This is a genomic window from Providencia vermicola (assembly GCF_010748935.1).
In the GTDB taxonomy this organism is placed as follows: Bacteria; Pseudomonadota; Gammaproteobacteria; order Enterobacterales; family Enterobacteriaceae; genus Providencia; species Providencia zhejiangensis.
The window spans coordinates 411029-526371 of the sequence record NZ_CP048796.1 but is presented as its reverse complement, the minus strand read 5'-3'; the positions used below and the strand labels follow the sequence as shown (position 1 = coordinate 526371).

Sequence of the window (115343 nt, the reverse complement as noted above, 5' to 3'; positions counted from 1 at the left end):
ATTGCTTAGCACGATAGTTTAATCAATGACTAAAAAGGTTCCTGCGATGACAACGAGATGCTGGAGATAAACAAGGTTTTTCCATAGCATATCAAGCTATTGAGCTGGGAAGTGGCCTTTATGCTTAAAAGATAAAAAAAGGGCCAGAACATATAGTCTGGCCACGCTTTCATTAATGCTTTTTGTTTTTATGATGATTTAGCGTCTCTTCTTTGAGGTCTAATTCATCACGTAAGCGATGGTATACACGTTCGTTGATATTTTTACCTTTACGCATGAGATATAGCGCATCGCGCTTCGCTTGTAAGGCAGAACGAGACATTTCACGTTCCATATCAATCATTTTATGTAAATCATAAACATCGGATTCGGTTTCATCGGTGTTATCTAAACGTCTGCCATAGATTTCCAATAATTGGGCCCCGACTTCTGTACGCATTGCGATTTCATCCATATCCTCTGAAGGATGATTCATTAGCTCGCGTAAATGAGCCATTGCGGCTTCATTCAATGCCATACGTGCACGAATTTCATCATTATCATACGGTAAATCTTGGACTAACCCTTTGGTCAGAATAGGTAATGCGACACTGGCAATCAGCAAAGAGCAGAGAATCACCCCCATCGCTAAAAAGATTGCAACATCACGATTTGGAAACAAGGAGTTGTCTGGCATCAATAATGGGAGAGTTAAGATACCCGCTAAAGTAATGGCGCCTCGTACCCCCGCTGTCGCCATGACTGCCATCATGCGTATATGTAATACATCAGCCTCTTTACCACGACGGCGATTATGGAATACCGTTAATGTCATGGATATCCATACCCAACCGAAACGTAAAATAGCCAATGCCACTGTAATAACAATCACGTATACAAATAGCATCCATGGATGGCTAGCACCAGCCGCTTCGGCTACCTCTGGCATGTTATTCCACATACTTGGTAATTGCTCACCTAACAGGATGAAAATCATACCATTCAGGGCTGTTTGTACGGTATCCCATACTGCCTTACTCTGCATACGCGTTGCGGCTTGCATGCGTCCTGCAATTTTTTCATAGTGCATTGCGATACCCGCAACCACCGCGGCTAAAATACCAGAGACATGCAGATGTTCAGCCAATAGGTATGCACTGAATGGCATTAATAGGCTGATCATAATTTGGATAGCAGGCTCTTCCCCCGTACGCTTGACTAAAAATTGGTTTAACCAACCGATGACCCAAGCCACTAACAAACCAATTAAAATACCGCCGAAAGCAACGAGTACAAATTGTCCAGCCGCCGATGCTAATGAGAAGGTGCCGGTTAGCGCTGCGGTGACAGCAAAACTAAAGCAAACCAAACCTGTTGCATCATTGAGCAGTGATTCACCTTCAAGAATATGCGCCATACGCGAAGGTAAAGGTGAGTTAACTGTCATTGCAGAGACCGATACCGGATCAGTCGGGGATAAAATGGCCGCCAACGCGAAAGCAACGGCGAGTGAGATAGCAGGAATCAACCAGTGAATAAAGAACCCCATCCCAATCACCGTGACCACAACAAGGCCAATTGCCAGCGACATGATAGGTTTTATTTCTTGGAATAACGCTTCTTTAGGGATACGCCATCCATCTAAAAACAGTAATGGAGGAATAAACAGGAATAGAAATAGATGCGGTTCAAATTCAACCGTAAAACCAAAAACGGATAGCCCAGCACCGAGCGCTATCTGAATAATAGGTAAAGGAATAATATCCTTAAGTAACCGTGAGATAAAAACACTCACAATCACGGCGAGTAAAAATACCAAAACAAGGGTCACAACTGACATGGATTTGCTCCAATTTTAAACTAAATAGACGTTATCAGTAGGAAAGTAAATAGATAAATTGAATCGATGTAAAGTATCTATTTAGTCAGAAAATAAAAAAACAGAATTATCATAAAACTTATAACACAATCATTCTGTTACAAAATATTACCGTTATCATCAAATAGTGATGAATGAAAATCTATCTTAATGATAATTAAATATTTATTATAATTAGCACAGATAAATTACATTCCCCTCTTTAATTTTGCTTTTCTGGCGTTTTTTTCTCTTCAACATCTAGGCACCCAGTTGTTTCTGTTGTCATGCCCTTTCTGTTTGCCTGAAGGCTCGAAAACAGATGAGTCAGTATATTGTTGGTTGCTTAAATCTGCTGATCTCCTTTCCTATCACGCTAACACTGTTGCCTATCTTCAATGGTCACTAACAGACTCAGACGAACGATTAAATATGCCAGTGATACGTATGACACTATTCACTCCCGCTATCACTGGCATCAATATTTAACATTCGAACTTATGGCAAAGACCGCTTTCTTGGTGATGAATCTCAATGCATGAGCAATGTAATTGAAACAATGCATAGGTGAGTGCATATATCGGCGTTAAATAGATGATAGGGGATACAGAAAAAGAGCATTAGTGTCGTTACCACTAACGCTCTTTATACGTTTAAGAACGTGTTATTTCTTTTTTATTAATAAAGGTAATAACAATACTGCTGATAAAAGTGTGGCGATTATCATTGTCATAAAGAAACCATTCCACCCTGCGGTTTCAATGATCTTAGCCAGTGGGTATCCCGACAAAGCCGCGCCTAAATAACCAAATAAACCAACAAACCCAGTTGCAGCACCAGCTGAATCTTTATGAGAAGCTTCTGCGGCCGCCATACCAATCAACATTTGTGGCCCAAAAATAAAGAAACCAACAAAAAAGAAGCAGACTGAGATTAATAAATACCCCATTTCAGGGAATAGCCATAAAAAAGCAGCCACAACACCAATACCTATCATAAAGATAATATTCATCGGTGTTCTATTCCCTTTAAAGAAAAAGTCAGATCCCCAACCAGCGACTAATGTGCCAATAAATCCCCCAATTTCTAGGAATGACAGGGCTGAGTTAGCTTTAATTAAATCATAACCATATTCTTCGACTAAATATAAATTAGTCCAGTCATTCAATCCAATACGTACGATATAAACAAGAATATAGGATATGGCTAATAACCAAACATATTTATTGGTAAATATATATTGAACTAAAATGGGCCAAAGTTTTAATTTTCGACTAGAGGCTTCTTGTTGTAATTCAAGTTCATCATTACGCCAATGTCCTACGGTTGGCAGCCCCATTGTTGAAGGTTTATCTCGCAAACGTAAACAGACAAATAACCCAACAACAATTGCAATGATACCGGGTATATACATACCGTAACGCCAACCATAATGTACTGCTAGCCCCCCAGCTAATAGAGGAATAATAGCACCACCAACATTATGGGAGGTATTACAGATAGACCACCATAGCCCTCGCTCATTACGAGAATACCATGAGGTTAAGGACTTAGAGCATGGCGGCCATCCCCAGCCTTGGAAAAAAGCATTTAACACCCAAAAGAAAGTAAATAACCATAAACTTGAGCTCATCCCAAAAAAAATGTTGATAAACCCAGTAATGATTAATCCCACTCCCATGAAAAAGCGGGGATTAGAGGCATCACTCATAATACCGGAAGCAAAACGAGAGATGCCATATACTAAATAAAATGCTGTCGTTAATATACCAACATCAGAAATACTAATTCCCAGATCTTTAATCATTTCAGGCATCACATAATTAAAGCTCTTACGGGTGAAATAATACGTTGCGTACCCAGCATATAACGCAATCATAATATGAATTCGCCAATAACGATAAAGTTTATCTATTTCTTTTTTATCTGTTATAGGGGGTTGGTCGGGTAACGTTTTTATCCATCGGAACATAACATTCTCCTCAATAACCATTATTTTTATTTTTTGTCGTTATTTATAAAAACTGCTGTAATATTTCCAATGCTTGTCGATGGAGCTCTGCTGTTCCCGCCGCAACGACGGTTTTTCCTGAATGCATCGTTAACGGTTTTCCATCCCAATCTGTAATTTTTCCTCCAGCGCCCTCGATAACGGGGACTAACGCACAGTAATCAACCTCCCGCATGCCACCACTATCAATACTTAAATCAATACGCCCTGTAGCAAGACAGGCATAGGAGTAACAAGCTGCTCCATAAACTCGCCATTTCGTTTTAGGTATAATGTGTTCGTAGCCTGCGCGATGTTCAGGTAAAACAGGTTCGGTATTACTGGAAGACATGAGCGCTAACTCTAACTGAGTGCAATTACGGGTTTGAATGGGCAAGCCATTTAATGTTGATGGGTGGCCTTTTACACCAACCCAACGTTCTGAGACGGCAGGGTGTTCGATAATACCTAAAACAGGTACTCCGTGGTGACAAAGCGAAATGAGTGTGCCGTAAATCGGAATCCCTGCAATAAATTGCCGAGTACCGTCAATAGGGTCAATAACCCAAGTAAACTCTGATTCTCCTAATTGAAAGCCATATTCTTCACCCAAAATGTTATGTTCGGGATGAAATGTTTGGATAATTTGTCTAATTTCTCGTTCTACATACTGGTCAATTTCAGTAACAGGACTTTCATCATCTTTAGTATCAAAATAAATATGCTCATAAAGTTTATTTTTACGATGTTCCGTTAAAATATAACGAGCCCTGTCTGCGGCAACATGTGCTGCTTGTAAAAAAATACGATAATCCATGGTGACCTCTCTTGTTCTGCTTGCCTGTTTTTAACGATCATCTTCGCGACCTAAAAAACTTAACCATTTGTTTTTTTATTTAAATAGTTGATATATGAATTGAGTTTTCACTCTACCCATAGCGAAATTTGACTCTTGAGACACAATAACCAACTTGATGGTTTTGTGAATTTATTGTTTCAATAATGTTTCAATTTATAGACTGAGGGATTTTGTCTCGATGATCTTGATAAGTTTCCACGGAAATAGTGCGTAATTCGGCATAACGGCTGTCAAGCCAAGGAATAATACGTAGAGTGACCAGAGATTGACTGAGGCTTAGCACTGATAAAATACAGACCTAAGTTCGACGAATAAAAACCAATGAGAGAAATGAATTCGTCAGAGTGTGTGCTTTGAACAGAGCTTATACTGAAAGGTCGCTGTTTGATAATAGTCAGAATATAGTATGCCTTATTTATTGAGCTGTTTTAGATAATTCATATTATCTAAAGTCGCATTTTCTTTAATCTATAGTTTTTAATAAATAATGTTATTGAATGATTCTAAACAGATAACCGTGTTCGCTATTATCAATACTATTTCAACATTCAAATAAAAATCGAAATCAATTAACCCTTCTCATTCTGAAATTCGTCGACTGAATATATTGCACATTCCTCCCGTGATGAACATTATTAAATAGATTAATTCCCTTAATCGCATCCCATTAAGATCGAAAAAATCATCTTATATAAGAAATAAAAGACCAAATTAAAATTAATATATTATTTGTCTATTTTATTTGCAAATTAAAGAAAACAGATGATACTTATAATCACTCACTAAATTTCCACTGAGTCAGATGATTATCAATATGAGAAAAAACACATAATGAAATAAAGATACTTACAATAACAACAGCACAGTAATGAATACACCAGACATACTGGATCATAATCTAAATTTAGACTCATTATTTATCAAAAGTTAACTTGATGACTGGATAACCAACTGAATATTAAGCATTAGTTCTTAATAAAATAATAACTGACATTTTAATACATTATATTAAACCATATTTAAAATTTGATAATCCAAATAATAATTTCATAAGGATATGTTTGCTTCATGTTTATAGATGCTTCCGCATTTTTGATTATTTTATTTTAATGATTAAAGAAAGTCGTTCTTTTTTACCCGTAAGTTTATTTTAATTTTAACAAAAACCTCGATAAGGTGACCTATTATGAATGAAAAATCAAATTCTAACGTTATATTTTTAATCACTAGCTCTAATACCGCATCAGCGGATGGTGTCAGTTATAATGAGATTATCTGTGTCTTCTCTTTTGGTGATATGCCAATTAATGGCGCTCAAGTGAGTTTTCATACCAGTCATCAAAATGCCAAGTTTTCAAATGACCAACGTAGTATAACGGCACACACAGATTCAGAAGGAAAATGTCGTGTTTTATTAGCGAGTACAGAAGAGTCTGTATTAGTATTTGCCCTAGTTAATTATAATAATCAAAATTACTCAACGTCGACAACGAGTGTATTTTCTGATCATAATAATACTGATAATGAATTGTTCTCTTACGTTCTGAAAAATAATGCCCAAGCTGACGGAAAAGATACTAACTATATCGTCTATAAGTTACTTGTTAATGGTCAGCCAAAAGAAAATGAATATATTACATTTGATAAATTACCAGCAACCAGTTCAGCTAACATTGCGCCTGCTTTCGGCGTAACGGATTCTTATGGACAATTGCTCATTACTATTACGGATACCAAAGCAGAAAGTGTGTTTATTACCGCTCATGCGGTTACAGAAAATATCTATGCAGAACCGCAATTTATTAGCTTTATTCCAGAAGTGCCTGCCAGTACGATTGAAGGTGATATTACCATTAAAGGCACTAGAAGTCTTCTCGGTCACTTTGGCCTTTTAGGTGAAGATTTTGTTTTTGAGCCTGGTCGCTATTACTCTTTTCATCTGAGTAATAGAGCCGATATCAGGGTAGCTAGCTGCCCTAAGGGAACTTTATTTAATGGGCTGAATAATAGATGTGCCTTACTTAACGATGATCCCGTGCTATTAGATGATTTTAATATTGAAGGTAGACCTTTCTATTGCTCGAGAGGGGGTTCAATAATGAAAGAATATTTCTACTCTACTACTAACATAGGAGAAACCCACCACTTTATCTTTAAAGATTTAGGCACTTCTCTTTCGTAAAAAATCACTGTCACCTCGCTGAATATCAGTGAGGTGACAGTGCATTTGGCAACACCGCTTGATAAACATGGTCAGCAGCTTAATCATACAGCGCATACAGTAATTATTGCTGGCTAACTCAGAGTAAAACCGCCTTATATTATAGATTGCTATCAAGTCATACTCTGTTCCAGCAGGTTCAATGTTCGATTATTCATTGTATTCAAATGAGATTAGCTTATTACCAACCAGTATTTACCAGCCAAGTGAAAGGTTCATCACTTAACCAGTTAATAATCACAATCGTTTACGGTCGTTCTAGAATTCGAGCACCTGGTCCTTTACGCCCTAACACATCATCAGGGTTGCGCAGTGGACATTCACTCAGCGATAAACAGCCGCAACCAATGCAGTGGTCTAGTTCATTACGTAAACGCGTGAGCTGTCGGATCCTTCTATCTAACGACGTTTTCCATTCAGTTGACATCTCCTTCCACTGCTCTGAAGTGAGTTTGCTATTCGCTGGAAATTTTCCCAATGCGTCTTGAATCTCTTTTAATGGAATACCAGTGCTCTGAGCCACTTTAATAATTGCGATATAGCGTAATACCACAGAAGGAAAGCGTCGCTGATTGCCTTGTGTTCTCGTACTTTGAATTAACCCTTTTGACTCATAAAAGTGGACAGTCGATACAGGTACACCAGAACGTTTTGCCACCTCTCCAACCGTTAATGCCCTTGTAAAATCGATCTTATGTTCACCCTTAGCACGCCTTTTTGTCGTTTTCGTGTCTTTCTCCGTCATTTTTACCCACCTTCTCTTGACCTCAACTTAACTTAAGGTTTTATAGTGCCAGCCACTGAATTTGTCAATTCAGATTATTCCATTCTATTTTCTGCATGAGGTGGTGACAGCACTCATTGTATGACATGCAGGTTAACTTGTTTTTAAAGGGGATAGGCTATGCCATCGGTAATTGCCAAAATTTTAGAAAGCAACACATTATGGATTATCGCTCGTTTGCTGATGTCAGTTCTGTTCATTTCATCTGGCCTAGCAAAGGTTTTTGACTATGAAAATAGCCTAGCAGAAATGCGCGCAGCAGGGTTACATCCAGATTGGTTTTTCAATATCGCCTCTGCTGCGGTCATGCTAGTCGGCTCACTATTATTACTCTTTAACCGACTACTATGGCTAGGCACCGGTGCTTTAGCCGTATTTTTATTCTTGACTATTGTCGTTGTTCATACCTTTTGGAGTTATACCGGTGAAGAAGCGAAAATCGCCATGTTTTGGGCTATTGAGCACACTTCGGTTATCGGAGGATTAATGGCAGTCGCTATCGCGGGTCATTTCCGTGAGCTTTATTTCGCTGTTAAGGCACAGAAATAGTAGGTATTGATAATGAATAAAAAAACAATTGTTACACTGTGTTCTTTACTTATTGCAGCTGGCGGTGGAGCCGCGATTTACACGTCTTATGCTCAAGATGAAAAAGACGAACAAGCGGCTTATCAATATCCACCAGTGAAGGTCGCTTTAGCACCAGTGACTCAAGATAATGCTCCACGTACTTTTTATGGTGTTGGTGAGTTAGAGGCCGGTAGCCAAGTGTTTGTTGCCGCTGAAACCAGTGGTCGCATCACAAAAATTAATTTTGAATCAGGCCAGCAGGTTAAAAAAGGCCAGCTCCTAGTACAACTGAATGATGCCGTCGAGCAAGCCGACTTGGCTCGCTATCAAGCTCAGTTGCGTAATGCGTCAAGGCTGTATGATAGAACTCGTACACTGGCAGCCAAACATTTAGTGGCAGAAGCGCAAGTGGACAGTACACGAGCAGAGCGCGATATAGCGCAAGGGCTAATCCGCCAAACACAAGCTTTAATCGCGCAAAAGGCTATTCGTGCTCCATTTGATGGCACTATCGGTATTCGTCAGGTACATGAAGGACAATACCTGAGTCCGGGTGAAGCGATAGCTAGCCTAGTTGATACTCAAACATTGAAACTCAACTTTTCTCTTGATGAACAAGCTGCGCCTGAATTGCATGTCGGCCAAATTGTCGATATCAATGTTGATGCTTATCCCGGCAAAACCTTCCCTGCTCGTATCAGCGCTATTGATCCGTTAGTCGGTAAGTCACGCACCATCCAACTCCAAGCCACGCTAGAAAATAGTGCTGGTGAGTTAAAGGCCGGTATGTACGCTAACGTCAATGTGATACGTCAAGCAGAGTCTGCTGTACTAACTATTCCTGAAACCGCAGTCACTTATACCGCGTACGGTGACACCGTTTTCATTGCTGAAGGTAGTGGTGAAAATATGACGGCAAAACAAGTCTCGGTGAAAATAGGCCAACGTTGGGATGGCAAAATTGAAATTGAGCAAGGTTTAAAAGCGGGCGACAAGGTGATCACCTCAGGGCAACTTCGCCTCAATAATGGTTCTGCCATTACCCCTGTAGCACAAGACACACTAACAGAATCACCCGTTAAGACAGCTCAAGATTCATAAGGACGGCGCTATGAAATTTACTGATGTTTTTGTGCGCCGACCTGTTTTGGCGCTGGTGGTGAGTGCTTTAATTGTCTTAATAGGGTTATTTGCATTAAGCAAACTCCCTATTCGCCAATATCCTCAATTAGAAAGTTCCACTATCACTATCACCACACAATATCCAGGTGCATCCGCTAACTTGATGCAGGGCTTTGTGACTCAACCTATTGCCCAAGCTGTTTCTTCAGTTGAAGGTGTCGATTATTTATCTTCTTCTTCTGTGCAAGGGAGTAGCTTAGTCACGGTGAGAATGGAACTTAATCGAGATTCAACTCAAGCACTCGCGCAAGTGATGGCCAAGGTGAATCAAGTGCGTTACAAGCTGCCTAAAGAAGCTTATGACCCAGTGATTGAGCTTTCTTCCGGTGAGTCTACCGCGGTTGCTTATATCGGATTTTCCAGTACCACCCTTTCCATTCCTGCTCTGACGGATTATTTGTCACGAGTTGTTGAGCCTATGTACTCTTCTATTGAAGGGGTTGCCAAAGTTCAAGTATTCGGTGGGCAACAATTAGCTATGCGCTTATGGTTAGATGCCGACAAACTGGCTGGCCGAGGACTGTCTGCCGCAGATGTCGCTCAAGCTGTCAGACAAAATAACTATCAAGCTGCTCCCGGTAAAGTGAAAGGCGAATATGTCATTTCAAACGTCTATGTTAATACTGATCTCACCAATGTCTCTGAGTTCCAAGACTTAGTTATTCGCAATGACGGCAATGGACTGGTACGTTTACGTGATGTTGGCACGATAGAATTGGGTGCATCCGCCACTGAAACTAGCGGTTTAATGAATGGTGAGCCTGCAATTTATTTAGGTTTATTTGCAACGCCGACCGGAAACCCTCTGGTGATTGTTGATGGCATGAACAAGTTAATGCCTGATATCATAAAAACATTGCCGCCTAACGTGAAAGTGGAGATGGCCTTTGAAACATCCCGCTTTATCAAAGCCTCAATCGATCAGGTATTCAATACACTCGTCGAAGCGTTATTGATTGTTATTGCTGTTATTTATTTATGTTTAGGTTCCATCCGTAGCGTTATTATTCCTATATTAGCCATTCCACTGTCAATGTTAGGTGCGGCTGCACTCATGATGGCGTTTGGCTTTAGTATCAACTTATTAACACTACTTGCAATGGTCTTGGCCATCGGGTTAGTTGTTGATGATGCCATTGTTGTTGTCGAAAACGTTCACCGTCATATTGAGGAAGGTAAATCACCGGTACTGGCAGCATTAATTGGCGCTCGTGAAGTCGCAGGTCCTGTCATTGCGATGACCATTACTTTGGCAGCAGTTTATGCCCCAATTGGTTTAATGTCAGGTTTGACTGGCGCGTTATTCAAAGAATTTGCGTTAACTCTCGCAGGCTCTGTCATTGTTTCAGGTATCGTGGCATTAACATTATCCCCTGTAATGAGTTCATTTATGTTGAACTCAAAACAAAATGAAGGCCGTATGGCTCATGCTGCGGAAAAGTTTTTTACCTTCTTAGCAAATTACTACACGAAAGGCCTTAACTTCTCGTTAAAACACCGCTGGATCACCGGTATTATCGCAGTGTTCGTATTTATTAGCTTACCACTGTTATACCAATCCGCACCCCGCGAGCTAGCGCCTGTTGAAGACCAATCGGCCGTGTTAACAGCAATTAAATCACCACAACATGCTAACTTAGAATATGTTGAGCGTTTTTCTCGCAAACTTCATGATGTGATGATGGAATTACCTGAAACCGAAAGTACATGGATCATTAATGGTACTGACGGTATATCTTCCAGCTTCGGTGGGACCAATCTAAGTTCATGGGAAGAGCGTGAGCGCCCAGCATCCGCCATTCAGGCCGATTTACAAGGCATGGTTGGTGATGTTGAAGGTAATAGCATCTTTGTATTCCAATTACCTGCCCTCCCTGGCTCTACTGGCGGCCTACCAATACAAATGGTTCTCAGAAGCCCTCAAGGCTACCCTGTCTTATATAAAACGATGGAGGAGATCAAGCAACAGGCTCGTGAAAGTGGGCTATTTATGGTGGTAGATAGCGACCTTGATTACAACAACCCAGTGGTTGAAGTCAAAATTAACCGCTCAAAAGCCAATAGCCTTGGCATCAGTATGCAGGATATCGGAGAATCACTCACACTCTTAGTCGGTGAGAACTACATAAACCGCTTCGGTATGGATGGACGTTCTTACGATGTTATTCCACAAAGTGTTCGTAGCCAACGCTTAACACCAGATGCGCTTGCTCGTCACTATGTCAAAGCACAAGATGGCACCATGATCCCACTATCAACCGTGGTCGACATCAATACACAAATTGAGCCAAATAAGTTAACGCAGTTTAATCAGCAAAATGCGGCAATATTCCAAGCGATTCCCGCTCCTGGTGTCACATTAGGACAGGCTGTTTCTTATTTAGAAAACATTGCCAATGAGCTGCCTGCTGGTTTTAGCCATGACTGGCAATCTGATTCGCGCCAATATAAACAAGAAGGTAACACCCTCGCCTTTGCATTTATGGCGGCGCTCATCATCATTTACCTTGTTCTTGCGGCACAGTACGAAAGTTTAGTCGACCCATTGATTATTTTGATCACGGTACCACTCTCCATTTGTGGGGCACTCATTCCTCTCGCATTCGGATACGCGACCCTCAATATTTATACGCAAATCGGATTGGTAACATTAATCGGGCTTATCAGTAAACACGGGATCTTGATGGTCGAGTTTGCGAATGAATTGCAGGCGCACGAAGGATTGGATAAACGCCAAGCAATTTTAAAAGCTGCACAAATTCGTTTACGTCCTATTTTAATGACCACCGCGGCAATGGTCATTGGTTTAGTTCCTTTGCTCTTTGCAACAGGAGCCGGTGCGAACAGCCGTTTTGGATTAGGCCTTGTGATCGTAACGGGTATGTTAGTCGGTACTCTATTCACATTGTTTGTTCTTCCCACCATTTACTCGCTACTTGCACGTAACCACAGTTCAACTGCATTAACCCCAAGACGTTACGAGCTAGCCGAAGCGAATCGCCTACTGAAAGAAGATGAGGAGAAAGCGCAATGAACCATAGCATCACGAATCGTCATTCAAAAAACAGTCGAGCCATGAGTAACAATGACATTAGTACCATGAGCAATAGCTTTGCCATGCTAATGATTTACCACGGGCTGACGGGTCATGCTACAAAGTCCCCCAATGAAAAAGGGGAGCCCACTCTGGATAAAATGACAAAATAGACTCTATATTCAGTAAGCCGCATACCTAAGATATGCGGCTTTTTACTATTCTATCAATCCGTTGCGTCCATTATAAAAAACAAAGACGAGATTGCCTTCATAGACAATTATTGGTTTCCCCGGCAAAGCGGCTAATATATCATCTTGCGAAGCCTCGACGAGTACAGCAATATCTTGATAATTATGTTGTTCTAATAACGTCGGCAGTTGATCTAAGCGATAGAATCGATTCGCTGCATCCGGATATTTTAATCCATAATTCAGCTCACCATTTTGGTGTAACATCGTAATATCACTACGCTTTAATACCCAAGCCAATGCAGTTCCTAACCCTACATTATTTGTCAGCAAATACGTTTTATTGGCTAACTGTGGACGGTATTTTTCGATCAATTTTTGAGGGGTATTGTTACTGGCAACCTTATCAGGGATCACATGGCCTACACTCAAACTCAACGCAAGAGTACAAGCGGCCGCCCAAGCCCAATATCGACGATGATATGAGATAACACCAGCAAACCCCCAAAAGAGGAATGCACCAGCAGCCAGTAACCTTTTGTTATCCTCATCGAGTGAATAGGGACTCACTTGTGGGAAATAAGGTAATACAAACAAGGCAACCGCAAGAATCAGCCCAATACTGATATTAATCACGGCATTAAGGCGAATCGTCCCAACGCGATTTTGTTGTCTAATTCTATCGATATAAGCGGCCATTAAGACGGCAACGGGAGCCAGACAAGGAAGTATATAGGTCAATAACTTACCTTTAGTAATACTAAAAAATAGGAAAGGTACCAAGAACCACATCAGGAAATAAATGTGTAAGCCCTTTTGACGAAAACCATTCACTAACGCGGCTAAAAAATAACCGAGCCAAGGCAATACCGCTGCTATCAAGATAGGTATATAGAACCAGAAAGGTGAACGGTTTTGCGCATCTTCCGACATAAAACGCTGTACATGCTCAACCCAAAAGAAATAATGCCAATAATCTGGCTCACGACCTGCAATCACAATCGCCCAAGGCAGACAAACCAGGAACAAGCTACACAAAGAGACAAAAGCAAAACAAAAAACCTCTTTAAATTGCTGATAGTAAAGCGAACTTAAAACAATCACTAACCCCGGTATAACCAAAACCAAAAAGCCTTTTGTCATCAATCCAAGGCCACCCGCCACACCGAGTAAAATAAATGCGATCAACTTATGCGAGAAGCTTTTAGTTGTTAGGCCCCATTGATAAAAGAAGATAGCCATCGTGATAAATGCCGTCAAAATAGGGTCGAGGACATTATAGGTTCCAATGGCGAGCACCATTAACATGGAGAGATAAATCAAAGTGGCATTAAACGCAAGGTCATTTTTTTTCCATGCCATCTTTGCACTGAGGTAGACAAACAGAGCACTGGTTAAGGTGCTAAACACCACACCGAGGCGAACGGAAACATTATTTTCGCCAAACAGCATTTGAAAAAATGCATTCACCCAGTAACCAAAAATTGGCTTTTCAAAATAACGAATATCAAGAAGCTCAGGCACACTCCAGTTATAACTAAGAATCAATTCACGGCTAATTTCAGCATAACGTAACTCATCGGGTTGCCAAAGAAGCCGGCCATTAAGCGGAATAAAGTACGTCAGTAATACAAACCCAAATAGCAGGCACCATTTAAGGTAGGCAATCTTATTATTTGCCATCATCATTTTTCTCAACCATTCTTTTAATAAAAACTTAATAATTATTAGATATACATCTGAGTGTTATTGACTACATGGATACGACATAACGCAATTATAATTATTTAGCTTAGTGCTCATTCATCCCATCATTATCACCAACATAAATAAACCTGATATAAACGAGTAAAAAATTAATTTATTATCCTTAAACAATTAATAAATGGATATAAAATAAAGAGTTATTAAATATCAAATAAGTACTCGATAGCTAAGACTCGCTCCTCATCAAAGAGTTCACCGTCAACAATAAAATATCTTTATCATTTCTCGTAATAAGAAATCAGGGATTCTTTGGTTAAACTTATCATTAACAACGAACCATTGAATAATAATCACAAAAAGAGTAACAAGGATTGCGTTAAATATAGTGAGATTAAAAAAGCGATTATCAATAAAGCTCACTTTATCGATAACCGCTAATATTCGCTACCTCTGTTCAGATAACGTTATTGAGCTGCTTTCAATGCTTGCTCAAGATCTGCCAAGATATCATCAATATGTTCAATACCAATAGAGAGGCGGATCATATCGCGCGAAACCCCTGCTTTGGCTAATTCCGCATCGTTAAGCTGGCGATGGGTTGTTGAAGCGGGGTGGCAAGCTAATGACTTAGCATCACCAATATTCACGAGTCTCACAATTAATTTTAATGCATCAATAAAGCGAGCCCCAGCGTCTTGCCCACCTTTAATGCCAAATGACATGATACCCGCGGGTTTACCTTGCATGTATTTTTTCGCTAATGCATGCTCAGGATGACTTGCTAATCCCGCATATTTGACCCAAGCCACTTGAGGGTGGTTTTCTAAATATTGAGCCACTTTTAGTGCATTCTCTGTGTGGCGTTCCATTCTTAAAGCCAGCGTTTCCAAGCCTTGTAGAATCAAAAATGCATTAAATGGAGAAAGTGCCGCCCCCGTTCCGCGTAAAGGCGCGACGCGACAACGAGCAATAAAAGCAGCTGCACCAAAGTGTTCCGTATAGCTGACGCCATGGTATGCAATATCAGGCTCCACCAATAGTGAGAAACGCTGCGCATGTTCTAACCAAGGAAATTTACCCGAATCAACAACCATGCCGCCGATAGAGGTTCCATGCCCTCCAATATATTTGGTCAATGAGTGCACGACGATATCAGCACCGTGCTCAATGGGACGGCATAAATAAGGTGTGGCCACCGTATTATCAACGATTAACGGTACGCCGTGGCGATGAGCCACTTCAGCTAATGCTGCAATATCGACCACAAATCCTGCTGGATTCGTGATGGATTCACAAAATACCGCCTTAGTTTTATCATCTATCAGCGCTTCTAATGCGGCTAAATCATCATGCTCAGCAAAACGTGTTTCAATCCCGAAACGTGGCAACGCATGCGCCATTAAGTTATATGTGCCACCATAAAGTTTGGCAACAGAAACAATATTATCTCCCGCTTGTGCGATAGTTTGAATTGCATAAGTGATAGCCGCCATTCCTGATGCAACAGCCAGCCCAGCAATCCCACCTTCTAATGCCGCCACCCGCTGTTCTAGTACATCATTCGTCGGGTTCATAATACGAGTGTAAATATTGCCAGCGACTTTTAAGTCAAATAAATCTGCACCATGCTGAGTATCATCAAAAGCGTAAGAGGTCGTTTGATAAATCGGAACAGCAACCGCTTTTGTGGTGGGATCAGGAGAGTAGCCTGCGTGAATCGACAATGTTTCTAATTTCATTTGTTATCCTTATTATGCCGTAGTAAAGGGTACCGTCAGTTCTATGACTTCTGTATTTACTACGTACCTGTTATATAAATAGATATTACCTAACAGTCTCTAGCAGACAACCCGTCTCAACTTGAAATTATTTCACACAGACAAATATCTTAAGTATTAATGACTCTACAGTATTAACTCACCGTAATTCGTTATTTACTAGGTTATTTGTTATAAATTTAAGATATAAAAAAGCCCACAACAATCACTTGCTGTGGGCTTTTTTTATTCTGGGGCATCAATTATTGAAACGCACCATAGATAACTGATGTGATTGAAGCTAAACCACAAATTAAAGTGAACACTTGTGCAAGAGCTGATGTGCTGAATTTTTTCATCGCTGGCACAATACGCATCGCAACCACAGGTAGAATAAACAGGATAGCCGCAATCATTGGGGCACCCATCGTTTCAATCATACCTAAAATGCTTGGGTTTCTAATTGTGACGATCCATGTTGTTAATACAATGAACAACATAGAAGCCGTTTCAATTTTTCTCACAGAGAAAGATGAACGAGATTTAATCAATCCAACTAAACCTTCATGAGCCCCTAAGAAGTGTCCAAAATAACTGGATACAATAGCCGCAAAAGCAACAATTGGGCCTAAGTAAGATAGGATTGGTGATGGGTTAATGTTAGCAATATGCGACAACACGCTAATGTTCTCTTTTTTCGCGATTTCTAGCTCCGCAGGATTTAACGATAACACCACCGAAAAGACAAAGAACATCACGAATCCAGTTAACATCATCGCAGCGCCGCCTGTAATCATATCCGTTTTAATAACGGCTTGGTCACCAAATTGTTGACGTTGATCTTTGGTGAACTGGCTGATGATTGGGCTATGGTTAAACGAGAATACAATCAGAGGAATCGCCATCCATACCACTGCTGGCATTGCACTCCAATCAGGTGCCACTTCAAGCATTGAAGTGTTCCATTCTGGAATTAAATACAAAGAAAGCGCTAATAGAATGAAAACCAGCGGATAAACCATCATGGAAGTCACGCGTAGCATTAAATCACGACCAAATAACACACCGGCAGTCATTGCACCAATCAATACGCCAGACAGTAGCCAACGAGGAATAGGCTCCATGCCAATTTGGTTTACTAAGAATGAATCAACGGTATTAGTAATCCCAACGCCATAAATCAATACGATAGGATAAATAGCGAAGAAGTAAGCAAATGTGATGACGTTTGCCCCTACTTTACCGAAATGCTCTTCCACGGTATCCGTAATATCAGCATCTGGATTTTTTGCCGATAAAACAAAACGAGCTAATCCTTTGTGGGCCAACCAAATCATTGGGGTCGCAATTAATGCAAGAATCACTAATGGCCAAAAACCTCCAGCACCGGCTTTAATAGGTAAAAATAACACCCCTGCACCAACCGCTGTACCGAATAAGGATAAAACCCACGTAAAATCTTTATAGGTCCATTTATTAACTGGTTTGTCTGTCGTCTTCATAGCATTTTTCATTATTTATTTAACACAAAAAAAGATGTGCGGATTTTGCATCAATTGCCATTCAGTACCTAGCTTATTTTTTGGCTTTTGTTTGGCTTTTTGGTGTAGATCTCAAAAAAAGGTCTTTATAAGGAAAAGTAGACAGAAATGAAAAATAAAACACCTCATTTCATTTAAAAAAAACACACGTAAAATTAACAAATTTTCGATTAATAGCCTGATTAACTATCAACATATAAATTAAATTTGGCTAGAAACAGACTATTTCTAGCCATTTTGATACTAGATTGATGAATAACTAGAGATAAACCGGAACTAAAATTTCGGTTGCAATAATCACAACAACCAATCCAACTAACACGGGAACTGAAGTTCTTTTCACGACCTCAAATGGTGAAATTTTCGCCATACCGGAGACTGCAACCACCACCCCAGAAACAGGTGATAAGGTACGCCCTAAATTGGAAGCCTGTAACATAGGAATGACTAAATAAGCAGGGTTAACGCCCATTTGTTTCGCTAGATGTGGGATCAACTCGACAAACGCATAAAAAGGCGCATTACCTGAACCTGTCGTCATCGCAGCAAGCATAGTAATAATCACCAATGCAATCATCATCACTATCGCGCCGGAACCGAAAGATTGTGCAAGGTCGATCAACCCCTTGATAAAGCCAATGGTACTTAAACCTTGTGCAAATATACCGGCGGCCACTAATAACATAACGACACTCGCAAATGCATCCGCCATGCCTTTATAACAAGTATCCAGCCCAGCATAAACGTGCTTAGCACTAAAGCTACGTAAAAATTCAATAATTGCGGCTAAAATAATGCAGCCAACAATGATAGTTACGATATGCAGTTCAGGCGCCCATTTACCATCAAAAATCAGTACGCCAATAATTGGCGTAAATGGCAAAATGGCATAAAAACTAGGTGCATGCGTTTTAATTTCATTCACGTCTAACATTTCAACGTTAACGTGCTCTTTTCTATCAAGAAAGCGCTGCCAGAAAAAGTGCGCTACCGACATCGCGATGATCGCCGCAATGGAGATTGGCAGCGTTGTTTTAAAGGCAAAATCAATCAATGGCATCTCTGCGGCTTTTGCCGCTAAAATCACATCGCCAGATGTCGGCGCCAATATGATTGCCGCGGGTGAAGCACAAATCGCTGCGGCACCACCACGGCTAATACCGACATTCACCATAACGGGGAATAAGGTTGCCATTAACAATACACCTAGCCCCGTGGCTGAAGAAACGGCTAATGACATCAAACAAGCAACAATATAGGCTGCAACCATTAATATATAAGGTGAGTTGATCATTTTTAATGGTTTAGAGGCAATTTTCACCACCACATCATTTGCACCAATGTGGGTCATATAAGACGCAAATCCACACAGCACCATGATCATCATGCCTAAGTCGCCACCGCGACTCATCAATAAGAATTTGATATATTCTAAAATATCTGTAACACGCCAACCCGTCGCCTTCACGGATTCAGGTAAAATACTTTTCCCCATAATTGCGGTAATGATCAGTAGTAAAATACCCCCTGTCATCAGCACGCCCGTTGCCGAGTAGCCTTTAATAATGTAGCGCCCAACGCCGATTGCGACGATGACGCCAATTAACAGTTCAACCATATATTTCTCCTGCCTGAAATAATTTTAATTTTAGTTAACTGTACTCTGCCCAATATATAAGCGAAATTTACTGACGCGGATCATGTCATGAACAGATAATTATCATAAAAAAATAACTATTCGCTTTGCTTTATAGAATGGACAAGAATTTTTGAAGGCAGAAATACTCAGGGCGATTTCTCTATATTTTTAATATTTTTTAAAGAAAAAGCCCTCTAGTAATTTAAAGGCTAAAATAGATATTTGAAACGAATACGAAACCCATATCGTTCATCATCGGACTTATCAATGAGTTCGCTTTTCGCTGTTGCTATCGTTGAGTAGTAAGCACCCAAATAAATATTATAGTTTTCAATGTGTAAGATATTGGGGATTTCGTAAGAAACATACAGAGTATGTAAATCATATTTTCCTGGAACGCCATTGAGGACCGACTCATCATCCAGTACATATTGATATTTATTCGGATTAAAATCTTTAATATTATTGTGAGCGTATATATAACCTAAAACGAAACGACGCCATTTTGCATATCCGCCAGCTGAAAAGTCCGTTTCCGCATTAGCCTCCATATAAGCAGTATTAAAAGCGGCTTTAATGCCACTCATTTTATCTTTTGATGTGGTATCCCAAGTGATATTTAAACCATAGCCATTACGTCTTGAAAAATCTTGCCACTTGCCATCAATTGTCGCACCATAAGCGTTATGCATAACTTGGCTCTCCATCGCCAATGCAATTTTCAATGGTTTTGGTTTCCAAACAGCGACAGGCCGAAGATAAACTGCACTTTTTCTGTTATCAAGGTCGTAGCCATGATAGCGCTCATCACCAAATAATGCGGTTCCATCTTCAACTAAGGTATTCACTTCAAAATACCAATTGTCCAACCTTTTCGAGAGCTGGATACTTCCACCATCATTTGAGCGACCCCGACCTTCTTTCATCATATAAACATAACCATATCCATCGGTATATAAGCTATTTGAGGTGTTACCTGAGTGAGAAATGAAAATATCTTGGTCAAGGGGGAACATACTATAACCTTCATACCGCCCGACTTTAATTGTCCAGTCATGATGTTTTCCAAAATAAAAGAAAGCATCATCTAACCCGATATCCCCATCTGCCTTAGCAAGAGGTTCAACTTGAAAGCCAGTTTCATTACCATTGGCGAGTTGGTGTTTACCTTGGAAACCCAGCAAAATGCGCCCATTTATATCCCAATTATCATTTTTACCACTATTGGCACTTTTACTCACCGCTTCACGTATCGATGTCATTTGCCCTTTACGACTGGAACCATCGATATTCAGCTCAATATTTCCGTAGATCTTTAACTCACCATTCTGCTGATTAAATTTAATAGTGGGTTTTGTTGTGTCTGTCTTTAGCGCTTCTTTAGGTTGGGATGATGGTGTCGTTGCCTGTAATGTCATCATCTGTGCTAATTTATTGGCTCGATTTTCAGCACTCTCCGCTCGCTGAATAGCTTCGGCTGTCAAAATCTCAAGCGCTTTAATGCGCGACGCCATATCCGCTAGCGTTATATCGGCCAGAACGGTTACAGGTAACGCTCCCCAAAACATGCATGTTATTTTAATTAACCAGTTGATCTTCATAGCATTCCTTAGTTGGAGAAAGGGTTTTTATCGCCCAACCAAGATTGCTGAAATTAACCGTAAGTTTTATTTTTTATTATAAGAATACTGCATATTAAATGACCAAAAAAACGGTGTATCATCACAATTTTAACGATGCCTACAGCAGAATAATGATTAATAAATCAGATAAAATTTTTAGCGAAACTGCTCAAAAATCATGTCACCCGAAAAGCCACGATATTGTAAATAACGAATCTGTTTACTTTTTTCTTTAAAATCACTCGGAATATCATCACTAAATTTTTTACGACGTACTGTCGCCGCAAGTTCAAACCAATCAACATCCGTATTCTCAAATTGTTGGTCAATCAAAGTAGCAGCAAACCCTTTTTGTCGTAACTCTTGTTTAATACGCAGCGGTCCATAACCTTTACGGATATAACTTTGAAAATGCAGTTCCAGCACTCGAGTATCATCAAGAAAATGTTGTTCACTCAGACGCGCAATCACTCGTTCAATCAGCGTTTCATCAACAATCCCTTCATTCTTTTCATACATACGACGTTTCATACGCGCATTTAGCTCCTCTGTTCCATAATCGCGACGAGAAAGCATAAATAGTGCATATTGATATAATTCAGATTCAGTCATAGATAATACTCAACAATAAAAAATGGGCACCTAATGTACCCATTCTATATGCTAATGCATTCGAAATGCAGTTAAGTGGCGTCTTAGTGAACTTGAGCACCCGAAAGTAATTTATAAATCGTATCAGGTGTGTAGTTACCATCTTGATAGTAGATAGTCCAATCAGTGATATCATCACGCGTAAGCGGATAAACCTCTCCTTCTTGCATCGTCTGCACATAGAAAGGATGATTGATCAAACGACCTTCAAAGTGATCACCATTCCAAGACACGGGCTCAAACCACATATGCTCATGACCTTCATAGTCTTCTTCTTCATCACGATAGCCAATTCCACACTTCACTAAGAAACGCCATTCGCTCTCGTCTTGCTCTTCTGATTTTCCAAGCAGTTTAGATAGAAAACCTTTCTTTTGTACAACCGGTTTTGGCCCATAATTATCGAGCATATGGGTAAAATATTCCCAACGTAATTTTGCTTTACGAGACATATCCGCGGTTTCTTCATCAGTACGCATAAACATCATCGCATTTTGATCTTCAAAACCTTTAAAGAAGCTTTCTAGAACTGGCTCTTCTTGTGTGACTCTAAATAACATAACAGATGGGTGTTGATGGGATTCATCGCGATCATTCCAATCGCCCATAAACCGTTTTGACGCCGCGTCACCAAAGTCATAATTCATCTCTTCAAGCGGTTTCAAATTATCAATTGGCGTTGATTGCCCTACATGTTGTAAACCTTCTTCAAACGGTAGTGCCACTAAATATTCGTAACCACTTTGTGTTTGACCAATAAAAATTGGCTCATTAAACACAATTTTGCCATGCGTAATACTATTGTTAACAAAACTCCAGAACAGCTCAGGAATACCGTAATAAGACGCGATAGGATGTGGGATAATAATTTCCGCTTCCGATAACCCACAGCGCGCAAGACCATGAGTGTGGAACCAATACATTGTTGGCCCACGTTCTTCAGCCGATTGTTCTTCAATTTCATCAGTATCATAGATGGCATGAACGACATATAAAGAATCAATGCTTGGCATCAAATCATCAAGCAATTGGAAATTCAGCCACTCGCGGGTAAAGACCTTACCCGCCGCGGACAAATCAAGTCCTAACAATAAGTCGGGAACTAATATCTGTATAATTCTTAGCTGTTGTAAGTAACTCACTAAAGGCTGATCTTGAAATAGGCATTCAACGATAACGGCTTGTGGCGCGGCACTCGCCTCAGCATATAACTCCGGGCTGATTGGATCTGTAGAGAAATAAGGATTAATGACATATTCAGGGTCACTATCCACCAGAGAAATATAAAAACGTAGCTCTTCCTCGCCTTGCTTACAGGTAAAGAAAAATTCCCCTTCACTTTCAGGTATGTAGTCAATCTCTCCATCAGTAAAATAGTTTTGCTCTTCTAAACGTTGTTCTAGACGCGCGAGTGTTAATTCTGAAGCAGGAATTGCCACCATTGAAGAAGCTTCTTTTTCACCGTTACCGGCAGCGATATCGAGGTATTGTTGTTTATTATTCATTATATAAGCCTATAATTTGTTTACTCGCCCAAGGATAGCAGCTTAGTCTAGCCATTTATATTGTGAATAATCTTAACGAATTCATATTAAAATATTTGCCTGTACATTTTAAAATAGTCACTATCGAACAAAGTGTTATTGTACTTTGCAATCAAAGATCACTCAGGCACAATAGCCTTAACGTAATTCTCTAACCGTAGCTCCGCTTTAATTGGGCTGAATAATGGATATTAAATATGGCAGAACTCACTAAAGAGCAGAAAAAATACGTTGACCAATTGGCGATGGAACGTGTTTATGACATGAATAATGATGACGTGCTCATCAATGCGCTTGAGCAGAAAGTGCATCAAATGGAAGATCACTTAAAAGCCTATTTCCATGAACGTGTCCATTTCCATCAAAGTAAGCAAAAATAACAACAAAATGGGTAATAAAAGAAGTGATCTTAAATACTTCTTTTATTACTTCTTAACTTTAATCAAAAAATATCGAATTAAACCCTTATTTCCATAAAACACAGCATTTAACGCCATCTATTAATTAACTTATTATGCTAAACTTGAACTCATCTTTTATTGATGTGTTTTCTCTTGTTTATTTCAATGTAGAGTCCATTTATGACACGCATTCAACTTAGCAAAGCGTTGCTACTCTCTTGCTGCTTTTCTATTCCAGTCAGCTTTGCAGATAGTGACCGTCCACTTTTTTCCGTCACCATGAGTGAGTCTGGCGTTCCACAAAATAACAGCGAAGGCGGTATTACTCGCTCATCTTCTAGCGAATCTCGTGTATTGCCTATTTGGGGAGATGAAGCACGCGCTCGCGGTTATGATATCCCAGAGCCTTTTGGTGTGAGCTACGGCTATATGAACCTGCGCCAAGATGTTGTGGTGGATAAAATCGGTTTTATTTCTAATTCCAATATGGATTTAGAAAAAATGCTTCATATCGAAACCGGACATACCCGTAGTAAAAATGAATCTCATGTATTAAAGCTTGATGCATGGGTATTCCCTTTTATGAATGTATACGGTCTTTATGGAAAAACAAAGGGAACATCAAAAACCAATCTAAATAACGTAGAAGCGCGCATGAAATTGCCTTGGGGTAAAGATTGGATTATCCCTATTGGTAAAGATTTACCATTCGAATTAGATTATGAAGGGAAAACCTATGGTGGTGGCGTGACCTTTGCTGGGGGCTATAACCAATTCTTTACAACTCTAGATGCTAACTATACTAGAACAAACCTAGATATTTTAGATGGTAATATTTCAGCCCTAGTCATTACCCCACGTATTGGTTATGAGTTTATTTTTGATCCTCTGATCAGTGGTCAAGGAAATACAAAAATTCAAGTTTGGACGGGTGCTATGTACCAAGATATTACCCAACGTTTTAAAGGGGATGTCAGCAAACTTAATCTCCCTCCCGAGTTAAGTAAATTTATGGCATTAGCGCCTAATGACATGAAATTCGATGTCAAACAGCACCTTGCCCATAAATGGAATAACACGGTAGGGGCGCGTGTCGAACTAACACGTCACTTTAATGTGTTAACTGAAATTGGTTTCAATAACCGTAATAGCTTCTATATTTCAGGTGAGTTCCGTTTTTAATGCTCCAGCAACAATATTTGCAAAGGCTGACACTGCTCAGCCTTTTTATTACCCTACCCATTCAAGCGGAGTTATTGCCTGATCGGCAAAAAATCGATGTTTGGTTAAACCAACTCGGTGGCTCAAATAGTTTTGATGAAAGCAAAACCATCGACTGGGGCATATTACCCGGTCCATTTTATACGCCAGAAATGGGCGTAGGAATTGGTACTGCACTCGTTGGTTTATATCGCATCGATAAAGACGATAAAACGACTCAGCCCTCCTCTGTTGGTTTAAGTGGATTTGCTTCCTCTACTGGCGCATTTGGCGTTAATTTCACCAATTATAATTTTATCGACCACGACCAGTGGCGATTATTTATTTCAGGTACTTTAAATAACATCCCTACTTATTATTGGGGGAAGGGGTATGCCGCGGGAAAAAATGACCATAATAAAGAAAAGTATCATTCCCAAGAATTCCAAATAACGCCCCAAGCGCTATATCGTCTGGCAGATGCTACCTATGTGGGATTAGGTTGGCAGTTCTCCTCTATTAATGCGAGTGCTCCTGATGAAGGTGCTAAACGCTATTTTCAGCAAGCTATTGGGGGTCGTTCAGTGATCAACTCAGGTATCAGTGCTTATTTTAGCTATGATACACGCGATTTCTTACCTAACGCTCACCACGGGCAGACTTTTGAAGCCATCTATACCTATTTTTCCCCTAGCCTAGGCAGCGATACGCGTTTTCAGAGTACACAACTACAGTATGCTTATTATCATGAGATAACAGAAAAAACCGTCATTGCACTTGATAACTACGCACGATTTACCACTGGTGAAGTACCGTGGAATCAACTCTCTTTATTAGGTAACACGAATCGTATGCGAGGCTATTACGAAGGGCGCTATCGAGATAACAACATTTTTACGACCCAATTAGAACTACGGCATAAACTTGATTGGCGTCATGGTGTCGTTGGTTGGCTCGGTACTGGAACGATGAGTGACAGTCCATCTGAATTAGGTGAAGGCCATTGGCTGCCGACTGTCGGTGTCGGCTATCGATTTGAATTCAAACCTAGAATGAATGTACGCCTCGACTTTGGTGTCGGCCGTAATAGCACAGGTTTCTATTTCCAAGTAGGGGAAGCGTTTTAATGCTGAAACCATTAATAGTCACTATTGGTATTCTGTTGCTCACAGCCTGTCAAAATAGTGCACCTTCTAAACTTGCAGCTGTATCACCTGAACTTAATAGTGATACTCATGAATTTGCGTCACAGTCATGGCCTGTCCTTGAGCCTTTAGAACCACCTCAAGGTTTACGCGCCTGTTGCGCTTTTGGCTATGACCTGCAAGCACAACTTTGGGGGATCCCAGTTCCTTTCTACACTATCGATAATATTGTTGAAGCCGATAAATTAGGTGAACATCATTACAATGATAGCTTCTTAGGTGCTACCGCCGCACTAATGGGCGTCAGTGATGAAAAAGTGGGCCTTTTATACACGGATAAAGGGGGATTCATTGATATTTCCCATGTTAGAGACACTGCTGACTATACCATCTTTTTGTTTAGCCAAATTTATCCAAGGCTCGGTGAAAGCTGGACGCTCAAATTAAGTGACGAACTCGCTAGCAGGCAAATTGTTTTTAAGCCGTTTACACCACCGGTTTCCACCGAACAGCGATATACTCTCAGTGCTTACTTAGCTGCAAAGCTCGCATTCCAACTTGCCGCTTGGCATGAAATAGCCCAATGGTATGGCTATCAATCTGTGCCCGGTTTTTCAGAAGGGATTTCTGCTTTTTCTCCGGAGGATTTATATTCCAATCTACTCGGCGCTCGCCTATCCATGACACTGATCTTACAAGGTAGAGCCCAGTCACTGCCTTTATTTTCCCAATCTATGGAAGATATACTCCCTACGGCATTGGAACAACTTGGTGCCAATACTAAGCTACAGACCCGCGCTATGTTCGATAGAGTCGATGGATTGTGGTGGAATAGCTACCAGCGCGTTCCTGAAAAATTCCTCGTATTAACTCGCGATTATGATACTAGCGATAACCGCTATCCTTTAATGCCTTTGCAAATGGTGCCAACAGAAAGCTTACGTTTAAGCTTACCTAATGAATATCAAGGATATTCTTTGCAAGAGCTTGCTCAATTTAGGTTATTACCTACATCAAAAATGGCACACTTACCGACTCCGCAGACATACTGGACAGTGGCTGATTTTTCAACGCTCTCTGAAGCAGCAAAACAACAAGATCAGCAGCAACAGATATTATCATTTTGACCGTTTTTAAAGGTAGGTAGAAATTGTACGATTGAACACTTTTTCGCCTACCCTTTCCTCAACACGACACACTTTTTCGTTTAATATCGAATCAACACAAAGAGACATTTTTGTATCTTCATCTTCTGACAAACGGTTAAACTTCTTATTTTGCCTAAAAAATAGGCTATCAACCGCTTAATAAATAACCAAATTAACCCCATAATAACTCATGTAACTGCATGTATTTTGACCATATTTAGGATAAGTAACATGTTTTCACTCGCATAAACGTTAGCATTATTTATTAATTTCAAATCAAACACAAAAAAAAGGAATTAAAACTGATTTTAAATCAATTAAATATAAAAGATACACTTTACAGACAAAACAATACAGTAATTTAACTAAAGTCAGCCGGATAAAAGTAGCTCCCCCAAAATTATTCTGCTACTATTCGCTCGATTTTTGTTCAGAGAAATTAGGAGAAGCAAATGCCCTCTCGAACGATGAGGACAAACGCCGTCTTCGCTTTCTTACTGTTATTGTTATTTTCGGGTTTGAGTTTCGGCTCAACAAGTACCAGTACCACACTCAAGAAAGAGTATTCTCACAAGGCCGTGCAGAGCTCAAATCAGGCTCAAACCTCTCTGCCTGATTTGCGAAAATACCCGTCCGGTACACCACGTAAGAAAGCGTTTTTAAAAACGATTGTCCCAGTGATTGAAAAGGTCAATCAAGAAATAATGGCGGAACGTAAATGGTTACTTTCTGTTCGCTCGAATAAAAAATGGAGCGCTCAGGAGCTACGCCGTCTTGCTCAAATTTGTAAAAGCTACGGTATGACCTGTACCACCCCAAATAAAATGAATTGGGATAAGCTATTGAGCCGTGTTGATATCATGCCTACCCATTTGGTTGCAACTCAAGCAGCGACGGAGTCAGGTTGGGGAACATCACAGCTAGCACAGCAAAATGGTAACCTATTTGGTATGAGATGTGGCAGCGGTTGCCAACTAAAACAAGGAAAGATTAAAGGCTATTCCGCATATGATTCTGTTGAAGAAACAGTTTCAGCCTACATGAAGAACATGAATACTCACAATGCTTATGAGTCGCTACGTTCGTCTAGAGCGAAACAGCGTCTATCAAAAGATGAGTTGGATACAACAAAACTTATCAATGATATGAAAGGGTATTCACAGTTAGGTTCATCTTATAACCGCTATCTACAAGAGATGTACGTGAGCAATGAAGAACTGATTACACAGGCTCAAAAAACGGCATCAAATCGTATTTAATTTGTATCACCAGGTACACGTTCCTACTAAAAATCCACTTTTTTATAAAGTGGATTTTTTCTTATTGCAACAATGCTGATTATTAATATGATGTAAATATTCATTTATACTTCAAATGATTCGAGATGCAGCTAAACAATCGAGGTAAAGGATCGAGAAAACATGTGGATGTCGACGATTCGAGAGTCTCCTCTATCAGTCACGCTACAGTTCGGCCTTAACGAGTATACAACAATAATTAACAACCTGAGTCTTATATGAATTTTTTCTCATTCGAGTTTCTTGGCTCTTTTTTGGTGTTTTTCCTCATTTATTGGAGTTGCCAGCCTAGTGCAAAACTTCAAAATGGGCTATTAATTACCGCGAGTTATTTTTTTGTTTATTCATTTAATCCTGATTTCGCCTATATATTATTCGGCTATACCCTCTTTATTTATTTTCTCACTAATTGGGTTTCGAATTGGCTTTCCAACAAATGGGTATTTACACTCCTCGCGCTTGGCATCATCGGTTGTTTTACTGCGTTTAAATACTATTCATTCTTTCAAGAAACACTCCAACAAACTTTCGATAAATTAGGCCTTAATGTCGGGCTGCCTATTATCGAATTATTAGCTCCACTTGGACTGTCTTTTTATGCATTCCATTCTGTAAGCTATACCGTTTCCGTATGTCGTAAAGAAATTCCTAAAGCGGACTTTTTTGATGTTGTGCTATACCTGAGCTTTTTTCCTAGTATTGTTGCAGGCCCCATCAACCGCGCTAAAAATTTTATTCCCCAGATCCAAACAGAGAGTCGTGAGATACTCGATGCTAGAAAAGCAATTTTGCTGATTTCATTAGCGCTGGTTAAATTGTTTCTCTTTAGTGCTTATTTATCTGAAAACTTTGTGAACCCCGTGTTCGATGCCCCGGCAGGTTTCAAGGCAGGCGAAATCTTAGTTGCTACCTATGCTTATGCATGGAACATCTATTTTAATTTTTCGGGGTATACTAACTTAGTCACAGGTATCGCCTTACTATTAGGTTTCCGCGTTCCTGTGAACTTTAATGCCCCTTATATGGCCGCAAACTTAAAAGAGTTTTGGGCTCGCTGGCACATTAGCCTATCAACCTTCATTCGCGACTATATCTACATTCCATTAGGTGGCAATCGAAAAGGCTTCAGCCGTATGAACACCAATGTCTTTTTAGCCATGGTAATTTCAGGACTATGGCATGGTGCAGCGATGACCTTTGTCATTTGGGGAGCAATACACGGCTTAGGGATCGTACTGCTTAACCTTAAGAATTTATGTATGGAAAAGTTAGGGTGGACAAAAAGCTTTCCTAATAAAACCGTCACAACGCTATTATCGCGGATCATCACATTCCATTTTGTCTGTTTTGCTTGGATATTTTTCCGTAGCCAAACTTTTGATGATGCATTAATGATGGTGTCACAGTTCGCCTCTCCTGACCTTATTGCCTCCATTAGGGCAAGTATTGGTTTATTGGTCGCATTTTGGGCTTTACTGTTGCTTTATCCCTATTTCGTCCAGTCGTATCATTATGTTGCAAGGAAATACCAAAATATTGCTTGGTATTATTACCCTATACCACTGGCTATTGTACTAACGATTATGTTTATGCTTTCACCTTCTGGGATGCCGGGATTTATTTATGCTAACTTCTGAGTTTAAAAAAAATCTAATAAAAACCGGACAAGTCTTTTTTATTGTTTTGGTAGCAGGAATATTATTAATTTGGCTGAATCAAGCCTCATTAGAACGCTTCTGGCAACAAAAATATCATCGAGATCCACCTTGGGCTGGCATGTCAGGTCATCCTGTTTGGGATTATGGTGCTTATTTGTATGATGGTACGCTGGCTGCGGGAAGTACCTTTGCCTACCACGCTTCGGGGCAGCATGCCAAAGACGTCGAAGAAGCTGAGGCGCTTGCTAATGCTTCTGCTCGCAGTAAAGCTGTTTTTCCTGAAGGTTATCAAGTTGGATTACATTTTCTAAATGGTTATATTTATCCTGCAAAATCATTGTCAGTGACCTTTCCTGAGCTATTGAAACGCCAACAGCAAAGAGCATCGTTGCAAACGGAAGGGGTCAGTCCAATAACCGTATTGCAAAACGATCCTATTGTCCCCAAAAGTATCGCGAAATTAGAAAAAGGTGACCAAGTTCTGTTTGCGGGCGACTCAATGATGCAAGGGGTCGCACCACATGTGAAGAACATGCTATTGAAAAAATATAATATAGATAGCATTAATCTTAGTAAGCAAAGTACTGGCCTTGCTTATCCACGCTTTTTTAATTGGCCACAAACGATTGCGGACACATTGAATAAAAACCCTAAAATCAAAGTATTAGTTGTATTTCTCGGTCCTAATGACCCATGGGATATGCCACCCGATACGGGTTATAAGTATGTGAAATTTAAAAGTGAAATGTGGGAGCAGGTGTACCGTTCACGCATTAATGATATATTAATGACAGCGCGCCAACATCATGTTGATGTTATTTGGGTTGGCCCTCCCAACATGCGTAAAACGAGCCTATCAGAAGGTATGCAGTTCCTAAGAGATCTCTACCAGTCCGAAGTCAAAAATAATGGCGAAATTTATTTTTCTGTCAATGATGTCTTTAAATACAAGGACCTGACTTACTCTGATTATTTCGGCGATGAAAGCAGCAAAATTAAGCTTAGAAGTGGTGATGGGATCCATTTCAGTCCCAAAGGACAACAAGCGATTGCGGAAAAAGTGTTTTCATTAATTCATTTTGAAGAGGAAGAAAAGGTTCTTCATGAAGCAAAACAAACTGCGTCAGGCCAAGTCCAAATTAGCGGCAGCTAGTGCCATCGCATTGTTATCACTCAGCTTATTATCTTGTCAGCAGGATACAGAGCAGACACGTCACGGCTCGGCAGGCCATAGAACATCCATCAATGTGGATGTTCAAGGGCAGCTTATCAATAATGGGGAGCCGAATCTCCAGCAGTTTGCCAATAAGCTCAAGCAAGGTAATCAGCAGGTTCATATTGTCCAAATTGGCGATTCTCATACTGCCGCTGACTTTTTTAGTGGTGAGTTAAGAACGATGTTCCAGCAACGTTATGGTGATGCTGGCCCAGGATTTGTTCCTGCCATCTCAATACCCGGACAGCGTACCGCGACTATCAATCGTAAAAGTGATAAGCATCAATGGGAACTGTTCAGTAGCCGTAAAGATGAACGATTTGACTACCCTCTTGGAGGCTTAATCGCTCTACCCATGGCTTCACAGAGCTCTGTACAATTAATGCCATTACAGGTGGCTAATGGGACGTATCAGTTACAGGCTCTGTACCAAAACACCTCGGGTAGCCAGATGAGCATCTCTCCAGCTTCATCGTCTCCTATCGCATTACCAGCAACAGGGAACTCTTGGCGTTTTTCTTCCCCTGTTAGCACTCAGCTACCGTCTGACGTGACGGTGAGCAAGGATAACAATCTTAAATTAGGGGGTTGGTTGCTACGTGCCAATCATCCTGGCGTGATGTTATCAGCGATAGGAATTAATGGGGCGACCATCAATATGTTCGATAAATGGCAACCACAATGGGTGGATACGTTAGCACAGATGTCACCGGATATGGTGGTCTTAGCCTATGGGACCAATGAAGCATTTAACGACAATCTGGATTTAGTGGCCTATCAGCAAAGTCTCCGTGAAAAAATTCATCTCATACGCCAGCGTATGCCTGAAGCCGTAATTCTGCTGATTGGACCTAATGATTCCATCAAATTTAGCAATGCGCCGAGCTGCGAAGCGAAAATGCCTGTTCACCTAACCAATGTGATCAAAATCCAAAAAGCTGTCGCAGCCCAAGAAAACGCTCTGTTTTGGGATTGGCAAGCCTTTATGGGTGGGCCTTGTTCAATACGCTCATGGGCAGCACAAGACCTTGCACGACCCGATAACGTGCATTTATCTGCCGATGGCTATAAGAAGAGCGCCCAAGGCCTCTATCGTCAACTTAGCCAAATGTTAAACTAATCAAATCAAAGATGGCGAGAAACTTTCTCGCCATCTTTGATTGCAACCTTTAAGATATCGCACGTTCCCCCCTTCAAGAGTCGCTATAGGCTCTCAAACTAAGCAAAGAGTCATCAAGGTTTACTAATAATTATCCTGTCGCGATGCCTGCCCTCAACAATTGCGGATTATTAGAGGAATACTAGAAAATTAACGTCCTTTATTCGTCATAGTCAATCCTAATGAAGATTGGGATGAACTATTACAAAGTCAGTTAGAAGAGCTGCAAAATACAGAGTTCGGTACTGCACTGGCTCAAGCTTACCGTTTTACTAGACGGTATTAACGATCAAAAACCCGCTCAATCCCCTCTGACTATCAGAGTAAATTGAACGGGTTACTGTTACTTAGAAATCTAAATTATAAGAAGGCAAAGAAAATCATCCCCACGATGGCACCTGTCGTACCCAGAATGGTTTCCATGACGGTCCAAGTCTTCAATGTTTGAGCTTCAGTTGCGCCGGTGAATTTACCAAATAACCAGAAACCAGAGTCATTCACATGGCTGAGGATTAAAGAACCACCAGAAATACAGGTCGCAAGCGCGGCTAACTGTGCACCTGAATACCCTAATTCACCAATCACAGGCAGGACTAGACCCACGGTCGTTAAACACGCCACGGTTGCCGAACCTTGAATGACACGAACAGCACCTGCCAGCACAAAACACGCGACTGCGATCGGTAAACCTGCACCGATTAATGAATCCCCTAGAGCAGGACCCACCCCTGAATCAACGAGTATTTGCTTAAACACACCACCCGCACCGGTGACTAATAAGATGATACCTGCGGGTTGAATCGCGGCTGAACACACTTCCATCACTTTTTCTTTATTCATGCCATAGCGGAAACCTAAACCATAGATAGCCAGCAAACACGCAAGCAACAAAGCAGTAAATGGATGTCCGATAAACTCTAGCCAATGCTCAAGATTCGAACCCTTTTCAACAAAATGGGTACCAATGGTCTTTAAACCCACCAAAACCAGCGGAAACAGGACTAAACTCAAGCTAAAGCCAAAACTAGGCATTTTGCCATGTTCCATGTTTGGCGCTTGATAATCAGCGGGAATATCGATGGTTACGTGTTTACTGATAAAGCTACCGAATAAAGGGCCCGCAAGTAACATTCCGGGGATTGCCGCACACAAGCCAATCAGGATCATCCAACCATAGTCAGCTCCCATTTGCGAAGCCACCAACATGGGGGTTGGGCCTGGCAACAAGAAAGCCGCGGCGGCTGCGACCCCAGCAAATAAAGGAATTGCCATACGAACAACGTTATGGCCCGTACGGTTTGCCACTGCAAATACCACCCCAATCAAGAGAACAATGGCAACGTCAAAAAAGAGTGGTAATGCACAAATTAACCCAGCGATACCAACTGCGTAGTGAGCTCGCTTTTCACCGAACAAATTCAGTAGCTTCGTTGCAACCTGATCGAGTGCACCGGTTTCATGTAAAATTTTACCGAACATGGCACCCAATGCGACAACAATCGCCAAGAAGCCTAACGTTCCTGCCATACCTTTTTGCATCGTTGCCGTAATATCTTGAATTGGCATACCTGAAAATAGCCCTGCACCAATCGACACAATCATCAGTGCAACAAAGGCATGCAAACGTGCATACATGACAAGGAACAATAATAAGACAACCGAGCCGACGGCCGTCAGAACTAAAGTGAGCGTGCTTAATGCTTCAACAGGGGGGTTCATGGATTGCCTCCAGATACGATTTGGTGAATAGCTGTACAAGTATTCTCAATTACTTCATCGAGAGATGGGCGAATATCAATAACATGAACATCCTGTTCTTCTAATGTAGGTTCTTGTAATGCCTGAAATTGTGAAATTAGCATTTCAGGTTTAAAAAAGTGACCTTTACGTACTTTGAGACGTTCCGCAATGAGCTCTGCATCCCCTTTCAGGTAGATAAAATAGAGATTTTTATTTCCCTCTCTTAATCTATCGCGATAACTCTTCTTCAGTGCTGAACACACAACGAGAGAAATAGGGTTAGTCCGCTGCATAGCAAAAATAGCGTCATTTAATGCGGCAAGCCAAGGCTGACGGTCTTCATCATTTAATGCATGACCAGAAGACATTTTCTGAATATTCGCTCTCGGATGTAAAAAGTCGCCATCTAAAAAAACCGCATTGGTTTTTTGAGCGACACCGTTCGCGACTGCCGATTTACCGCTACCCGATACCCCCATGAAAACAAATGTATAATTTTGTGTTTGGGTATCACTCATTGGAAACTCCTCAGGTGTTAAATAATAAAAGGTACTTATTTTTTTGTTTACCGATAGTAGACATTCGATTGTTACCGGTAACAGTTACCAGTAACATTATCGGCAGCGCTGTTATTTTTAGCAATTATCTTTATGGGGAAATAAAGAGATCTGTGATGCTTCTCTCACTAATGTGATGCATCATTTTTGAATTCTAAATACTTTCACCTGGTAGTAACTCAAAACCAACATCAAATAACGTCTGTGGTAACTTTTTACCATTAATACGCGCCAGTAAGACTTCGGCCGCTTTACGTCCAATACTATCTCTAGGGGTGAGAATACTGGCTAATTTCGGTGTCATCACTTGGCCAACATCATGACCATGGAAGCCTGAGATGGCTAAGTCATTCGGCACTTTAATACCAAGGCGTTGGCATTCAAAGATCGCCCCGATCGCCAAGTCATCATTGGTACAAAATAAACCATCTGTTTCAGGGTATTTTTGTATGCAATCATGAAGTAGCTTAGCGCCTAATGAATAAGAAGAGCTCACCTGTGTCATCACATTACGCGGCTCGAGACCAGCATCACGCATAGCTTGCTCATAACCTTGTAAACGAATCACAGTTCGCTCATCATGGCGGGCTCCGAGATAGACAACATGTTGGCATCCACGAGTTAACATTGCCGCCGTCATTTGTCGTGAGGCTTCAAAGTTATCAATACCAACCGCAACATCGAGACATGGAGAAACGCTATCCATGATTTCAACGACAGGGATCCCTGCTGTCTTTAACATCCTGAGCGTTCGCTCTGTATGGGTACGTTCCGCTAAAATGACCCCATCGATATTATAAGAGAGTAAAAAAGTGAGGCGCTCTTCTTCTTTTTCGGGGAGATAGCCATAATGCGCAAGCATTGTTTGGTACCCATGACGATCTGTCACAGCTTCAATGCCACGAATGACTTCCGCAAACACTTGGTTAGTTAACGAGGGTAATAGCACACCAATAGCGTGACTCGTTGCATTGGAGAGCAGGTCCGGTGCCTTATTTGGAATATAGCCTAATTCATCAACCGCTTGCGCTATTTTACCACGTAACACTTCAGAAACCTGCTCAGGGTTTCGTAGAAAGCGGCTAACGGTCATCTTCGTGACACCGACTTTGTCGGCAACATCCTGTAGTGAGGGTCTTTTTTTCTTCATATATTCCAATATTTCTAGCACATGCAATGTCTAAGACTATGTTCAGCGATCTTTTTATGGATAGCAATGTTTGTTACTGATTTACATCACAGAATAGTCGAGTTTTCCTATTAATGTCTCTTTTGTGGTTGACTCTAAGGTATGACTTCGCTAACTTTCCGCGCTATATACCAATAAATATAACGAACCTTATTTTTAATACTATGGGAATTAACCGCAGACAGTTTATCAAATCCTGTGCAGCGTTCATGGCACTTTATTATTTTCCTGCCTATGGGAAGAGAAATAATCACGTCGAACAAGCACTATTTGGTGTCATCCCCCAGCCAAGTAAAATCCAGCGCGTCATTAGTGCGGGTCCGCCTTCTGATCTGCTGTTGTTCGCTTTAGCACCTGAAAAAATGGTGGGATTTTCTTCAATTAATTTACAAAAAGGCCATTCTCATTTATTCGCTAAGCAATGGCGAAATTTACCTATATACGGACGCTTAGCGGGTCGTGGTAGCACATTATCGTTAGAAAAGCTGATTGATTATAACCCCGAATTGATTATAGACACTGGTAATATTGACGATACCTATCGTTCTCAAGCCGAAAAAATCGCGAAACAAACAGGAATTCCTTATTTGCTGATTGCAGGAGGGCTGCATGATTCACCACAGCAGTTACGCCAATTAGGTGAATTATTAGAGGTTCAGCAACCTGCCAAACAACTAAGTGAGGTTGCCCAGCATTATCTCCAAGACGCCAAAACCTTTGCTGAAAAACACCATGCTAATGCGCCTAGTTTCTATCTAGCCAGAGGGGCCAAAGGGCTACAAACAGGTACTAAAGGCTCGATTCATACTGAAGCTATAGAAATATTGGGTTTACGTAATGTTGTCGACATCCCTAACTTTAAAGGTTTAACTGAAGTTTCTATGGAGCAGCTGTATGATTGGAACCCTGACATTATCATTACGCAATATCCGGAAGCCGCTGAGTTTATTAGGCATTCAACATTATGGAAAGGCTTGCATGCAGTCTCCTCTGAGCATTTGCTGACTTTTGGTGGTCTGCCATTTGGTTGGATTGATGGCCCTCCTGGCATTAACCGCTTGTTAGGCATGCGCCGTTTACAAAGTCATTTTGATCAACACGTAGAATCAGTCATAGGTGATGACATAAAACAATTTTTCCATCTGTTTTATCACTCACCTCTGACTGACGCCCAAATTGATAAATTGCTGGAAATGTCATGAGTCGCGTAATGATATCGGGTCTACTCTTAGTGGTTTTTATTATCTGTTTTGTCACAGCATTAAACAGTGGTAAGTATTCACTAACATTTAACCAGTTCCTCAATTTATTGATGGCTGAACTGAGTACTTCCACAACGATTGATGACCCACGTACTGCTACTGTATTTTGGCAAATTCGTTTTCCTCGAACATTAGCTGCCATCATCATCGGTGGCGGGCTAGCCATTGCAGGCGCTGCTTATCAAGGCATGTTTCGTAACCCGTTGGTTTCGCCTGATATATTAGGGGTATCTGCTGGCGCAGGGGTGGGTGCCGTCATTGCTATTTTTTTAGGGCAATCATTGGTCTATATCCAGTTAGCTGCCTTTATCGGCGGTTTACTCGCCGTGACCTTAGTCTGCTTGATCGCTCGAATGGCACGCCAACATGATCCTATCTTATCCCTCGTCTTAGTGGGTGTGGCGATCAGCGCGCTATGTGGTTCTGCCATCTCTCTTATGAAAATTTTAGCTGACCCTTATACACAACTGCCTTCGATTACTTTTTGGTTATTAGGTGGACTTTCATCGATCACACAACATGACCTGCTTTCCGCCTTCCCAATCATGCTGCTGGGCATTATCCCACTACTCCTGCTACGCTGGAGAATGAATTTACTCAGCCTCTCCGATGAAGAAGCAAAAAGCTTAGGTATTAATGTCAGTTTGCTGAGGGCGGTCTTCATTATTTCCGCCACCTTAATTACTGCGAGTGCAGTGTCAATTGCGGGAATTATTGGTTGGATTGGATTAATCGTTCCCCATATCACTAGAATGATAGTAGGCGCTAACTTTCGCTATCAGTTACCAGCCTCTATGGCTATAGGGGCGATTATGCTACTTATCACCGATACATTAGCACGTAGCATCGCCGCCATTGAACTGCCCCTTGGTATATTAACCTCGGCTGTCGGTGCGCCTTTCTTTTTGGCTATCCTGTTGCAAACTCGGAGAGTCAAATGAACCTGATAACCTTAGAAAACGTGGCTATTGGCTATCATCGTCAAGCGATTTTAACGCAACTTTGCTTAGCACTAGAAACGGGCGCAATAACATGTCTTCTCGGGGCCAATGGTTGTGGTAAAACAACCTTAATGAAAACGTTGTTAGGACTTATACCTGCTATTGAAGGGCGTATTTTATTAAACGAAAAACCGCTCAGCACTTATAAATCAAGCGATATCGCCAAAGTGATCGCTTACGTACCTCAAGCACATGATACGCCTTTTACCTTTACTGTTATTGATATGGTGATGATGGGACTCAGCCCTCATATTTCATTATTTTCAGCGCCTAGAGCCAAAGAACGCGCACTGGGATTACAGCAACTCAACAAGTTGGGCATTGCTCACCTTGAATCACGTTTATACTGCACACTCAGTGGTGGTGAGAAACAGTTAGTATTGATAGCCCGCGCCTTAATCCAAAATCCAATTATGCTGATTATGGATGAACCCGCCGCGAGTTTAGACTTTGGCAACCAAATTCGTTTGTTAACACAAGTTGAACAATTAAAAGCGCATGGAATGACCATTTTCATGTCAACTCATCATCCACAACATGCTGCCGCTATCGCCGATAACGTCATTTTGCTTGATAAAGCGTATGGAGCAAGACAAGGTTCAGCTCAGAGTATGTTAACACTCACTAACTTAGCAAAACTCTATTCTACTGACGAAAAGAGTATTGCTACTCATTTTCAGTTTCCTACTCATTTAACTTGCTAAGGCCACTGTTATGCTTATTGACCAATTAGATTTTGCCAAAATGTATCAAGATCATATGCAAAAGGCACAACGTTCACGTAAAGAACCCGAACATTGGGATAAAAAAGCCCCAAAAATGGCACAAACTTGTGCAAATCCACACGACCCTTATTTAATACATTTTCGTGAGTTAATGGATTTTACAGATGCAGAAACACTACTCGATGTTGGATGTGGCCCCGGTTCTGTGTGTTTAAACCTTGCAAACCAATTGACATCGGTCATCGGTATTGATTACAGCCAAGGCATGTTAGACGCGGCCAGAGAACGCGCTAGCGCGCTGAATATTAATAATGCGCAATTCGAACAATTAGCATGGGAAGACGATTGGACTCACTTACCAAAAGTCGATATCGCGATTGCATCACGCTCAACGTTAGTCGATGACCTTAAAGCTGCTTTACTGAAGCTTAACCGCCAAGCCAACTTACGCGTTTACACAACCCATACCGTGAACCCAACCTTTATTGATGAAAATATCATTCACTCTATTGGTCGTGAAGTGGTGCGCCTGCCAACTTATATCTATGCGGTTAATATCTTGCATCAGATGGGGATCAATGCTCGCGTTGATTTTATCAATAGCTCCGATAATAGCGGCTTCGCGAGTGTCGATGCTTTTATCGATAGCGTCAATTGGTCACTAAAAAACTTAACCACTGACGAGATAACCAAATTACATCAATACTATGCACAGCAAATCAGCTCAGGAAAACGCATCCCTTATCCTTCACGTAATTGGGCGATGGTTTCGTGGGACGTGGTCGATGAAGCGAGTCTTACACTATGATATATCTCTCTGATAGCATAATCGATCAGTTGCTCCTTGATGATATTCTGTATGGTGATTTAACCACACGCTCTTTAGGTCTACACAACCAACGAGGTACTATGACGTTTACCTCTACACAAGGTGGTTGTATTAGTGGTATTGAAATCGCCTTACGAATGCTCAAGAAATTAGGTCTTGATTGCCAAGGCTATTTTCGCGATGGTGAAATCGTTGCAGAGAATAGCGGCCTCATTAAGGCCACAGGCGCTGTAGAAGCCCTTCATCAAGGATGGAAAGCGGTACAAAATATACTTGAATGGTGTTGCGGAGTCAGCCACTACACCCACCAAATGGTTTCTATACTTAAGCACCACCAGCCCAATGCACAATTAGCCTGCACAAGAAAAACCGTACCAGGAACAAAATTATTTGCCCTCACCGCAATACTGGCAGGCGGCGCAATGATTCATCGAGCAGGCTGTGCTGAAAGTATTTTATTATTTACCAATCATCGCAATTGTCTCGCAGCACCTAATGACTGGCATGCACATATTAATACATTAAAAATTGCCGCGCCCGAACAGCAGATTATTGTTGAAGCGGATGATATCGAACAAGCGAATCTAGCCATTCAAGCAGGGGCTGATATTGTGCAATTAGATAAATTTACGCCACAACAAATCCGCCAGTTACAGCAAGATATTTATAAACAAAACAGCTTGTGCCGTTTATCCGCGGCCGGTGGCATCAATTTACAAACCATAGAAGAATATGCGCAAACAGGCATTTCTTTATTTGTCACATCGGCTCCCTACTACGCCCCACCGAGAGACATTAAGGTAAAAATTTCCGTAGCGTGAACCTAGCAATCATACAAACCCAGAGCATCATCCACCTAATTTGATGGATGATCTCGCTTATCAATAAACACCAATATCGTTATATAAAAAGTTATACATTGCATTTAATCAACTGGAATTTAACTATGAAAATAAAAAAGATTAGCTATTTGATTGGGATGGCATTATTCACAGCATCGAGTTTCGCCGCCACAGAAGACCAAACAAGCCGTGATGTCATGACGGTTTGGAGTACGCCTCTTGCTGCTGATGCGAATGTCATTACACAATCGCAAATGCAACAATTAAATCGAACGAATGTTGCACAAGCCCTGAATACCATGCCAGGCGTTGTGATTCAAAAATCAGGTAATCGTAATGAAACTCAGGTGAATGTGCGTGGCTTCGACAGTCGCCAAATACCTGTTTTTTTCGATGGCATCCCAACCTACGTCCCCTATGATGGCACATTAGACCTCGGGCGTTTTATGACCAGTGAACTCGCAAGCGTCGAGTTATCCACGGGGTATACATCTCTGTTGCAAGGCCCAAACTTGATGGGGGGCGCGATAAACTTAACAACGGCAACACCGAAAAAACCTCTTGAAGTGAATATTAACCTGAATCAAGGTTTTGCTCGGGGTGCAGATAATGCACATAATATGAGTGCCCGCTTGGGTGGACGTAACGACCTTGGCTTTATTCAAGTCAGCGGTAGTCAATATCAGCAACGGTTTATGGGATTACCTCATTCCGCTGATAATAATCCGTTGGCGGGGAGCCATGGGAGACGCACTAACTCTGCAACTGATGATAAACGCCTAACGCTAAAGATGGGTTGGACACCACGTGAAACTGACGAATATGTGCTGACTTATTTAAAACAAGATGGTGATAAAAATAGTGCGCCAAGTGCAGATAATAAGAAACAACAAATTTGGCAATGGCCAGAATATAATAAAGAGAGTCTTTACTTTAATGGCACCACACAACTCACCAGTGATATTGCCTTACAAAGTCGACTCTATCACGATAAGTTCAAAAATACGCTGCACCAATATAAATCCGTTCAAGACTATAAAGACGGCAAGTACAACTACAGCCATTATGATGATTACAGTAATGGTATTGATATGCGAGTGGACTTTACGTTACGTGAATTAGACATGTTATCTTTTGCGGCGCATTGGAAAGAAGATACCCATCGCGCACGTAGCAATAAAGTCGTTCCTTATGACCGCTATCAAGATCAAACATGGTCAATCGCCACCGAATATCAATGGGTCGCAACGGATAAGCTCGATATTATTGGTGGGATAAGTTATGACTGGCGTCGCAGTGATGAAGGAAAACGTTATTTATACAATAACAAGAATGTAGTGACTGGCATTGAGAATTATGAAGATAACCACCAGCAGGCTTTTAACTGGGAATTCATGGCTCGTTACCACTTAGAAAATAGCGACACCGTCCAGCTCTCGGTTTCAGATCGGAGCCGTTTCCCAACACAAAAAGAGCGTTATACTAAAAACAAGATGAAAAATAATGACAGCTTCATCATTAACCCTCATCTTGATGCAGAACGCGCGCTGACCTTTGATGCCACTTATAAAGGCCATATCACACCAACTTGGTTTTATAATGCTAGCGCCTATTATAATCATGTCTCTGACGCCATTATGGCACACCATATGTATTATGATAGCGTGGCAGGTTCTGACGTATATCAAAATCGTAATAGCGGTAAAATTAACTATGCTGGTATTGATCTAGGCACTCATGGAGAAATCACCGATTGGATGAGTGTAGGCATAAATTACAGCTATATTCATGCAGATCCCAAACATAAAAGTGTGAAACATGTTGCGGAATTGCCAACACATAAAGCTTTTGCTTGGGTGCAATTTACCCCATATGAATCTCTCAGTATCACGGCAACAGAAGAAGCAAGAAGCTGGGCTTTTAATTATATTGATAAAGATGACAAAATTCACGGTTTTGCAAAAACAGATATTCGCATGGATTATGATCTAAATCATGGTTTATCTATAAATTTATCAATTAACAATTTGTTTGATAAATCATACCAATACACAAAAGGGTATATTGAAGAAGGGCGTAACTACTGGTTAGGTATTGAATACAACTATTAAATAAAATTAAATTAGGCGAGATATTCTCCCTCTCGCCTAATAATAAAAAAAAGCACTTATCATTTTTATTAAATTGACATTTTCAAAAACAATTTAATAATTAAGCAGTATCACTTAGGATTTCTCTCAATTAATCTCCTTTTTTAAGACCGCTAACTAACCAAAAGCCACATTTTAGAAATATATTGTTTTTTACACACAAAAAATGCACCTCAACAAAATATAAAACTAAAAAATAATAAAAAAAACAAACCATAACTCCATTACATCACTTAGATCAATATATTTGATAGCAAGATACAAAAAAGCTCACTTCTATATACTTGAAGTTAATTCAATCCGTATTTAGACTATATGCATTAAAAATATTTATAAAAATATAAATTAATTAAATTTTTCTAAAAATTATAAACTGATTCAGTTGATTATAATAATTTCTCTGTTCTAGAGTTAGAATTAGAGAGAGCAAACCGTGTTTATGACAAATAACAAAGATTATCTGATTAACGATACATTTATCTTTGAGACAAGCAAAAGTATTGTTTTCTTAAAAGATGAAAGCGATAAATTTGTAGAGTTATCAAAGCCTGCATCACGCTTATTGAGTGAAATCATCACTCTTAATCAACGTGCAAAAATCGCCACAAGAGAAGAATTACTGACTAATGTTTGGGAGGAGTATGGCCTTGTAGGGTCAAACAATAATCTCAATACTTATGTTAGCGAGATAAGAAAAAAATTCGAACTCATCGGCTTAGATCCTAAATCTATCATCACTGTTCCTAAAAAAGGTTTTCGCTTTGATTGTGAGTCATTAGAAATAATCACTAATGAAAACAATTCTGACCTTTTACAGGAAGAAATGGTGGTTCACAATGACAACAACATTATTTTAAGTAAAAATAATTATATATTGTCAGACCCTTCCCCTCAGCAAAATATTGAGCATAGTCGCGAAGAATTGCTCACTAATCCCATTGATAGTCAGCCACCTGTGACTGAATATCCCCCAAGGAACACACAGCATCATGAACCATTAGAATTAACATTAACAGAACAAAAAGATACAAAAAAAATAAGAAAACAAAGTAAGTTAAAAAGTAGTTATATGGTAGTTGCTTTTATTGCTCTCTTCTCAGTTTCATTAACTTTTGCCTTTCATTTTATAACAAGCTCTAACGCGAGCATGAAAGAGAATGACTATATTACGGTCAGTGAGAGAGATAAATGTTTAATACAAGTTCCTGTTCATTTAGTGGAAAGTTCAACAAAAGATAGTATCGATTATGTCAACAAGAAACTCGATAAATACAATGTTAACTGCCAAGAACCTAAACGCGTTATCTTACTTTCAGAACTAAACACCATCCAACCTGTTGATAAAAACATATCCATTAGTATCTGTAAGGAAAAAAATACTCAATACGACTGCGTATCAATTAATGATCAGAGAATTTAAATGAAAAAATACATTTTATTGCTTTTATTTTCTTTCACTTTAGTGTTAATAACATCATTTGCCCTGCACACTGAGAGTGATGACGTAAATCTTTGTCACTCTGATATTCTCTGGATAAAAGATAACGGTACTGATGACGGGCTAATGCTAAAATCAAAAACAAGTATTCTGGTTACCAGTGATAATATGGGAAGAATGAATATGTATGGTTATGTCAAAGAGAATAATGTTTTCTATCGCCTTGATAGAGCGCTCTATTTTAATTACCAATCGATTGATAAAAAAAACAATTACTCTATTCGTTTTAAAACATTATCTATTACCAGCTCAGATAACGTCCCTCAAGCCCTCTTCGCTAACTTCATTCAATTAGAAGAAGAGAAAATAAATTATTACATTAATGTGACAAAAATGAATGATAATATTTATATTATTAAAGATGAAGCTTATTCATCGTTCACCTGTTATGCAGATAAATAAAAAAAAGCCTACTAACATTGCTGTTTTAAGTAGGCAAATCGCCAACATGGAAAACTATTCAAAACTGGTTGTGCGGTGGCTAATCAATGGCTATTAGAATTAAAAATAGCCACTTGAGGAATTCCATCTTCTGCAATTGTTCCTCTAAACATGCCTTTGGTATTAAATTGCATAATAAAGTTGCCATTTTTATCTATTGCGATAAGGCCCCCCGTTCCACCTAGGTTGCGCACCGTATTTAAGGTATTCATACCCGCTTCAGATAATGGGATGCCTTGGTATTGAATTTGTGCGGCGACATCATAAGCAGCCACAGAACGCATAAAAACTTCACCTAGCCCCGTTGTAGAGATCGCTATTGTCTTATTATCCGCATACGTGCCTGCACCAATAATGGGTGAATCGCCAATACGGCCATAATGTTTATTGGTACTACCGCCAGTCGATGTGGCGGAAGCTAAGTTCCCTCGAGTATCAATAGCCACAGCGCCTACCGTTCCATATTTGTAATCGTACATCAGCGGATCAACAAATAAAGCGGCATTCGCGCCTTTCTCATGATCGATTTTACGGCTAATTTCTTTGACTTTATTTAACTGTTCAACGCGTTGTTCAGTCATAAAATAAGTGGGATCTACAATATCAAGCCCTTCAGACTTAGCAAATTGTTCAGCGCCAACCCCGCCCATCATCACATAAGGCGTTTTAGTCATGACCTTGTAAGCTGCCATGATGGGGTTTTTAACATTCGACATCCCCGCGACAGCACCTGCTTTCCGAGTTCGCCCATCCATAATAGAAGCATCTAATTCCACTTTATTATCTGTCGTTAAAGAGGCTCCTTTACCTGCATTATAAAGTGGTGAGTCTTCCATGACGATCACCGCTGCCTGTACGGCATCAACACTGTCGCCGCCTTGAGCAAGGATACCGTATCCCGCTTGCAAAGCTTCTGTCAGTTTTTCTTCGTGCGCTTTTTTCTGCTCAATAGTAATATGTTGCTCTGTAATATCCCCAGCCCCACCGTGGATCACTAGACGAAAGTTATTTTTTTGAGCGCTTGATGGAAATGCCAGAAGAATGGCAGATAATAAAATAGAGCCTGAAATATATTTAAATAAATTTAATTTTTTCATAGGTTATTTATTATTAACCTTATTTGATGCAATAAATTCCTATCAATTTAGGGTAAGTCATCATTACCCTAAACGAATATCTCATTTATTTTTCATCGCAAGCTATTGCAGCGTGCCTGTTTGTTCTTTCATTGGCAACACTAATTCATCTAAAACAGTCCATTTTAATTGGTTGCCATTCATCGTTTTTGGTAATTTAAAGCGTTGCTCACTCAGAGGTTTAAGTGGTTTGAATAACTCATTGCTATCGATATTACTTCCCCCTACACTGACGCTATCAAATGCCAGATATATTGGAGAGTTATTCATAACAACCAATTCATTGCCCTCTTTTCTAAAGCTTAATTTTTTTTGTGCATCTTCAAGTGTCAGATTATTTATGCTTTTAGGGCGGTAATACACTTTAAAATGCAATGCTTGAATGGCATCAAATTCGGTCGTGTCTTGACTACCTTCTGTGTTTGGTGTTGATGGCGGTATCGCTCTAAATTTTGCAATATAAACCGTTTCTCGGTCACTGGGCATTTTCGCTGTATCACCAACAAACATAACTCGCCAATCATAACGCTGGCCAGGTTCTAGTTTATGTAAAGGAGGGGTAATCATAAACGGAAAATCATCCGCTTTACCCAAGGTGTTTACCCCTGTCACTTCATCTAACTTTTCAATACTCGCTTGCACCAAATAGGGTGTTGTAGTTGTTGCATTCCGTAAACGGAATGAGACACTTTTATCCCCTTCAATAAAGGTTTTTCGCTCATAAGGAAAAACAAGGGTATCTGAACTTGCACTTTCGAAATCAGATGCAGACGATGGCATGACACCGAAGAGTAATGATAGCATGAAACCCGTTATCAAAAGACTTGCCCAGTTTTTCATCAGTAAACCTTCATTAATTTATTGAATTATTAGTATAAGCTAAATTTTTGTATAAACAGCGACTTCAACACGAGCACGGTATTTACCTGGATCAACATTATCATTTGCACAAATCGCCCATTTAATGTTGAGACTTTCATCCTTATTTGATACCGAATTCTGACCAACCGCTTGGTCACTATTATTAAATTTCATTAATTTAGTATTAGTTTCATTGCTGCATAAAAGCGTAGAATCATCGCCATCTTTGTAAGGGAGAGCGAGTAACCAAGGCGACTTACTGTTATCAAGTTCCGTTCCATCAACCTTATTGAACCACAGTTTTCTTGGGTTATTCGAATCCACACGTCCTTCACGAGGGATTGCTGTAATATAAATAGGCTTATTATCAGCCGTACAAGTATATTGGAAGCGTGATTCTCGTGTTTCTTGGTTATTACGCCCCATCACGATATCAAAAGTTGACTGTGTCACATTTTTAATTTTACAGATACGTACCACACGTATGTTGGTCTCAAATTGAAGACGCTCGGAATCCTTGGCTCCATGCGGAGTAAGTCTAGGGCCATCAGTGCGTACATATACCACTTTTTGTAATTGAAAACGTCCGGGCCGCATTGGGAAGTTGGTATATAACTCAAATTTCTCACTGATATTAAATGTGATATATTTCCGCGTCGTATCATAAGCTTGCTGATAGGCCCTTGATGGATACATACAGATATTTGCTCTGGTATAAGTATCGACTAATCCAGGAGTGGGCCTAAAAAAGGTGCCTGTATAATTACGCTCTAAATTACGCCATTGACTATTAAACTCTTCATCACTCCCGAGAATACTCACATTGTAGTTAATTGTTGGAATAATCCAAGCTTCTGCGCCTGAAGGTTTTGTTCCATCAGGAAGGTAGAAATCTAATGCAAATCCTTTTTTATTGGTACCGGGTATTGAGACAACAAATCCTGAGTTTTCTTTTTGGCAATAAGTACCACTGCTCGTTAAACCAACAAGAGCCCATTCCTGATCCCAGAAACCATGATTACCATAGGTTCCTTGAGTACTTAGGTAGGTTCTACCGGTTAAACGGGCTTCAACAAGATAGGGATCACTCGGGGCTTTCGGTATATCTAAATCCAGCAATCCATCTAAAATGATATTCATCTCCGCATGCACTTGACCAGAGGACAAGCCCATCAGTAACGTCATCACACTGAGCTTTCGATAAATTTTAGACTTAGCACTGACCATATTGCATCCTTCCATAATTTTTTATACAGCATGACATACAAGTTCTGCGATGATATGTTTATTGGCAAACGGCCGAGATTGTACGCACGGGTTGCGATTGACTAACTTTTAATGTATCTAATCCTGAGAAAGTGGCAGTACAGCGTTGGCTGTTATTACTACCCCAGCTAACATTTAGCTTACCATTTGCCGGCAACCCGCTCATAAACACTTGATTGTTATCACCAACAATTCCCGTATTTACATCTGTTACATTAAGCTCTTCTAAAACCGCCACCGCTCCAAATGGAATCGGTGTACCTGATGGCGTTTTTAAATTAATAATGGCTTGCAAACCGAGTTTGGTATCAAACTTCACCTTAACAATTGAACCCTCGGTCGGATAAATCGTTTTACTTGTTTCTTTGAGCATGACATCGTTAGGCAACGTGTTTACATCCATATTAATAATATTGGCATTGTATGGTGAGGTATAAGGATATAACGCATAACCAGAGCTATTAATCACCGTATCCTTACTTCCAACTTCAGCTCCCGCGGCTCCATCAGCTTCAATAATTGCCATACTGCTACTCACTGGCCTTCCAAGTAATACCCCACCAGAGTGAATCAATGCACCGCCACTCACGCTTGCATTCATGCTTCGATTATCTTTACTGTAACTATAACCTGCGGAAACACTTCCTTTAGAACCAGAGTAACTAGCATTCACTGAGCCTGTGTTACCCCCCCCTTTATTTTCATATCCTTGGGAAATGCCATATGACAATTTATTGTCTAAAACGCTACCATTGACCGCGAGTTGATTCGTCATTCTATGGTTATTATCTTGAGTAAACATATAGCTGCTACTCATATTTCTTGCCATTTCATGGTTCGAAAAGAGACTAAATGGGACATTGACATTAATGGAAATTTGACGGTTTTCCGGCCAAGCAGATTCACCTTTCACTCGGTCAATGCTATAACGAATCGAGTAGTTAATTTCTCTGAAACTCCCATTATAACCAAATGCAACTTGGCGTACTTCACGGTTAATATCCCAATAATCAGAAATACTTCCAGATAAGAAAATACTGCCGTATTTACCTAATGATTGAGAGATAGATGTAGTGAAGCTCGCACGTTGACGTTGATTTAACCATGGTGCGACATCATCTTTTAACCGATGGTCATAAGTATTAAAGTCAGAGAAACTAAAATACGAACGCGTCGAATAACGTAACGCCGTTAAATCTATTGAGGTTCCTGTTGTCGTCATACTTTTAGAATAACGAATACGATAAGATTGGCCGGATTTATCACCTAATGCACCATCCATATTTGCCGTTGCATGCGTTACATCCGCAGATAATGCACCAAACGAACCTAATGATATTCCCACCCCTCCAGCAACAGAGAAATAGTTTTTCGCCATCAATAAACCGCCATATAGCGTGGCATTGGTGGGTAAACCATAAATATAAGAGCCTAAGAAAAAATCTGATTCTCTGGATGTTTTTGTATAACCGCCATTAAAACGACCTACACTTGTTTCATATTTATAGCTTCCTGGACGCAACATGACAGGTAGGGATGAGTAAGCCACGGTAAATGTTTTTTCAGTTCCGTTTTCTTCCGTTACAGTAACATCGAGGTCACCCGCATTTCCTGTCGCATACACATCTTTTAATTTAAATGCACCAGGGGACACATAGGTTTGATAAACAATATAACCATTCTGCCGAATAGTGACGCGTGCATTCGATGACGCTATTCCATTAATTTCAGGGGCAAAACCACGCTGGCTACTTGGTAGCATATCTTCATTAGATGTCAGCTTTATCCCTTTGAAAGGGATACTGTCAAAAACATCACTCCCAGTAGTAATCTCCCCTACCATAAATGTAGAGCGAATAGAGTGTATTGCTCGCATCATATAGGTGTTATTAAAATTCGTTGAAGATTGGGAGCCATAATCACCACTACTACGGGAATAAGACATATTTGAGCGTAGCCGCCATGCACCTATATTTAAACCACTAGCGATAGTCGCAAAAATATTGTCTGAGTTATTGACGCCAGAATAGCCAGAATCATTACGGCTTTTATTACCACTAATAAAGTAGTTAAGGAATAGTGCTGATACACCATCATCTAATAATTTAGGATCAATATAGCCCCGTGATTTTTCCAACATAGCAATTTGAGGAATTTCAACACGTACTGTTAATTTAGACATATCCGTAATAACAGAAGCGTCTTTAATATATTCGCCAATATTTAAAATTTTAGTATTCGGCTCAAGAGCCTTTAAACTTGGAATAGCTTTAACATTGACACCCCATTCTTCTAATAAAGCAGGGGTGACAACAAGGACAACATCTCCTTGCTTATTTGGCGAAAATGTTAATAGTTTATCCCCCAAGCTATTTCTATTAACTTCAAGATCGGCATGATAATCACCGGCAGGAATGCTATTAGAACGACTAAACTGAGAAAGATCTAATTGGCTAGGATCAACCCCCAATTGGCTTTCTAACATACTAGGGTCAAAATAGTCATCACCATAAGAATATAGAGATAGACATATCAATGAAGATAATAAGCTTGTTTTAAATAATTTGTTGTCCATTTCTATAGCCTTTATTCATCTTTATATTAGTTTCACATCAACATTTAATTGGATATTAAAGTGTTATATATGTACCTAGTATTAGCTATGACCCTATTTATCCTTAACTGTTGAGTCTTTCGCTATTTCAGTTTCTTTTTTAATTAGTTGTTTTTCTGTTGTTGAACCAAAATCATTTAAAAAATACCAACTGACACTTGATGGATCTTTAATATTCTTATTTATCTCATAGCTGCTAAATGGTTTTAATAGCAATGAGTTTTGCTCTACACTCCCATCTATACTTAAACCAACCACAGTCATGTAATATGGTGTTACGTTTTGGAACTCCCACTTACCATTTTTCCTGACTAAATTAACTTTTTTATAATCCATCAATCCTGGAGCACTAATTACGTCTGGTCGGTAAATTAATTTAATAACAAATGCCGTTACAAAAACCAAACTAGGTTTATCTTTTTCTTCTGTTTTATTTATGGCAGGAATCACCCTTGCTTTTAAATAAAATATGGATTCCCTATCTTCAGGTAAAGATACAATATTATTGGGTAAAACTCTTGATGCAAATTCACTCTTTGCATCAACTCTAAATAGAGGTGGAGTCAAAATAAAATTATCAACCGCCTTACCATCAACCTCTTCTAAAACAGTAAGCTGCGCTAAAACTGGCGATGAGGTACCATTATGTATTTGTAATACTTGACTTTTATCTTTCTGTGAAAAGACAATACGACTTTGATTTAATGACACGCCATCCGCATTGACAACACATGTTACAAAAGAAGTAAAGATTACTATTAGAAATCGAAATAACATATTATTTCTCTTAATCAGAAATATAGGTCAAGGTCAGTGTCGCTTTAAAATTACCCGTGTTAACATCATCCGCACACTCTGTTGCACCCGTTTGACACATAACATAGGCATAAAAAGTTCTTGATAAAGTTGTACTCTCTATCTTAGGGAATAACTTGTTATTTTTATCGGTAATAAAATCAGGATCATCTTGTGTTGCATTATCTTTACTCGATATTCTAATCGCAAATGTTTTTCCTACATCATCCAAGAAGCCATTTTGCTCCTCTTTATAATTACCAGTTAACGTAATATAAGCTCCATCATAATTTTTAGTTTTACAGTTTAGAACCGTAACTTTAAATGGCAGCTTTAAATTACCTTTAGGAACATCATCTTTAAATTTATTCATCGGGATATTACCAAAATCCACTTCATTCGCAGATGTTCCTTCAATGTTAATATCACAGGTATTCTTAGGAATAGTAAGATTAAAGGTAAAATCATGTAAGCCATCATTTCTAGCCTGAGAATTATTAAGAATACTGCTAAATAAAAATAAGCTTCCACCGATTAAAAAACTTAAAGCTTTCATTATTTATTCCTTTTTATTATGGTTGAAGCAATGTAATATCAACCGCAGCAACTAATTCTCCAGGCGTTGGCTTACTGGCTCCGAGTTGAACAACACTAACTTCAAAATGACTTTCTAAACTTGCATTTTCCGTAACTTGAAAAGGAACAACCCCACCACCATTAATATCGACAATATTACAATTCGCCTTGCTATCATCACATTTTTTCAATACAAAAGCGGCTTTTGTATTGTTTGTTGTTGGGTAAATTTTGTTACTTGTATCTATTGAAGTTCCCGTACTCGCTGTAATTTTCATTAAATATGGAGCTGTTCCTGTTGATAAATCAAACCCAGAACAGTTATATTTTAACGAAAATGGCTTTAAAAAAGTTTTATCGTTAATATCTTCTTTTACTTCAGGAATAAAAATAGGTTGATTAAATTTAACTTCCATACTATCGACGTCAACAACGCAAGTACCTTTAATCACCTTACCAATAACCTTCATTTCAACGGCTTGAACACTCTGAATCGTATAACCAAAGGTCAGCATGGCAAATAACAGCGTACTCCCTACACTTATTAATGATTTAGTGAACTTGTCCGTGATAAACATCTTCACCTCCCAAATCATTAATAACAGTCCATTTTGCAACGCCTTTACGACCATTCGCAGGAGTGATATAACTAAATGAATCATAAGGTGAAATCATGGTATTACGTTTTTTCATACTCATATCAACCTTAACACCGTTCACGCTTAAATTACTCAATGAGATGTAATAAGGGGAGTTATTCACTACTGTTATTCCTGTAGCGCTAGACTCTATCTTTAATTGTTCATGTGCTTCTTTCGGAGAAACCGGTAATTTTCCAGGACGATAAAACAATTTAATGACATTGTTATAGCCAATATTGAGCGCTGCACCATTCACTGGCCCATTAGTCGCTGGGATCATCGTTGCGCTAAAATAAAAAATTGATTCTCTATCCGTTGGCAAATTATGTGTTTGCCCATAAATTTTAACTTCTTGAGTTTTACCGCTATCAACCTTAACCAATGGAGGAGTCACCGTAAATGGTGCATCTCCCTTTAAACCATCAGGTGATTTATTCACCATAAATTTTGCTAAGTAATTAATGTCAGTATTATTTCTAGCACCAATAGAAGCACTCTTCTCACCTTGATTATAAATAATGCGTGTCGAGTTTAATCCAACACCACCACCTGCGGAATAAGCTGAAATAGAAGTTAATGAAAACAGTAGAATTAAAAGATTTTGCTTAAAACCACCTACTTTACTTAGTCTATTTTTTTTAGTTTCTATTGTTTGCATTATCTTATCTCATATATAAAAATCTTAATAAGAGGCTTAAAATAAGCCTCTTTAACAATTAACTAAATTTATTAGTTATAAGATACAGTGAAAGTAACTGGAACTTGTAAAACGTCTGGAGCAACGCCATCTGCTTTAGTTAACAGCAGAGAAGCTTTCATTGGAATAGTTGCACCGTCGTTAGCTTTTACGCCTTCAGCTAAAGTTACCGCTGAATCCGTATTTGGCAGAATTGGAGTAGCGCCTGATTCTAATTTAACGGCTAAAGATTTAGCATCTTTGTTAGCAAATAGCTCAGGGAAACCTGTTGCTTCTTGACCTTGAGCATAAACGCTCATAGTGGTGTCAGAACCATCTTTTGAACAGTTAGTCAGAACTAAGTTAAACTCTTTAACATCACCTAAAGTATCTTTAACGCCTTTACCAGCAGCTTGATCAACTGTAAAAACACCCCAGTCAATTACTGAGCCTTTAGTTGTAGAAGTTACGTCACAAGAAGCCGCACGCAGTTGTGCTTTAAACGTTACTTCAGTTCCTTTTTTACCATCATCTGCGAGTGCAGAACCAGCTACCATTGAACTTGCTAATACTGCTAGAACTGCTAATTTTTTGTTGAATAACATTTTAAATACCTCTGTATTTATATCATGTAGTAGTGAAAGACACATTGTTGTCAATGTTCAAATTTAAATTCATTACATCCTTGTAGATCCTTTCCTAATAATGTTGAATATAAATTTGAATAAACGTTCGTTAGCCTAAAAGCTAACGTTTTGGGGTAAAAAATCCTTTTAATCCCTTTTTTGAAAATCAAATTACTAAGAGAATCTGATTATAAAAAAAGACACTAACATTTCCCTTTATGCATTGATAAGTATGCTGTAAGCAATCATGACATCTTATATATGCATCTATCTTTTAAGGGATATATCAATAAACCGATAAGACTTATCTAATGAGATAACTAAGTTCACTATTTCTATACATGAATAGCATAACTATTCTATGAATAGTATATCGACTTTCTAGCTAACATAATTAGTTAACTCATTAACTACTTTTCTGGCAAAGATAAATCCCAATAACGGAAAGACAGCTCATGTTAGGAATACCTTTTATATGTCAATGCACTAGAATCTATAAGTATTAAATCTTCCTAGAATCTTCTTTCCTAGTTTTATAGCCCAGCGTCGTAATATAATAACCATTTTAAATATGAGGAAACCTTCAAATATCTCCCCGACTGATTTCAATATTACTCAATCAATATTCCTTGTCAAAAAAACACAAATAAAGAATTACAATTAGAATTTAAAAACAAAAACAAGACAACAAACAAAATTTTCATCCAACCAAAGCTAAAGATATTTTTTTTATGCAAAAATAATTAGAGCAATTTATCTTTATAGAATAAAAAAATTTATAAATGTTTTGATCTATGTCAATTTATTTAAAGTTATTTCATTATAAATAAAACTATATACAACGACATTCTCATTAAAAAAAACCAAAATGTAGGCCACAAAAAGAATTTGAGGCGATAAAAACACTTAAATTTTAGAATATAAAACTATACGAAAAAACTTAGGTCAGAAAACTCTTAATTAACATTTAACCTAAAACATAACATTTATTTATTTTTTATAGCATAAGTTGATGTATATCAGATTACATATAATATAGAGGCTTAACTTTATCATTAATAAATCAATAGGTTAATTAACATTCACACCACAAAACTTACTTTATTCACACTCTTTCGATTTTCAAATTCTCAATATACGCGTCAGAAAAACAACACGTGGTAAGGAATAACGCTCAATCACCCAATATTCATATTTTATTATATTCCATTTCATTAGCTTATTATCACGATATAAATGGCCATGTATAAAGCCTAATACCCAATGAATACTTTGCATTTAAGCTAATACAAGTGTTTTTTCTCGTATTAGATCACGAGCTAAAATGAAACAGCGATAATGAGATTTTCACCCTCTCAAATGACAGAGTGGGTGATAAAAATGTGGTTTTACGGAAGCTCATACCCGTTACTATTTTAAAACTAACGGATTCAGGCACGCACTCGAAGATATAGATTGTTAAAAGGATGACAACAGTGGAGGGGATTGAAGAATAATGTATGGTGGTGGTACAGAAATAAATGATGTAAAAGATGAGAAGAGTCTCAGAGGAAAATAGCAAGATGAGAAAAAGTCGTATGCGCAATCATAAAAATAAGCTAAAGATGACTGAAACAAACTCATGTAAGTAAGGGTAATGCATGGGTCGTTATTGCTTTACTCGGTTGTTGTAAAATAATCAAAGAATGATGTCAAACCCAATACATCACCATAAAATAACTTTATGGAACGAGTTAATCGCATATTTCGCTGTCAATTTTAAATACCGATTGTTCAAACTCATTAAGCTAAATAAGAAAAGCAGCTTGGTTTTGGCTACAAGATGATAACCAAAACCAAACACGCTAACATTTCAATCATTTCCCTCAGAGAATGTTTCGTGAACGCTTAGAGAACACTGAATTGAAGCATTTCAATAATAGGGAAATAGACAATAGCCACAAATGATTATGGTACAACCATAACTAATGTAATGCGCCCGCTGAATTTGCCCGGTTTGACTTCGCCATGAGTGATTAATGTTGACTCAGTAAAGACAGGCGTTTCCATATTGGCCTGCATGTTATAAACCACTCCAGCTGATGCTGGTGAGCCATTTAAGGTAATATGCGATTTTAATGAACCATCGGGACGTAAATTAACGTAGTCGCCGTCCATGTTAGACATAATTTTAATCGCCATATCTTTGTTGCACATTACCGAAAACCAACTATTTTTTTGATTACCATTCAGCTCATCCGGATTTAATGCCCCGTGATCTAAGACTAACTGTTGATTATTGATATATTTAAATGCGCATTTTCCTGCTGGTGGCGGTACAATCCCACAGACACCACCAGGTAGCATCGTTGCTCCGCCTTTTTTGTCTGTTGTCGCAACAAATATACCGACACACTCTTCTGTTGTTATGGGCCCACTATGGCGAGTTTTACCACTTTTTGGAAATGCTAAACCACATTGAGATTGGGCATCCCTAATAATTGCGGCCATCGAGGTATAGTTAATAAAATTTATTGAGCAAGACCAGTCAATACGACTCGCCGTTCCCCCTTTTGAAGGGGCTGCATGTAAGTGGTTAATCGAGAAATAACACCCTCTCGCATTGCTACCTAATATCGTTTTGCACGGATTAGGCTCATAAGGAGAACTTACCTTCCAATTTTCAATCACATAATGGTAGGTATTTTCGGTTTTACTATGACTTTCAACCTCTTCTACATACGAAAAATAAGTTGATGCATAAACCATTGCTGAAGAAGAAAGTGCTAGTAATAGCCCGACTCCAAAATTAGCAATTATCTTGAACATAACTCTCTTCCCATAAAACAAGTTAGTGATAAAAATAAGGCATGACTTAGGATGTAAAATGGTTTATCTGCCTATTCGTATTGTATTAAAAATGTTGCAGCGGCCGAAAAACGACCAGGTTTAATTGATTTATTGTTGATGGCGTCTTGGCTTGCCTTTAAAAAGGTATTGAATTTCAACTCATTGCGGCCATTTTTCTCAATTAGTATTAAATCAGTATTTTCATTAAGTAATACAGGTTTCCCATCAACCGTCTCAAAGCCAATGCCTAAGCCAGGATTTGTATCACTACCATCAAGTGATAAAAAACCTGCTAACTGGTGATGTGGAGTACCAATAAATTTAACTTTTAATTTTTGCGCAATACTTAAATCACATTCAGAAATAACCAGTATTAACTCTTTCTTGGAGAACTCAAAACCACGCTCATAGATATCTAATAGCCTGATATCACCAAAATTAATTTCAACATTCTTATCTTCAGGGGCGATAGTACAAGGAGCATTCACTAAAGTGCCTTTTACTTTAAGATCATTCGCCAGAGAAAATGCGGACCAACTACTCATGAAGATAATACAGGTATAAGCTAGCCATTTTTTCAACATTACTGATACTCCACAACTAATGAACCATTAGCAATAAAGTTACCTGTAGCAAGTTCATTGTTTCCATTACGAATTAACACCGCCCACAATACTCCTGGTGAGCTAGGATTAATTAAATATTTTTTACCGAGTTCCAATTCTTGATCTGCTAATTGAAATTTCACTGCTAAATTATCAATACCAGTATTTAATCCATTAATATCGAACTTACTTTTCACGCCATTAAGCGTTAAGTACATTGCCCAGTTATTTTTGTTTTCACCACACTCAATTTGGTAATTAACCTGTCGTTTTTGCTCTTTTCCTTGAATCGACTTAACGGGTACATTACCAAAATCAACTTCGATTTCTTTACCGTTATCAATCTTGCAGGGTGGAGGTGTGATCAAATTACCTTTAATGCGTATATCTGCTTCGCCATCTTTTGCGGTCGCATGGTGAGACACAATGAATAGGCAGAGCACGGCATACACTAATTCTTTTACCTTTTGCATATATTTCGCCCTTATTGGTATTCAACTTTAAGCGTTGCATTGGCTGTAAATTTACGTGCAGGCAAATTAACACCACTTTGTTTTACCAAAACAGCAAATAATTTAGGCGGAGTATCTAAATTAAAAGGGCGTTTTTTCTTAATAGGTAAGTCTTCCGTACCCGCTTTAAACAGCACCGCTAAACCATCAACATCTGTCTTTAAAGAACGTTGGTCAAAAGTGGAAGGGGTACCATCAACAAACAACGTTAAATTCGGCTTTCCACCACCAACACAACTCACTTCATACTCTAAAGGTTGTTTATAGAGGTCGCCTTCGATACGTGTCGTCATAACATCACCAAAGTCAACCTCAATGGCGCGTCCATTATTAATTGAACAGGGTTTTGCTAAAACTTCACCTCTCACTTCCACAAATAAATACCCTGAAAAACCTAAGGTATAAGGCGTATGGAAAATAAGCCCTAGCAGTAATAACCGTGTAAAATATTTAATAGACATCATCATGTTATAACCTTATTTTCTAGGTACCACAGAGCATTGACTAGCATTACAAGTAAATTTCAAATCAACGGTGCCACCAAAGTCATTAAGATAAACCAGGGTCGGGGACATCCCAATATCGCCAGCGCTACTGCCTAATGCCATTTCTCCCTTAGGGGGAACCATAATCGGTTCAAATTTATCAACGTCGCTATTCCCTTTTTTCAATCGGGTAATAGACATAAAGAATGGAGAAGGGTTTTTCACTACATAGTTTTGGCCTTGCTTAACAATTTTTATCTCATTCTCTTGAGGAATAATTTCCATTCTTTCTTTTTTAACAATGTCTTTCGGACGATAAAAAAGTTTAATTTTTGTTTGTAAGGCAATTTGCAAAACATTAGGTTTATCGCTACGAGGAGGAATTTCTCTAACGTTCAAGTAATAGACACTTTCACGGTCTTGGGGCAACTGTGAAATAGCGGGTACCGATTGTACTTTAATCTGACTTTTCGCATCGGCTTCAATACGATGTACAGGAGGTGTCACAATGAAAGGAGAATTCACCTTCTCGTCTTTTTCATTCTCAATCCATGCTTGTGCTAAATAAGGGTTATTTTTATTTTCATTTGTTAAAACAATGCTGACAGACTTTTCTCCCTCATTATAGATAACACGAGTTCTATCCAATGCAATTGCTGAATAAGCAGATTGTACAAATAATGACGCAGTTATTGCAGTTAATATCGGTATAATTTTTGATAAATACATATTTTCACCATTGACCGTAAAATCTATTTTTCATTATTTACATGGCAACAACATAACATTTGCCATGGTTCCATCTATTTTTTCGGGTAATTGAATATGGCAGCGAGTATCGTCTCCCCAAAGAACGTCAAGTGACTCAAGAGGATTAATGCCCGCTAAGTATACAAACCCTTTATCAGATACAATCCCAACTTCCTTATTGGATTTGTTGGTGACCGATGCCCCAAAAGGAGGGTAACTATTATCAGCTAATGTAATGGTCGCTAATATTTTTTGACCTTCTATCACATTAAATTTTCGGTAACCAATGGCGCCTTCCGTTAATGTTGCATACTGAGTTGACTGTACCGCTTCTGCATTATCAGGCAATTTATCTAAATCAATTTTTAGGTTGTTACGGTTATAATCCATCACACTGGTAATAACGGCTTTACCGTATTTGTTTGTTCTTACCGGCGTAACAGAATTATGTATTGGAACACCTTCAATCCCATTGGTATCAATTAAAATACGTGAACCACCACTTACTGAGTTGTTTCTATGCAATGCTCCACCTTCAGGAGTGATTGTCATCCCTCCCTTAATTTGCATAGATAGTGCACTTTGTTCATCTTGAATATAAGTACCACTCGCATTTAATTGCGTCGCATCCCCTTCGTAAGTATACATACCTGAAGTGGTGAGCTTATCTTTATCCCATGTTCCCGCGGAAATGTTATAACTTTGCCTGTTATCAATTCGACTAAAGTAGTTAACATTATTACTGTGCGTACCTCTGGAATAAGAGCCAGAATAACTGATACTCGAATCGTTATTTTCTAATGGAATATTTAAGTTAACGTACACACCATCATCAGTCGTTTCACGGCTTTTAGTTCGATAAGCAGTCAAACTTAAACTGACGTTTTTCATCTTACCAATATCGAAATAATTAGATACCGTCATATTATATTGATTCGATGAAGGACGGTTCCAATAAGTTTGGTGTGAATAGTTTAAATACAGGTTCGTGTTATAGTCAGGAAGCGCTGTACCAAAAATAATGGTATACAACTCTTTACCGCTATCTATCGTATCGCCGTTATAACGACGATCAATAAACTGAGGCATGCTCATATAGTTTCTTTCAGAAAAGCGGTAACCAGCAAACGTAATTTGGCTATTAATTTCATCGAACTGTTTGGAGTAGGTAATGTTATAAGAGTTACCACTTAACGTACGATTATTATCAATATTGCCCATTTGCGCCCGAGAGATATTGATGTTCCCCGATAACACACCAAACGGCGCAAAGTCACGACCAAAACCAATCGCTACGTTTTGATATTCTGAAGAAGCTAATAAGCCACCATAAATTGTTGTATTATTTGTCGCCCCCCAAGATAACGAACCTAAACTAAACTCAGGGCCTTGCGTATTATGTTCGTCTTTGGTCGGTTTTCCCAAGACGAATTGATAAATAAGTTGTCCTGGGCGAGTCAAAGTCCCCAGTTTTGATGTTTCCACTTTATAGCTCGTGACACTTCCATCCTGCTCTTGAATAGTCACATCCATGGTACCGCCACCAAACGAGTTAACGTCTTGGATACGGAATGGCCCAGGACTCACTTCTGTTTGATAAATAATACGGCCATCTTGTTTAACGATAACGGTGGCGTTAGTTTTTGCTACCCCTGCTATTTCAGGTGCATAACCCTGTAAGCGAGGCGGGAACATTGATTCATCCGTTTCTAAACTCACCCCGAGATAGCGAAAACTATCAAACAAGGTTGAGGATAGATATTGTTCACCGAGAGTTAAACGAGCACTGAGTGAACGAATTGCACGGTAAGCATAGAGTTGGTTCCAAGCCCATGATTGGCTACGTTTATTGAGCTCTCCGTTTTGTGATTGCCAATCCGCTCTGAAACGCCATGGGCCGATATTGGCGCCCATAGTCCCTGTAGCAGTGATACCTGTTTGCGTTCCCTTCCCATTGCCTTTTTGCTCTTTGACCAAACGGCCTGTTGCGTTATAGTCAAGAAAAGCGCCTAAAATACCATCATCCCAACGTGTAGGGGGATCCCAGCTTGCATCTTGGTACTCCATATATGCTTGCGGTATTTTAATTTTTAACGTGTTTTTAGCTAAATCCCCCTGAAAACTCATTTCAGGGATGCTACGAATATCTAAACATTGCCCATCTTTCAGCCATTGAATTTTATTTTCCCACTCCTCTTTCAATCCTAGCAGTGGATATATTTCTGGCGTAATACAAGCCAAAGAGACTTTCTTATCGTAATTAGGATTAAAAAAAATGACTGGCTGTTCAGCAATTATTTTCGTGTTATTAACTTCAAGATCTAAAGAATAATCACCAGGGGGAACATAATTGGCATGAGAAAACTTACTGAAATCTATATTTTCAGTTCCCTCACCATCTAGAAAATCCGTATTAAAGTCGATAGCCTCTTCAGACCAAACTATCGTTGGAATTAGCATCAAAAGCATTATTTTTGTTATTACATTTAATTTCATGCTTTTCATTTAACTAACCCACTAATAAGAATAGATAAAATAAGGTCATCAACATATGGCGCAAATACGCCATATGTTGGACACATTAAGTCTTATTGATAAATGATTTTGAAGTTAGCAACAGTATCGAAACGACCTGTTGTTGCTTTGTTATTAGGATCTTCGTTACCTTTCACATAAGCTTCGAAATGCAGAGTTGTTTCTGAACCATCACCGTTATTTAGGTCATAGCCATTACCAGTACCTGGGAATGGTTTACCGAACTCAACGATTTTGCTTCCACCATCAGTGATAACAATACCCGCGTTCTGTACTTTACCTAAACCAAGTAATTCACCGGTAAAGCCTGTGAAACCAGAAATTGTTCCACCCGTAAAGGTGATTTTTGCGTTTTTGTACGTTTCAGTTGAGCAATTTTTCAGCACGATATCAAATGGACGGCTATCTGAACGGAACTTACCAGATGTTAATTCGTGCAATGCGATTTCACCAAAACGAACAGTTTGATTCAGGTTATCATCATCAATTGAACAAGGTACATCATTGATGAAACCAGTGAATTGAATTTTACCTTGTGAGCTTTCAACTGGAGCAGGATCATCTGCCATCGCAGTCATAGAAACACCCATAGTTAAACCTAATGCCAAACTTACCGCTAATTTATTAAATTTCATAAAGATTTCCTTTAGATATGTAGGAAGTAGCATTCTCTATCCCGATAAACTCTAAAGAAATGAACCCATAAGCGCATTTTCGATTAGAATTAGCATTAGTGAAAATTTCCTTATTCCACTAGAACCTTTTAGGAAGAGATTTTTTTAAAATAAATAAATTAATTCATTTAATTTATTTTTATAAAAAGAAAAAATTGAAATATTCAATTTGTTACTTTAAACATGGAATATTTAATGAGGTAAAATCCTTTTTTCTCCAACCTTTTTCAACGTTGAAGTAAATAATCAATATATATTCCACAAAACTCAAACAGAACTGGATTACCCATACTTTGATGACCCATATTTTCTATAGACAATCCTACACACACGATATTTTTTGTCAAAATTAACCGGAATACGAAACACAGGCAGTCAATTATGTTGTTATTTTCTTATTTTCAGTTTCCAACCCTTAAAAAAGGCAGCGCCAACTCCTAAAAGTAGTAATAATTAGAAAAATATATATAAAAATGTAAGTTTGTATTTATAAAAACTTAATAATTTTTTCTAAAAAGAAAGTCGTTTTTTTATAAGGAGACACGCAGTAACAGCAAAAAAACAATGGCATCAATAGATTAAGAACAAAAAATAAGAATTAAAAAATAAAAAAAACAATAAAAACAAAATAAAAATCTATAGAGAAAAATTTAGATAAGAAAACTCCCAATTGAAATGTGTTACTGAAGGTTACTTTTTAAATTTAAAGTTACATTTTAATTGTTATTATTTTGTATTGGTTTTGTTTTTATCGTGATAATAAATTACTTATTGCACCAGAGTATAATGGTGCCATTTATAACCCTATTTCACTCACTTTTAGTAACATGCTTAAAATACAATATTAACGTATATTGTGAGGTGTGATTTATTTATTTGAATATTAAATGGTTGTGATTTTTTCCTAATACGCTTTTTTCTAAGCCTCACTTTTTATTCATTCTCATTTCAGTCTCTATGTATCATAAAGTTATGGTAAACTTGTCTTCACTATCATTGGGATTTTTGCTGTGGGGTCAACGACCATGAAAATAATGAGTGAGGATAAGCTGCTAGTGATGGCCGAAAGAATTTGCCAATCAAGAGGTGTTAGGCTAACGCCTCAGCGGGAAACCGTTCTACGGCTAATAGCGCAACAACACGGTGCAATAAGTGCTTATGACCTGCTCGATTTGCTGCGTGAAGTCGAGCCTCAAGCCAAGCCACCAACAGTCTATCGTGCGCTTGAATTTTTAATGGAACAGAGCTTTATTCATAAAATCGAATCGACAAATAGCTATGTTATCTGCCATCACTTTGACAATCCTAGCCATATCTCAGTCATGTTGATTTGTGATCATTGCGGTGGCGTAGCAGAAAGTGATTGCGGAACCATAGAAGCTGCTATTTTAGATTTAGCTAATCAAAATCAATTTCAACTCCGTCATACCGTCGTTGAGAACCATGGTTTATGCCGAGTATGCAGTGAGTTAGCTAGCTGTAAAGACCATGAGCATTGTCATCACGACCATGAACAACCTATTAAGACAAAGAAAAAGTAATCACTAAGACAATAAAATAGACAAAACACACTATAGTAGAGCGTAATATTTTATTTTATGTCTCTTAATAAGTCGGGTGCACAGATAAACTCACTAATGAGTAAAAGAAAGGTATCGCAGGCAGACTCCTAAAATAGATACATAGTAAATCTGCCAGCAATATTTTTGAGGGTATTTTATGGCGCTAACATTAGCACCAGTCACCATTACGGATCACGCCAACCGCTAGCCCTTCAATTGTAAAATTCTGCTGACGCAGATCAACAATAATCGGAGCAAATTCTGCATTTTCAGCGATTAACTCAACACGGTTACCTTGCTGCTTAAAGCGTTTCACAGTCACTTCATCTTCAATACGTGCGACAACCACTTGCCCATTGCGGACATCTTGTGTTTTATGCACAGCTAAAAGGTCGCCATCCATAATCCCAATGTCCTTCATTGACATACCATTAACACGTAATAAAAAATCAGCATGGGGCTTAAATAGAGCAGGATCCACTTGATAATGACTTTCAATGTGCTCTTGAGCCAATAGAGGTTCGCCAGCAGCAACACGTCCAATCAAAGGAAGCCCCTGAACTTCAGCATCATTTTCTTCTTCAAGTAGTAAACGGATACCACGAGAAGCCCCTGAAACAATCTCAATGACCCCTTTACGTGCCAAGGCTTTAAGGTGCTCTTCTGCCGCATTAGGCGAACGAAAACCAAGGCTTGCTGCTATTTCAGCGCGTGTAGGTGGCATACCCGTCTGAGCAATGTGATCGCGCACCAGATCATAAACCTGCTGTTGTCTAGCCGTCAGTGCTTTCATCTCGTTCCCCTGTTTGTTTATACAGTCAGACTGTGAGTATATACAGGTAAATGAAGTTTTGAAACACTTAAATCACTGAAGTGCCATATTTGTTGAAAGCTCATCAAGGATTTATCGATTTGCGACAACTTCGACATTAGCCAGCAAAATAGTGTTGCCATAAAACGGTTGCCCAAATAACCAATGCGAGTCCAATGGTCACAAACACCGCGGCAGAACCGATATCTTTAGCTCGACCAGACAATTCATGATATTCACTGCCCACGCGATCAACCACCGCTTCAATTGCACTATTCAGTAATTCAACAATCGCCACCAGCACAACGGAACTGATCAACAATAATCGATCGATATAACTCACATCCAACCACAGCGCGATAATGACGGCAATCAATGCCGCAACAGATTCCTGCCGAAAGGCCGCTTCATTAATCCAAGCCGCCTTTAATCCTTTAAGGGAATACCCCGCAGCCTTTATTACACGAGTCAATCCCTTAGTTTGGTTCGCCATATTTATTCCTCAAAATTACAAACAATAATCATTTTTTGCGGTCAAAGTTAATCATTTGCCAGTTGATTTCTGGTATGCTTGCGAAGCATTGTTAACAAGAGGCTATAATCATTTATGTCACTATGGCGTAAAATATATTACAACACGTTGAATTTACCACTTAAATTACTGGTAAAGAGTAAACTCGTTCCAACAGACCCGATATCAGAACTGGAATTGGACACCAGCCGGCCCACGTTATACGTGTTGCCTTATCATTCCAAGTCTGACCTTTTAACATTACGTCACCAATGCTTATCGATCGGTCTACCTGACCCGTTGGTCGATAATGACATTAATGGCACTAAATTACCGGCCTATGTCTTCATTGATGATGGTCCGAGAGTCTTTCGCTACTACTCACCGAACCCACGTAAAGAGTCAGTAAGAATATTCCATGCATACCTAGACTTGCATCGTAGTAATCCGAATCTCGATATTCAAATGCTACCTGCATCCGTGATGTTTGGTCGTGCACCTGGACGAGAAGGCCATACACCGGCTCCCCCCTTACGCTTACTCAACGGTATCCAAAAATTCTTTGCCGTGATTTGGCTTGGGCGAGATAGTTTTGTCCGTTTTTCGCCAACCGTATCCATGGGAGTGATGGCGCAAGAGCATGGTACCGATACGATTATTGCGAATAAACTAGCACGTGTTGCCCGTATCCATTATTCACGTCAACGCCTCGCGGCGGTTGGTCCGAAACTGCCTGCCCGCCAAGATCTTTTCAATAAGCTATTAACCTCAAAAGCGATTGAAAAAGCGGTTGAAGATGAAGCGCGTAGTAAAAAAATCCCACTGAAGAAAGCACAGCAAAATGCCGTCAATATGATGGAAGAAATTGCGGCTAACTTCTCTTATGAAGCAATACGCTTGACGGATAGAGTATTAGGCTGGACTTGGAACCGTTTATATCAAGGGATCAATGTTCAGCATGCGGAACGCGTTCGTCAGTTAGCGCAAGATGGCCATGAAATTGTGTATGTGCCATCACATCGTAGTCATATGGATTACTTATTGCTTTCTTATGTTCTGTATCATCAAGGGTTGGTTCCCCCTCATATCGCGGCAGGTATCAACTTAAACTTTTGGCCAGCAGGTCCAATTTTCCGCCATTTAGGCGCTTTCTTTATACGCCGTACGTTTAAAGGAAACAAACTTTATTCGACCGTATTTCGTGAATATCTCAGTGAGCTGTTTGCACGGGGTTATTCCATTGAATACTTTGTTGAAGGTGGACGCTCTCGCACAGGTCGCTTGTTGCAACCCAAAACAGGCACACTGTCGATGACACTACAGGCCATGCTACGTGGTGACTCTCGCCCTATTACTATCGTACCGATTTATATTGGTTATGAACATGTTATGGAGGTGGGGACCTATGCAAAAGAGCTACGAGGTGCTGAAAAGGAGAAGGAAGGCTTCTTTTCGATGGTACGAGGCCTGCGTAAATTACGTAATTTAGGTCAAGGCTACGTTAATTTTGGCCAGCCGATTTCGTTAACACAGTATTTAACGAAACATGTGCCTCATTGGCGTGATTCTATCGATCCTATTGAGCCTCAAAGACCAAGTTGGTTAAACCCTGTTGTGAGTGGTTTGGCCGATAATATTATGGTGAATATCAATAACGCAGCGGCTGCCAATGCGATTAACCTTTGTTCAACGGCACTACTGGCTTCACGTCAACGCTCTCTAACGCGTGAACAACTGATTGAGCAAGTCGAATGTTACCTGCAATTATTACGTAATGTTCCTTATACTGCGGATACAACGACACCCAATAAAACCGCCGAGCAATTGTTAGAACATGCTTTGCAGATGGATAAATTTGAAGTCGAAAAAGATAGCATGGGGGATATTATTATTCTGCCTCGTGAAAATGCTGTTTTAATGACCTATTATCGCAATAATATCCATCACCTTTTGGTCTTACCATCACTGATATCAAGTATTGTGCTACACCATGAGCGCATCAGTCGCCAAGATATCCACTATCAGGTTGGGCAAATTTACCCGTTCCTCAAAGCGGAACTATTTATGCGCTTTGATAACGAATCTTTGATAGAGGTCGTTGATACTTTAATTGATGAACTCAACCATCAACAGTTGGTATGCGTGAAAGAAGACGGCGTCGTGGTACTCAATCCTCGTCGTATTCGACCGTTGCAGCTACTTGCCGCAGGTGTCCGCGAGACATTACAACGCTATGCGATTACGCTTTCTCTACTCAATGCGAGCCCTGAAATTAGCCGTAATACCTTAGAGAAAGAAAGCCGCATGCTTGCTCAGCGACTTTCTGTGCTGCATGGCATTAATGCACCGGAGTTCTTTGACAAAGCTGTCTTTTCAACTTTAGTGGAAACACTCCGAGAAGAAGGCTATATCGATAACGATGAAAACGACATTTTTACGGCCAACGCGAAAAAACTGTATTCTGTTATTTCACGTTTAATGTCGCCAGAAATACGTTTAACTATCGAAAGCGTCAGCCAGCCAGAAGAGCGTTCTGCTGAGAAAGAACCCGCAAAAGAAGATTAGTTAGTTTACTCTACAACCCTAAACTAAGGGGGAATGTGTCTAACATTCCCCCTTATTTGTATCCATCCCGTCAGCTATACCGACTTAGCCCAAAATCACATACCACTTCATCAAGACCCACTTAAATAGGAATATGTCACTTGTTGAAGGTGCTGACGATAAGCGTTCTTACCGTTTCTGAATGAGTGCCTATTATTTTAAGGTTCAATATTCCTGACAGAAAACGAATTCAACATATCGCGACGTGATTTTGAATTAATAGAAGAAAACGTCAATCACCTAAAGAAACATTGGCTAAGAGGTTGTGAATTGATGAGTGCAAATGAACATAGCCAATAATACGCGGCTTGGAATATGACGAGTATAAAAAAGTGATCTTAATTGATAATACATTCCCCTTCCTTAATTCATCCCACCGTTTCTGACTTCCTATTTAATCCAAACAAGTACGTTCTCATTATTAGCCTGAATATATACATTACACGTCAAAACGAGATAGCAATATTGAGTCAGATTTTAATATCCACAAACCAAATAAAACACAGACTTATATAGCAATCAATTATAGATATACAACTCAATATCTGCCTATCGCACTTTATTATTGGTGTTTAGCACTCTGGAGCGTTCAGCTATCGTTATTGTTGAAATAACCTAATAACTGATCTCTCTAAGTAAGGTAATTAGCATTTATTACCCAGCTATCAGCAATGGAAATACCTTCCTAAAGGAAGGAATAAAAGGAATAGATCAATGATTTTTGGTATTAACCATCACAGTATCAAATCATCTCAGAGGCACTTATTACTTCCCGTTTTACTGTCCGTCTCCATCATGCCCGCAGCGACAGTATTTGCGACGGACTTTGTGGGTGAGGTGGAAGTGAAACCTTACTATTTGCGAGCAGGAGAGACCGTTTACAGCGTGGCTCATCAGTATGATCTGACCGTGGAGGAACTGAAAACCCTGAATCAAATGCGTCAGTTTCCCCGCGCTTTTGAACAGCTATCGGCAGGAGATGAAATTGATGTTCCAAGCACACACGCAATAAAGGCCGCTAACAAAAAAGCGACAACAAAAGAGCAGGCTGACCAACAAGATCATGAAATACAGAACTGGTTGTCTCGTACTGCTCCCGACTTTTTTGAGTCTATGAACACACAAAGTCCTAACGAGTATCTTTCCAGACAAGCCAAAAATATGGCCGTTACCAAAGCCTCATCAACCATGGAAAACTGGCTGAATCAGTATGGCACTGCACAGATTGGTGTGCAGCCGGGAGACAAACTGTCACAGAGCACCCTATCTGCTGACATGCTGCTCCCCCTGTATCAAAACCCGGATTGGCTCGTCTTCACCCAGTTCGGTGGGCGAAACCTTGATGAGCGCACCACGCTAAACTTAGGGGGGGGAGTTCGTCGATTCAATGACCAATGGATGTATGGTGTAAACACCTTTTATGACATCGATATTACCGGTAATAACCGTCGAGCCGGTATCGGGGGGAGTTGTCGTCCGATTACCTACGTTTCTCTGCTAATGGTTATCTACGACTCAGCAACTGGCATCAGTCACGGGATTTTGACGACTATGATGAACGACCAGCCAATGGGTTTGATATGACCGCCAGTGGCTGGTTACCGTCTTATCCACAGCTTGGCGGCAAACTGAAATATGAACAATATTTCGGGGATGAAGTGGCGCTAAAAGATAAGGATACGCGTAGTCAGGCTCCAAAAGCGATCACGGTGGGAGTGAACTATACCCCTTTCCCATTGGTCACCCTCGGCGCTGACTGGCGTAAAGGAAACGGGAGCGATGAACTTCAGCTGCAAGCAAAACTGACCTATTCATTAGGCGTGCCTTGGAAAGATCAAGTGTCATCTGCCGCAGTAGCGAATCTACGCACGCTCTCAGGCAACCGTATGGCACTGGTAGAGCGCAATAACAACATCGTGCTCGAATACCGTAAACAGGAACTTATCAGTCTGATACTGCCACAGGTCATCCGTGGCCGTGGCGCTAGCCAGCAGTTAGTCAACGCCATTCTGAACGCAAAATACGGCGCTGAACGCGTGGAATGGGGAATGCTTAGCGCATTCTCATCCAAAGGCGGGAAAGTGCAGTCTGCTGGCAAAAGTCTGACTGCTTGGCAGATACGCCTACCAGCTTGGCAAGCGGGGTCAACGAATACCTATACCCTGAGTGCCAGCGCATGGGATGGAAAGGGAAATGCGTCAAAACCGGTCTATGTCACGATCATCGTGGACGCTGGGCTTTCTAACCGCTACTCACGTCTAACAGTGGGGTCAGATTCACTGAATATCGCTCAATCCGAAATATTGACTCTGACGATGCGAGATGAACAAAACGCACCGGTAACGGGGCTAGCTTCTTCTATTCAGTTGCCATTTACCTTCAAAACAAAGAAAGATGGGCCATCCCTGTCGCCTTCGCAAAGTGGTATTAAGTTGGCGGCATTGAAAGAAACGGCTCCCGGTGTTTACACCACCACCATAACAGCTGGAAAGCTTCCCGGCACTCTTACCCTGACCCCACAGGTAGATGGTATCAGTATCGCGTCGACGACAGTAGAAGTGATGGCAGCCCCCGTGGGGATACAGATATTTCGAAACGGTACCGCCATGACAGGGCATCCTGTGGTTGGTGATGTCCTGACTGCCACCCCAGACTGCCAAGATAACTGTATTTTGCCAACCGCGTGGCAGTGGGAAGTAGAGACAACTCAAGGGTCAGGACAGTATCAACCTATAAGTGGCGCGACAGCCATTACGTATACCGTCACGACAGAGATGCAAAAGCGCAGACTGCGAGTAACGGCACAATAAATACGCCCATCGGGCATTTAAAAATATGAGGTAACAATCAGATGAACAAAAATCAGCAACCAAACCTAATAGCAGGCAAAGGCAAACTCGCTCTCCTGATAACGGGTGCAGTTCTGAGCATGGCTGTCAGTACGCCTGTACTCGCAGCCTCCACGACTACTCCTGTCTCGGTGACCTCCCCCGCGACAAAATCGGTTATCGGTCATGCGCCAGTTCTGAAAACAGATGGGCAAATCAAAGCCAATGACAAAAACGGTGACAATGTTTTAGGAGAAAATGACACTTTGGAGGCTTCAGGCTTTGCGTTCGACGATGCAGATGGCGATAAAGTCACCATTAGCTATGAGTGGCTTGCAGACGGAACAACGATTCCAAGCGAGACCAGTGACAAGCTAATACTGACAAATAAGTTGCTGGGGAAAACTATCACAGTCAAAGCAATTGCGCACACTGATCCAAATGCTACCGATCCCGCAGAGAGCAAACCCGTGGGAGCGAAAACCTACCTAGATATTAAAGGAACCAAGCTACCGGACGGTAGCGGAATTACAACAGTGAATGGTAGTGTCGTGAAAGCCGTGACCATCTCCGGTCTCACTTCAGGAAAACCAGAGGTTGGTAAAAAGCTGACAGCAGATGTTACCTGTCATGGCACTTGTGACAGTAGCAAATTGACTTACCAGTGGCAGATTGAGAATGCGGCGGGTTCAGGCTTATACAGTAATATTCCGAGCGCAACCACGAAAGAGTACACCGTTAAGGGTACTGACCAGAAACGAAAAATTCAAGTTATCGTCTCTAACAAATAATCAGTATGAGCCGCGGCGGGTTGCTCCCGTTGCGGTCATTTTTATCACAAACGACGACACTAGAAGAGGATATTCATGAAATGGCTAAGAGGACAAAAATCAACCATCTTATTTGTCTGGTAACACTAGCAATAGGACTGATCATCGGAGGAAGTGTGTCCGCTTCTGTGAGCGAGGTTAATACAAGAACAGCTCCCGTTATAGGGCACGCACCCGTCGTGAGTGATGTGACATTTGATCAGATGACACCAGCCGTCCATGATACCGTCACGGCCACTCCAACGATAACAGATGAGGATCATGACACGCCAGTGACATCACTTTATCAGTGGCAACTGGATGGTAAAGATATTCCAAAGGCCACAGAAAATAGCTATCGACTGGTGCCCGGAGATGGCAACGGGAAAAAACTGACCATCATGGTCACACCGCAAACCGATCCTGCAATCACGGAACCAGCAACTGGCATAGCATTCACTTCATCCCCTATCATCACCCAAGGGCTGGCACCTGAGGCCGTCGCAGTGAAAATTTATGGCAAACCAGAAGTAGGACAATTGCTGACTGGATCTTATCTCTACCATGATAGTGATACCCCAAAAGACCTTGAAGATACCTCAAGCAGCGGTACCCAATTCGAGTGGATTTGTTCCCGTAGCAGTAGTAAAAAAACACTAGCAACAGCTAAGACTTATACCCTACAAGATGCAGATGTCGGGTGTGAAATTTCTTTTAACGTCACCCCTCGTTCAATCAGTGGGATACCGAATACCGGTGCGCAAGCTCAGTCAAAGGCGCTCAATGTGATTAAAGCAGTACCACCACCGGAAATTCGGCTATTTAACGGCAACCAGATAGGGGATCGTTCCGGCCCTGGATACAATATAGAGATAAATTATGTGAACCCTGGTTATGGGGCTCTTAAGGCAATAGTATTTCAAGAGCATAAAGGAGGTTCAGAGAAAAATTATCCTTTAGATGAGGTTAAAGTTGGCGAACTCACTAACAGTCATTCACTTGTTACTGATTCTGGAAGCGCTATAAAGTTTGGAAAAAATGCACGAAGTAGTACAGGGGCTATAATTTCTGTTTATGCCACCCTTCATTTTCAAAATGGAAAAAGATTACAAGGCAGTTCGGGTTATATAACACTGGAGTAGCCAAGCAGCATCGTTAATTTAATTAGCAATCTGAGGGGTAATGTAAGTCGCATTACCCCTTTGACTAATTAAAAACTGGTTTACCAGTAACTGACTAAAATCCCGACAAATAAGATAAAACCCACATAATTATTATTCATAAAGGCTTTAAAACAGGGAGCGCGCTCTCTATTGACCATCAGTTTTTGCTGATAAACAAACAATAACGCAGCCAGTAATAACGAAATATAATAAGTGACGCCTAAATTGGCGAGTAGCCCAATCGCCACCAGCAAGCCAATCATCACCACTTGTAAGATACCGATGATCAATTTGTCATACTGACCAAATAAAATAGCCGTCGATTTCACACCAATTTTTAAGTCGTCATTGCGATCCACCATCGCATACTGGGTGTCATAAATCACCGACCATAAAATATTGACAAGAAACAGCAGCCAGCAAACCAGTGGTAATGATTCACTCACCGCAGAGAATCCCATCGGAATAGACCAACCAAATGCGGCCCCTAAAACGACTTGAGGTAAATGGCTAACACGTTTTACAAAAGGGTAAACCCATGCCAACGCTAATCCAGCAATAGAAAGCCAAATAGTCATAGCATTCAATGTCAGAACGAGCAAGAACGATAACCCGACAAGGCCAGCAAACAACATTTTGGCTTCTTTTTCGGTCACATCACCACTAGGTAATGGGCGATGTTTCGTGCGTTCAACATGTCCGTCAAAATGGCGATCAGCAAAGTCATTAATCACACACCCTGCTGCCCGCATCAAAAACACGCCAGCGGTGAACACAATCAGAATATGTAAACTAGGTATACTTTGAGCTGCAATCCATAGTGCCCAATAGGTTGGCCATAACAACAGTAATGAACCAATGGGCCTATCAATACGCATCAAACGGCTGTAGGCATGCCATTTACTTAGCGCCATACTTCCCTCCATTTGTCGTGCTCCTTTATTTTTTATCTTTTATATGCAGGTGATTCAGGTAAAAATAGTTCGGTTAATAATAACGGTTTTTCTGATAATCTTAATAGGGAGCGCCGGATCCATCGTAAATTTTGCTGCCCTATATGGATATAATCACGAGTAAGATTATCATGACTGAAAAGATAACGCCCTAATGGAACGGCACCAATGTCAATCAATTGACGATCTTCTCCGGTCAATGTTTCTTGAGGAATCAGGGTTCGCCCAAGCAACCACGGGATATTATCCCCATACATAATGACCTCTCGTAACCAATAATATTCACTGGGAGGCAAACACTGGACTTCTTCTTCACTTAAAGCTTCTTTGGTCACATAACGTTGTGTATAAGGCACGACGGTGACACGTTGGCAGTGCTGCTCTAAGCGCTTTGTCATTGACCCGAGTTCATATAACCAGTCTAAAATATTTTCAGGAACAAGGTTATCCGTTTCTGACAGCCAAGTTATCGGGTGAGAGGTAAAAAGCGTTTCATCCATTACTCATAATTCCACCACTAAAATATGTGGTTGTGCATCATATTGGTTCATACTATGAAGGATATCACGTTGTTTTGCTGTAAGGTTAAAGTTAGCTAACAAATTAGTTAAAAACTCACAAATTAAACATGAATTGTGAAAATTTTTTGAAATAATTTTTAATAACTAATGAGTTATCAACAATAAAAGAATTATTAATATTGAAATGACTAAACCGCAATAGCCTGCTAACTTAGCAGGCTATCACTGATAGGTTAATTAACGCCATGCTTTATAACGATTAATTAATCCATTTGTTGAACTATCGTGGCTACTGACATCATCGGTACTTTCTAGCTCTGGCAAAATACGGCTTGCCAGTTGTTTACCCAGCTCGACACCCCATTGGTCGAACGTGAAGATATTGAGGATCGCCCCTTGAGTAAAGATCTTATGTTCATACATTGCAATTAATGCACCCAATGAATAAGGCGTTATCTCTTTGAGTAAAATCGAGTTAGTTGGACGGTTGCCTTCAAACACTTTATAAGGCGCAACATATTCCATATCCGCTGGGTTTTTACCTTGTGCTGCGAATTCCGCATCAACCACTTCACGAGTCTTACCAAATGCTAGGGCCTCGGTTTGAGCGAAGAAGTTAGACAGCAGTTTATCGTGATGATCACCTAATGGATTGTGCGTTACCGCCGGGGCGATAAAGTCACAAGGGATCATTTTCGTTCCTTGGTGAATTAATTGATAAAATGCATGTTGCCCATTAGTCCCCGGTTCACCCCAAATAATCGGGCCAGTCTGATAAGAGACTTTATTGCCATTGCGGTCAATATACTTACCATTCGATTCCATATTGCCTTGCTGGAAGTAAGCGGCAAAACGATGCATATATTGATCATATGGCAGAATCGCTTCAGTTTCCGACTCAAAAAAGTTGTTATACCAAATGCCAATAAGCCCAAGTAGCACAGGAATGTTATTTTCAAAGGCGGTTTGAGTGAAATGTTTATCCATCGCATGCGCACCTTCAAGGAGTTGCACAAAATTATCATAACCTACGGATAAAATGATGGATAACCCAATTGCAGACCATAGAGAATAACGACCACCAACCCAATCCCAGAACTCAAACATATTGGCTGTATCAATACCAAACTTAGCAACTTGCTCACCATTCGTTGATAGCGCAACAAAGTGCTTAGCCACATGCTGTTCATCTTTTGCTTGTGCAAGTAGCCAGTCACGCGCGGAATGCGCATTGGTCATGGTTTCTTGAGTCGTAAATGTTTTCGACGCGATAAGAAAGAGTGTTGTCTCTGGATTCAATGTTTTCAACGTTTCAGCTATCTGAGTCCCATCAACATTGGAAACGAAGTGCATATTGAGATGGTTTTTATAAGGTCGTAGTGCCTCTGTCACCATAAATGGGCCAAGATCAGAACCACCAATACCAATATTCACGACATCCGTAATTGCTTTCCCTGTATACCCTTTCCAGTCACCCTTAATGATACGCTCACTGAATTGATGCATCTTTTCTAATACTGCATTGACATCCGGCATCACATCTTTGCCATCAACATAGATAGGCGTGTTGTCGCGGTTGCGTAACGCAATATGTAAAACGGCACGGTCTTCCGTACGGTTAATTTTTTCGCCGCTGAACATACTTTCAATCGCACTTTTCAGCGCTGTCTCTTCCGCCAGCGCTAATAATTTGTCCAGGGTCTCTTCAGTAATTCGGTTTTTGGAGTAGTCCACCAAAATTTGGTCGCCGAATGTCGCGGAAAATTTATGAAAGCGATCATTATCTTGTTTGAACAGGTCACGCATATGAGTCTCTTTCATTTGCGAAAAATGTTGCTCTAGCGCCCGCCATGCTGCCGTCTGGCTTGGATTAATACTCTTCATGGATAACACTCTCCAAAAGATTTGAAATAAAAGTCAATTGTAACTCGCCGAGACATCTCGACCTATCAGTTTCCTGTGATCTAATCATCCTAATGATATTGGTCAATTTTTTACAATTTTTCCAGAGCTTATTACAGCCATCGAGAAAAGCGATAATCAATTAGCCATCATTAGAATTACTGATTTGTATCGATTCTTCATTGACGCCATCGAGCTAACCCGATATTTCTATATAAAAAATAGATTGCCAAAAGGGATTGATACCATGAATGCAGTAGCGTCTTTATCAGAAAGTACCCCGTTCGTTATCGCTAAATTTGGTGGAACGAGTGTCGCCAATTTTGAAGCGATGAACAAAAGTGCTGATATTGTTCTTTCAAATAATCATGTCCGTGTTGTGGTTCTTTCTGCCTCAGCAGGGATCACGAATTTATTGATTGAACTTGCCGAAGGTTGCGACACTGATAAACGTAATGAGCTACTGCAAAAGGTCAAAGACATTCAATACGCAATTATTGATAAGTTACAGCATGCTGACGTTATTCGCGAAGAAATTAATCGTTTACTGGATAATATCGCCCATTTAGCGGATTCCGCTTCACTTGCAACATCAGACGCCTTAACGGATGAAATGGTCAGTCATGGTGAATTAATGTCAACGCTACTGTTTGTTGAAGTGATCCGTCAGCGTGGTACCGATTCACAATGGTTCGATGTCCGCAAAGTCATGAAAACCAATGCAAACTTTGGCCGTGCAGAACCTGATTTACAGCAGTTAAAAGAGGCTGCGCGTCAACAATTGCTGCCGCGTTTACAAAATACAGTATTCATCACCCAAGGTTTTATTGGTCAAGACAGCAAAGGCCGTACCACTACCCTTGGCCGTGGTGGAAGTGATTATACTGCGGCTTTACTCGCTGAGGTTCTCGACCTATCTCGCGTTGATATTTGGACCGATGTACCGGGTATCTACACGACCGATCCCCGTGTCGTACCGGCTGCTCAACGTATTGATGAAATTGCTTTTGATGAAGCGGCTGAAATGGCCACTTTTGGGGCAAAAATTCTACATCCCGCGACCTTATTGCCAGCAGTACGTGCAGGCATCCCTGTGTTCGTTGGCTCGAGCAAAGACCCGGATGCAGGGGGGACATTAGTCTGCGATAAAACAGCGAATGCTCCACAATTTAGAGCATTAGCTTTACGCCGCAAACAAACATTACTGACATTGCATAGTTTGAAAATGCTCCACGCACGCGGCTTCTTAGCTGAGATATTCACGATTTTATTGCGTCACAATATTTCTGTTGATTTGATCACCACGTCAGAAGTGAGCGTCGCGTTAACACTCGATACGACAGGCTCAACAGGCACTAATGGGAGCTTACTCACGAACGCACTGATGACCGAACTTTCGACCTTGTGTCGCGTTGAAGTGGAAGAAAATCTCGCGTTAGTTGCGATTATTGGTAATGAGTTATCTCAAGTGAATGGACTGGGTAAACAAATTTTTGGGGCTTTAGAATCATTTAATATTCGCATGATCAGCTACGGGGCTAGCAGCCACAATATTTGCTTACTTGTACCGGGTAACGATGCGGAAGAAATCGTGCGGACTTTACACTCAAATCTGTTCGAATAAGCCATTATTTTATTTTTAACAAGAGGGTCATCACCCAATGACCCTTTTGTTATATCCATCACCGCTTATTCATTATTAATTGAACGTTATCACTGTATTTTAGCATTGATGCTTTCGCTTCTTTATTTTCCTGTAATAGCTGTAAGTTTTTGATCGCAACGGCATTACCTGATTGTGCCGCGCGTTCAAACCACCTCATCGCACGGAAAATATTTTTCTCGCCGCCTAGCCCTCGCGCATACATTACTGCAAGGTTATTTTGAGCCTCACTGATATCTTTAAATGCGGATTGCTGCAAAAGCTCTCGTGCCTTTTGGACGTTTTGTTGTACGCCTGTGCCCGTCAAATAAAAAAGCGCTAACTGGTTTTTTGATTGAATATTATTCTGTTCGGAGGCCAATAACCAACTCACGATCTTTTGACTGTCAACTTTAGGTAACTGTCCTTCCAGATACCATTCCGCTAATTTAACTTGAGCCTCGGGAATATCATCATCGGCCATACTCATATACCATTCAATGGCCTTTCCATGATCGGCTGTTACACCACCTAAGCCTTGCTCATAAAATTCAGCCACTTTCATTGCAGCCGCAACAGAACCATTTTCAGCACCTTGCTGATACCAATCGAACGCACTCGGCAGATCTTTACCTATTCCATCCCCTGATTCATAACCTCGCCCCATGGCAAATTGCGCGTCAGCATTTCCCTGTAATGCGGCACGTTTGTACCAATAGATAGCTTGATAATGGTTTTTCTCAATTAAGCGATGACCTTCGTAGTAAAAGTCGCCCATATTGGTTTGTGCTGTTGCTGAGCCCATATTTGCCGCTTGGCGATACAAGTTGATGGCCCGTTCTTCATCCTTTTCAACGCCTTCACCGTTTTCATATAACACAGCCAGATTATTCACTGCGGAAGCTACGCCTTGCTGCGCACTCTCCTCATACCATTCTCGGGCTTTTTGATAATCAACATCTCCGCCTAATCCATCATGGTAGAACATGCCTAGCGCAAATTGCCCATAGGCTTGCCCCTGCTCCGCGGCTTCTGAATACCATGCTTTCGCTTGCTGGTAATCTTGTTTTACGCCATAGCCACGCTCATATAAAAATCCTAGGCCATACTGGCAATAGGCATCGCCTTTTTCAGCCCCTTTACGATACCAACGAGCAGCCTCTGCATATTTTTCCTGATTTTGTGCTAATAGCCCCAAATAATAATCGCCATCGGTATTACCCAGTTTGGCGGCTTTTTTAAACCAAATAGCCGCCTGCTGACTGTCCGCAGGTAAATAGTCCGTACCGTCCATATAAACGAGGCCAATATCCAAAATAGCGTCAATATCGCCGGACTCAGCTTCTTTCAATCGATGAGTAAAATCTTCAGGCAGGTTATTTGAAGGTGAAACTTGAGATGCTGGTAATGATTGTTTTTCTTTGACTGACAACGGTTCTGTTGTCTCAGCTTGCACAAAAGTCACATTGCTCAAGCAAAGCAATACTATTAAAGATCGTAAATTCATTAGCTCTATCCATTCACCGGCGTTATGCATATAACATAACACTCCTAATGGAAAAGAATAAGTGTGCCGAATCTAAAATCGATAAAGAATAGCGTCTATTCGCGAATAAAGGTGGTGAGATAACATTCACCACCTTTGTTCCATTAATTCACTCGATATCCGCCATGTTTACTGGCAAATAAATTAAACTTACCCCATTCAACAAGCATTGACTCCAATGTTTCATGGTTTACTTTGCATAAGTTGGCAATTTGTGACACCACAAATTGGTTTTCCCCGACTAACTCAGCCGAGAAAACTTCAGCAATCCAGCCACACTCTTTGACCGTCACCAACCAACCATCATTCGTCGCAAACTTATGAACTGGGATCATCCCTTCTTTTGGACTTTCCTTGGACAATAATGCATCTTCCTCGCGCTGCGCTTGATGAAATGCTTCAATTTCTTCTTGTGAAGGAATAGGCTCAACCACTTTCGCATCTTCTAAATAAAGATAGATTTCCTCTGCTCGAGCCGGTGTCAATTCACTCTTTAGCCAAACTTGATTAAAACAGTGATCACTGAGCATCTCGTCAGTATCCAGCTTATCCATGATTTGCAGAATGCTCATCATCGCGCTCACGAAATCTTCGCTCATGAAAAACGTCTCAGGTGCCGCACTGTTTTGGATTTTATAAGGATAGACCGCCGTATCCGGCAGCCTATCTTCAATCATAAATTCGTAGCTCATCATTCAGCCTCTTTAAGTGTCTTACTGATAAGATGGTGTCGAACTCACTAAAAATCAATCCTCTGGGTCATAACCTAAGTTAGGGGCAAGCCATCGTTCCAGCTCACTCACCGACATCCCCTTACGTTTCGCGTAATCCTCTATTTGGTCACGTTGCAGTTGAGCGACTGCAAAGTACTTGCTATCTGGGTGGCTAAAGTACCAACCTGACACTGAGGCTCCAGGCCACATCGCGTAAGAGCTTGTCAATTTCATCCCTATTTGATTTTCGACATCTAACAGCCGCCAAATTTTTTCTTTTTCCGTGTGTTCAGGACAAGCAGGATAGCCTGGCGCTGGACGAATACCTTGATATTTCTCACGAATAAGCTCTTCATTCGCTAAATTTTCTTCTGGCGCATAACCCCAATACTCTTTTCTCACCTGCTGATGTAAATACTCAGCAAATGCTTCGGCTAGCCTATCCGCCAAAGCTTTTAGCATGATCTTATTATAGTCATCATGTTGCTGCTCATACTGTTCCGCCAGCACATCCTCTTCTAAACCACCAGTAACGGCAAAAGCACCGATATAATCGGCTTTACCACTGCTTTTCGGTGCCACGAAATCAGATAAACAATAGTTCGGAAACTCTTTTTTCTCTGTCTGCTGACGTAAATTGAGTGCAACTGACTGCACACTATCACGGGCAGTAGAGTGATATATTTCAATATCATCCCCCACACGATTGGCAGGGAATAACCCTAAAATGCCTCTAGGGGTCAATGATTTCTCTTTAGCTAATTTATCTAACATATTATTAGCGTCACTTAGCAGTTTGCGCGCTTCTTCCCCTACCACCTCATCTTCTAAAATACGTGGGTACTTACCAGCAAGAGACCACGTCATAAAGAAAGGTGTCCAGTCAATATAGTGACGTAATGTCTCAATGGATGCCTTAACTTCTTTTACGCCTAAAAAACGCGGTACTGGCGGTTGATAATCTTGCCAGTTAATTTTCACAGGATTAGCACGGGCGACATCAAGAGAAACCGGCGGTGTTTTAGTTTTTTTACGGCCATGCTGTTCACGCACCACTTCATATTCACGACGGGTTCGTGCCACAAATTCGTCTTTTTGAGTGTCTGATAGTAAAGCAGAAACCACCCCAACAGTGCGTGATGCATTTTGCACATACGTGACGGAATGGCTGTAGTTTGGCTCTATTTTGACAGCGGTATGGGCTTTCGAGGTCGTGGCTCCACCAATCATCAACGGTAGAGTAAAGCCTTGGCGCTCCATCTCTTTAGCAACATGCACCATTTCATCTAATGAGGGAGTGATTAATCCTGAAAGCCCGATAATATCGACATTCTGCTCTCGAGCCGTTCTTAAAATTGTTTCACAAGGCACCATGACGCCTAAGTCTATAATTTCATAGTTATTACACTGTAAGACGACACCAACAATGTTTTTTCCAATGTCATGAACATCACCTTTTACCGTTGCGAGTAAAATTTTACCCGCGCTACTTCCCGCTTGCTTAAGCTCTTGAATATAAGGCTCTAAATAAGCAACGGCTTGTTTCATCACCCGAGCAGATTTTACCACTTGCGGAAGAAACATTTTCCCTTCACCAAATAAGTCTCCCACCACATTCATGCCATTCATGAGTGGCCCTTCAATCACTTCAATCGGGCTTGCCGCACGCTGACGTGCTTCTTCGGTATCTTGTGTAATAAATTCAGTAATGCCTTTAACTAAGGCATATTCTAAGCGCTTTTCAACATCCCATGAGCGCCATTCCGCCTGTTGAATCTGTTGTTCATCACTGTTGGTTTTGCGGTATTTTTCAGCGAGTTCGAGTAGACGTTCCGTACTGTCATCACGGCGGTTTAAAATGACATCTTCCACCGCCTCTTTTAACTCTGCGGGAAGATCATCATAGATAGCCAATTGTCCCGCATTGACAATTCCCATATCCATACCATTACGGATCGCGTAATAGAGGAATACGGCATGAATAGCCTCTCGCACAGGATCATTTCCTCTAAAGGAAAACGAAACGTTAGACACTCCACCAGAGATCATGGCATGCGGTAATTGCTGTTTGATATCCTGACAAACCTCAATAAAATCGACCGCATAGTTATTATGCTCTTCGATACCGGTTGCTACTGCAAAAATATTGGGGTCAAAAATAATATCTTCAGGCGGAAAACCAATCTGTTCGGTCAACACTTGATACGCACGGCGGCAAATTTCAATTTTTCGTTCGCGGGTATCTGCTTGGCCCACCTCATCAAAGGCCATCACAATAACGGCAGCACCGTATTTACGCACTAATTTGGCATGTTCAATAAAGGCGGCTTCCCCTTCCTTCATCGAAATTGAGTTAACAATGCCTTTGCCTTGAATACATTTAAGGCCCTTTTCAATCACATCCCACTTAGACGAGTCGATCATGATTGGCACACGTGCAATATCTGGCTCACCAGCAATCAGATTCAAAAAACGGACCATGGCCGCTTCTGAATCCAACATACCTTCATCCATGTTGATATCAATGATTTGAGCACCATTTTCCACTTGCTGACGAGCGATATCTAAAGCTTCTTGGTAATGACCCTCTTTAATGAGGCGTTTAAATTTTGCTGAACCCGTCACATTGGTCCGTTCACCCACATTAACAAATAATGATCCTTTACCAATATTCAGGGGTTCTAAGCCTGATAAACGACATTCAACAGCAAGTTCTGGCAATACTCTAGGGGGAATTCCTTTAACTGCTTCAGCCATCTTTTTGATATGTAAAGGTGTTGTTCCACAACACCCACCAACAATATTGAGAAAACCCGCCTGCGCCCATTCATGAATTTGAGCCGCCATGTTTTGTGCATCAAGGTCATATTCACCAAACGCATTTGGCAACCCCGCGTTAGGGTGTGCACTCACATAGCACTCAGCAATACGTGATAATTCAGAAACATATTGGCGTAATTCATCCGGCCCCAAGGCACAGTTCAAACCAAATGAAATAGGTTTAGCATGACGTAATGAGTTATAGAAAGCTTCGGTCGTTTGTCCCGATAACGTCCGTCCAGAGGCATCCGTGATCGTGCCTGAAATCATGACTGGCAACGTGATCCCTAAAGCTTCAAATTCGGTTTCAATCGCGAAAATAGCCGCTTTAGCATTTAACGTATCAAAAATGGTTTCGATCATGATCAAATCAACACCCCCTTTGATCAGTGATCGCGTTGATTCGCGGTATGCTTCAACCAGTTGATCAAAACTAATGTTTCGAAATGCGGGATCGTTAACATCCGGAGAAATAGACGCTGTTCGATTGGTCGGCCCCAGTACTCCCGCAACATAACGCGGTTGTTCGGGGGTTTTACGAGTCCACTCATCAGCACATTCACGAGCGATACGCGCGGCGACTTCATTAATTTCAGCAGACAAGGATTCCATTTTATAGTCCGCCATTGCGATCGTTGTTGAGTTGAAAGTATTAGTCTCAACAATATCAGCGCCTGCTTCAAAATATTGGTTGTGGATCTCACGAATGATTTCTGGCTGAGTTAAAACAAGTAGATCATTGTTTCCTTTTAGATCGCTAGGCCAATCCGCAAATCGTTCACCACGAAATTGTTCTTCAGTGAGTTTATGGCGTTGGATCATTGTCCCCATCGCCCCGTCCAGTACTAGGATTCTCTTTTGTAATTCTTGTTCTAACCTACTGATTTTATAACTCACTTTCCCTGCCTCCTAAAAAACAATAACCTTAGTCATAAGTTAAATTAGCGCTATGATAATCCTACCATAGTTTTTAGGTCGAGAAGCCCATGCCATGATGAGAGTTTCTCAGGTTGCATCAGATCTAATTTTTCACTGATCCGATGAGTATTTTGGGGTGAGATCATTCATAATAGAAACAAAAATTCATTCCAGTCAGGAGAGACTTAATGGCGACTGCATCAATCAGTAAAAAAATAAAAAAGGCAAAAGGGCCAGCAAGTGGCGCACCTGCGGCAGGTCAAGTCCAGTCATTAAGTCGTGGACTAACACTTTTGGAATATATTTCTGAATCAACGGGGGGAATTGCTTTAACGGATTTAGCCCTACAAGCAGGTTTACCCAATTCCACCACGCACCGTTTGCTCATGACGCTCGAACAGCATGGCTTTGTACGCCAAACAGGGGATCTTGGATTATGGGTTATTGCTTCTAATGCCTTTATTATTGGTAGTAGCTTCCTAGAGAGCCGTAATTTACTTGCTTTAGTTCACCCTATATTGCGTCGTTTAATGGAAGAGTCGGGTGAAACCGTCAATCTTGCCATTTTAGATCACAGTGAATTCGATGCTGTCATCGTCGATCAAGTACAATGTAATGCATTAATGCGCATGTCAGCGCCGATTGGGGGTAAACTACCGCTACATGCCTCAGGTGCGGGTAAAGCGTTTATTGCCAATCTTCCAGAAGAACAGCTGATTCCTTTGCTGAGTAAAAAAGGCCTCCACGCCTATACGCCCTATACATTAACCACCCCTTCGGCCTTAAAAGAAAACCTGCAACAGGCGAAAAAACAAGGGTTTTCCTACGATGATGAAGAGCATGCGTTAGGGTTAAGATGTATCGGCGCGTGTATTTATGATGAGCACAAAGAAGCCTTTGCTGCGATTTCAATCTCAGGGCCACTGTCACGTATCACCGATGATCGCGTGACTGAGCTGGGTGCGATGGTGATCAAAGCTGCGAAAGAGATCAGCCGTGAATATGGCGCAATCCGTTAACTAATCCCCCACATGCTGAACCTGTGGCCGCTCAAATTGGTTAGAAGAGAGAAAACGTGACATATCACGGTACTTTTCAATTAATGCTAACGCAATAGCCTCAGTTTCAGCATCGGCTTTCCCCTCAATATTGCCTGGACGGAAGTGCATTTGAAAAGCACGAATAATCTTTTGTGTCTGCGCATCAAGCTGACCGGATAACGGTACCTCGGCATAACCATAAAATCTCAATGCTTTCTGTAGCAACAACACATTACCGGGTTCATAGGCACTTCGACCCGATAAATAATTTGTGACCGTTGCTGCATCAGGCCAAGCACCAATGCCCTGTTTCGCTAATGTTTCCCAAGGAAAGGCTCTACCAGGATCTTCTTTACGCAATGGCGCAATATCACTATGACCAACAATATTCTGAGCCGGAATATTGTATCGCTGCATAATATCTTTAACTAATGGGATCAACGCTGAAATTTGAGACTGATTAAAAGGTGCCCATGTCTTATTACCTTTTTTGTCAACACTAAAACCCGCATTCACAATTTCAATACCAATGGAAATATCATTCAAGCCACTATGATACCGCCAGTGGCTATCACCCGCATGCCATGCTTTCAGTTCTTCTGGAACTAATTGTAATACGACGGGCCGGTTATCTTTCTGTGTAGGCTGACTAGGGATCAGATAATGGGAACTCACTTGCCCTTTAGTGAGCAAATAAATGGAATAATCATCATTAGAGACAGTGTAATGCAAAACCACATATTGAACTCTCTCACTGGTGTTACGTGATGGATAACTCGTATCAACATAATACCCCTGCCGTGAAGAGAGTGTCGAACAGCCTGAAATAATAAACACAAATAAAATTAATAAATTACGAGTCATTTGTTCAGCCCTTTATGGCGCGCCATCACACCGATGCCTATTCTACCTTTTTATCAGATCACAAAAAATATACAAAGCATCAATAGAACGCGAGGTTCGCTGCAAATGGCCTCAAAATGCGGCTACACCGCCTTGAGAATTTTGATGTCCAAATTTTAATATGATGTTTTCTTGAACCCATTGAAGAGTATTAATACATAGACTCGCTATCAATATTTGCCATTTTGATGCTCAATTTCACTTTTATGCAATGAGTCACATCGACTAAATACGGAGATAAGGATTAAGAATTAGCAGTCAATCATTAAGTAGAAGTGCGAGAATATACAAACAGAAAACGGCAAAGCAATGACAAGATAAATCGCGAGGATGTGGAACAACTATTTTCAAACAATGATTATTTATTAAAATATAATAGCAATACAGGGTCATTAATTAAGTAGAAACCGAATGTCAATTAACTTATCTGTCCTTTTAACGCTTAAGAATAACACTGTTAGTGTAAGATTTAAGCGTATCATTCATACTAAAGTAGTACTGAGATTAAAAATATATTTATTGAATAATAACCACTCTATTAAATTAATGGGTTGATATTATTTACATGAGTAACTGATTATTTAACACCAGTTACTCATCGATAAGATCAAACGCCTGTTAAGCATCGATGACCGAGCATATTGACTATCTTAGGTACAAAGAGGGATCTTGCCTCACGCTTAAGAAGCTTATTCAATTTCACACTAATTAATTATATTAATAAATATTAGATAGGAATAGTAATATAATGAATACAATATCCTATCTTATTGTTGAATAAATCGTCCGTTTTTCGTGCTCAATTTCGTTCGTGATGATACTCATGATATCTTTTATATCGATATCTAAAAAAACAACAATTTCAATAAGTTTATCTAAACTTAGCTTATTCACTCCACGCTCATAACGCGAAACTTGTTGCTGACTTAAATTAATAATATCGGCTAATTCGTTACCCGATAGCCCTCTTTTCATTCTTGCTTGCCGCAAATGATGACCTAATAAGGTATACACATCTTCTCTTTCTCTTATAGCCATACCCCTCTCCTAGAAAAAGAAATAAATAATTATTTTTTTATATTTTCTATTATAGGATCTCCATTTTTTATTAAAAATAGTTATCAACAATCAAACTTTAATAAATTGATAGATGATAATTATCATTTAACGTTTTTAAACTCTCATCTCTATTTTTTAAAAAGCAATTCATTGCTTTTTAATCATTTTTTATTTTCATAATCTTTTGAAATATTTTTATAGTTAATTATTTATACTTAACTTATTCATAACTGTTTACACTTTAAATAAGTCTAGAAATAGTTAGACACTTAAAACAATATTTCTAAAAACAAAAAATAGCTAATAACATATTTATAATATGACATAGATCATGATTTTAAATTCAATAGTAATAAAAGCCTCAGGAGTAAAAAACTTAACGCCAATAGAAATAAACACTTCCCCTAACTTAAAATCAAACGATCACACACAAACCAATGTTATGTTTTTAAAATACCCTCTTAACCAAAATTGACGCCTTTCGACCTTATAACGATGATCCCTACTTTATCTTGTAAGTAGCGGTTTAACTCTACATCCACAACTTTTAAATTTAATTTCAACGAGGATGCATTTCTAAAATAGATTTTATTGCCTTCACGAATCGCAATACCGACATGACTCACATCCAATTCCGGTTTATTCGAGTAAATACCAATATAGTCACCTGTTTGGAGTTTTTTCAGAACAGCCTCATCAATATACTGAGTTGGAATATAACTGATCGTTCGTGATGTAACAGGGAGACCTTGAATCAGCAATTGGCCATTGCCTTTTTGATTCAAATGCTTATGTACTTGTATCGTATGAGGGCTAATCTCCTGAGTCATATCAGACATCGCTTCATCAGCGGCCAACAGCCAATCAGTAAAAAAATGTCGCCGAGTGATATAGGCGATATTTTCTTCGCGGTATCGAGTCTTTTTTAAATTAGAAATAAAATCATCATAATTATCTGACTGCTTTAATGCTTCGGTATACTCAATGAATGTCATACAATCCATTGATTTTAAATTGACAACCAAGCTTTCCTTCTCTGAATCATGCGAATTCAACGTACGGTCATTATACGGTGTGCCTAGGAACATGGCTGTTATTAATTTCACGCGCTGCTCAGAGTCGAGCCCTTTGATATTATGTTGGATATCCTTCAATATTGATAACGACCCTGATTCTAAGACCGTTTCAGCCTTCGTTACCGAGCACATTAACACTAAAGCCACCGCAATAAATCGTTTAAGCATTGTATTCCTATTATTGGTGTTTTTATGAATAGAACGATATCTATCACTAGACAACAAATATCAGCGTAAATTCAGCCGCACAGCAATAAAACAACACCGTTTCACCTTTTCCTGAGACCTTAATAATCTTGATTCAGATCACAGATAGCTCGAAATTTGCATATCATCCATTGCAACTCTTACGATTTCAATAAACAATGTTACCGGTAACATTTGATGTAAAAAGAATATCATCAACACACTGAGTCGATAAAAACAGTGTTGGCTGATAGTAAAATCTCTATTGTGAGGTCTGTAATTATGAGCAATTCCAAAAAGATAGCGAGTAGCGTTCATCCAGAAATAATGCGAATAACCAAGCGTATTATCGAACGTTCAAAAAACACAAGGGAACAGTATCTACACAAAATTGAACAAGCTCAGCGTACAACAGTGCATCGTGCTGAGCTCGCTTGTGGTAATCTCGCCCATGGTTTTGCTGCCTGCCAACCTGAAGATAAAAACATCCTCAAGAGCCTGACACACTCCGATATCGCGATTATTAACGCCTACAATGACATGCTATCCGCCCATCGCCCTTACGATACCTATCCAGAGCGCTTGAAAGCCGCATTACGTGAATCGGGTGCTATTGGCCAAGTCGCTGCGGGTGTACCTGCAATGTGTGATGGTGTGACCCAAGGTCAGGATGGTATGGAACTCTCTTTACTCAGCCGTGATGTCATTGCAATGTCCACCGCAATAGGGCTTTCACACAACATGTTCGATGGCGCTTTATATCTTGGTATTTGCGATAAAATTGTTCCGGGCCTCATGATAGGCGCCTTATCTTTCGGGCACCTACCGGCCATTTTTGTTCCAGCAGGGCCTATGACCACAGGGCTACCAAATAAAGAAAAAGTGAGGATCCGCCAGCAATATGTTGAAGGGAAAGTCGATCGCAGTGCTTTACTCGAAGCAGAAGCGGCCTCTTATCACAGTATAGGCACCTGTACCTTCTACGGCACGGCTAACTCTAATCAAATGGTCATGGAGGTGATGGGGCTTCATTTACCCGGTTCATCATTTGTGCAGCCTGACACACCATTACGCCATGCTTTAACAGATGCCGCGGCTCGCCAAATTACTCGCCTAACCAAACAGTCAGGCAACTACCTGCCTATCGGCCAGCTAGTTGATGAAAAAGTGATTGTGAATGGCATCATAGCCTTACTCGCAACAGGAGGCTCAACCAATTTAACGATGCACCTGATTGCTATCGCTAAGGCCGCAGGTATTATGATTAATTGGGATGATTTCTCTGAATTATCCGCCATTATTCCCTTAATCTGTCGTATCTATCCGAACGGGCAAGCGGATATCAACCAATTTCAAGCGGCAGGCGGAGTTGCCCTGCTTGTTCATCAGCTGCTATCAAAAGGCCTACTTCATCATGATGTTAATACCGTTGCTGGTTATGGCCTTTCACACTACACCTTGGAACCATGGCTAAATAATGGGCAGTTAGAGTGGCGTGATGGTGCCAAAACCTCTTTTGACTTACAAGTCATCGCAGATATTCATCACCCCTTTTCTCAGCATGGCGGCACAAAGGTACTCTCTGGTAACTTAGGACGTGCGGTAATGAAAACATCCGCTATACCTGAAGAAAATCAAATAATTGAAGCGCCTGCCGTCGTATTTAATGATCAACACGCTATCCTCCCCGTTTTTGAATCCGGAGCATTGAATCGCGATTGTGTCATTATCGTTCGTTTCCAAGGCCCATCTGCAAATGGTATGCCTGAACTCCACAAATTAATGCCACCATTAGGTGTTTTAATGGACCGAGGCTATCAAGTCGCCTTGGTTACAGATGGTCGTTTATCTGGCGCATCAGGCAAAGTTCCATCAGCCATTCATGTCACTCCTGAAGCCAACAAAGGTGGCTTGCTCGCCAAGGTACAAGATGGAGATATGATACGTGTTAATGGTCTAACGGGTGAGCTAACGCTATTAGTCGATGAACATGAACTTGCGAAACGTCAAGCGTATCAACCTGATTTAAGTACCCAATATTCAGGTTGTGGCAGAGAACTATTTGGTGCACTGCGCCAGCATTGTTCGGGTGCGGAAGAAGGCGCTTGTAGTCTCAATTTTTAACTGTTTCAGTGGATTAGGAAAAGATTATGCAAAATTGGAAATTGTCGGCTGAGGATGTACTAAATACAGGTCCTGTCGTTCCCGTTATCGTCATTAATCAACTTGAGCACGCAATCCCTCTTGCAAAAGCACTCGTCAAAGGGGGGATTAAAGTACTCGAAGTGACGCTACGAACAGAATGTGCCATTGACGCGATTCGGCTTATCGCAAAAGAAGTTCCGGAAGCCATTATTGGTGCAGGCACTGTAATTAACGTTCAACAACTTGAAGCAGTCACCGAAGCTGGAGCGCAATTTGCTATTAGCCCAGGGCTAACGGAAGAGTTACTCTGTGCGGCAACTCAGGGCTGTATTCCTTTAATTCCAGGTATATCCACCGTTTCTGAATTAATGCTTGGAATGAATCATGGTTTGAAGGCATTTAAGTTCTTTCCTGCTGAAGCTAATGGCGGAATTAAAGCCCTGCAAGCCATCGCTGGCCCGTTCCCGCAAGTAAAATTCTGCCCGACGGGAGGGATATCTCCTGCCAATTATCGCGATTACCTCGCATTAAAAAGCGTACTATGTATTGGCGGCTCATGGCTAGTACCAGAGGATGCCTTGAAAGCCGGTGACTATCCGCGCATCACTCAATTAGCGGAAGAAGCCATTAAGGGCGCTAAGCTAGCATAAAATCTATACCGAGCCAGAGTTGATGACGACAGTGGCTCGGTATCTTAAGCTCAGTCACTATTTATACACACTTTTTCATGCGTAACACATCGGCAAAAGCGCAGTTCCTCTTGATACGCATAAACGTCCTCTATATGCCCACTACGGATCCTATTTTGTAAACTTTGCCAATATTCTGCCGTAAATAGATTTCCGTGCCGTTCTTGCAGATAGCCTCGTATTTTGGGGTCTTGGCATAAAAACAGCGCGAATTCCTCAGGAAAAACATCATGCTCTCCTACGCTATACCAAGGCTCTCCCGACAGCTCCTGCTCTGGATACATTGGCTCAGGGATACGTCGGAAATTCACCTCGGTCATATAACAAATTTCATCATAGTCATAAAAAACAACACGCCCATGCCGTGTCACGCCAAAGTTTTTAAACAACATATCACCAGGAAAAATATTCGCTGCGGCAAGCTGCTTGATTGCTTGACCATATTCATCAATAACATGGCGTAATTCCGCTTCATTGGCATCATCCATATAAATATTGAGAGGCGTCATCTTTCTTTCCATATACAAATGACGGATCAATATTTTGTCTCCTAAATCTTCAATTAATGACGGAGTTTCCTTTCGCAACTCCTCCATTAACTCATCACTGATATAGCGTTTATCTATGATAAAATTTTCAAATTCTTGGGTATCGGCCATGCGACCAACTCTGTCATGCTCCTTCACCAACCGATAGCACTCCTGTACGCGCGCTCTTGTGACCTCTTTTTGGGGGGCAAACTCGTCTTTAATCAACTTAAATACCCGATCAAATGACGGTGAAGTGAACACCAACATCACCATTCCTTTAACCCCCGGCGCTATTGTAAATTGTTCTCGAGAAAAATTAATAAAAGCCAAGTATTCACGGTAATACTCTGTTTTACCATGCTTTTGGCAGCCAATTGCCATATACAACTCAGCAATGGATTTACTGGGTAAAATTTCTCTTAACCAAAAAACTAATGCCGCAGGAAAAGGGGCATATACCATAAAATAAGAGCGAGCAAACCCAAAAACAATACTTGCTTCGTCAAATCCCGTTAAACAGGTGTCCACATAAAGGCTATTATCAGCGTCATGGTGGATAGGTAATAAAAATGGATGAACCTCATCATTAATAACGAGTTTACCCACTAGCCAAGCCGCTTTATTTCGATAAAATAATTCATTAACTATATGAAAAGAAACGCTTTCACATTGAATATTCGGGAAGCGGGAAATTAAGCTATCAACAATACATTGCACATCCCAATTTAAAGAACGCCACCGTAATCGTAATGGCAGCGCACTGAGTATCTCTTGTAACATAGTAAATAAACTGCCATTGACCAAATATTGCCGATCGAGTGGCCGGGGAAGATCACTAAAACGCCGTGCAGGTTGAGATGTGAATATAAACAAATTTTCTTGTGTCAGCTCGCGATGCTTAAACAGACGACAATATACTGAATTAAAAAAACTTTCCGCTATTTCAAAACGAGGGTAATTAGGTAACAGAGTGGTATAAACACGTTTGATGCTGGATAACATTTCCGGTGTTAATGACTGAACTAATCCCATAAATTGCAACTGAGCCACCACCAATCCAACATGATGGTCATAAAGTTGTATTCTTTGCTTCATCGCATCTTGGATTGCATGCCAATCAGCCCGCTCAAATCGTTCTTGTGCACCCGAGGTTATTTCTAAAAAACGACCATACTGAGCATCAAAACCCTGCAAGATTGTCTGAGCAATTATCTGTTCAGTCGATAGTGTCATAGTAGCTCCCGACAAAAAACGGCACTCGAAAGTGCCGAAAAAATAAAAAACAGATACACGTGAACAAAAGGAATCGATGTGTCACGTAGGCAAAAATTTGCCTTTTAGAACTGTTCTTCTTCTGTCGACCCCGTCAAGGCAGTGACTGACGATGTGCCACCTTGAATGACGGTTGTGACCTTATCAAAGTAACCCGTGCCCACCTCTTGTTGATGCGAAGAGAAAGTATATCCTTTATTAATAGCCGCAAATTCACGTTCTTGTACCTTCTCAACATAATGCTTCATTCCCTCTCCTTGCGCATATGCATGAGCTAAGTCAAACATGTTAAACCACATGCTATGAATCCCCGCTAAGGTGATAAATTGGAAACGGTACCCCATCGCTGAAAGTTCATCTTGGAAGCGTGCAATCGTTGCATCATCTAGATTCTTCTTCCAATTAAATGAAGGTGAACAGTTATAAGCCAATAATTTACCTGGGTATTTTGCATGAATCGCCTCAGCAAATTGGCGAGCAGCTTCCAAATCTGGCTTTGACGTTTCACACCAAACTAAATCGGCATATGGTGCATAAGCTAATCCACGGCTAATCGCTTGTTCGATCCCTGCTTTCGTACGGAAAAAGCCTTCATTGGTCCTTTCCCCTGTAATAAATTCAGCATCATAAGGATCACAGTCCGATGTTAAAAGATCAGCCGCATCCGCATCAGTTCTAGCGATCAGAATAGTTGCCACCCCTGAGACATCTGCTGCCAGTCGAGCGGCAACTAGTTTTTGTACCGCCTCTTGAGTTGGAACTAATACTTTTCCTCCCATATGGCCACACTTTTTAACCGCCGCTAGTTGATCTTCAAAGTGTACCGCCGCAGCCCCAGCTTCAATCATGCCTTTCATTAATTCAAAGGCATTAAGAACGCCACCAAAACCAGCTTCTGCATCAGCGACAATCGGTAAAAAGAAATCGATATATTCTTTATTTTCAGGTCCAATACCATTAGCCCACTGAATTTGATCCGCTCGACGGAACGTATTATTTATCTTTTTAACGACTGAAGGCACCGAATCCACGGGATATAACGATTGGTCAGGATACATACTTGAAGCCGTATTGGCATCCGCAGCGACTTGCCAACCAGAAAGATAGATAGCTTCAATGCCTGCTTTCGCTTGTTGTAATGCTTGACCGCCGGTTAATGCGCCCAACGCATTCACATAACCTTTTTTAGACTGGCCGTGAAGCTGCTCCCATAATCTTTGGGCTCCCTTGGTCGCAAGCGTATGTTCTGGGTTAACTGAACCACGCAGCTTCACCACTTCTTCAGCACTATAAGGGCGAGTAATGCCTTTCCAACGTGCTTTTTTCCATTCGTTCTCTAATTGGGTAATCTGCTCTGCGCGTGATATCGTCATGTTCGTATTCCTTATAATTTATGTAGGGTCTATGATGTTTTGTTCTATATTGATTACTGAATAAGTTGGTAGCCCGGCACAGTTAAAAATTCTATTAATTCATCCTGTGTTGTTATCCTGCGCATTAAATCTGCTGCTTCACGGAAACGACCATGTTGGAATTTTTGATCGCCAAGCTCTTGTTGAATGACTTGCAACTCTTCATCTAGCATCTCTTCAAACAGTGCTTTCGTGACTTTTTCACCATTTGAAAGTGACTTTCCATGACGTATCCATTGCCAAATAGAGGTACGAGATATTTCAGCCGTCGCGGCATCTTCCATCAAACCATAAATAGGTACACACCCATTCCCAGAGATCCAAGCTTCGATATATTGCACCGCAACACGGATATTGGCTCTCATACCAGCTTCAGTTCTCTCACCTTCACAAGGTTGTAATAGCTGTTGAGCACTAATCTCTTCATCGGATTCACGAGACACATCTAATTGATTTTTGCGTTCACCTAAAACGTGATTAAAAACGTCCATGACAGTGTCAGCCAACCCTGGATGTGCAACCCAAGAACCATCATGCCCATTGCGTGCTTCCAGCTCTTTATCCGCTTTAACTTTCGCTAAGATAGCCTTGTTTTCTTCCGCGTCTTTACTTGGAATAAAGGCTGACATGCCTCCCATCGCGAAAGCGCCTCTACGATGGCAAGTTTTAATTAATAAACGCGAATAAGCACTTAAAAAAGGTTGTGTCATCGTCACTACCTGACGATCAGGCAAGACTCTATCTGAATGCTCTTTTAATGTTTTGATATAACTAAAAATGTAATCCCAACGGCCACAGTTAAGCCCAACAATGTGATGACGCATGTGATATAAAATTTCATCCATTTGAAAAACAGCAGGCAGTGTTTCAATAAGAACGGTCGCTTTAATCGTTCCTCTTGGTAAACCAACGGTATCTTCAGCCGCGCTAAACACATCACTCCACCACTTAGCCTCTTGCCAAGACTCAAGTTTCGGTATGTAAAAATAAGGGCCACTTCCTTTTGCCAGTAACGCTGCATAGTTATGGAAAAAGTAGAGAGCGAAATCAAACAGGCCACCAGGAATTGGTTTTCCCTCGAGCAATACATGTTTTTCATCTAAATGCAGGCCACGCACACGGGCAATCAGGACTGCTGGATTAGATTTTAATTGGTAGACCTTTCCATTTTCATTGGTATAGGAGATATCCCCACGAATTGCATCTCTTAAATTTATTTGACCATCAATCAATTTATCCCATGACGGAGAAAGGGAATCTTCAAAGTCAGCCATAAAAACTTTTACATTGGCATTCAGTGCATTAATCACCATTTTGCGTTCAACAGGGCCAGTGATCTCGACTCGGCGATCACGCAAATCCTCAGGGATATTTTGAATTTTCCAGTCGGAATTTTTAATGGAATCACTTTCTGAAATAAAATCAGGTAACACGCCTGAGTCAATTTGCTGCTGTTTAACCTGCCGTTCTTTTAATAAAGATTCTCTTTTAGCTGAAAATTTTTCTGCAAGATCCGACAGAAAAGCGATAGCATCAGCCGTTAGCACCTCGCTATCTTGCTGATTAAAACTGTTTGTAAACGTTAATGTTGATGCTGATAACTGCTGGTCCATTAGTCAATCCTCATTCATGTCCGCCGATAGAATTAAGATTAACCTAAAATAAAAATAAATCAAAAACGGTTTCCATTTTATTTTAAAACAAACATAATCACTTGATAATAAACATAATTTAAATAAATTTAATTATGATTATACGTTCCCTTTTAAGATGATGAGATATTAAACGTAAGTTAAATCAATGTGTTATAAAAATAACAACTCATTATCAATTTATCGTAAAAAACAAAAAAGCAGCCAATAAATGGCTGCTTTGATTCTTCCAAAAACACATAACTTAGTTTAACTAACTAAAAATACTTACAACTCACATTTAATACTCTTTTAAATCGCTATTTTACTAGAATATTGACTGTTTTTTAGTCTAAAGTAGGTTCCATATGGCTAAGATCAAAAGGTGTGATCTGATACACATAATAATTCAACCAATTAGAGAAAAGTAGGTGACCATGACTACGCCAGCTAACAATGGGATCCTTTTCCGGATCATTTTCTTTAAAATAATTACACGGTATTTTAGGTGAGAGGCCTGCATCCATATCACGCCAATATTCCTGAGCAAGGGTTTCGGCATCATATTCCGGATGACCTGTAACAAAAACCAGTCGTTTATCTTTCGATGCGAATAAATATGCGCCCGCTTCTTGTGAACTCGCCAATATTTCTAAATCGGTATACTCGCGAATAAGTTTTTCAGGAAAATCAGCATAACGTGAATGTGGTGCATAAAAAGAGCCATCAAATCCCCTTGTTAACAAGGCGAAAGGTTCAAGGGTATCATGCTGATAGATACCAGATAGCTTTTCTTCTCGAGTCCATTTAGGGAGGTCATAAAGTACTTTAAGCGCCGCTTGCACAGCCCAGCAAACAAATAGGGTCGATGTCACATGATCCTTCGCCCAGTGAAGAACTTTTTCTATTTGTTCCCAATACGCCACATCACAAAACTCCACTAGGCCAAGGGGTGCACCCGTGACGATTAATCCATCAAAGTTTTGGTCTTTAATATCGTCAAAGTCACAATAAAACGTATCCAAATGTTCTGCTGGAGTATTTTTAGATTCTCGCTGGTCAATACGTAATAATTGAATATCGACTTGAAGCGGAGTATTCGATAGTAAACGTAAAAATTGGTTTTCAGTTTCAATCTTTTTAGGCATTAAGTTAAGCAGTAATACTTTCAAGGGACGGATCTCCTGAAGGCTTGCTCTTGTCGTTGTCATGACAAAAACATTTTCTTCTCGCAAGAAATTTACCGCGGGCAACTCATCTGGTAAACGAATTGGCATCCTTTATCCCCTTTTATACATTTATACGTTTAGACTTCTAGAATGCCAAACAATTTAACTAAAATTGCCCCCAATGTCGAGACTTTCACGACCAATTGAAATAATTTCAAGATATTAGATTAAATTCACTTCTCCTTATAAATATATAAGACTTATAATTAATTGATTATAAAGATATTATTATAAAAACCATCAGGTTATATAACTCAAAATTTATTAGAATTTGTATTTATATAATATGTAATTTATCGAATCTGGAAGAAGTAGCTGATTGGATAGAAAGATGGCAGGAAGGAGTGAGACTCGATGCTGTAGCGAATGATAAATAGCAATTCAATAGCAGTAAAATGTAAGCGGCCAATCATCACACATGCAACTCTACACCTATATCTCGTATGCGAACCAGCACTCATAAAGGATGCGTGACTCGTTTATCGCTAACCGATATAGCAAGTAGGAATGGCATAAGATCAATAAACTGAATGATTTTTACTTTATGAGTTGATTTTATTGATATTATTAGTTGTCGTATTTTAATAAAAGATGAAGAAAAAAACGCTTTAAACGACTGATTCATTCTTTAAATTAATTAATTTTCAAAAATTTAATTGTTAAAGTGTTAAAACTTACTTATAGATCGCTAAATTATTATCGATACTCAATAAATATTCGTCTCCTTCTATTATGGTCAGAATAATAAAAAACCATCCTTAACAAGAATGAGCTAAAGGTCGTCAATGACCTCTACCGCTATTTGACTCTCCCCTAACAGCCTCTGAGGCCAGAGCTTATAAGCTAGCGAGTTATTTACCTATAAGTTGATGAGATGGATATCGAGTACTCAGTATGATAAAGCGATCTAAACCATGATGTTATTTCGATACCGATTGCGATTCATAAAAATAAACACCAGTCATCCTATAAAATGGTCTCAACCATGAAAATAAGTCGAATAGTGAGCCATTCCTTTATCTCTACTCAATGTATTGGCTATCAATATGCGGTTCGCTGGTGCAGGATTGGTGAGGAAGTACCGGGGATGGGGTTGGTGTTTGGTGGTGACAGTAAGGCAGAAGGATGATAAAACGGTATCACATCCCCCAAACGCAAAAAAGCCACCCATCGGGTGGCTTTCTCACTAATTTAATGTCTGGCAGTTCCCTACTCTCACATGGGGAGACCCCACACTACCATCGGCGCTACGGCGTTTCACTGCTGAGTTCGGCATGGGGTCAGGTGGGACCACCGCGCTATTGCCGCCAGACAAATTCGGTTTTCGTTCCCGTCGGCTTACACCAACCAGAACAGCAATCTTGAACAAGCTAATTTCTCGCACTCTGCGTGCGCTTCACAACGTTCTCTCTAAAACACCTTCGGTGTTGTCAGGTTAAGCCTCACGGTTCATTAGTACTGGTTAGCTCAACGTATCGCTACGCTTACACACCCAGCCTATCAACGTCTTAGTCTTAAACGTTCCTTTAGGACCCTTAAAGAGTCAGGGAAGACTCATCTCAAGGCAAGTTTCCCGCTTAGATGCTTTCAGCGGTTATCTCTTCCGCACTTAGCTACCGGGCAGTGCCATTGGCATGACAACCCGAACACCAGTGGTGCGTCCACTCCGGTCCTCTCGTACTAGGAGCAGCCCCTTTCAATCTTCCAACGCCCACGGCAGATAGGGACCGAACTGTCTCACGACGTTCTAAACCCAGCTCGCGTACCACTTTAAATGGCGAACAGCCATACCCTTGGGACCTACTTCAGCCCCAGGATGTGATGAGCCGACATCGAGGTGCCAAACACCGCCGTCGATATGAACTCTTGGGCGGTATCAGCCTGTTATCCCCGGAGTACCTTTTATCCGTTGAGCGATGGCCCTTCCATTCAGAACCACCGGATCACTAAGACCTACTTTCGTACCTGCTCGAGCCGTCACTCTCGCAGTCAAGCTGGCTTATGCCTTTGCACTAACCGCATGATGTCCGACCATGCTTAGCCAACCTTCGTGCTCCTCCGTTACTCTTTGGGAGGAGACCGCCCCAGTCAAACTACCCACCAGACACTGTCCGCACCCCAGATGATGGGGCCACGTTAGAACATCAAACATTAAAGGGTGGTATTTCAAGGTTGGCTCCATGCAGACTGGCGTCCACACTTCAAAGCCTCCCACCTATCCTACACATCAAGGCTCAATGTTCAGTGTCAAGCTATAGTAAAGGTTCACGGGGTCTTTCCGTCTTGCCGCGGGTACACTGCATCTTCACAGCGAGTTCAATTTCACTGAGTCTCGGGTGGAGACAGCCTGGCCATCATTACGCCATTCGTGCAGGTCGGAACTTACCCGACAAGGAATTTCGCTACCTTAGGACCGTTATAGTTACGGCCGCCGTTTACTGGGGCTTCGATCAAGAGCTTCTCCTTACGGATAACCCCATCAATTAACCTTCCAGCACCGGGCAGGCGTCACACCGTATACGTCCACTTTCGTGTTTGCACAGTGCTGTGTTTTTAATAAACAGTTGCAGCCAGCTGGTATCTGCGACTGGCTTCAGCTCCATCCGCGAGGGACTTCACCTAGCGCCAGCGTGCCTTCTCCCGAAGTTACGGCACCATTTTGCCTAGTTCCTTCACCCGAGTTCTCTCAAGCGCCTGAGTATTCTCTACCTGACCACCTGTGTCGGTTTGGGGTACGATTAATGATAATCTAGAGCTTAGAGGCTTTTCCTGGAAGCGGGGCATGAGCTACTTCGCCACCGTAGTGACTCGTCATCAGACCTCAGCATGTAGTGAACCGGATTTGCCTAATTCACCTGCCTACATCCTTAAACCGGGACAACCGTCGCCCGGCCAGCCTAGCCTTCTCCGTCCCCCCATCGCAATTATCACCAGTACAGGAATATTAACCTGTTTCCCATCGACTACGCATTTCTGCCTCGCCTTAGGGGTCGACTCACCCTGCCCCGATTAACGTTGGACAGGAACCCTTGGTCTTCCGGCGTGCGGGTTTTTCACCCGCATTATCGTTACTTATGTCAGCATTCGCACTTCTGATACCTCCAGCATGCCTCGCAGCACACCTTCACAGGCTTACAGAACGCTCCCCTACCCAACAACATTTACATGTCGCTGCCGCAGCTTCGGTGCATGGTTTAGCCCCGTTACATCTTCCGCGCAGGCCGACTCGACCAGTGAGCTATTACGCTTTCTTTAAATGATGGCTGCTTCTAAGCCAACATCCTGGCTGTCTGAGCCTTCCCACTTCGTTTCCCACTTAACCATGACTTTGGGACCTTAGCTGGCGGTCTGGGTTGTTTCCCTCTTCACGACGAACGTTAGCACCCGCCGTGTGTCTCCCGTGATAACATTCTTCGGTATTCGTAGTTTGCATCGGGTTGGTAAGTCGGGATGACCCCCTAGCCGAAACAGTGCTCTACCCCCGAAGATGAGTTCACGAGGCGCTACCTAAATAGCTTTCGGGGAGAACCAGCTATCTCCCGGTTTGATTGGCCTTTCACCCCCAGCCACAAGTCATCCGCTAATTTTTCAACATTAGTCGGTTCGGTCCTCCAGTTAGTGTTACCCAACCTTCAACCTGCCCATGGCTAGATCACCGGGTTTCGGGTCTATACCCTGCAACTTAATCGCCCAGTTAAGACTCGGTTTCCCTACGGCTCCCCTATACGGTTAACCTTGCTACAGAATATAAGTCGCTGACCCATTATACAAAAGGTACGCAGTCACACCTAAAAGGTGCTCCCACTGCTTGTACGTACACGGTTTCAGGTTCTATTTCACTCCCCTCGCCGGGGTTCTTTTCGCCTTTCCCTCACGGTACTGGTTCACTATCGGTCAATCAGGAGTATTTAGCCTTGGAGGATGGTCCCCCCATATTCAGACAGGATAACACGTGTCCCGCCCTACTCGTCGAGTTCACAACACCAACACCTTCGGATACGGGGCTATCACCCTTTACTGCCGGACTTTCCAGACCGTTCTCCTGATGCTGATGCTGATTAAGACTCTGGGCTGCTCCCCGTTCGCTCGCCGCTACTAGGGGAATCTCGGTTGATTTCTTTTCCTCGAGGTACTGAGATGTTTCAGTTCCCTCGGTTCGCCTCGTTTGACTATGGATTCATCAAACGATAGTGCAACGAATTGCACTGGGTTTCCCCATTCGGACATCGTCGGCTATAGCGGTTCATATCACCTTACCGACGCTTTTCGCAGATTAGCACGTCCTTCATCGCCTCTGATTGCCTAGGCATCCACCGTGTACGCTTAGTCGCTTAACCTCACAACCCGAAATTGTTTCAACGATCACCTAACTGTCATGGCTGTGCGTGGTGAAATTCTTTGTTGCGCGGTGCTCGTCATGCTCACGTACCGATGTACGCTGCGCTGACTGCGCTCCTACGCCGTGAATTTCACACTGCTCGCTCATGCCACTCGTTTGAATGACCGAAAATTTCAGGTTTGAAATTTTGAGAGACTCTCACATTGTTTAAGCGATAAACAATGTGCGTTGTTTCAATTTTCAGCTTGTTCCAGATTGTTAAAGAGCATAATTGTTAAACTAACTCAGTGAATTAGTTTAATCATTATTGAGGACATCGTCTTTCACTCGATATCGGCGCAATTGGCGTCCCCTAGGGGATTCGAACCCCTGTTACCGCCGTGAAAGGGCGGTGTCCTAGGCCTCTAGACGAAGGGGACACGAAATATTGCACAACCATGTTGTGGCCTATTTCATGCAAGTCTTACCCTGTGGTAAGTCTCCCACGTATAGCCTATTGCTCTACTTTTCATCAGACAATCTGTGTGAACACTTCACAAGAACACTTCAATGGTAAGGAGGTGATCCAACCGCAGGTTCCCCTACGGTTACCTTGTTACGACTTCACCCCAGTCATGGATCACAAAGTGGTAAGCGCCCTCCCGAAGGTTAAGCTACCTACTTCTTTTGCAACCCACTCCCATGGTGTGACGGGCGGTGTGTACAAGGCCCGGGAACGTATTCACCGTAGCATTCTGATCTACGATTACTAGCGATTCCGACTTCATGGAGTCGAGTTGCAGACTCCAATCCGGACTACGACGTACTTTATGAGTTCCGCTTGCTCTCGCGAGGTCGCTTCTCTTTGTATACGCCATTGTAGCACGTGTGTAGCCCTACTCGTAAGGGCCATGATGACTTGACGTCATCCCCACCTTCCTCCGGTTTATCACCGGCAGTCTCCTTTGAGTTCCCGACCGAATCGCTGGCAACAAAGGATAAGGGTTGCGCTCGTTGCGGGACTTAACCCAACATTTCACAACACGAGCTGACGACAGCCATGCAGCACCTGTCTCAGAGTTCCCGAAGGCACCAAAGCATCTCTGCTAAGTTCTCTGGATGTCAAGAGTAGGTAAGGTTCTTCGCGTTGCATCGAATTAAACCACATGCTCCACCGCTTGTGCGGGCCCCCGTCAATTCATTTGAGTTTTAACCTTGCGGCCGTACTCCCCAGGCGGTCGATTTAACGCGTTAGCTCCGGAAGCCACGCCTCAAGGGCACAACCTCCAAATCGACATCGTTTACAGCGTGGACTACCAGGGTATCTAATCCTGTTTGCTCCCCACGCTTTCGCACCTGAGCGTCAGTCTTTGTCCAGGGGGCCGCCTTCGCCACCGGTATTCCTCCACATCTCTACGCATTTCACCGCTACACATGGAATTCTACCCCCCTCTACAAGACTCTAGCTGACCAGTCTTAGATGCCATTCCCAGGTTAAGCCCGGGGATTTCACATCTAACTTAATCAACCGCCTGCGTGCGCTTTACGCCCAGTAATTCCGATTAACGCTTGCACCCTCCGTATTACCGCGGCTGCTGGCACGGAGTTAGCCGGTGCTTCTTCTGTCGGTAACGTCAATCGTTGATGATATTAGCATCAACGCCTTCCTCCCGACTGAAAGTACTTTACAACCCTAGGGCCTTCTTCATACACGCGGCATGGCTGCATCAGGCTTGCGCCCATTGTGCAATATTCCCCACTGCTGCCTCCCGTAGGAGTCTGGGCCGTGTCTCAGTCCCAGTGTGGCTGATCATCCTCTCAGACCAGCTAGGGATCGTCGCCTAGGTGAGCCATTACCCCACCTACTAGCTAATCCCATATGGGTTCATCCGATAGCGCAAGGCCCGAAGGTCCCCTGCTTTGCTCCTTAGAGATTATGCGGTATTAGCCACCGTTTCCAGTAGTTATCCCCCTCTATCGGGCAGATCCCCATACATTACTCACCCGTCCGCCGCTCGTCAGCGGGAAGCAAGCTTCCCCTGTTACCGCTCGACTTGCATGTGTTAGGCCTGCCGCCAGCGTTCAATCTGAGCCATGATCAAACTCTTCAATTAAAAGTAGTCTGATGCTCAAAGAATTAAACTGTTTATCAATTCGCTTCTGTTCGGCTAACATTGTCGGCTTCGCTCCGCTTTCCTCGCCGTACCTCAGTACTGTCTCGGAAATGCTCACTCGCCTTCGCGTTATCCTTCCACAATCGAATTGCACATTGTTAGTTCATATATGAATTAACGTGTTAGTCACTCTTCAAGACTTAAAATCAAATATTTTTTTGATAGTGTCCTGTGAGTGCCCACACAGATTGTCTGATAAATTGTTAAAGAGCGTTGCGACTTTATCTTTCGATATTAACCGTTTAGGTTGTTGTCGCGAGGTGTCGTATACTACGTTTTTCTGTCAGAAAGTCAAGTGATTATTTTCAACTTTTTCTCTCTTTTTCACCTCAGTCATCACGAGGGTTTCTTTTTCAACCTGACCACCGAAGCGGTTTGTCGTGACAACGGATGCGCATTATAGGGAGTCAGGAAATTCTGGCAACTCTTTTTTTCACTTTTTTGTTTGATTGATGCATTCCACAGCAAAACACCCCCTTATACAGTCTCATTCACAATGTTATCCACAATCATAAAAATAATTAAAATATAACGCGCATTACGCAAACGTTTGCGTTACAATTAGCCTGAAAATTCATCGTTGATTTTGTTTTTATGTTCTGAAATTGTTAGTAGGTTATCTCTATCTATTACGATGTTGATGCATTTAAGCGATGGCAACACACAATAGATATATAAGAAGAGTCATTTTACTCTTTCCACTAACTCTTACGGTTTTATTGCTTTCTTATCCAAGGGATCTATCTCATGCAACAGCTTCGTCCTATTCGTCGTGCCCTTCTCAGTGTTTCTGATAAAACAGGTGTTGTTGAATTCGCTAAGGCGCTTTCTCAGCGAGGTGTTGAACTGCTCTCTACCGGTGGAACCGCAAAACTGCTTGCAGAGTCAGGGTTAAACGTTACCGAAGTTTCAGACTATACGGGGTTCCCTGAAATGATGGATGGGCGAGTAAAAACACTACACCCTAAAGTGCATGGCGGTATTTTAGGCCGCCGAGGTATAGATGATGCAATCATGCAACAGCATGCTATCGAGCCGATAGATATGGTCGTTGTAAATTTATATCCATTCGCACAAACAGTTGCCAAACCTAATTGCACTTTAGAAGATGCTGTTGAGAACATCGATATTGGTGGGCCAACAATGGTTCGCTCTGCGGCTAAAAACCATAAAGATGTCGCGATTGTTGTTAACTGCCTTGATTACGAAAAAATCATAGAAGAACTCGATAATCACGATAATTCATTAAATTGGTCCACACGTTTTGACCTTGCAATTAAAGCATTCGAACATACCGCTGCGTATGACAGCATGATTGCTAACTATTTTGGTGAGCTAGTCGCTCCTTATTATGGTGATACAACACAGCCTTCCGGACGCTTTCCTCGTACCTTGAATTTAAACTTCATTAAAAAACAAGATATGCGCTATGGCGAAAACAGCCATCAAGATGCCGCTTTCTATATAGAAGAAAATCCTCAAGAAGCGTCTATCGCAACAGCGACACAGATCCAAGGCAAGGCATTGTCTTATAATAATATAGCGGACACAGATGCCGCTTTGGAATGCGTAAAATCTTTTGAAGAGCCTGCGTGTGTGATAGTCAAACACGCTAACCCTTGTGGTGTTGCAATCGGTAACAACATCCACGCGGCGTATGAACGTGCATTTAAAACCGATCCAACTTCGGCTTTTGGTGGCATTATCGCATTTAACCGTATGCTAGATAAAACGACCGCCGAAGCCATTATTGAACGTCAATTCGTTGAAGTCATTATCGCGCCAACCGTTGCAGACGATGCGCTTTCTATATTAGCAACAAAGCAAAATGTTCGAGTTCTGACCTGTGGAGAGTGGAATAAACCTATTGCGGGGCTAGATTTCAAACGTGTTAATGGCGGTTTGCTAGTACAAGATCGTGATTTAGGCATGGTTCAGGCCGATGAGCTACGTGTAGTCACAAAACGTCAACCGACTGAACGTGAATTAAAAGATGCTATGTTCTGCTGGAAGGTGGCTAAATTTGTGAAGTCCAATGCGATTGTGTATGCCAAAAACGATATGACAATTGGAATTGGTGCAGGCCAAATGAGTCGAGTCTACTCAGCCAAAATAGCGGGTATCAAAGCCGCCGATGAAGGCTTAGAAGTCGCAGGTTGTGCAATGGCATCTGATGCCTTTTTCCCATTCCGAGATGGTATTGATGCAGCAGCAGCAGTTGGTGTCACTTGTGTGATCCAGCCTGGAGGCTCTATTCGCGATAACGAAGTCATTGATGCCGCTAACGAACATGGTATTGCCATGATTTTCACGAATATGCGTCATTTCCGCCATTAATTTAACGTGGGGTAACAGTATGAATATTTTAATTATTGGTGGTGGCGGCCGCGAACATGCTTTAGCGTGGAAAGCGGCACAATCTCCGCTTGCAGATAAAGTTTATGTCGCTCCAGGTAATGCAGGTACTGCATTAGAACCATCACTGGAAAATGTTGCTATTTCTGCAACTGATATTGATGGTTTATTAACGTTTGCAAAAGAAAAGCAAATTGGCTTAACCATTGTTGGGCCTGAGGCGCCTTTAGTACTTGGGGTGGTTGACGCATTTCAAAAAGCAGGCCTAACCATTTTTGGGCCGACTCAAGGAGCGGCTCAGCTAGAAGGCTCTAAGGCTTTTACTAAGGACTTCTTAGCTCGCCATAATATTCCAACCGCTGCCTATCAAAATTTTACCGAGGTAGAACCAGCATTAGCCTACTTAGATAGAGTCGGTGCCCCCATCGTAATTAAAGCCGATGGACTTGCTGCGGGTAAAGGTGTGATCGTCGCGATGACGCTCGAAGAAGCTAAAGATGCCGTACAGGATATGCTTGCGGGTAATGCATTTGGTGATGCAGGTCATCGTATCGTTATTGAGGAATTCCTTGATGGCGAAGAAGCCAGTTTTATCGTCATGGTGGATGGTGAAAATGTTATTCCTATGGCAACCAGTCAAGATCACAAACGTGTTGGTGATGGTGATACCGGATTGAATACTGGCGGTATGGGGGCATATTCCCCCGCTCCTGTTGTGACAGATGAGATCCACCAACGCGTTATGGAACAAGTTATCTATCCAACAGTGCAAGGGATGGATGCAGAAGGTCATCGCTATCAAGGTTTCCTCTATGCAGGACTCATGATTGACAAAGCAGGCAATCCAAAAGTTATCGAGTTTAACTGCCGTTTTGGTGATCCTGAAACTCAGCCAATTATGATGCGTCTACAATCCGATCTCGTTGAATTATGTCTTGCTGGCGCAAAAGGTGAGTTAGCAGGTAAGGGTTCATCATGGGATGAGCGCCCTGCATTAGGCATTGTTATTGCTGCGGGTGGTTACCCTGGCGACTATCGTAACGGTGATGTGATCCTCGGTTTACCAACCGAAGAAGCGACAGATAGCAAAGTGTTCCATGCGGGAACAAAACTGAAAGATGGCGATGTCGTGACGGCTGGCGGGCGCGTACTGTGTGTTACAGCCCTCGGTAATGATATTGCTCAAGCCCAGCAAAAAGCCTATCAAGCCGCGGCAAATATCCATTGGGATGGCAGTTTTTACCGTAAAGATATTGGCTATCGTGCCATTGCACGTTTGAAGTAACGACCACAAAAAACTCAGTCCATTAAGCTGATAAACAGGTTTCAACAAAACCGCTTTATCAGCTTTTTTATTGTATTTCTGTTTTTGTTTCTAACAGACAAAAGCTCTAAGTATTTCGTAGCCTAACTAGGCGGCACAGTAACTTATCTTCAGGAGTACACACAGGTATGTGACTGGGGGGTGAGTTGCTGAAGCCAACAACGTGAGAATACGCAAGACGACAAGCGGTGAGATTACAATGAATCTTTACTAGGTTGCCAGCGACAAAAATCCGTATCTGCTACCATCAAAAGCTGATTTCCTTCGGGCGATTCCAACCAAGCAATATTTAATTGTTTATGCCACACCTTTGCCCGATTTTCTAACCAATTCTGAGCATAAGGCTCAAAGATGACTTTTTTGGTATCGCCTTCACAAGTAACCACTTTGTCTTGTGACCAGTGACCTTGATACAACTTAACATCACCAACAACTAGGGCTGTATTAATATCGAGAATACGTTTCGCTTCAAAACGCCAGCGGATAATATCATCAGACGACAGGGCTGTTTTGCGATCTTTTTCTACGCGTTGCATAAAAACGACATCATCGTTTTTATCAAAGCGAAGCTGTTCCATGATTTCTTGTTCGCCTGCATTTAAGATCTGGCTACGGATTTGCCAAAGCTGACCTGAACGGTATTCAAAGAAATTAACTGAGGTATCGGTGCCTTTATAGGGGCTGTAAACCACCATTAGCACTTGAGGATCATGTTTAGCATCGTTCAGACGCCACATACGGATTACGCCATTATCAGCGATAAATCCACTTGCACTAAATTCAGGGAAGTTAGAGCGAGAAGAACAGGCGCTGAGCATTGAGAGTGCTCCCAATACCAGCAACCCTTTCCGAATGAACAAAAGGGGTCGTAGTCTCCCCCTCCTGATAATTCTTGTTTGCAACTTTCTTATTTTACCGCTTCTTTCAGTGCTTTACCGGCAGAGAAAGCAGGAACGTTAGTTGCTGGGATAGTGATTTCTTCGCGAGTTTGCGGGTTACGACCGGTACGCTCTGCACGGTGGCTGACTTTGAAAGTACCGAAACCGACCAGTTGTACTTGCTCGCCTTTTTTCAGCGTTTCTGAGATAGCATTCAGTGTTGATTCTAATGCTGCTTTTGCCTGTACTTTAGTCAGATCTGCTGATTCTGCGATAGCATCAACTAATTCAGTCTTGTTCATAAATTATCCTTACACAGTGTGTTTATCGTTTGCAAAGCATCGAGTGCGTCGGATATGCCAAATTGACAGCCCCTGATACACGCCCCCGATAGCCACTTCTCTTCTTGCCCCTAAATGTAGACCAGTCTAGGGGCAAATGTGAAGTCTTAGTCATCAGCATTACTGCTCTAAGTCACGTTTTATCAATGAAAACGCGAAAATTAGCTGATTGCAATGCCAATATTACTGACTCCCGCCTCGCGGAGGTCAGCTTTTAATCCATTAATTAACTCTAAGTCTCGCTCTTCACAGGCAGCCAGTAAACGGAAAATTTCCCACTGGATATCCCATTCTTCCTCAACAGAGGATAATTCTTTTAGTTCCTGCTCTGACATTTCCTTTCCGGCTTGCGTCATTTCGAGCATAGCAACGGTACGAATCGACACTTCACTAACCGCAATAGCATGACTCAGGGTCTCACCGCTTAATTTAGAGTGAATGACTTCGCCTAAGGCAATACAAGCATCAATCGCTGGATAAACGCCATACATGTCAAAATCATCAGCCGATGGGATGATTTCCTCTAATTTTTCTAACTGATTGTCGAAATTAATTTTGCTATCTTTTACGACCAGTGTTTCCCAAACCAAATCAAGTATGGCGCGGTAAACTTTTGCATCAGCAAACGAACTTTGTTGGCAAAACATTTGAAAATTGGGGTACATTCTTTCGCACAAGCATGCCATAAAAGTAACATGTTGCCAGCTTTCTAGTTTTTCCAACCTCAAATGAATGGGATTTCTTAACATAATTTCTGACTCATCAATCTTAATGCTTCGCAGTTTACCTGAAAATCGGACAATGCCACATATTTTGCTGATAATTAGCTAGATTTCCCTTTCATTCGCTCAAAAAACGCTCGATTCGAGGCAATTCCATCCGCAAAACGTGTTGGCTCTGGGAGTCTGTAGCCCTTCAAACAACCTTCGACCCATTTTAAGGAAGAGTCAACACTCACTTTGTGACCTGGCGAAATAAACAGTGGGTTACAACGCTTTTTGCTTCTCAGCACCCATCCAAGTGGTTCTTCTCCATGGGTCAGTGGTTGGACACTGTCTTTTTCCTCATCGACCAATGTATAGTCGCCATACAATCGACTTTTAGCAACCCCGATTGTGGGAATATCAACCTGTAAGCCAAAATGGCATGCAACACCAAAACGTCGAGGATGAGCGATTCCTTGCCCATCAACTAACACTAATTCAGGTTTATGATTGAGTTGTTCCCAAGCCGCTACCAACCCGGGCACTTCACGAAAAGAGAGTAATCCAGGGATATAAGGTAACTGAGTCGGTATTCGTGCAATCTGATATTCAACCAATTGTAAGTCGGGCCAAGATAAAACCGCTATCACCGCACGTGTGATAGCGCCTTGTTGTTCAAAACCAACATCGGCTCCACCAATCAAAGTCGGTTGTAAATCCTCATCACGTAATACAACCCGTTGTGCGTTTTCTATTTGCTGTTGTCGCAACAAGTGGGTATCTATTGTCATGGTGAACTCAATACTAAATATGATTAACGATTAATGATAGAAGATAACAGCGTACTTACAAGAATATATCAGTACGCTGTTTAAAAACCGATCAACTATTGATGGTATTGACGTGAAAAACGATGAACGGCTTCTACGAATGCTCCCGCATGCTCAGGCGGAACATCTTGATGAATACCATGGCCTAAGTTAAAGACATGCCCATTACCTTGACCAAAGCCCGCAAGTATATTTTTAACTTCTTCTTCGATGCGCGGTACTGGCGCATATAACATTGATGGATCCATATTGCCCTGCAATGCAACTTTATCACCAACACGACGGCGCGCATCGGCAATTTCCGTTGTCCAATCCAATCCTAAAGCATCACAACCCGTTGCCGCCATCTCTTCTAGCCATTGCCCGCCCCCCTTTGTAAATAACGTCACAGGGACACGGCGACCTTCGTTTTCACGCTGTAGGCCATCAATGATCTTATGCATATAGTGGAGCGAGAATTGTTGGTAATCACGCTTTGTCAGTACACCACCCCATGTGTCAAAGATCATCACCGATTGAGCACCCGCACGAATTTGCGCATTTAAATATAAAATAACGCTATCCGCTAGCTTATCGAGCAATAAGTGAAGGGCATTTGGCTCTTCATACATCATTTTTTTGATTTTAGTGAATGCTTTACTGCTTCCACCTTCAATCATGTAAGTGGCAAGGGTCCAAGGACTTCCCGAAAAACCAATAAGAGGTACATCGCCATTCAGCGCTTTACGGATCGCTCTAACCGCATCCATCACATAACCCAGTTCCATTTCAGGGTCAGGCACAGGAATCTTTTTAATATCACTCAGGCTCGTAATGGGCTTTTTGAAACGAGGACCTTCCCCTGTCTCAAAATAGAGACCAAGCCCCATTGCATCGGGAATAGTCAGAATATCAGAAAAGAGAATTGCAGCATCTAATGGAAAACGGCGTAATGGCTGAAGTGTCACTTCACAGGCCAGTTCAGTGTTTTTGCACAGAGAAATAAAATCACCAGCCTGTGCGCGAGTTGCTTTGTACTCCGGTAGGTAACGCCCTGCTTGACGCATCATCCATACAGGGGTGGTATCTACAGGCTGACGTAGCAAGGCACGTAGATAGCGGTCATTTTTCAACTCAGTCATTATTTACTCCATTATAATCAGTGGCCGCCGCAAATGGCTAAGGGTGACACTCGTATACTCCAAAAATTTGAGATGCTGCTAAGCAACAAGAGGGTGAGTCACTCGATCATTGATAGTTATACAACGCAAACACATGAACATAGTCAACAACACGACAACTTGAAGCAAGCTCAGTATATCATGTTAAAGATAACAATATCAGCGCCTAGGCAATTTAGGCGCTCAATAGTCCTCTTGGCGACAGAGTGCCACGGTATCCTCAATTAAACGTCTCGCAATAGTGTCACTCGGAGGGATTTTCGGTAAATTGTTGTAGTGATACCACCCAGCACTGACTAATTCCTTCGGATCAACGTTGATTTCACCGCTTTCATAATCGGCAAGAAACCCCATCATCAAAGAGTGTGGAAATGGCCAAGGCTGAGAAGACACATAGCGAATATGGCGAACTTTGATACCACTTTCTTCCATGACTTCGCGCGCAACAGCTTCTTCTAATGTTTCACCGACTTCAACAAACCCCGCAAGCACAGTAAAGAGAGGGTTTTGAGTATGGCGACGATGCTGAGCCAGTAATATGTGGTCATCACGACGAATAGCGACAATAATGCAAGGAGCAATTTGTGGATAGTAGCGCTCATGACAATGGTCACAAAGACATGCCCATTCGGTTGTACTATGGCGCATCGCCGTTCCACAGTATCCACAATAGCGATGTGAACGGTAAAATTCCGCGAGTTGTACCCCTCTTCCTGCTAAACGAAACAACCCTTCATCTTGTGAAGCGACCAAACGAGGCGATGCCATATCTGCTGGCATTTTTTCAGCAATCAGCCAAACGGTTTCACCTTGCCACTCACCAATCGGCGTTGCAATTTTTCCGGATAATAACCAGTCACTTGCCGTTCCATGCGGCACATCGCCTTGTGGTAGCCATAAACGCCCAGCAAAACAAACAAACCACCAGCCTTGCTCTGTTCCAACTAATGTTACTTTTTTCATTTTTCACATCTTTTATTGATATAAACAATTTTTACTCTTTCTCTATTAAATATCTGGAGGAGCAACTAGGCAACCTGTAAATGAAGCATCACACTATCGCTGCTAGTGAAAAAGGGAGCGTGCACGCCGTCAATCCATGATCTATACGCTGTCGGTAGTTAACGTCATGAATGGATGTAAAAACGCGTGGCCTAATACGATGTAATGCGTCATTTTTAGTGGTTATTTTTGACACTTTTTAGACAATTTCTTCCACAAAATATCGAAAAAGTGTCACAAAACCGTCAACTCACTGTCACGTTAGAAAATTAGCATGCTAATTAACCAATACGCCTCCACTATAGTGAGAAGAAAATGAAAGCGATCGTACCTGCTGTTTTGATTTCTCTAACAACATCAAGCCTTGCTTTAGCGAATGATGCTGATTTAACCCCATTAATTAATGCAGCCAAACAAGAAGGACAAGTTTACAGTGTTGGTATGCCAGACACTTGGGCTAACTGGAAAGGAACTTGGCAAGATCTCGAAAAAACCTACGGATTGAAACATCAAGATACGGACATGAGCTCTGCACAAGAAATTGCAAAGTTTGCCGCAGAGAAAAACAACGCCACTGCCGATATTGGTGATGTGGGTGCATCATTTGGCCCTGTTGCCGTACTAAAAGGGGTTACTCAGCCTTACAAACCTACCACATGGTCACAAATTCCTGATTGGGCAAAAGATAAAGAGGGTCACTGGGCCCTCGCTTATACTGGAACGATCGCCTTTATGATTAACAACGATCTCGTCAAAGATGCCCCAAAAAGTTGGGATGATCTATTGAAAGGCAAATATAGAGTGACTGTGGGTGATGTGGGTATTGCCGCCCAAGCGAATAATGCTGTCTTAGCCGCTGCTTTTGCTCGTGGTGGTGATGAAAACAATTTACAGCCTGCTATCGAGTTTTTTGGTGAATTAGCCAAACAAAAACGTCTATCCGTTAATGATCCTACGGTCGCCAATATCGAAAAAGGCGAAGTTGAAGTTGGTATCCTCTGGGATTTCAATGCGCTAAATTATCGTGACCAAATCAATCGTGATCGTTTTACGGTTGTCATTCCCTCTGATGGCTCTGTTATTTCTGGCTACACCACCATCATTAATAAATATGCAAAAAACCCTAATGCAGCAAAATTAGCGCGTGAATTTATCTTTAGTGACAAGGGACAAATCAATTTAGCGGAAGGTTATGCGCGTCCTATTCGTGCCGAATATCTAACATTACCCGATGATATTAAAGCTAAATTGTTACCGGATGAACAATATAAGAATGTGCACCCCATTAAAGATGCCGAAGGGTGGGAAAAATCTTCTCGCACATTACCCAAAATGTGGCAACAACAAGTCTTAATTCACCAGCAATAATGTGCCTTTAGGAATAAAATTTCTTATGTCTGATAAAGTTATACTTGTTGTCCTTGACGGCCTAACCTATTCAGTAGCCCATGATTGCATGGGCTATCTCAATGCATTGATTGAAGCTGACCAAGCCACGCTTTATAAAATGGAGAGTGAGTTGCCCTCGATGTCTCGGCCTCTATATGAATGCATTTTGACGGGGATTTCTCCTGCAAATAGCGGCATTGTCAATAATGACATCGTACGTTTATCCCACTTTGAAAGTATTTTTTCACTTGCACGAAAAGCAGAAAAAACCACTGCCGCTGCGGCCTATTATTGGGTTAGTGAACTGTACAATAGAGCGCCTTTTGTCGCCACTCGAGACCGCTTTACTTGCGATACACAACTCGCAATTCAATATGGCTGCTTTTATCAAGCGGATCATTACCCCGATGATCATCTGTTCGTCGATGCTGAATATCTACGTACCCAATATCATCCTGATTTCTTATTGATCCATCCAATGAATATTGATGATACCGGCCATAAATTCGGACTGGACTCCTCACAATATCGTAATAGTGCACGGAAGGCGGATATTATCCTCGCGAATTATCTCCCAACATGGATTGAGCAAGGCTATCAAATCATCATTACCAGCGATCATGGTATGAATAAGGATCATAGCCATGGCGGCATACTCCCAGAAGAACGACATGTTCCATTGTTTGTTATTGGGGATAAGTTTTCACATCATGCGCAATGCCATATTGAACAAACCGCGCTCTGTGGAACCATTTGTACTCTACTCAATATTGATCATGCAGATAAACAAGTCTGTAACGAATTATTGGTAGGAGGTAACTAATGGCGGATGTTAGCCCCCCTTGTGAGCAAGCCAGCTCCCCGCTGGGGAGAATACTGATGGGCAAAAAATGTTTCTCGCGTTTGCGCTGGCAAGCGGCACTTTTAACCGTGCCTTTTTTCATTTTATTTTGTCTATTTCAAATCGCACCAATGATTTGGGTATTGGTTAATAGTTTTATCTATGAAGAAAGTTGGTCTTTTGCGAATTATGCTGAGATTGTTAGCAACGATTTTTATTTGCAGGCCTTTGAAAATACATTATGGCTATCAGTCATTTGTAGTATCGTTGGGTTGCTCGTTTCCGCTATCACTGCCTTTTCTATTTATAAAATGCAGGGGCGAATTCGCAGCATGATGATCTCTTTTACTACCATGGCCAGTAATTTCAGCGGTGTCCCCCTCGCGTTTGCCTTTATCATTATTCTCGGTTTTAACGGTGCGATTACTTTACAACTCAAGGCGTGGGGGATCATTGAAGAGTTCAATATCTATAGCGCTAGTGGGTTAATGGTACTGTATATTTATTTTCAAATTCCACTTGGGATCCTATTACTCTACCCTGCTTTTGATGCGCTAAAACCGGAATGGGAAGATGCCGCCAAAACAATGGGAGCCAGTAAATTGGCCTACTGGTGCAAAGTCGCAATCCCTGTCCTCGCGCCTGCATTACTCGGTACATTTATTATTTTAGTCGCTAATGCGGTTGGAGCCTATGCCAGTACTTACGCACTGACGAGTGGAAACTACAACCTAATTACGATTCGTATCGCTAGCCTTGTATCAGGTGACCTCTACTTAGAGCCTAATATGGCGGCTGCATTATCGGTATTGCTGATTGCGATCCTTGGTTTTATCACCGCCATCCATCATTGGCTGTTAAAACGGAGCTATCATGCCAAGTTATAGCCTTACGACCAAATCACACCAAACGTCTGGCCTTTGGTTACATAAATTAATCCTGATTAGCGTCGCGAGCCTGCTTGCCCTGCCTATCGTGGCGACATTTATTTATTCTATCGCGACACAATGGGGAGCAACGGTGTTACCCGATGCCCTCTCGCTAAAATGGTATTTACAACTCTGGCAAGACCCTCGATTTTTGTTGGCCTTCGGACGCTCTCTGATTATCTGTTTCGGCACGCTGTTGGTGAGTACGCTAGTTATTTTACCGATGACATTTGCCGTGTTTTATCGTTTCCCGAAACTAAAAGGATTGATGGATCTCCTGATTATTCTTCCTTTTGCAATTCCACCGGTGGTTTCATCCGTCGGATTATTACAAATTTTTGCCGATGAACCTTTTATGTTGGTCGGCACTCCGTGGATACTCATCGGTACTTATTTCACTATCACCCTACCTTTTATGTACCGTGCGTTAGCAAACAGTTTTCAAGGGATCAAC

General features: G+C 41.1%; 88 protein-coding genes, 1 tRNA gene, 3 rRNA genes and 1 pseudogene (1 of these 93 cut by a window edge). 38 read left to right on the top strand and 55 right to left on the bottom strand.

The features are described from left to right. Positions 1 to 172 precede the first annotated feature (172 nt). The 3 genes from G3341_RS02235 to G3341_RS02225 form a co-directional block, all read right to left on the bottom strand. Positions 173 to 1819: a Na+/H+ antiporter gene (locus G3341_RS02235; RefSeq protein ID WP_154622049.1), complete on the bottom strand. Its 1647-nt coding sequence runs from the start codon at positions 1817 to 1819 to the stop codon at positions 173 to 175. Positions 1820 to 2501: 682 nt separating this feature from the next. Beyond that, the gene (gene uhpC / locus G3341_RS02230; RefSeq protein ID WP_154622336.1) at positions 2502 to 3809 is read right to left on the bottom strand and encodes an MFS transporter family glucose-6-phosphate receptor UhpC; all 1308 of its coding nucleotides are present in this window, start codon (positions 3807 to 3809) and stop codon (positions 2502 to 2504) included. Between the two features lie 43 nt (positions 3810 to 3852). Further along, on the bottom strand, positions 3853 to 4644 hold the full coding sequence (locus G3341_RS02225) for an inositol monophosphatase family protein (RefSeq protein ID WP_163860604.1): 792 nt from the start codon (positions 4642 to 4644) through the stop codon (positions 3853 to 3855). 1228 nt (positions 4645 to 5872) lie between these two features. Here G3341_RS02225 and G3341_RS02220 point away from each other — a divergent pair. Then, positions 5873 to 6868 carry an Ig-like domain-containing protein gene (locus tag G3341_RS02220; protein WP_163860603.1) on the top strand — a complete coding sequence of 332 codons (996 nt, stop codon included), beginning with the start codon at positions 5873 to 5875 and terminating at the stop codon, positions 6866 to 6868. Between the two features lie 286 nt (positions 6869 to 7154). Here G3341_RS02220 and soxR read toward each other — a convergent pair whose 3' ends face one another. Beyond that, positions 7155 to 7652, bottom strand: a complete 498-nt coding sequence (soxR, locus tag G3341_RS02215; protein WP_154622217.1) for a redox-sensitive transcriptional activator SoxR — start codon at positions 7650 to 7652, stop codon at positions 7155 to 7157. 159 nt (positions 7653 to 7811) lie between these two features. Here soxR and G3341_RS02210 point away from each other — a divergent pair, with 159 nt between their 5' ends. Genes G3341_RS02210 through G3341_RS20435 form a run of 4 tightly spaced genes read left to right on the top strand, consistent with a single transcriptional unit; the run spans position 7812 to position 12650 of the window. Further along, complete coding sequence (locus G3341_RS02210) at positions 7812 to 8240, top strand: DoxX family protein (protein ID WP_154622216.1); 429 nt, start codon at positions 7812 to 7814, stop codon at positions 8238 to 8240. 12 nt (positions 8241 to 8252) lie between these two features. Then, positions 8253 to 9362: an efflux RND transporter periplasmic adaptor subunit gene (locus G3341_RS02205; RefSeq protein WP_154622215.1), complete on the top strand. Its 1110-nt coding sequence runs from the start codon at positions 8253 to 8255 to the stop codon at positions 9360 to 9362. Positions 9363 to 9372: 10 nt separating this feature from the next. Beyond that, the gene (locus G3341_RS02200) at positions 9373 to 12477 is read left to right on the top strand and encodes a MexW/MexI family multidrug efflux RND transporter permease subunit (protein WP_154622214.1); all 3105 of its coding nucleotides are present in this window, start codon (positions 9373 to 9375) and stop codon (positions 12475 to 12477) included. Then, positions 12474 to 12650, top strand: coding sequence for a hypothetical protein (locus G3341_RS20435; RefSeq protein ID WP_167520908.1), 177 nt, complete (start codon positions 12474 to 12476; stop codon positions 12648 to 12650). The genes G3341_RS02200 and G3341_RS20435 overlap by 4 nt, the downstream gene beginning before the upstream one ends. Positions 12651 to 12695: 45 nt before the next feature. On the opposite strand, the gene arnT is transcribed toward G3341_RS20435, so the two are convergent. From arnT to G3341_RS02165, 7 genes are all read right to left on the bottom strand, one after another. Then, positions 12696 to 14357, bottom strand: a complete 1662-nt coding sequence (arnT, locus tag G3341_RS02195; protein ID WP_163860602.1) for a lipid IV(A) 4-amino-4-deoxy-L-arabinosyltransferase — start codon at positions 14355 to 14357, stop codon at positions 12696 to 12698. Positions 14358 to 14839: 482 nt separating this feature from the next. Beyond that, positions 14840 to 16114, bottom strand: coding sequence for a bifunctional O-acetylhomoserine aminocarboxypropyltransferase/cysteine synthase (locus tag G3341_RS02190; protein ID WP_154622212.1), 1275 nt, complete (start codon positions 16112 to 16114; stop codon positions 14840 to 14842). 281 nt (positions 16115 to 16395) lie between these two features. Further along, positions 16396 to 17634, bottom strand: a complete 1239-nt coding sequence (locus tag G3341_RS02185; RefSeq protein WP_163860601.1) for an aromatic amino acid transport family protein — start codon at positions 17632 to 17634, stop codon at positions 16396 to 16398. Between the two features lie 298 nt (positions 17635 to 17932). Then, entirely contained in the window at positions 17933 to 19291 is a 1359-nt protein-coding gene (gene dcuC, locus G3341_RS02180) for an anaerobic C4-dicarboxylate transporter DcuC (protein WP_163860600.1), read from the bottom strand. Positions 19292 to 19521: 230 nt separating this feature from the next. Continuing rightward, positions 19522 to 20913 carry a carbohydrate porin gene (locus tag G3341_RS02175; RefSeq protein ID WP_154621813.1) on the bottom strand — a complete coding sequence of 464 codons (1392 nt, stop codon included), beginning with the start codon at positions 20911 to 20913 and terminating at the stop codon, positions 19522 to 19524. A gap of 177 nt (positions 20914 to 21090) precedes the next feature. Further along, the gene (locus tag G3341_RS02170) at positions 21091 to 21546 is read right to left on the bottom strand and encodes a regulatory protein RecX (protein ID WP_154621812.1); all 456 of its coding nucleotides are present in this window, start codon (positions 21544 to 21546) and stop codon (positions 21091 to 21093) included. 83 nt (positions 21547 to 21629) lie between these two features. Next, the gene (locus tag G3341_RS02165) at positions 21630 to 23090 is read right to left on the bottom strand and encodes a DUF4026 domain-containing protein (protein ID WP_154621811.1); all 1461 of its coding nucleotides are present in this window, start codon (positions 23088 to 23090) and stop codon (positions 21630 to 21632) included. 236 nt (positions 23091 to 23326) lie between these two features. On the opposite strand from G3341_RS02165, the gene G3341_RS02160 reads away from it, so the two are divergent. The 8 genes from G3341_RS02160 (at position 23327) to G3341_RS02125 (ending at position 32315) form a co-directional block, all read left to right on the top strand. Then, positions 23327 to 23509 (top strand): hypothetical protein, encoded by a 183-nt coding sequence (locus G3341_RS02160; RefSeq protein WP_154621810.1) that lies wholly within the window; start codon positions 23327 to 23329, stop codon positions 23507 to 23509. A 201-nt stretch (positions 23510 to 23710) separates the two neighbouring features. Further along, the gene (locus G3341_RS02155) at positions 23711 to 24712 is read left to right on the top strand and encodes a hypothetical protein (RefSeq protein WP_154621809.1); all 1002 of its coding nucleotides are present in this window, start codon (positions 23711 to 23713) and stop codon (positions 24710 to 24712) included. Next, positions 24712 to 25857: a BamA/TamA family outer membrane protein gene (locus G3341_RS02150; protein WP_163860599.1), complete on the top strand. Its 1146-nt coding sequence runs from the start codon at positions 24712 to 24714 to the stop codon at positions 25855 to 25857. Before G3341_RS02155 ends, G3341_RS02150 begins: the two co-directional genes overlap by 1 nt. After that, on the top strand, positions 25857 to 27002 hold the full coding sequence (locus tag G3341_RS02145; protein ID WP_163860598.1) for a DUF4056 domain-containing protein: 1146 nt from the start codon (positions 25857 to 25859) through the stop codon (positions 27000 to 27002). The genes G3341_RS02150 and G3341_RS02145 overlap by 1 nt, the downstream gene beginning before the upstream one ends. 473 nt (positions 27003 to 27475) lie before the next feature. Further along, entirely contained in the window at positions 27476 to 28282 is an 807-nt protein-coding gene (locus G3341_RS02140; RefSeq protein WP_154621806.1) for a protein bax, read from the top strand. 257 nt (positions 28283 to 28539) lie between these two features. Next, positions 28540 to 29958: an MBOAT family O-acyltransferase gene (locus tag G3341_RS02135; RefSeq protein ID WP_154621805.1), complete on the top strand. Its 1419-nt coding sequence runs from the start codon at positions 28540 to 28542 to the stop codon at positions 29956 to 29958. Next, positions 29945 to 31132, top strand: a complete 1188-nt coding sequence (locus G3341_RS02130; protein WP_163860597.1) for an SGNH/GDSL hydrolase family protein — start codon at positions 29945 to 29947, stop codon at positions 31130 to 31132. Before G3341_RS02135 ends, G3341_RS02130 begins: the two co-directional genes overlap by 14 nt. Beyond that, positions 31083 to 32315, top strand: a complete 1233-nt coding sequence (locus G3341_RS02125; protein ID WP_163860596.1) for an SGNH/GDSL hydrolase family protein — start codon at positions 31083 to 31085, stop codon at positions 32313 to 32315. Before G3341_RS02130 ends, G3341_RS02125 begins: the two co-directional genes overlap by 50 nt. A gap of 399 nt (positions 32316 to 32714) precedes the next feature. Here G3341_RS02125 and gntU read toward each other — a convergent pair whose 3' ends face one another. From gntU to gntR, 3 genes are all read right to left on the bottom strand, one after another. Further along, positions 32715 to 34073: a gluconate transporter gene (gntU, locus tag G3341_RS02120; RefSeq protein WP_154621802.1), complete on the bottom strand. Its 1359-nt coding sequence runs from the start codon at positions 34071 to 34073 to the stop codon at positions 32715 to 32717. Next, the gene (gntK, locus tag G3341_RS02115) at positions 34070 to 34612 is read right to left on the bottom strand and encodes a gluconokinase (RefSeq protein ID WP_154621801.1); all 543 of its coding nucleotides are present in this window, start codon (positions 34610 to 34612) and stop codon (positions 34070 to 34072) included. Before gntK ends, gntU begins: the two co-directional genes overlap by 4 nt. A 193-nt stretch (positions 34613 to 34805) precedes the next feature. Continuing rightward, entirely contained in the window at positions 34806 to 35801 is a 996-nt protein-coding gene (gene gntR, locus G3341_RS02110) for a gluconate operon transcriptional repressor GntR (protein ID WP_154621800.1), read from the bottom strand. Between the two features lie 203 nt (positions 35802 to 36004). Between gntR and G3341_RS02105 the strand changes: the two genes are divergently transcribed. From G3341_RS02105 to G3341_RS02070, 8 genes are all read left to right on the top strand, one after another. Beyond that, positions 36005 to 37042 carry an ABC transporter substrate-binding protein gene (locus G3341_RS02105; RefSeq protein ID WP_163860595.1) on the top strand — a complete coding sequence of 346 codons (1038 nt, stop codon included), beginning with the start codon at positions 36005 to 36007 and terminating at the stop codon, positions 37040 to 37042. Then, a complete protein-coding gene (locus tag G3341_RS02100) occupies positions 37039 to 38043 on the top strand; it encodes a FecCD family ABC transporter permease (protein ID WP_163860594.1) in 1005 nt (334 codons plus the stop codon). Before G3341_RS02105 ends, G3341_RS02100 begins: the two co-directional genes overlap by 4 nt. Beyond that, positions 38040 to 38807, top strand: a complete 768-nt coding sequence (locus G3341_RS02095; RefSeq protein WP_163860593.1) for an ABC transporter ATP-binding protein — start codon at positions 38040 to 38042, stop codon at positions 38805 to 38807. The genes G3341_RS02100 and G3341_RS02095 overlap by 4 nt, the downstream gene beginning before the upstream one ends. A gap of 10 nt (positions 38808 to 38817) precedes the next feature. Beyond that, positions 38818 to 39636, top strand: a complete 819-nt coding sequence (locus tag G3341_RS02090) for a class I SAM-dependent methyltransferase (protein WP_163860592.1) — start codon at positions 38818 to 38820, stop codon at positions 39634 to 39636. Then, a complete protein-coding gene (gene modD / locus G3341_RS02085; RefSeq protein WP_154621795.1) occupies positions 39633 to 40478 on the top strand; it encodes a ModD protein in 846 nt (281 codons plus the stop codon). The genes G3341_RS02090 and modD overlap by 4 nt, the downstream gene beginning before the upstream one ends. 125 nt (positions 40479 to 40603) lie before the next feature. Next, positions 40604 to 42610, top strand: a complete 2007-nt coding sequence (locus tag G3341_RS02080; protein WP_163860591.1) for a TonB-dependent receptor plug domain-containing protein — start codon at positions 40604 to 40606, stop codon at positions 42608 to 42610. Between the two features lie 478 nt (positions 42611 to 43088). Further along, complete coding sequence (locus G3341_RS02075) at positions 43089 to 44069, top strand: winged helix-turn-helix domain-containing protein (RefSeq protein ID WP_154621983.1); 981 nt, start codon at positions 43089 to 43091, stop codon at positions 44067 to 44069. After that, positions 44070 to 44549 (top strand): FidL-like protein, encoded by a 480-nt coding sequence (locus G3341_RS02070; RefSeq protein WP_154635631.1) that lies wholly within the window; start codon positions 44070 to 44072, stop codon positions 44547 to 44549. It abuts the gene before it with no gap. Positions 44550 to 44632: 83 nt separating this feature from the next. On the opposite strand, the gene G3341_RS02065 is transcribed toward G3341_RS02070, so the two are convergent. From G3341_RS02065 to G3341_RS01990, 16 genes are all read right to left on the bottom strand, one after another. Next, entirely contained in the window at positions 44633 to 45685 is a 1053-nt protein-coding gene (locus tag G3341_RS02065) for an isoaspartyl peptidase/L-asparaginase family protein (protein WP_163860590.1), read from the bottom strand. 102 nt (positions 45686 to 45787) lie between these two features. Then, positions 45788 to 46564 (bottom strand): fimbrial biogenesis chaperone, encoded by a 777-nt coding sequence (locus G3341_RS02060; RefSeq protein ID WP_163860589.1) that lies wholly within the window; start codon positions 46562 to 46564, stop codon positions 45788 to 45790. 39 nt (positions 46565 to 46603) lie between these two features. Then, a complete protein-coding gene (locus tag G3341_RS02055; RefSeq protein ID WP_163860588.1) occupies positions 46604 to 47812 on the bottom strand; it encodes a hypothetical protein in 1209 nt (402 codons plus the stop codon). 58 nt (positions 47813 to 47870) lie between these two features. Further along, positions 47871 to 50426 (bottom strand): fimbria/pilus outer membrane usher protein, encoded by a 2556-nt coding sequence (locus tag G3341_RS02050; protein ID WP_163860587.1) that lies wholly within the window; start codon positions 50424 to 50426, stop codon positions 47871 to 47873. Between the two features lie 93 nt (positions 50427 to 50519). Continuing rightward, on the bottom strand, positions 50520 to 51242 hold the full coding sequence (locus tag G3341_RS02045) for a fimbrial biogenesis chaperone (RefSeq protein WP_163860586.1): 723 nt from the start codon (positions 51240 to 51242) through the stop codon (positions 50520 to 50522). A 10-nt stretch (positions 51243 to 51252) separates the two neighbouring features. Next, positions 51253 to 51816: a fimbrial protein gene (locus G3341_RS02040; protein WP_163860585.1), complete on the bottom strand. Its 564-nt coding sequence runs from the start codon at positions 51814 to 51816 to the stop codon at positions 51253 to 51255. Between the two features lie 16 nt (positions 51817 to 51832). Then, the gene (locus tag G3341_RS02035; RefSeq protein ID WP_163860584.1) at positions 51833 to 52414 is read right to left on the bottom strand and encodes a fimbrial protein; all 582 of its coding nucleotides are present in this window, start codon (positions 52412 to 52414) and stop codon (positions 51833 to 51835) included. Continuing rightward, entirely contained in the window at positions 52389 to 53135 is a 747-nt protein-coding gene (locus G3341_RS02030) for a fimbrial biogenesis chaperone (protein ID WP_163860583.1), read from the bottom strand. Before G3341_RS02030 ends, G3341_RS02035 begins: the two co-directional genes overlap by 26 nt. A gap of 71 nt (positions 53136 to 53206) precedes the next feature. Continuing rightward, positions 53207 to 53758 (bottom strand): fimbrial protein, encoded by a 552-nt coding sequence (locus G3341_RS02025; RefSeq protein WP_163860582.1) that lies wholly within the window; start codon positions 53756 to 53758, stop codon positions 53207 to 53209. Between the two features lie 1968 nt (positions 53759 to 55726). Continuing rightward, a complete protein-coding gene (locus tag G3341_RS02020) occupies positions 55727 to 56587 on the bottom strand; it encodes a hypothetical protein (RefSeq protein WP_163860581.1) in 861 nt (286 codons plus the stop codon). Between the two features lie 71 nt (positions 56588 to 56658). Continuing rightward, positions 56659 to 57192 carry a fimbrial protein gene (locus tag G3341_RS02015; protein WP_163860580.1) on the bottom strand — a complete coding sequence of 178 codons (534 nt, stop codon included), beginning with the start codon at positions 57190 to 57192 and terminating at the stop codon, positions 56659 to 56661. Beyond that, the gene (locus tag G3341_RS02010) at positions 57192 to 57686 is read right to left on the bottom strand and encodes a fimbrial protein (protein ID WP_154623778.1); all 495 of its coding nucleotides are present in this window, start codon (positions 57684 to 57686) and stop codon (positions 57192 to 57194) included. The genes G3341_RS02015 and G3341_RS02010 overlap by 1 nt, the downstream gene beginning before the upstream one ends. Before the next feature lie 11 nt (positions 57687 to 57697). Continuing rightward, the gene (locus tag G3341_RS02005; RefSeq protein ID WP_230085856.1) at positions 57698 to 58192 is read right to left on the bottom strand and encodes a fimbrial protein; all 495 of its coding nucleotides are present in this window, start codon (positions 58190 to 58192) and stop codon (positions 57698 to 57700) included. A 9-nt stretch (positions 58193 to 58201) separates the two neighbouring features. After that, entirely contained in the window at positions 58202 to 58939 is a 738-nt protein-coding gene (locus G3341_RS02000) for a fimbria/pilus periplasmic chaperone (RefSeq protein ID WP_163860579.1), read from the bottom strand. Between the two features lie 33 nt (positions 58940 to 58972). Then, complete coding sequence (locus tag G3341_RS01995; protein ID WP_163860578.1) at positions 58973 to 61465, bottom strand: fimbria/pilus outer membrane usher protein; 2493 nt, start codon at positions 61463 to 61465, stop codon at positions 58973 to 58975. An 83-nt stretch (positions 61466 to 61548) separates the two neighbouring features. Beyond that, positions 61549 to 62130: a fimbrial protein gene (locus G3341_RS01990; protein ID WP_154623775.1), complete on the bottom strand. Its 582-nt coding sequence runs from the start codon at positions 62128 to 62130 to the stop codon at positions 61549 to 61551. Between the two features lie 1064 nt (positions 62131 to 63194). On the opposite strand from G3341_RS01990, the gene zur reads away from it, so the two are divergent. Next, positions 63195 to 63710: a zinc uptake transcriptional repressor Zur gene (gene zur / locus G3341_RS01985; RefSeq protein WP_154623869.1), complete on the top strand. Its 516-nt coding sequence runs from the start codon at positions 63195 to 63197 to the stop codon at positions 63708 to 63710. A gap of 190 nt (positions 63711 to 63900) precedes the next feature. Here zur and lexA read toward each other — a convergent pair whose 3' ends face one another. Next, on the bottom strand, positions 63901 to 64524 hold the full coding sequence (gene lexA / locus G3341_RS01980) for a transcriptional repressor LexA (RefSeq protein WP_163860577.1): 624 nt from the start codon (positions 64522 to 64524) through the stop codon (positions 63901 to 63903). A 136-nt stretch (positions 64525 to 64660) separates the two neighbouring features. Next, the gene (locus G3341_RS01975; protein ID WP_154623871.1) at positions 64661 to 65035 is read right to left on the bottom strand and encodes a diacylglycerol kinase; all 375 of its coding nucleotides are present in this window, start codon (positions 65033 to 65035) and stop codon (positions 64661 to 64663) included. Positions 65036 to 65149: 114 nt separating this feature from the next. Between G3341_RS01975 and plsB the strand changes: the two genes are divergently transcribed. From plsB to G3341_RS01950, 5 genes and pseudogenes are all read left to right on the top strand, one after another. Continuing rightward, on the top strand, positions 65150 to 67618 hold the full coding sequence (gene plsB / locus G3341_RS01970; RefSeq protein WP_154623872.1) for a glycerol-3-phosphate 1-O-acyltransferase PlsB: 2469 nt from the start codon (positions 65150 to 65152) through the stop codon (positions 67616 to 67618). 753 nt (positions 67619 to 68371) lie between these two features. Further along, positions 68372 to 69507, top strand: a pseudogene (locus G3341_RS01965) (inverse autotransporter beta domain-containing protein); the annotation flags it as partial. A 36-nt stretch (positions 69508 to 69543) separates the two neighbouring features. Further along, positions 69544 to 70467, top strand: a complete 924-nt coding sequence (locus G3341_RS01960) for an invasin domain 3-containing protein (protein WP_432279735.1) — start codon at positions 69544 to 69546, stop codon at positions 70465 to 70467. A 41-nt stretch (positions 70468 to 70508) separates the two neighbouring features. Further along, the gene (locus G3341_RS01955) at positions 70509 to 71276 is read left to right on the top strand and encodes a ZirU family protein (protein ID WP_154623874.1); all 768 of its coding nucleotides are present in this window, start codon (positions 70509 to 70511) and stop codon (positions 71274 to 71276) included. A gap of 80 nt (positions 71277 to 71356) precedes the next feature. Further along, positions 71357 to 72436 (top strand): hypothetical protein, encoded by a 1080-nt coding sequence (locus G3341_RS01950; protein WP_163860574.1) that lies wholly within the window; start codon positions 71357 to 71359, stop codon positions 72434 to 72436. A gap of 80 nt (positions 72437 to 72516) precedes the next feature. On the opposite strand, the gene ubiA is transcribed toward G3341_RS01950, so the two are convergent. The 3 genes from ubiA to pgi all read right to left on the bottom strand — a co-directional run bounded on the left by ubiA (position 72517) and on the right by pgi (position 75815). After that, a complete protein-coding gene (gene ubiA, locus G3341_RS01945) occupies positions 72517 to 73371 on the bottom strand; it encodes a 4-hydroxybenzoate octaprenyltransferase (RefSeq protein WP_167520930.1) in 855 nt (284 codons plus the stop codon). Positions 73372 to 73403: 32 nt separating this feature from the next. Next, positions 73404 to 73910, bottom strand: coding sequence for a chorismate lyase (ubiC, locus tag G3341_RS01940; protein WP_154623877.1), 507 nt, complete (start codon positions 73908 to 73910; stop codon positions 73404 to 73406). 258 nt (positions 73911 to 74168) lie between these two features. After that, a complete protein-coding gene (gene pgi, locus G3341_RS01935) occupies positions 74169 to 75815 on the bottom strand; it encodes a glucose-6-phosphate isomerase (protein ID WP_154623878.1) in 1647 nt (548 codons plus the stop codon). Positions 75816 to 76080: 265 nt separating this feature from the next. Between pgi and lysC the strand changes: the two genes are divergently transcribed. Then, on the top strand, positions 76081 to 77457 hold the full coding sequence (gene lysC / locus G3341_RS01930) for a lysine-sensitive aspartokinase 3 (RefSeq protein WP_154623879.1): 1377 nt from the start codon (positions 76081 to 76083) through the stop codon (positions 77455 to 77457). A gap of 58 nt (positions 77458 to 77515) precedes the next feature. Here the strand turns inward: lysC and G3341_RS01925 are convergent, their stop codons facing one another. From G3341_RS01925 to metH, 3 genes are all read right to left on the bottom strand, one after another. Beyond that, positions 77516 to 78982 carry an SEL1-like repeat protein gene (locus G3341_RS01925; RefSeq protein WP_154623881.1) on the bottom strand — a complete coding sequence of 489 codons (1467 nt, stop codon included), beginning with the start codon at positions 78980 to 78982 and terminating at the stop codon, positions 77516 to 77518. Positions 78983 to 79125: 143 nt separating this feature from the next. After that, positions 79126 to 79713, bottom strand: a complete 588-nt coding sequence (locus tag G3341_RS01920) for a hypothetical protein (RefSeq protein ID WP_154623882.1) — start codon at positions 79711 to 79713, stop codon at positions 79126 to 79128. 54 nt (positions 79714 to 79767) lie between these two features. After that, positions 79768 to 83451 carry a methionine synthase gene (gene metH, locus G3341_RS01915; RefSeq protein WP_163860573.1) on the bottom strand — a complete coding sequence of 1228 codons (3684 nt, stop codon included), beginning with the start codon at positions 83449 to 83451 and terminating at the stop codon, positions 79768 to 79770. Positions 83452 to 83660: 209 nt separating this feature from the next. Between metH and iclR the strand changes: the two genes are divergently transcribed. Beyond that, complete coding sequence (gene iclR / locus G3341_RS01910; protein WP_004925895.1) at positions 83661 to 84491, top strand: glyoxylate bypass operon transcriptional repressor IclR; 831 nt, start codon at positions 83661 to 83663, stop codon at positions 84489 to 84491. On the opposite strand, the gene G3341_RS01905 is transcribed toward iclR, so the two are convergent. The 3 genes from G3341_RS01905 to G3341_RS01895 all read right to left on the bottom strand — a co-directional run bounded on the left by G3341_RS01905 (position 84492) and on the right by G3341_RS01895 (position 87718). Then, complete coding sequence (locus tag G3341_RS01905) at positions 84492 to 85376, bottom strand: N-acetylmuramoyl-L-alanine amidase (RefSeq protein ID WP_163860572.1); 885 nt, start codon at positions 85374 to 85376, stop codon at positions 84492 to 84494. 801 nt (positions 85377 to 86177) lie between these two features. Beyond that, positions 86178 to 86453 (bottom strand): helix-turn-helix domain-containing protein, encoded by a 276-nt coding sequence (locus tag G3341_RS01900; protein ID WP_196713961.1) that lies wholly within the window; start codon positions 86451 to 86453, stop codon positions 86178 to 86180. A gap of 482 nt (positions 86454 to 86935) precedes the next feature. Then, the gene (locus G3341_RS01895; RefSeq protein WP_154623062.1) at positions 86936 to 87718 is read right to left on the bottom strand and encodes an N-acetylmuramoyl-L-alanine amidase-like domain-containing protein; all 783 of its coding nucleotides are present in this window, start codon (positions 87716 to 87718) and stop codon (positions 86936 to 86938) included. 300 nt (positions 87719 to 88018) lie between these two features. Between G3341_RS01895 and edd the strand changes: the two genes are divergently transcribed. Beyond that, positions 88019 to 89860, top strand: coding sequence for a phosphogluconate dehydratase (gene edd, locus G3341_RS01890; RefSeq protein WP_163860571.1), 1842 nt, complete (start codon positions 88019 to 88021; stop codon positions 89858 to 89860). Between the two features lie 26 nt (positions 89861 to 89886). After that, positions 89887 to 90531 carry a bifunctional 4-hydroxy-2-oxoglutarate aldolase/2-dehydro-3-deoxy-phosphogluconate aldolase gene (locus G3341_RS01885; protein WP_154623064.1) on the top strand — a complete coding sequence of 215 codons (645 nt, stop codon included), beginning with the start codon at positions 89887 to 89889 and terminating at the stop codon, positions 90529 to 90531. 50 nt (positions 90532 to 90581) lie between these two features. Here the strand turns inward: G3341_RS01885 and aceK are convergent, their stop codons facing one another. The 4 genes from aceK to metA form a co-directional block, all read right to left on the bottom strand. Beyond that, positions 90582 to 92333, bottom strand: coding sequence for a bifunctional isocitrate dehydrogenase kinase/phosphatase (aceK, locus tag G3341_RS01880; RefSeq protein ID WP_163860570.1), 1752 nt, complete (start codon positions 92331 to 92333; stop codon positions 90582 to 90584). 104 nt (positions 92334 to 92437) lie between these two features. Then, positions 92438 to 93745, bottom strand: coding sequence for an isocitrate lyase (aceA, locus tag G3341_RS01875; protein ID WP_154623066.1), 1308 nt, complete (start codon positions 93743 to 93745; stop codon positions 92438 to 92440). A 53-nt stretch (positions 93746 to 93798) separates the two neighbouring features. After that, positions 93799 to 95397, bottom strand: coding sequence for a malate synthase A (gene aceB, locus G3341_RS01870; RefSeq protein WP_154623067.1), 1599 nt, complete (start codon positions 95395 to 95397; stop codon positions 93799 to 93801). A gap of 365 nt (positions 95398 to 95762) precedes the next feature. Then, entirely contained in the window at positions 95763 to 96692 is a 930-nt protein-coding gene (gene metA / locus G3341_RS01865) for a homoserine O-acetyltransferase MetA (RefSeq protein ID WP_154623199.1), read from the bottom strand. 937 nt (positions 96693 to 97629) lie between these two features. Here metA and G3341_RS01860 point away from each other — a divergent pair. Further along, positions 97630 to 97773, top strand: a complete 144-nt coding sequence (locus tag G3341_RS01860) for a hypothetical protein (protein ID WP_163860460.1) — start codon at positions 97630 to 97632, stop codon at positions 97771 to 97773. A gap of 67 nt (positions 97774 to 97840) precedes the next feature. On the opposite strand, the gene rrf is transcribed toward G3341_RS01860, so the two are convergent. From rrf to G3341_RS01840, 4 genes are all read right to left on the bottom strand, one after another. After that, positions 97841 to 97956, bottom strand: a 5S ribosomal RNA gene (rrf, locus tag G3341_RS01855). A gap of 119 nt (positions 97957 to 98075) precedes the next feature. After that, positions 98076 to 100981 (bottom strand): 23S ribosomal RNA (locus tag G3341_RS01850). Between the two features lie 345 nt (positions 100982 to 101326). After that, a tRNA-Glu gene (locus G3341_RS01845) sits at positions 101327 to 101402 on the bottom strand. Positions 101403 to 101536: 134 nt separating this feature from the next. After that, a 16S ribosomal RNA gene (locus G3341_RS01840) occupies positions 101537 to 103076 on the bottom strand. Together the 16S, 23S and 5S rRNA genes with 1 tRNA gene alongside form the textbook arrangement of a ribosomal RNA operon. 807 nt (positions 103077 to 103883) lie before the next feature. Here G3341_RS01840 and purH point away from each other — a divergent pair. Together purH and purD are read left to right on the top strand one after the other, a co-directional pair. Beyond that, positions 103884 to 105473, top strand: a complete 1590-nt coding sequence (gene purH / locus G3341_RS01835) for a bifunctional phosphoribosylaminoimidazolecarboxamide formyltransferase/IMP cyclohydrolase (RefSeq protein ID WP_154624805.1) — start codon at positions 103884 to 103886, stop codon at positions 105471 to 105473. Between the two features lie 19 nt (positions 105474 to 105492). Next, complete coding sequence (gene purD / locus G3341_RS01830; RefSeq protein WP_163860569.1) at positions 105493 to 106776, top strand: phosphoribosylamine--glycine ligase; 1284 nt, start codon at positions 105493 to 105495, stop codon at positions 106774 to 106776. A gap of 233 nt (positions 106777 to 107009) precedes the next feature. Here purD and G3341_RS01825 read toward each other — a convergent pair whose 3' ends face one another. From G3341_RS01825 to nudC, 6 genes are all read right to left on the bottom strand, one after another. Further along, a complete protein-coding gene (locus G3341_RS01825) occupies positions 107010 to 107633 on the bottom strand; it encodes a DUF1481 domain-containing protein (RefSeq protein ID WP_154624803.1) in 624 nt (207 codons plus the stop codon). Between the two features lie 89 nt (positions 107634 to 107722). After that, a complete protein-coding gene (locus G3341_RS01820; protein ID WP_004924821.1) occupies positions 107723 to 107995 on the bottom strand; it encodes an HU family DNA-binding protein in 273 nt (90 codons plus the stop codon). Positions 107996 to 108195: 200 nt separating this feature from the next. Next, entirely contained in the window at positions 108196 to 108783 is a 588-nt protein-coding gene (locus G3341_RS01815; RefSeq protein WP_154624802.1) for a YjaG family protein, read from the bottom strand. A 74-nt stretch (positions 108784 to 108857) separates the two neighbouring features. Beyond that, positions 108858 to 109529: a deoxyribonuclease V gene (nfi, locus tag G3341_RS01810; RefSeq protein ID WP_163860568.1), complete on the bottom strand. Its 672-nt coding sequence runs from the start codon at positions 109527 to 109529 to the stop codon at positions 108858 to 108860. A gap of 95 nt (positions 109530 to 109624) precedes the next feature. After that, the gene (hemE, locus tag G3341_RS01805) at positions 109625 to 110689 is read right to left on the bottom strand and encodes a uroporphyrinogen decarboxylase (protein WP_154624800.1); all 1065 of its coding nucleotides are present in this window, start codon (positions 110687 to 110689) and stop codon (positions 109625 to 109627) included. A gap of 222 nt (positions 110690 to 110911) precedes the next feature. Beyond that, on the bottom strand, positions 110912 to 111691 hold the full coding sequence (gene nudC, locus G3341_RS01800) for an NAD(+) diphosphatase (RefSeq protein WP_154624799.1): 780 nt from the start codon (positions 111689 to 111691) through the stop codon (positions 110912 to 110914). A 354-nt stretch (positions 111692 to 112045) separates the two neighbouring features. On the opposite strand from nudC, the gene G3341_RS01795 reads away from it, so the two are divergent. The 4 genes in view from G3341_RS01795 to G3341_RS01780 are tightly spaced (at most 25 nt apart) and all read left to right on the top strand, a layout consistent with a single transcriptional unit that may run on beyond the window. Then, complete coding sequence (locus G3341_RS01795; protein ID WP_154624798.1) at positions 112046 to 113098, top strand: ABC transporter substrate-binding protein; 1053 nt, start codon at positions 112046 to 112048, stop codon at positions 113096 to 113098. Between the two features lie 25 nt (positions 113099 to 113123). After that, positions 113124 to 113942 (top strand): alkaline phosphatase family protein, encoded by an 819-nt coding sequence (locus G3341_RS01790; protein WP_154624797.1) that lies wholly within the window; start codon positions 113124 to 113126, stop codon positions 113940 to 113942. Then, positions 113942 to 114847: an ABC transporter permease gene (locus G3341_RS01785; protein ID WP_163860567.1), complete on the top strand. Its 906-nt coding sequence runs from the start codon at positions 113942 to 113944 to the stop codon at positions 114845 to 114847. Before G3341_RS01790 ends, G3341_RS01785 begins: the two co-directional genes overlap by 1 nt. Next, positions 114834 to 115343 carry the 5' portion of an ABC transporter permease gene (locus tag G3341_RS01780; protein ID WP_154624795.1) on the top strand. 309 nt of this gene lie beyond the right edge of the window, so 510 of the gene's 819 nt are visible here — the first part of the coding sequence; its start codon is at positions 114834 to 114836; the stop codon falls past the right edge of the window. Before G3341_RS01785 ends, G3341_RS01780 begins: the two co-directional genes overlap by 14 nt.

What these genes read in the sequence shown, in the direction of transcription:
- G3341_RS01825 (WP_154624803.1), bottom strand. Translation starts at nt 107,633, where the DNA reads ATGCTCAGCGCCTGTTCTTCTCGCTCTAACTTCCCTGAATTTAGTGCA.
- gntR (WP_154621800.1), bottom strand. Translation starts at nt 35,801, where the DNA reads ATGAAGAAAAAAAGACCCTCACTACAGGATGTTGCCGACAAAGTCGGT.
- G3341_RS02060 (WP_163860589.1), bottom strand. Translation starts at nt 46,564, where the DNA reads ATGAAAAACTGGGCAAGTCTTTTGATAACGGGTTTCATGCTATCATTA.
- G3341_RS01895 (WP_154623062.1), bottom strand. Translation starts at nt 87,718, where the DNA reads ATGCTTAAACGATTTATTGCGGTGGCTTTAGTGTTAATGTGCTCGGTA.
- G3341_RS01785 (WP_163860567.1), top strand. Translation starts at nt 113,942, where the DNA reads ATGGCGGATGTTAGCCCCCCTTGTGAGCAAGCCAGCTCCCCGCTGGGG.
- G3341_RS02190 (WP_154622212.1), bottom strand. Translation starts at nt 16,114, where the DNA reads ATGAAATTAGAAACATTGTCGATTCACGCAGGCTACTCTCCTGATCCC.
- G3341_RS02210 (WP_154622216.1), top strand. Translation starts at nt 7,812, where the DNA reads ATGCCATCGGTAATTGCCAAAATTTTAGAAAGCAACACATTATGGATT.
- G3341_RS02015 (WP_163860580.1), bottom strand. Translation starts at nt 57,192, where the DNA reads ATGTTGAAAAAATGGCTAGCTTATACCTGTATTATCTTCATGAGTAGT.
- G3341_RS20435 (WP_167520908.1), top strand. Translation starts at nt 12,474, where the DNA reads ATGAACCATAGCATCACGAATCGTCATTCAAAAAACAGTCGAGCCATG.
- aceK (WP_163860570.1), bottom strand. Translation starts at nt 92,333, where the DNA reads ATGACACTATCGACTGAACAGATAATTGCTCAGACAATCTTGCAGGGT.
- G3341_RS01990 (WP_154623775.1), bottom strand. Translation starts at nt 62,130, where the DNA reads ATGAAATTTAATAAATTAGCGGTAAGTTTGGCATTAGGTTTAACTATG.
- zur (WP_154623869.1), top strand. Translation starts at nt 63,195, where the DNA reads ATGAAAATAATGAGTGAGGATAAGCTGCTAGTGATGGCCGAAAGAATT.
- G3341_RS02145 (WP_163860598.1), top strand. Translation starts at nt 25,857, where the DNA reads ATGCTGAAACCATTAATAGTCACTATTGGTATTCTGTTGCTCACAGCC.
- G3341_RS02005 (WP_230085856.1), bottom strand. Translation starts at nt 58,192, where the DNA reads ATGATGATGTCTATTAAATATTTTACACGGTTATTACTGCTAGGGCTT.
- G3341_RS01795 (WP_154624798.1), top strand. Translation starts at nt 112,046, where the DNA reads ATGAAAGCGATCGTACCTGCTGTTTTGATTTCTCTAACAACATCAAGC.
- G3341_RS02160 (WP_154621810.1), top strand. Translation starts at nt 23,327, where the DNA reads ATGGCAGAACTCACTAAAGAGCAGAAAAAATACGTTGACCAATTGGCG.
- metA (WP_154623199.1), bottom strand. Translation starts at nt 96,692, where the DNA reads ATGCCAATTCGTTTACCAGATGAGTTGCCCGCGGTAAATTTCTTGCGA.
- purD (WP_163860569.1), top strand. Translation starts at nt 105,493, where the DNA reads ATGAATATTTTAATTATTGGTGGTGGCGGCCGCGAACATGCTTTAGCG.
- G3341_RS02030 (WP_163860583.1), bottom strand. Translation starts at nt 53,135, where the DNA reads ATGCAAACAATAGAAACTAAAAAAAATAGACTAAGTAAAGTAGGTGGT.
- G3341_RS02095 (WP_163860593.1), top strand. Translation starts at nt 38,040, where the DNA reads ATGAACCTGATAACCTTAGAAAACGTGGCTATTGGCTATCATCGTCAA.
- G3341_RS02065 (WP_163860590.1), bottom strand. Translation starts at nt 45,685, where the DNA reads ATGAAAAAATTAAATTTATTTAAATATATTTCAGGCTCTATTTTATTA.
- pgi (WP_154623878.1), bottom strand. Translation starts at nt 75,815, where the DNA reads ATGAAGAGTATTAATCCAAGCCAGACGGCAGCATGGCGGGCGCTAGAG.
- G3341_RS02135 (WP_154621805.1), top strand. Translation starts at nt 28,540, where the DNA reads ATGAATTTTTTCTCATTCGAGTTTCTTGGCTCTTTTTTGGTGTTTTTC.
- G3341_RS02130 (WP_163860597.1), top strand. Translation starts at nt 29,945, where the DNA reads ATGCTAACTTCTGAGTTTAAAAAAAATCTAATAAAAACCGGACAAGTC.
- G3341_RS02090 (WP_163860592.1), top strand. Translation starts at nt 38,818, where the DNA reads ATGCTTATTGACCAATTAGATTTTGCCAAAATGTATCAAGATCATATG.
- dcuC (WP_163860600.1), bottom strand. Translation starts at nt 19,291, where the DNA reads ATGGTTGAACTGTTAATTGGCGTCATCGTCGCAATCGGCGTTGGGCGC.
- G3341_RS01950 (WP_163860574.1), top strand. Translation starts at nt 71,357, where the DNA reads ATGGCTAAGAGGACAAAAATCAACCATCTTATTTGTCTGGTAACACTA.
- aceA (WP_154623066.1), bottom strand. Translation starts at nt 93,745, where the DNA reads ATGACGATATCACGCGCAGAGCAGATTACCCAATTAGAGAACGAATGG.
- G3341_RS01860 (WP_163860460.1), top strand. Translation starts at nt 97,630, where the DNA reads ATGAAAATAAGTCGAATAGTGAGCCATTCCTTTATCTCTACTCAATGT.
- G3341_RS01925 (WP_154623881.1), bottom strand. Translation starts at nt 78,982, where the DNA reads ATGAATTTACGATCTTTAATAGTATTGCTTTGCTTGAGCAATGTGACT.
- G3341_RS02010 (WP_154623778.1), bottom strand. Translation starts at nt 57,686, where the DNA reads ATGCAAAAGGTAAAAGAATTAGTGTATGCCGTGCTCTGCCTATTCATT.
- G3341_RS02100 (WP_163860594.1), top strand. Translation starts at nt 37,039, where the DNA reads ATGAGTCGCGTAATGATATCGGGTCTACTCTTAGTGGTTTTTATTATC.
- G3341_RS02125 (WP_163860596.1), top strand. Translation starts at nt 31,083, where the DNA reads ATGAAGCAAAACAAACTGCGTCAGGCCAAGTCCAAATTAGCGGCAGCT.
- G3341_RS02225 (WP_163860604.1), bottom strand. Translation starts at nt 4,644, where the DNA reads ATGGATTATCGTATTTTTTTACAAGCAGCACATGTTGCCGCAGACAGG.
- G3341_RS02035 (WP_163860584.1), bottom strand. Translation starts at nt 52,414, where the DNA reads ATGTTTATCACGGACAAGTTCACTAAATCATTAATAAGTGTAGGGAGT.
- G3341_RS01900 (WP_196713961.1), bottom strand. Translation starts at nt 86,453, where the DNA reads ATGGCTATAAGAGAAAGAGAAGATGTGTATACCTTATTAGGTCATCAT.
- G3341_RS01815 (WP_154624802.1), bottom strand. Translation starts at nt 108,783, where the DNA reads ATGTTAAGAAATCCCATTCATTTGAGGTTGGAAAAACTAGAAAGCTGG.
- G3341_RS02075 (WP_154621983.1), top strand. Translation starts at nt 43,089, where the DNA reads ATGACAAATAACAAAGATTATCTGATTAACGATACATTTATCTTTGAG.
- G3341_RS02205 (WP_154622215.1), top strand. Translation starts at nt 8,253, where the DNA reads ATGAATAAAAAAACAATTGTTACACTGTGTTCTTTACTTATTGCAGCT.
- edd (WP_163860571.1), top strand. Translation starts at nt 88,019, where the DNA reads ATGAGCAATTCCAAAAAGATAGCGAGTAGCGTTCATCCAGAAATAATG.
- G3341_RS01955 (WP_154623874.1), top strand. Translation starts at nt 70,509, where the DNA reads ATGAACAAAAATCAGCAACCAAACCTAATAGCAGGCAAAGGCAAACTC.
- G3341_RS02165 (WP_154621811.1), bottom strand. Translation starts at nt 23,090, where the DNA reads ATGAATAATAAACAACAATACCTCGATATCGCTGCCGGTAACGGTGAA.
- G3341_RS01975 (WP_154623871.1), bottom strand. Translation starts at nt 65,035, where the DNA reads ATGGCGAACCAAACTAAGGGATTGACTCGTGTAATAAAGGCTGCGGGG.
- G3341_RS02140 (WP_154621806.1), top strand. Translation starts at nt 27,476, where the DNA reads ATGCCCTCTCGAACGATGAGGACAAACGCCGTCTTCGCTTTCTTACTG.
- G3341_RS02000 (WP_163860579.1), bottom strand. Translation starts at nt 58,939, where the DNA reads ATGTATTTATCAAAAATTATACCGATATTAACTGCAATAACTGCGTCA.
- gntU (WP_154621802.1), bottom strand. Translation starts at nt 34,073, where the DNA reads ATGAACCCCCCTGTTGAAGCATTAAGCACGCTCACTTTAGTTCTGACG.
- G3341_RS01920 (WP_154623882.1), bottom strand. Translation starts at nt 79,713, where the DNA reads ATGAGCTACGAATTTATGATTGAAGATAGGCTGCCGGATACGGCGGTC.
- G3341_RS02040 (WP_163860585.1), bottom strand. Translation starts at nt 51,816, where the DNA reads ATGAAAGCTTTAAGTTTTTTAATCGGTGGAAGCTTATTTTTATTTAGC.
- G3341_RS02150 (WP_163860599.1), top strand. Translation starts at nt 24,712, where the DNA reads ATGCTCCAGCAACAATATTTGCAAAGGCTGACACTGCTCAGCCTTTTT.
- gntK (WP_154621801.1), bottom strand. Translation starts at nt 34,612, where the DNA reads ATGAGTGATACCCAAACACAAAATTATACATTTGTTTTCATGGGGGTA.
- G3341_RS01790 (WP_154624797.1), top strand. Translation starts at nt 113,124, where the DNA reads ATGTCTGATAAAGTTATACTTGTTGTCCTTGACGGCCTAACCTATTCA.
- G3341_RS02200 (WP_154622214.1), top strand. Translation starts at nt 9,373, where the DNA reads ATGAAATTTACTGATGTTTTTGTGCGCCGACCTGTTTTGGCGCTGGTG.
- ubiA (WP_167520930.1), bottom strand. Translation starts at nt 73,371, where the DNA reads ATGGCGCTAAGTAAATGGCATGCCTACAGCCGTTTGATGCGTATTGAT.
- G3341_RS02235 (WP_154622049.1), bottom strand. Translation starts at nt 1,819, where the DNA reads ATGTCAGTTGTGACCCTTGTTTTGGTATTTTTACTCGCCGTGATTGTG.
- purH (WP_154624805.1), top strand. Translation starts at nt 103,884, where the DNA reads ATGCAACAGCTTCGTCCTATTCGTCGTGCCCTTCTCAGTGTTTCTGAT.
- G3341_RS02170 (WP_154621812.1), bottom strand. Translation starts at nt 21,546, where the DNA reads ATGACTGAATCTGAATTATATCAATATGCACTATTTATGCTTTCTCGT.
- G3341_RS02155 (WP_154621809.1), top strand. Translation starts at nt 23,711, where the DNA reads ATGACACGCATTCAACTTAGCAAAGCGTTGCTACTCTCTTGCTGCTTT.
- lysC (WP_154623879.1), top strand. Translation starts at nt 76,081, where the DNA reads ATGAATGCAGTAGCGTCTTTATCAGAAAGTACCCCGTTCGTTATCGCT.
- G3341_RS01995 (WP_163860578.1), bottom strand. Translation starts at nt 61,465, where the DNA reads ATGAAAAGCATGAAATTAAATGTAATAACAAAAATAATGCTTTTGATG.
- G3341_RS02020 (WP_163860581.1), bottom strand. Translation starts at nt 56,587, where the DNA reads ATGTTCAAGATAATTGCTAATTTTGGAGTCGGGCTATTACTAGCACTT.
- arnT (WP_163860602.1), bottom strand. Translation starts at nt 14,357, where the DNA reads ATGATGATGGCAAATAATAAGATTGCCTACCTTAAATGGTGCCTGCTA.
- iclR (WP_004925895.1), top strand. Translation starts at nt 83,661, where the DNA reads ATGGCGACTGCATCAATCAGTAAAAAAATAAAAAAGGCAAAAGGGCCA.
- G3341_RS02045 (WP_163860586.1), bottom strand. Translation starts at nt 51,242, where the DNA reads ATGTTATTTCGATTTCTAATAGTAATCTTTACTTCTTTTGTAACATGT.
- G3341_RS02220 (WP_163860603.1), top strand. Translation starts at nt 5,873, where the DNA reads ATGAATGAAAAATCAAATTCTAACGTTATATTTTTAATCACTAGCTCT.
- G3341_RS02050 (WP_163860587.1), bottom strand. Translation starts at nt 50,426, where the DNA reads ATGGACAACAAATTATTTAAAACAAGCTTATTATCTTCATTGATATGT.
- plsB (WP_154623872.1), top strand. Translation starts at nt 65,150, where the DNA reads ATGTCACTATGGCGTAAAATATATTACAACACGTTGAATTTACCACTT.
- G3341_RS02025 (WP_163860582.1), bottom strand. Translation starts at nt 53,758, where the DNA reads ATGTTATTCAACAAAAAATTAGCAGTTCTAGCAGTATTAGCAAGTTCA.
- uhpC (WP_154622336.1), bottom strand. Translation starts at nt 3,809, where the DNA reads ATGTTCCGATGGATAAAAACGTTACCCGACCAACCCCCTATAACAGAT.
- G3341_RS01960 (WP_432279735.1), top strand. Translation starts at nt 69,544, where the DNA reads ATGGCACTGGTAGAGCGCAATAACAACATCGTGCTCGAATACCGTAAA.
- lexA (WP_163860577.1), bottom strand. Translation starts at nt 64,524, where the DNA reads ATGAAAGCACTGACGGCTAGACAACAGCAGGTTTATGATCTGGTGCGC.
- G3341_RS02185 (WP_163860601.1), bottom strand. Translation starts at nt 17,634, where the DNA reads ATGAAGACGACAGACAAACCAGTTAATAAATGGACCTATAAAGATTTT.
- G3341_RS02175 (WP_154621813.1), bottom strand. Translation starts at nt 20,913, where the DNA reads ATGAAGATCAACTGGTTAATTAAAATAACATGCATGTTTTGGGGAGCG.
- G3341_RS01885 (WP_154623064.1), top strand. Translation starts at nt 89,887, where the DNA reads ATGCAAAATTGGAAATTGTCGGCTGAGGATGTACTAAATACAGGTCCT.
- nudC (WP_154624799.1), bottom strand. Translation starts at nt 111,691, where the DNA reads ATGAAAAAAGTAACATTAGTTGGAACAGAGCAAGGCTGGTGGTTTGTT.
- G3341_RS02055 (WP_163860588.1), bottom strand. Translation starts at nt 47,812, where the DNA reads ATGGTCAGTGCTAAGTCTAAAATTTATCGAAAGCTCAGTGTGATGACG.
- aceB (WP_154623067.1), bottom strand. Translation starts at nt 95,397, where the DNA reads ATGGACCAGCAGTTATCAGCATCAACATTAACGTTTACAAACAGTTTT.
- G3341_RS02080 (WP_163860591.1), top strand. Translation starts at nt 40,604, where the DNA reads ATGAAAATAAAAAAGATTAGCTATTTGATTGGGATGGCATTATTCACA.
- hemE (WP_154624800.1), bottom strand. Translation starts at nt 110,689, where the DNA reads ATGACTGAGTTGAAAAATGACCGCTATCTACGTGCCTTGCTACGTCAG.
- G3341_RS01820 (WP_004924821.1), bottom strand. Translation starts at nt 107,995, where the DNA reads ATGAACAAGACTGAATTAGTTGATGCTATCGCAGAATCAGCAGATCTG.
- G3341_RS02070 (WP_154635631.1), top strand. Translation starts at nt 44,070, where the DNA reads ATGAAAAAATACATTTTATTGCTTTTATTTTCTTTCACTTTAGTGTTA.
- soxR (WP_154622217.1), bottom strand. Translation starts at nt 7,652, where the DNA reads ATGACGGAGAAAGACACGAAAACGACAAAAAGGCGTGCTAAGGGTGAA.
- modD (WP_154621795.1), top strand. Translation starts at nt 39,633, where the DNA reads ATGATATATCTCTCTGATAGCATAATCGATCAGTTGCTCCTTGATGAT.
- ubiC (WP_154623877.1), bottom strand. Translation starts at nt 73,910, where the DNA reads ATGGATGAAACGCTTTTTACCTCTCACCCGATAACTTGGCTGTCAGAA.
- G3341_RS02105 (WP_163860595.1), top strand. Translation starts at nt 36,005, where the DNA reads ATGGGAATTAACCGCAGACAGTTTATCAAATCCTGTGCAGCGTTCATG.
- G3341_RS01905 (WP_163860572.1), bottom strand. Translation starts at nt 85,376, where the DNA reads ATGACTCGTAATTTATTAATTTTATTTGTGTTTATTATTTCAGGCTGT.
- nfi (WP_163860568.1), bottom strand. Translation starts at nt 109,529, where the DNA reads ATGACAATAGATACCCACTTGTTGCGACAACAGCAAATAGAAAACGCA.